This is a genomic window from Denitraticella aggregata, assembly GCF_048158365.1.
GTDB lineage: Bacteria > Pseudomonadota > Gammaproteobacteria > Burkholderiales > Rhodocyclaceae > Azoarcus_F.
This window is the reverse complement of the sequence record NZ_JBLLNL010000010.1, coordinates 1-114,234: the sequence shown is the minus strand read 5'-3', so window position 1 is coordinate 114,234 and position 114,234 is coordinate 1. Positions and strand designations below refer to the sequence as shown.

General features: G+C 64.9%; 105 protein-coding genes and 1 pseudogene (1 of these 106 only partly in view). 42 read left to right on the top strand and 64 right to left on the bottom strand.

Annotated elements, in window-relative coordinates:
• The 4 genes in view from ileS to ispH are tightly spaced (at most 28 nt apart) and all read left to right on the top strand, a layout consistent with a single transcriptional unit that may run on beyond the window.
• Window positions 1-1,904 carry the 3' portion of an isoleucine--tRNA ligase gene (gene ileS, locus ACKVEX_RS13095; RefSeq protein ID WP_473216184.1) on the top strand. The gene continues 919 nt to the left of window position 1, outside the view, so the window shows 1,904 of its 2,823 coding nt (coding positions 920-2,823); its start codon lies off the left edge, out of view; its stop codon occupies window positions 1,902-1,904.
• A 9-nt stretch (window positions 1,905-1,913) separates the two neighbouring features.
• Window positions 1,914-2,408 (top strand): signal peptidase II, encoded by a 495-nt coding sequence (lspA, locus tag ACKVEX_RS13090; protein ID WP_473216183.1) that lies wholly within the window; start codon window positions 1,914-1,916, stop codon window positions 2,406-2,408.
• Complete coding sequence (locus ACKVEX_RS13085) at window positions 2,405-2,833, top strand: FKBP-type peptidyl-prolyl cis-trans isomerase (RefSeq protein ID WP_473216182.1); 429 nt, start codon at window positions 2,405-2,407, stop codon at window positions 2,831-2,833. The genes lspA and ACKVEX_RS13085 overlap by 4 nt, the downstream gene beginning before the upstream one ends.
• 28 nt (window positions 2,834-2,861) lie before the next feature.
• Window positions 2,862-3,809 carry a 4-hydroxy-3-methylbut-2-enyl diphosphate reductase gene (ispH, locus tag ACKVEX_RS13080; RefSeq protein ID WP_473216181.1) on the top strand — a complete coding sequence of 316 codons (948 nt, stop codon included), beginning with the start codon at window positions 2,862-2,864 and terminating at the stop codon, window positions 3,807-3,809.
• A gap of 72 nt (window positions 3,810-3,881) precedes the next feature.
• Here the strand turns inward: ispH and ACKVEX_RS13075 are convergent, their stop codons facing one another.
• Window positions 3,882-4,982, bottom strand: a complete 1,101-nt coding sequence (locus ACKVEX_RS13075; protein WP_473216180.1) for an aromatic ring-hydroxylating oxygenase subunit alpha — start codon at window positions 4,980-4,982, stop codon at window positions 3,882-3,884.
• A gap of 138 nt (window positions 4,983-5,120) precedes the next feature.
• Between ACKVEX_RS13075 and xseB the strand changes: the two genes are divergently transcribed.
• From xseB to folE2, 4 genes are read left to right on the top strand one after another with little or no spacing between them, the layout of a single operon-like run.
• On the top strand, window positions 5,121-5,357 hold the full coding sequence (xseB, locus tag ACKVEX_RS13070; protein WP_473216179.1) for an exodeoxyribonuclease VII small subunit: 237 nt from the start codon (window positions 5,121-5,123) through the stop codon (window positions 5,355-5,357).
• The gene (locus ACKVEX_RS13065; protein WP_473216178.1) at window positions 5,354-6,247 is read left to right on the top strand and encodes a polyprenyl synthetase family protein; all 894 of its coding nucleotides are present in this window, start codon (window positions 5,354-5,356) and stop codon (window positions 6,245-6,247) included. Before xseB ends, ACKVEX_RS13065 begins: the two co-directional genes overlap by 4 nt.
• Before the next feature lie 20 nt (window positions 6,248-6,267).
• Window positions 6,268-8,130 (top strand): 1-deoxy-D-xylulose-5-phosphate synthase, encoded by a 1,863-nt coding sequence (dxs, locus tag ACKVEX_RS13060; RefSeq protein WP_473216177.1) that lies wholly within the window; start codon window positions 6,268-6,270, stop codon window positions 8,128-8,130.
• A gap of 58 nt (window positions 8,131-8,188) precedes the next feature.
• A complete protein-coding gene (gene folE2 / locus ACKVEX_RS13055; RefSeq protein ID WP_473216176.1) occupies window positions 8,189-8,998 on the top strand; it encodes a GTP cyclohydrolase FolE2 in 810 nt (269 codons plus the stop codon).
• Between the two features lie 251 nt (window positions 8,999-9,249).
• Here the strand turns inward: folE2 and ACKVEX_RS13050 are convergent, their stop codons facing one another.
• From ACKVEX_RS13050 to ACKVEX_RS13035, 4 genes are read right to left on the bottom strand one after another with little or no spacing between them, the layout of a single operon-like run.
• Window positions 9,250-10,920, bottom strand: coding sequence for an ABC transporter ATP-binding protein (locus tag ACKVEX_RS13050; RefSeq protein ID WP_473216175.1), 1,671 nt, complete (start codon window positions 10,918-10,920; stop codon window positions 9,250-9,252).
• Window positions 10,917-12,116, bottom strand: a complete 1,200-nt coding sequence (locus tag ACKVEX_RS13045) for an ABC transporter permease (protein ID WP_473216174.1) — start codon at window positions 12,114-12,116, stop codon at window positions 10,917-10,919. Before ACKVEX_RS13045 ends, ACKVEX_RS13050 begins: the two co-directional genes overlap by 4 nt.
• Complete coding sequence (locus ACKVEX_RS13040; RefSeq protein ID WP_473216173.1) at window positions 12,109-13,491, bottom strand: ABC transporter permease; 1,383 nt, start codon at window positions 13,489-13,491, stop codon at window positions 12,109-12,111. The genes ACKVEX_RS13045 and ACKVEX_RS13040 overlap by 8 nt, the downstream gene beginning before the upstream one ends.
• A gap of 21 nt (window positions 13,492-13,512) precedes the next feature.
• On the bottom strand, window positions 13,513-15,393 hold the full coding sequence (locus tag ACKVEX_RS13035; protein WP_473216172.1) for a peptide-binding protein: 1,881 nt from the start codon (window positions 15,391-15,393) through the stop codon (window positions 13,513-13,515).
• Between the two features lie 120 nt (window positions 15,394-15,513).
• Between ACKVEX_RS13035 and ACKVEX_RS13030 the strand changes: the two genes are divergently transcribed.
• Entirely contained in the window at window positions 15,514-16,728 is a 1,215-nt protein-coding gene (locus ACKVEX_RS13030; protein ID WP_473216171.1) for a lytic murein transglycosylase, read from the top strand.
• A gap of 115 nt (window positions 16,729-16,843) precedes the next feature.
• Here the strand turns inward: ACKVEX_RS13030 and ACKVEX_RS13025 are convergent, their stop codons facing one another.
• Together ACKVEX_RS13025 and ACKVEX_RS13020 are read right to left on the bottom strand one after the other, a co-directional pair.
• A complete protein-coding gene (locus tag ACKVEX_RS13025; protein ID WP_473216170.1) occupies window positions 16,844-16,987 on the bottom strand; it encodes a hypothetical protein in 144 nt (47 codons plus the stop codon).
• A gap of 146 nt (window positions 16,988-17,133) precedes the next feature.
• The gene (locus ACKVEX_RS13020) at window positions 17,134-17,856 is read right to left on the bottom strand and encodes a murein L,D-transpeptidase catalytic domain family protein (RefSeq protein ID WP_473216169.1); all 723 of its coding nucleotides are present in this window, start codon (window positions 17,854-17,856) and stop codon (window positions 17,134-17,136) included.
• Window positions 17,857-18,042: 186 nt separating this feature from the next.
• On the opposite strand from ACKVEX_RS13020, the gene ACKVEX_RS13015 reads away from it, so the two are divergent.
• Complete coding sequence (locus ACKVEX_RS13015) at window positions 18,043-19,692, top strand: L,D-transpeptidase family protein (RefSeq protein ID WP_473216168.1); 1,650 nt, start codon at window positions 18,043-18,045, stop codon at window positions 19,690-19,692.
• Window positions 19,693-20,015: 323 nt separating this feature from the next.
• A complete protein-coding gene (locus ACKVEX_RS13010) occupies window positions 20,016-20,849 on the top strand; it encodes a mechanosensitive ion channel family protein (protein WP_473216167.1) in 834 nt (277 codons plus the stop codon).
• A 34-nt stretch (window positions 20,850-20,883) separates the two neighbouring features.
• Here the strand turns inward: ACKVEX_RS13010 and ACKVEX_RS13005 are convergent, their stop codons facing one another.
• The 7 genes from ACKVEX_RS13005 to ACKVEX_RS12975 form a co-directional block, all read right to left on the bottom strand.
• Window positions 20,884-22,686 (bottom strand): acyl-CoA dehydrogenase, encoded by a 1,803-nt coding sequence (locus ACKVEX_RS13005; protein ID WP_473216166.1) that lies wholly within the window; start codon window positions 22,684-22,686, stop codon window positions 20,884-20,886.
• A gap of 25 nt (window positions 22,687-22,711) precedes the next feature.
• Window positions 22,712-23,131, bottom strand: a complete 420-nt coding sequence (locus tag ACKVEX_RS13000) for an acyl-CoA thioesterase (protein WP_473216165.1) — start codon at window positions 23,129-23,131, stop codon at window positions 22,712-22,714.
• Between the two features lie 80 nt (window positions 23,132-23,211).
• Complete coding sequence (locus ACKVEX_RS12995) at window positions 23,212-23,979, bottom strand: 3-hydroxyacyl-CoA dehydrogenase (protein ID WP_473216164.1); 768 nt, start codon at window positions 23,977-23,979, stop codon at window positions 23,212-23,214.
• Window positions 23,980-23,991: 12 nt separating this feature from the next.
• Window positions 23,992-25,254 carry a thiolase family protein gene (locus ACKVEX_RS12990; protein ID WP_473216163.1) on the bottom strand — a complete coding sequence of 421 codons (1,263 nt, stop codon included), beginning with the start codon at window positions 25,252-25,254 and terminating at the stop codon, window positions 23,992-23,994.
• Entirely contained in the window at window positions 25,251-26,021 is a 771-nt protein-coding gene (locus ACKVEX_RS12985; protein ID WP_473216162.1) for a crotonase/enoyl-CoA hydratase family protein, read from the bottom strand. Before ACKVEX_RS12985 ends, ACKVEX_RS12990 begins: the two co-directional genes overlap by 4 nt.
• Window positions 26,022-26,044: 23 nt before the next feature.
• Window positions 26,045-27,928 (bottom strand): feruloyl-CoA synthase, encoded by a 1,884-nt coding sequence (locus tag ACKVEX_RS12980; RefSeq protein ID WP_473216161.1) that lies wholly within the window; start codon window positions 27,926-27,928, stop codon window positions 26,045-26,047.
• A 98-nt stretch (window positions 27,929-28,026) separates the two neighbouring features.
• Window positions 28,027-29,160: an ABC transporter substrate-binding protein gene (locus ACKVEX_RS12975; RefSeq protein ID WP_473216160.1), complete on the bottom strand. Its 1,134-nt coding sequence runs from the start codon at window positions 29,158-29,160 to the stop codon at window positions 28,027-28,029.
• Between the two features lie 215 nt (window positions 29,161-29,375).
• Here ACKVEX_RS12975 and ACKVEX_RS12970 point away from each other — a divergent pair, with 215 nt between their 5' ends.
• A complete protein-coding gene (locus ACKVEX_RS12970; protein WP_473216159.1) occupies window positions 29,376-30,290 on the top strand; it encodes a TetR/AcrR family transcriptional regulator in 915 nt (304 codons plus the stop codon).
• Here the strand turns inward: ACKVEX_RS12970 and pobA are convergent.
• From pobA to ACKVEX_RS12925, 9 genes are read right to left on the bottom strand one after another with little or no spacing between them, the layout of a single operon-like run.
• On the bottom strand, window positions 30,283-31,470 hold the full coding sequence (gene pobA / locus ACKVEX_RS12965; protein ID WP_473216158.1) for a 4-hydroxybenzoate 3-monooxygenase: 1,188 nt from the start codon (window positions 31,468-31,470) through the stop codon (window positions 30,283-30,285). The two genes, ACKVEX_RS12970 and pobA, sit on opposite strands and share 8 nt — an antisense overlap.
• Before the next feature lie 5 nt (window positions 31,471-31,475).
• On the bottom strand, window positions 31,476-32,552 hold the full coding sequence (locus ACKVEX_RS12960; RefSeq protein ID WP_473216157.1) for an aldo/keto reductase: 1,077 nt from the start codon (window positions 32,550-32,552) through the stop codon (window positions 31,476-31,478).
• A gap of 2 nt (window positions 32,553-32,554) precedes the next feature.
• Complete coding sequence (locus tag ACKVEX_RS12955) at window positions 32,555-33,526, bottom strand: Gfo/Idh/MocA family oxidoreductase (RefSeq protein WP_473216156.1); 972 nt, start codon at window positions 33,524-33,526, stop codon at window positions 32,555-32,557.
• A 1-nt stretch (window position 33,527) separates the two neighbouring features.
• Window positions 33,528-34,382, bottom strand: coding sequence for a class III extradiol dioxygenase subunit beta (locus ACKVEX_RS12950; RefSeq protein WP_473216155.1), 855 nt, complete (start codon window positions 34,380-34,382; stop codon window positions 33,528-33,530).
• 1 nt (window position 34,383) lies between these two features.
• Window positions 34,384-34,839: a protocatechuate 4,5-dioxygenase subunit alpha gene (gene ligA / locus ACKVEX_RS12945; RefSeq protein ID WP_473216154.1), complete on the bottom strand. Its 456-nt coding sequence runs from the start codon at window positions 34,837-34,839 to the stop codon at window positions 34,384-34,386.
• A 1-nt stretch (window position 34,840) separates the two neighbouring features.
• Window positions 34,841-35,779, bottom strand: a complete 939-nt coding sequence (locus tag ACKVEX_RS12940) for an amidohydrolase family protein (protein WP_473216153.1) — start codon at window positions 35,777-35,779, stop codon at window positions 34,841-34,843.
• Between the two features lie 47 nt (window positions 35,780-35,826).
• On the bottom strand, window positions 35,827-36,522 hold the full coding sequence (gene ligK, locus ACKVEX_RS12935) for a 4-carboxy-4-hydroxy-2-oxoadipate aldolase/oxaloacetate decarboxylase (RefSeq protein ID WP_473216152.1): 696 nt from the start codon (window positions 36,520-36,522) through the stop codon (window positions 35,827-35,829).
• A 2-nt stretch (window positions 36,523-36,524) separates the two neighbouring features.
• Complete coding sequence (locus ACKVEX_RS12930; RefSeq protein WP_473216151.1) at window positions 36,525-37,550, bottom strand: amidohydrolase family protein; 1,026 nt, start codon at window positions 37,548-37,550, stop codon at window positions 36,525-36,527.
• Window positions 37,547-38,638, bottom strand: coding sequence for a 4-oxalomesaconate tautomerase (locus tag ACKVEX_RS12925; RefSeq protein ID WP_473216150.1), 1,092 nt, complete (start codon window positions 38,636-38,638; stop codon window positions 37,547-37,549). Before ACKVEX_RS12925 ends, ACKVEX_RS12930 begins: the two co-directional genes overlap by 4 nt.
• 150 nt (window positions 38,639-38,788) lie before the next feature.
• Between ACKVEX_RS12925 and ACKVEX_RS12920 the strand changes: the two genes are divergently transcribed.
• Window positions 38,789-39,694: a LysR substrate-binding domain-containing protein gene (locus ACKVEX_RS12920; RefSeq protein WP_473216149.1), complete on the top strand. Its 906-nt coding sequence runs from the start codon at window positions 38,789-38,791 to the stop codon at window positions 39,692-39,694.
• 141 nt (window positions 39,695-39,835) lie between these two features.
• Here ACKVEX_RS12920 and ACKVEX_RS12915 read toward each other — a convergent pair whose 3' ends face one another.
• Window positions 39,836-40,114: a hypothetical protein gene (locus ACKVEX_RS12915; RefSeq protein ID WP_473216148.1), complete on the bottom strand. Its 279-nt coding sequence runs from the start codon at window positions 40,112-40,114 to the stop codon at window positions 39,836-39,838.
• A 303-nt stretch (window positions 40,115-40,417) separates the two neighbouring features.
• On the opposite strand from ACKVEX_RS12915, the gene ACKVEX_RS12910 reads away from it, so the two are divergent.
• Entirely contained in the window at window positions 40,418-40,792 is a 375-nt protein-coding gene (locus tag ACKVEX_RS12910) for a hypothetical protein (RefSeq protein ID WP_473216147.1), read from the top strand.
• Window positions 40,793-40,822: 30 nt separating this feature from the next.
• On the top strand, window positions 40,823-41,608 hold the full coding sequence (locus ACKVEX_RS12905) for a hypothetical protein (RefSeq protein ID WP_473216146.1): 786 nt from the start codon (window positions 40,823-40,825) through the stop codon (window positions 41,606-41,608).
• A 94-nt stretch (window positions 41,609-41,702) separates the two neighbouring features.
• Here the strand turns inward: ACKVEX_RS12905 and ACKVEX_RS12900 are convergent, their stop codons facing one another.
• On the bottom strand, window positions 41,703-42,002 hold the full coding sequence (locus ACKVEX_RS12900) for a hypothetical protein (RefSeq protein WP_473216145.1): 300 nt from the start codon (window positions 42,000-42,002) through the stop codon (window positions 41,703-41,705).
• 410 nt (window positions 42,003-42,412) lie between these two features.
• Here ACKVEX_RS12900 and ACKVEX_RS12895 point away from each other — a divergent pair, with 410 nt between their 5' ends.
• Window positions 42,413-44,050, top strand: a complete 1,638-nt coding sequence (locus ACKVEX_RS12895) for an alpha/beta hydrolase (RefSeq protein ID WP_473216144.1) — start codon at window positions 42,413-42,415, stop codon at window positions 44,048-44,050.
• Window positions 44,051-44,349: 299 nt separating this feature from the next.
• On the opposite strand, the gene ACKVEX_RS12890 is transcribed toward ACKVEX_RS12895, so the two are convergent.
• Complete coding sequence (locus tag ACKVEX_RS12890) at window positions 44,350-45,390, bottom strand: phospholipase A (protein ID WP_473216143.1); 1,041 nt, start codon at window positions 45,388-45,390, stop codon at window positions 44,350-44,352.
• A gap of 104 nt (window positions 45,391-45,494) precedes the next feature.
• Here ACKVEX_RS12890 and ACKVEX_RS12885 point away from each other — a divergent pair, with 104 nt between their 5' ends.
• Window positions 45,495-45,785 carry a hypothetical protein gene (locus ACKVEX_RS12885; protein ID WP_473216142.1) on the top strand — a complete coding sequence of 97 codons (291 nt, stop codon included), beginning with the start codon at window positions 45,495-45,497 and terminating at the stop codon, window positions 45,783-45,785.
• A gap of 3 nt (window positions 45,786-45,788) precedes the next feature.
• Here the strand turns inward: ACKVEX_RS12885 and ACKVEX_RS12880 are convergent, their stop codons facing one another.
• The 8 genes from ACKVEX_RS12880 to ACKVEX_RS12845 all read right to left on the bottom strand — a co-directional run bounded on the left by ACKVEX_RS12880 (window position 45,789) and on the right by ACKVEX_RS12845 (window position 56,342).
• Window positions 45,789-46,712: a hypothetical protein gene (locus tag ACKVEX_RS12880; RefSeq protein WP_473216141.1), complete on the bottom strand. Its 924-nt coding sequence runs from the start codon at window positions 46,710-46,712 to the stop codon at window positions 45,789-45,791.
• A gap of 117 nt (window positions 46,713-46,829) precedes the next feature.
• On the bottom strand, window positions 46,830-47,969 hold the full coding sequence (locus tag ACKVEX_RS12875; RefSeq protein ID WP_473216140.1) for a copper resistance protein NlpE N-terminal domain-containing protein: 1,140 nt from the start codon (window positions 47,967-47,969) through the stop codon (window positions 46,830-46,832).
• 96 nt (window positions 47,970-48,065) lie between these two features.
• Complete coding sequence (locus ACKVEX_RS12870; protein WP_473216139.1) at window positions 48,066-49,514, bottom strand: GntP family permease; 1,449 nt, start codon at window positions 49,512-49,514, stop codon at window positions 48,066-48,068.
• 1 nt (window position 49,515) lies between these two features.
• A complete protein-coding gene (locus tag ACKVEX_RS12865) occupies window positions 49,516-50,571 on the bottom strand; it encodes a patatin-like phospholipase family protein (RefSeq protein ID WP_473216138.1) in 1,056 nt (351 codons plus the stop codon).
• A 93-nt stretch (window positions 50,572-50,664) separates the two neighbouring features.
• Complete coding sequence (locus ACKVEX_RS12860) at window positions 50,665-50,829, bottom strand: hypothetical protein (protein WP_473216137.1); 165 nt, start codon at window positions 50,827-50,829, stop codon at window positions 50,665-50,667.
• A 70-nt stretch (window positions 50,830-50,899) separates the two neighbouring features.
• Window positions 50,900-53,941, bottom strand: coding sequence for an efflux RND transporter permease subunit (locus ACKVEX_RS12855; protein ID WP_473216136.1), 3,042 nt, complete (start codon window positions 53,939-53,941; stop codon window positions 50,900-50,902).
• Window positions 53,938-54,987: an efflux RND transporter periplasmic adaptor subunit gene (locus tag ACKVEX_RS12850; protein ID WP_473216191.1), complete on the bottom strand. Its 1,050-nt coding sequence runs from the start codon at window positions 54,985-54,987 to the stop codon at window positions 53,938-53,940. Before ACKVEX_RS12850 ends, ACKVEX_RS12855 begins: the two co-directional genes overlap by 4 nt.
• Window positions 54,988-55,400: 413 nt before the next feature.
• A complete protein-coding gene (locus ACKVEX_RS12845) occupies window positions 55,401-56,342 on the bottom strand; it encodes an alpha/beta hydrolase (protein ID WP_473216135.1) in 942 nt (313 codons plus the stop codon).
• A 61-nt stretch (window positions 56,343-56,403) separates the two neighbouring features.
• On the opposite strand from ACKVEX_RS12845, the gene ACKVEX_RS12840 reads away from it, so the two are divergent.
• The 3 genes from ACKVEX_RS12840 (at window position 56,404) to ACKVEX_RS12830 (ending at window position 60,182) form a co-directional block, all read left to right on the top strand.
• Window positions 56,404-56,880, top strand: a complete 477-nt coding sequence (locus ACKVEX_RS12840; RefSeq protein ID WP_473216134.1) for an AI-2E family transporter — start codon at window positions 56,404-56,406, stop codon at window positions 56,878-56,880.
• A 457-nt stretch (window positions 56,881-57,337) separates the two neighbouring features.
• Window positions 57,338-58,303 carry a TAXI family TRAP transporter solute-binding subunit gene (locus ACKVEX_RS12835; protein WP_473216133.1) on the top strand — a complete coding sequence of 322 codons (966 nt, stop codon included), beginning with the start codon at window positions 57,338-57,340 and terminating at the stop codon, window positions 58,301-58,303.
• A gap of 64 nt (window positions 58,304-58,367) precedes the next feature.
• Complete coding sequence (locus ACKVEX_RS12830) at window positions 58,368-60,182, top strand: TRAP transporter permease (RefSeq protein ID WP_473216132.1); 1,815 nt, start codon at window positions 58,368-58,370, stop codon at window positions 60,180-60,182.
• Between the two features lie 112 nt (window positions 60,183-60,294).
• On the opposite strand, the gene ACKVEX_RS12825 is transcribed toward ACKVEX_RS12830, so the two are convergent.
• From ACKVEX_RS12825 to ACKVEX_RS12815, 3 genes are all read right to left on the bottom strand, one after another.
• Complete coding sequence (locus ACKVEX_RS12825) at window positions 60,295-60,597, bottom strand: hypothetical protein (protein ID WP_473216131.1); 303 nt, start codon at window positions 60,595-60,597, stop codon at window positions 60,295-60,297.
• Window positions 60,598-60,614: 17 nt separating this feature from the next.
• Window positions 60,615-61,268 (bottom strand): cytochrome c oxidase subunit 3 family protein, encoded by a 654-nt coding sequence (locus ACKVEX_RS12820; RefSeq protein WP_473216130.1) that lies wholly within the window; start codon window positions 61,266-61,268, stop codon window positions 60,615-60,617.
• A gap of 115 nt (window positions 61,269-61,383) precedes the next feature.
• Window positions 61,384-61,587, bottom strand: coding sequence for a DUF3079 domain-containing protein (locus ACKVEX_RS12815; protein ID WP_473216129.1), 204 nt, complete (start codon window positions 61,585-61,587; stop codon window positions 61,384-61,386).
• Between the two features lie 232 nt (window positions 61,588-61,819).
• Here ACKVEX_RS12815 and ACKVEX_RS12810 point away from each other — a divergent pair, with 232 nt between their 5' ends.
• The 8 genes from ACKVEX_RS12810 (at window position 61,820) to ACKVEX_RS12775 (ending at window position 68,933) form a co-directional block, all read left to right on the top strand.
• Window positions 61,820-62,422 (top strand): TetR/AcrR family transcriptional regulator, encoded by a 603-nt coding sequence (locus ACKVEX_RS12810; RefSeq protein WP_473216128.1) that lies wholly within the window; start codon window positions 61,820-61,822, stop codon window positions 62,420-62,422.
• A complete protein-coding gene (locus tag ACKVEX_RS12805) occupies window positions 62,419-63,615 on the top strand; it encodes an efflux RND transporter periplasmic adaptor subunit (protein ID WP_473216127.1) in 1,197 nt (398 codons plus the stop codon). Before ACKVEX_RS12810 ends, ACKVEX_RS12805 begins: the two co-directional genes overlap by 4 nt.
• Window positions 63,612-64,826: an ABC transporter permease gene (locus tag ACKVEX_RS12800; RefSeq protein WP_473216126.1), complete on the top strand. Its 1,215-nt coding sequence runs from the start codon at window positions 63,612-63,614 to the stop codon at window positions 64,824-64,826. Before ACKVEX_RS12805 ends, ACKVEX_RS12800 begins: the two co-directional genes overlap by 4 nt.
• 16 nt (window positions 64,827-64,842) lie before the next feature.
• On the top strand, window positions 64,843-65,577 hold the full coding sequence (locus ACKVEX_RS12795) for an ABC transporter ATP-binding protein (RefSeq protein ID WP_473216190.1): 735 nt from the start codon (window positions 64,843-64,845) through the stop codon (window positions 65,575-65,577).
• A gap of 88 nt (window positions 65,578-65,665) precedes the next feature.
• Window positions 65,666-66,844 (top strand): MFS transporter, encoded by a 1,179-nt coding sequence (locus tag ACKVEX_RS12790; RefSeq protein WP_473216125.1) that lies wholly within the window; start codon window positions 65,666-65,668, stop codon window positions 66,842-66,844.
• An 85-nt stretch (window positions 66,845-66,929) separates the two neighbouring features.
• Window positions 66,930-67,418: a hypothetical protein gene (locus tag ACKVEX_RS12785; RefSeq protein WP_473216124.1), complete on the top strand. Its 489-nt coding sequence runs from the start codon at window positions 66,930-66,932 to the stop codon at window positions 67,416-67,418.
• A gap of 28 nt (window positions 67,419-67,446) precedes the next feature.
• The gene (locus tag ACKVEX_RS12780; protein WP_473216123.1) at window positions 67,447-67,809 is read left to right on the top strand and encodes a hypothetical protein; all 363 of its coding nucleotides are present in this window, start codon (window positions 67,447-67,449) and stop codon (window positions 67,807-67,809) included.
• 272 nt (window positions 67,810-68,081) lie between these two features.
• Entirely contained in the window at window positions 68,082-68,933 is an 852-nt protein-coding gene (locus ACKVEX_RS12775) for a putative RNA methyltransferase (protein ID WP_473216122.1), read from the top strand.
• Window positions 68,934-69,041: 108 nt separating this feature from the next.
• Here the strand turns inward: ACKVEX_RS12775 and ACKVEX_RS12770 are convergent, their stop codons facing one another.
• Genes ACKVEX_RS12770 through ACKVEX_RS12760 form a run of 3 tightly spaced genes read right to left on the bottom strand, consistent with a single transcriptional unit; the run spans window position 69,042 to window position 77,225 of the window.
• A complete protein-coding gene (locus ACKVEX_RS12770) occupies window positions 69,042-69,686 on the bottom strand; it encodes a potassium channel family protein (RefSeq protein WP_473216121.1) in 645 nt (214 codons plus the stop codon).
• Window positions 69,686-71,134, bottom strand: coding sequence for a TrkH family potassium uptake protein (locus tag ACKVEX_RS12765; protein ID WP_473216120.1), 1,449 nt, complete (start codon window positions 71,132-71,134; stop codon window positions 69,686-69,688). Before ACKVEX_RS12765 ends, ACKVEX_RS12770 begins: the two co-directional genes overlap by 1 nt.
• Window positions 71,135-71,180: 46 nt before the next feature.
• Entirely contained in the window at window positions 71,181-77,225 is a 6,045-nt protein-coding gene (locus ACKVEX_RS12760; protein WP_473216119.1) for an autotransporter outer membrane beta-barrel domain-containing protein, read from the bottom strand.
• 131 nt (window positions 77,226-77,356) lie between these two features.
• On the opposite strand from ACKVEX_RS12760, the gene ACKVEX_RS12755 reads away from it, so the two are divergent.
• Window positions 77,357-77,506 carry a hypothetical protein gene (locus ACKVEX_RS12755; protein WP_473216118.1) on the top strand — a complete coding sequence of 50 codons (150 nt, stop codon included), beginning with the start codon at window positions 77,357-77,359 and terminating at the stop codon, window positions 77,504-77,506.
• A gap of 10 nt (window positions 77,507-77,516) precedes the next feature.
• Here ACKVEX_RS12755 and ACKVEX_RS12750 read toward each other — a convergent pair whose 3' ends face one another.
• Window positions 77,517-78,365, bottom strand: coding sequence for a class II aldolase/adducin family protein (locus ACKVEX_RS12750; RefSeq protein WP_473216117.1), 849 nt, complete (start codon window positions 78,363-78,365; stop codon window positions 77,517-77,519).
• A gap of 259 nt (window positions 78,366-78,624) precedes the next feature.
• Here ACKVEX_RS12750 and ACKVEX_RS12745 point away from each other — a divergent pair, with 259 nt between their 5' ends.
• Complete coding sequence (locus ACKVEX_RS12745; RefSeq protein ID WP_473216116.1) at window positions 78,625-79,833, top strand: FIST signal transduction protein; 1,209 nt, start codon at window positions 78,625-78,627, stop codon at window positions 79,831-79,833.
• On the opposite strand, the gene ACKVEX_RS12740 is transcribed toward ACKVEX_RS12745, so the two are convergent.
• The 9 genes and pseudogenes from ACKVEX_RS12740 to ACKVEX_RS12700 form a co-directional block, all read right to left on the bottom strand.
• Window positions 79,830-80,324: a thioesterase family protein gene (locus ACKVEX_RS12740; protein ID WP_473216115.1), complete on the bottom strand. Its 495-nt coding sequence runs from the start codon at window positions 80,322-80,324 to the stop codon at window positions 79,830-79,832. The genes ACKVEX_RS12745 and ACKVEX_RS12740 overlap by 4 nt on opposite strands.
• Before the next feature lie 92 nt (window positions 80,325-80,416).
• Window positions 80,417-80,680 (bottom strand): hypothetical protein, encoded by a 264-nt coding sequence (locus ACKVEX_RS12735; RefSeq protein WP_473216114.1) that lies wholly within the window; start codon window positions 80,678-80,680, stop codon window positions 80,417-80,419.
• Between the two features lie 44 nt (window positions 80,681-80,724).
• A pseudogene (locus ACKVEX_RS12730) lies at window positions 80,725-81,222 on the bottom strand (TOTE conflict system archaeo-eukaryotic primase domain-containing protein); the annotation flags it as partial.
• Window positions 81,223-81,315: 93 nt separating this feature from the next.
• Window positions 81,316-82,290, bottom strand: a complete 975-nt coding sequence (locus ACKVEX_RS12725) for a DEAD/DEAH box helicase family protein (RefSeq protein ID WP_473216113.1) — start codon at window positions 82,288-82,290, stop codon at window positions 81,316-81,318.
• On the bottom strand, window positions 82,287-83,399 hold the full coding sequence (locus ACKVEX_RS12720) for a Fic family protein (protein ID WP_473216112.1): 1,113 nt from the start codon (window positions 83,397-83,399) through the stop codon (window positions 82,287-82,289). Before ACKVEX_RS12720 ends, ACKVEX_RS12725 begins: the two co-directional genes overlap by 4 nt.
• 436 nt (window positions 83,400-83,835) lie before the next feature.
• Window positions 83,836-84,141 carry a type II toxin-antitoxin system RelE/ParE family toxin gene (locus ACKVEX_RS12715; protein ID WP_473216111.1) on the bottom strand — a complete coding sequence of 102 codons (306 nt, stop codon included), beginning with the start codon at window positions 84,139-84,141 and terminating at the stop codon, window positions 83,836-83,838.
• Window positions 84,141-84,407 carry a type II toxin-antitoxin system ParD family antitoxin gene (locus ACKVEX_RS12710; RefSeq protein WP_473216110.1) on the bottom strand — a complete coding sequence of 89 codons (267 nt, stop codon included), beginning with the start codon at window positions 84,405-84,407 and terminating at the stop codon, window positions 84,141-84,143. Before ACKVEX_RS12710 ends, ACKVEX_RS12715 begins: the two co-directional genes overlap by 1 nt.
• A 111-nt stretch (window positions 84,408-84,518) precedes the next feature.
• Window positions 84,519-85,016 carry a GNAT family N-acetyltransferase gene (locus tag ACKVEX_RS12705; RefSeq protein ID WP_473216109.1) on the bottom strand — a complete coding sequence of 166 codons (498 nt, stop codon included), beginning with the start codon at window positions 85,014-85,016 and terminating at the stop codon, window positions 84,519-84,521.
• Window positions 85,013-85,303, bottom strand: coding sequence for a type II toxin-antitoxin system TacA family antitoxin (locus ACKVEX_RS12700; protein ID WP_473216108.1), 291 nt, complete (start codon window positions 85,301-85,303; stop codon window positions 85,013-85,015). The genes ACKVEX_RS12705 and ACKVEX_RS12700 overlap by 4 nt, the downstream gene beginning before the upstream one ends.
• A 557-nt stretch (window positions 85,304-85,860) precedes the next feature.
• On the opposite strand from ACKVEX_RS12700, the gene ACKVEX_RS12695 reads away from it, so the two are divergent.
• From ACKVEX_RS12695 to aptA, 5 genes are all read left to right on the top strand, one after another.
• A complete protein-coding gene (locus tag ACKVEX_RS12695) occupies window positions 85,861-86,952 on the top strand; it encodes an ABC transporter ATP-binding protein (RefSeq protein WP_473216107.1) in 1,092 nt (363 codons plus the stop codon).
• Between the two features lie 65 nt (window positions 86,953-87,017).
• Window positions 87,018-88,076, top strand: a complete 1,059-nt coding sequence (locus tag ACKVEX_RS12690; protein WP_473216106.1) for an ABC transporter substrate-binding protein — start codon at window positions 87,018-87,020, stop codon at window positions 88,074-88,076.
• 67 nt (window positions 88,077-88,143) lie between these two features.
• A complete protein-coding gene (locus tag ACKVEX_RS12685; protein WP_473216105.1) occupies window positions 88,144-89,382 on the top strand; it encodes an ABC transporter permease in 1,239 nt (412 codons plus the stop codon).
• 5 nt (window positions 89,383-89,387) lie between these two features.
• A complete protein-coding gene (locus ACKVEX_RS12680; RefSeq protein WP_473216104.1) occupies window positions 89,388-90,248 on the top strand; it encodes an ABC transporter permease in 861 nt (286 codons plus the stop codon).
• 103 nt (window positions 90,249-90,351) lie between these two features.
• Window positions 90,352-91,707, top strand: coding sequence for an omega-aminotransferase AptA (aptA, locus tag ACKVEX_RS12675; protein ID WP_473216103.1), 1,356 nt, complete (start codon window positions 90,352-90,354; stop codon window positions 91,705-91,707).
• Between the two features lie 3 nt (window positions 91,708-91,710).
• On the opposite strand, the gene ACKVEX_RS12670 is transcribed toward aptA, so the two are convergent.
• The 5 genes from ACKVEX_RS12670 to ACKVEX_RS12650 form a co-directional block, all read right to left on the bottom strand.
• Window positions 91,711-91,911: a hypothetical protein gene (locus tag ACKVEX_RS12670; protein ID WP_473216102.1), complete on the bottom strand. Its 201-nt coding sequence runs from the start codon at window positions 91,909-91,911 to the stop codon at window positions 91,711-91,713.
• A 15-nt stretch (window positions 91,912-91,926) separates the two neighbouring features.
• Window positions 91,927-93,588 (bottom strand): cbb3-type cytochrome c oxidase subunit I, encoded by a 1,662-nt coding sequence (locus tag ACKVEX_RS12665; protein WP_473216101.1) that lies wholly within the window; start codon window positions 93,586-93,588, stop codon window positions 91,927-91,929.
• Window positions 93,585-94,337, bottom strand: a complete 753-nt coding sequence (locus tag ACKVEX_RS12660) for a cupredoxin domain-containing protein (RefSeq protein WP_473216100.1) — start codon at window positions 94,335-94,337, stop codon at window positions 93,585-93,587. Before ACKVEX_RS12660 ends, ACKVEX_RS12665 begins: the two co-directional genes overlap by 4 nt.
• 144 nt (window positions 94,338-94,481) lie before the next feature.
• Window positions 94,482-95,522, bottom strand: coding sequence for a 3'-5' exonuclease (locus ACKVEX_RS12655; RefSeq protein WP_473216099.1), 1,041 nt, complete (start codon window positions 95,520-95,522; stop codon window positions 94,482-94,484).
• Complete coding sequence (locus ACKVEX_RS12650) at window positions 95,447-95,935, bottom strand: UvrD-helicase domain-containing protein (RefSeq protein WP_473216098.1); 489 nt, start codon at window positions 95,933-95,935, stop codon at window positions 95,447-95,449. Before ACKVEX_RS12650 ends, ACKVEX_RS12655 begins: the two co-directional genes overlap by 76 nt.
• 406 nt (window positions 95,936-96,341) lie before the next feature.
• Here ACKVEX_RS12650 and ACKVEX_RS12645 point away from each other — a divergent pair, with 406 nt between their 5' ends.
• The 6 genes from ACKVEX_RS12645 to ACKVEX_RS12620 all read left to right on the top strand — a co-directional run bounded on the left by ACKVEX_RS12645 (window position 96,342) and on the right by ACKVEX_RS12620 (window position 103,095).
• Entirely contained in the window at window positions 96,342-98,630 is a 2,289-nt protein-coding gene (locus ACKVEX_RS12645; protein WP_473216097.1) for a heavy metal translocating P-type ATPase, read from the top strand.
• A 198-nt stretch (window positions 98,631-98,828) separates the two neighbouring features.
• Entirely contained in the window at window positions 98,829-99,698 is an 870-nt protein-coding gene (locus ACKVEX_RS12640) for an ADP-polyphosphate phosphotransferase (RefSeq protein WP_473216096.1), read from the top strand.
• Window positions 99,699-99,763: 65 nt separating this feature from the next.
• Window positions 99,764-100,027 (top strand): hypothetical protein, encoded by a 264-nt coding sequence (locus ACKVEX_RS12635; protein WP_473216095.1) that lies wholly within the window; start codon window positions 99,764-99,766, stop codon window positions 100,025-100,027.
• Between the two features lie 250 nt (window positions 100,028-100,277).
• Window positions 100,278-100,478, top strand: coding sequence for a hypothetical protein (locus ACKVEX_RS12630; RefSeq protein ID WP_473216094.1), 201 nt, complete (start codon window positions 100,278-100,280; stop codon window positions 100,476-100,478).
• Window positions 100,479-100,720: 242 nt separating this feature from the next.
• Entirely contained in the window at window positions 100,721-101,203 is a 483-nt protein-coding gene (locus ACKVEX_RS12625; protein ID WP_473216093.1) for a hypothetical protein, read from the top strand.
• 41 nt (window positions 101,204-101,244) lie between these two features.
• Entirely contained in the window at window positions 101,245-103,095 is a 1,851-nt protein-coding gene (locus ACKVEX_RS12620; protein ID WP_473216092.1) for a hypothetical protein, read from the top strand.
• Here the strand turns inward: ACKVEX_RS12620 and ACKVEX_RS12615 are convergent.
• The 6 genes from ACKVEX_RS12615 to ACKVEX_RS12590 form a co-directional block, all read right to left on the bottom strand.
• The gene (locus ACKVEX_RS12615; protein ID WP_473216091.1) at window positions 103,001-103,519 is read right to left on the bottom strand and encodes a YHS domain-containing protein; all 519 of its coding nucleotides are present in this window, start codon (window positions 103,517-103,519) and stop codon (window positions 103,001-103,003) included. The two genes, ACKVEX_RS12620 and ACKVEX_RS12615, sit on opposite strands and share 95 nt — an antisense overlap.
• Before the next feature lie 121 nt (window positions 103,520-103,640).
• Entirely contained in the window at window positions 103,641-105,968 is a 2,328-nt protein-coding gene (locus tag ACKVEX_RS12610) for a heavy metal translocating P-type ATPase (protein WP_473216090.1), read from the bottom strand.
• Between the two features lie 279 nt (window positions 105,969-106,247).
• A complete protein-coding gene (locus tag ACKVEX_RS12605) occupies window positions 106,248-106,451 on the bottom strand; it encodes a hypothetical protein (protein ID WP_473216089.1) in 204 nt (67 codons plus the stop codon).
• Between the two features lie 468 nt (window positions 106,452-106,919).
• A complete protein-coding gene (locus tag ACKVEX_RS12600; RefSeq protein WP_473216088.1) occupies window positions 106,920-107,282 on the bottom strand; it encodes a c-type cytochrome in 363 nt (120 codons plus the stop codon).
• Between the two features lie 76 nt (window positions 107,283-107,358).
• Window positions 107,359-107,862 (bottom strand): hypothetical protein, encoded by a 504-nt coding sequence (locus ACKVEX_RS12595; RefSeq protein WP_473216087.1) that lies wholly within the window; start codon window positions 107,860-107,862, stop codon window positions 107,359-107,361.
• A gap of 146 nt (window positions 107,863-108,008) precedes the next feature.
• Entirely contained in the window at window positions 108,009-108,689 is a 681-nt protein-coding gene (locus tag ACKVEX_RS12590; protein ID WP_473216086.1) for a heavy metal response regulator transcription factor, read from the bottom strand.
• Between the two features lie 208 nt (window positions 108,690-108,897).
• On the opposite strand from ACKVEX_RS12590, the gene ACKVEX_RS12585 reads away from it, so the two are divergent.
• A complete protein-coding gene (locus ACKVEX_RS12585) occupies window positions 108,898-110,646 on the top strand; it encodes a monovalent cation:proton antiporter-2 (CPA2) family protein (RefSeq protein ID WP_473216085.1) in 1,749 nt (582 codons plus the stop codon).
• A gap of 45 nt (window positions 110,647-110,691) precedes the next feature.
• Here ACKVEX_RS12585 and ACKVEX_RS12580 read toward each other — a convergent pair whose 3' ends face one another.
• From ACKVEX_RS12580 to ACKVEX_RS12570, 3 genes are all read right to left on the bottom strand, one after another.
• Window positions 110,692-111,378 carry a PEP-CTERM sorting domain-containing protein gene (locus tag ACKVEX_RS12580; protein WP_473216084.1) on the bottom strand — a complete coding sequence of 229 codons (687 nt, stop codon included), beginning with the start codon at window positions 111,376-111,378 and terminating at the stop codon, window positions 110,692-110,694.
• Window positions 111,379-111,717: 339 nt separating this feature from the next.
• Entirely contained in the window at window positions 111,718-113,298 is a 1,581-nt protein-coding gene (gene gshA, locus ACKVEX_RS12575) for a glutamate--cysteine ligase (protein ID WP_473216083.1), read from the bottom strand.
• Between the two features lie 144 nt (window positions 113,299-113,442).
• Window positions 113,443-114,126, bottom strand: coding sequence for a methyltransferase family protein (locus tag ACKVEX_RS12570; RefSeq protein ID WP_473216082.1), 684 nt, complete (start codon window positions 114,124-114,126; stop codon window positions 113,443-113,445).
• Between the last annotated feature and the right edge of the window lie 108 nt (window positions 114,127-114,234).

The window sequence follows — 114,234 nt, the reverse complement described above, 5'->3', positions numbered from 1 at the left end:
GTCATCCATTCTACGATCGCATCTCGCCGGTACTGCTGGGCGATTACGTCGCCACCGACGCCGGCACCGGCATCGTGCACAGCGCACCGGCCTATGGTCTCGACGACTTCATCACCTGCACACGCTACGGCATGCGCAACGACGAGATCCTGACCCCGGTGCAGGGCGACGGGACCTTCGCCGACAGCCTTCCCTTCTTCGGCGGCCTCGGCGTCTGGGATGCCAATCCCAAAATCCTCGAGAAGCTCACCGAAGTGGGCTGTCTGCTCGCGTCCGGCAATCTGACCCACAGCTACATGCACTGCTGGCGCCACAAGACGCCGGTGATCTATCGCGCTACCACGCAGTGGTTCGTCGGCATGGATCGGCTCGCCGACCGCGAACGCGTCGAGCCCAGCGCACCGACGCTGCGCGAACTGGCCCTGCAGGCGATCGAGAACACCCGCTTCTACCCGGCCTGGGGCAAGGCGCGACTGCATGCGATGATCGCCAACCGTCCGGACTGGTGTGTGTCACGCCAGCGCAACTGGGGCGTCCCGATTCCGTTCTTCCTGCACAAGGAGACCGGCGAACCGCATCCGCGCACACCCGAGCTTCTGAAGGCGGTCGCGAAGCGGGTCGAGGCGGAAGGCATAGACGCGTGGTTCAAACTCGATCCGGTCGAACTGCTGGGCGACGAGGCTGCCCTTTACGACAAGATGAGCGACACGCTGGACGTCTGGTTCGATTCGGGCACCACGCACTGGACCGTGCTGCGCGGCTCGCATGAGGACGACGACCGCTGGCCGGCCGATCTCTACCTCGAGGGTTCGGACCAGCATCGCGGCTGGTTCCATTCTTCACTGCTGACCGGTTGCGCGATCGACGGCAGAGCCCCCTATCACAGCCTGCTGACCCACGGTTTCGTGGTCGACGGCCAGGGCAAGAAGATGTCCAAATCCAAGGGCAACGTGGTGGCGCCACAGGAAGTCTCGGACCGCCTGGGCTCCGAGATCCTGCGCCTGTGGGTGGCCGCGACCGACTACTCGGGCGAGCTGACGATCTCGAACGAGATCCTCGATCGCGTGGTCGAGGTCTATCGCCGCCTGCGCAACACGCTGCGCTTCCTGCTCGCCAATACGTCGGACTTCGACATCACAACGGATGCGGTGCCGGTGGAGCGGTGGCTGGACATCGATCGCTGCGCGCTCGCGCTGACGCGTCGCCTGCAGTTGCAGGTCACGGCCGATTACGAGCGCTTCGAGTTCCACAAGGTGGTTCAGGCATTGCAGAACTTCGCCGCCGAGGATCTGGGCGCGTTCTATCTGGACATCCTGAAGGACAGGCTATACACGACCCGTGCGGACTCGCCGGCACGCCGGTCCGCCCAGACGACGCTGTGGCACATCACGCAGGCGATCACCCGCATGATGGCGCCCATCCTGAGCTTCACCGCCGAGGAGATCTGGCAAGTGCTCGGCGACGGCGCCGACGACAGCGTGATGCTGCACACCTGGCATGAACTGCCGGCAGCCGATGGCGAAGAGGCGCTGCTGACCCGCTGGGACCTGATCCGTGAAGTCCGGGCCGAGGTCCAGAAGGAACTCGAGACGCTGCGTGCGGCGGGACAGATCGGTTCGTCGCTGCAGGCCGAAGTGCGCCTGCGCAGCACCGGCGACCGCTACGACGCACTGGCCAGCCTGGGTGACGACCTGCGCTTCGTGCTGATCACATCCAGAGCGGAACTTGTGCAGGTCGCCGAGGCGGCCGACGAGGGGCTGGATGCGGCCGCCTCGGGTTACGCCAAGTGCGAACGCTGCTGGCATTATCGCGACGATGTCGGCTCGGCGGCGGAGCATCCGGGCCTGTGCGGGCGCTGCCACGACAACCTGTTCGGCGAAGGCGAACCGCGCGTCCATGCCTGAGGGTTGCAGATGAGCCATCGACTTGCAGCCTGGCTGGGCCTCGCTGCATCCATCGTCGCGATCGACCAGCTCACCAAGTGGATCGTGCTGTCCTCGATGAGCTTCGGTCAGGCGATCGAGGTCACCCGCTTCTTCAAGCTGGTGCTGGTGTTCAATCCGGGCGCAGCCTTCAGCTTTCTCGCCGACCAGCCGGGCTGGCAGCGATGGTTCTTCGTCACGCTCGCGATCGTGATCTGCATCTGGCTGCTGTCGATGCTGCGCCGCCATCAACATGAACTCGCACTGCCGCTGGCGTTCAGCATGATCATCGGCGGCGCGTTCGGAAACGTCATCGACCGGGTGCTCTATGGAGCGGTGGTCGACTTTCTGTATTTCCATATCGGTCGCTATGGCTGGCCGGCCTTCAACGTCGCGGACTCGGCCATCACGCTCGGCGTGATCCTGATGCTATGGACCCAGTTTCGCCCACAACCCAAGACATCCACTCCGGAGAATCCATCTTGACCCAGACCGTCCAGACCGGCAGCCTCGTGACCCTGCACTACCGGATCGCGCTCGAAAACGGCCAGCCGCTGATCAGCACCTTCGAGGGCACGCCCGCCACGCTGAAACTCGGCGCCGGCGAGCTGCTTCCCAACTTGGAGCGACTGCTCGCCGGACTGGCCGAGGGAACGAAGCATTCCTACACGCTGACCCCCGACCAGGCCTTCGGCGATCACAAGTCCGAACTGGTCGAGCGCGTGCTTCGCCGGCACATGAGCGAGGAACACGTGGAGCCGATGAGCATCATGGAATTCACCGCTCCGGACGGTTCGCGCTATTCCGGTCTGGTGCGGGAGGTCGATGCCGAATCGGCCCTGATCGACTTCAACCATCCGCTCGCCGGCAAGACCGTGCGTTTCGACTTGGAAATCATCGGCATCATGTAGGCGTGGATCTGCGCCGACGAGAGGAATCATGAACGCGAAAGACGACAAAGAGATTCTGCTGGCCAATCCGCGTGGCTTCTGTGCAGGAGTGGAACGTGCGATCGACATCGTGGAGCGCGCGCTGGAACGCTTCGGCGCGCCGATCTATGTCCGACATGAAGTGGTGCACAACAAGTTCGTCGTGGACGACCTCCGGGCGAAGGGCGCGATCTTCGTCGACGAACTCGACGAAGTCCCATCGGACAACACCGTGATCTTCAGTGCCCACGGTGTATCCCAGGCCGTTCGCAACGAGGCCGAGATGCGGCGTCTGCGCGTGTTCGACGCCACCTGCCCGCTGGTCACGAAAGTGCACATCGAGGTGATCCGCATGCGTGAGCAGGGGCGCGACATCGTGATGATCGGACACAAGGGGCACCCCGAGGTCGAGGGCACGATGGGCCAGGTCGACGGCGGGGTCCACTTGGTCGAATCGATCGACGATGTGGCCGCGCTGCAAGTAAACGACCCCGACAAACTCGCCTTCGTCACGCAGACCACACTGTCGATCGACGATGCGTCGGCGATCATCGATGCCTTGAAGGCCCGATTCCCGCGTATCGAGGGGCCGCGCAAGGACGACATCTGCTATGCGACGCAGAACCGCCAGGACGCGGTCAAGTTCATGACGCCCCAGGTCGATGCGGTACTGGTGGTCGGTTCGGTGAACAGCTCGAATTCGAATCGACTGCGCGAGGTGGCCGAGCTTCGGGGCGTACCCGCATGGCTGGTGGACAACGCCGAGTCGATCGACCCGGCCTGGCTGGAAGGCAAGCGGCGGATCGGCGTCACCGCCGGCGCCTCCGCGCCCGAGGTGCTGGTCACGGCAGTGATCGAAAGACTGAAGCAACTCGGCGGGAAGTCGGTACAGACGCTGGATGGCGTTCAGGAGAAGGTCGTGTTCCCGCTTCCGAAGGCGCTGCAGAAACCGGTCTGATGTTCGAACCCGGCATGCATTGAACGGCGGGGACATCGCTGCCCCCGTCGCTTCCTTGATAACGCCCTGCTGTCAGCGATGCGCGTCCATGATGCTGCGGTAGAACTCATGAAAGTGCTGCATGCCATCCTCAAACGGTGACTGGTAGGGGCCTACCTCGTTGCAGCCCTCCTTCAGCAAGGCCAGGCGCCCGCGGTCCATGCGCTCGGCGATCTCGTCGTCCTCGATCGCAGTTTCCATATAGGCCGCCTGCTCCGCCTCCACGAAATCGCGCTCGAACTCCATGATGTCCTCCGGGTAGTAGAACTCGACGACATTGGTCGTGCGGTCCACGTCCTTCGGAAGCAGTGTGCTCACGACCAGCACATGCGGATACCACTCGACCATCACGTTCGGGTAATAGGTAAGCCAGATCGCCCCCTGCTCGGGCTTCGCGTCACCGTAGTAGTCGAGCACCGCCTGATGCCATTTCCGATAGGCGGCCGAACCCGGCTTGGCCAGCGACGTGATGCCGACCCGCTGCACCGAATACCATTCGCCGAACTGCCAGGTCAGCTCGTCGCAGGTGACGAAGTTGCCCAGGCCGGGGTGAAACGGCACGACATGGTAGTCCTCGAGATAGACCTCGATGAAGGTCTTCCAGTTGTAGTTGCACTCATGGATCTCGATCCGATCTAGCTTGTACCCGGCGAAATCCAACTGGTTCGCGACCTGCATACCGGCCAGATCCGACGAGGGCGAGCGCGGCCCCTTGAAGAGCAGGCCTTGCCAGCTCTCGAGCGCGTCCCGACGCAGATTCAGGCACGGGTTCTCCGCAAAATGCGGCGCGCCGAGCAGCTTGCCCTGCTGGTCATAGGTCCACCGATGAACCGGGCAGACGACGCGTTCCGCCGTACCCGAGCCTTCGAGCATGATCGCCTGCCGATGACGGCATACATTGGACATCCGATGTATGCCTTCTTCAGTGCGAAACAGCAGCTTGGAATGGTCCAGCCACTCGAGTGAACGGTAATTCCCGACTTCGGGTACCATCAGCTCATGGCCAACGTACCCCGGACCGGCATCGAATAGGAGGCGTTTCTCCAGTTCGAAGACTTTCTCGTCGAAGTACATTGAAACCGGAAGCTGCGAAGCGCCCGGGGCCAGTTGAGCCTTGGAAGCGATGTCGGACATGCCCGAACCCCCCTGTACGAAGACGTAGCGAAGACCAAGAAATCCGGCGGAAATGCGACCCCGGATTTTATTAGAAATGCCGTTTGACCACCAGTCGATCGATCGGTTATGTTCAGTGCTTTTGCCCTTCAGCAGACCATGACAAAAACGGCCAGTTCGCCAAAATCCTTCGAATCGGCCATTTCCGAGCTCGAGCGCATCGTCCAGGAGATGGAAGCCGGCACGATCACGCTGGAGGAATCCCTGGAACGCTATCAGCGCGGAGTCGGGCTGCTGAAGTATTGTCAGAATACGCTTCAGTCCGCGGAGCAGAAGCTACTGCAACTCGAGGGCGACGTTTTGACGGCCAGGGATGCGGACGGAGGCGCGGCATGAGCGAGGGCGGCTTCCAGACCTGGATGGCCGGCATCCAGCAACGCACCGAATCCGCGCTCGCCCTGGCGCTGCCCGACACCACGATCGCGCCCGACCGACTGCACGAAGCGATGCGCTATGCGGTCCTTGGCGGCGGCAAGCGCGTGCGCGCGTTACTGGTTCATGCGGCGGGCCAGTTCGTGACCGCAGCGCCCGAGGCGCTGGATGCAGCAGCCTGTGCGGTCGAGCTGGTTCATGCCTACTCGCTGGTGCATGACGACATGCCATGCATGGACGATGACGTGCTGCGCCGCGGCAAGCCGACCGTGCATGTCGAATACGACGAGGCAATCGCCCTGCTGACCGGCGACGCGCTCCAGACCCTCGCCTTCCAACTGCTCGCCGAACGGCCGATCATCGCCGACACCAGGGCCCAGCTCGAAATGATCGCGCTGCTCGCCCGGGCCTCGGGATCGCGCGGCATGGCCGGCGGCCAGGCAATCGATCTTGCATCGGTCGGACGGGAGATCACGCGCGCCGAACTCGAGTTCATGCACATCCACAAGACGGGCGCGCTGATCCGCGCATCGGTGTTGCTCGGCGCCCAACTCGGCGACTGCGGCGCGGACGCGCTGGACCGACTCGACCGTTACGGTAAGCTGATCGGCCTGCTGTTTCAGGTCGTGGATGACATACTCGATGCACAGGCCGATACCGCAACGCTGGGCAAGACCGCCGGCAAGGATGCGGAAAACAACAAACCCACCTACGTCAGCCTGCTTGGGGCGACGGACGCGCAGGCCCTCGCCCGCTCCCTGCTCGCCGATGCCCGGGCGGTTCTCGCGCCGCTCGGAGCCGGTGCGCAACGCCTCGACGAGCTCGCCTCGTTCATTGTCAATCGTCGATTCTGACTCCGATCCGGTGCAACACCATGTCTGCCTACCCGCTGCTTGAAAGCGTCGAAAACCCGTTTGACCTGCGTCGTCTCGAACGTTGCGAACTGCCGACGCTCGCGGAGGAACTGCGTGCCTTCCTGATCGAATCGGTTTCCCGAACGGGAGGCCACCTTTCGTCCAACCTCGGCACGGTCGAGCTGTCGATCGCGCTGCACTACGTGTTCGATACACCGGAGGACCGTATCGTGTGGGATGTAGGTCACCAGACCTACGGGCACAAGATCCTGACCGGCCGGCGGGAAGCCATGAGCGGGCTGCGCCATTACGGCGGAATCTCGGGTTTTCCGCGTCGCTGCGAGAGCGAGTACGACACCTTCGGCACTGCGCACTCATCGACGTCGATCTCGGCTGCATTGGGCATGGCGGTCGCGGCCCGTGACAAGGGCGACGACCGACGTGCGATCGCCGTCATTGGCGATGGCGCAATGTCGGCCGGCATGGCCTTCGAAGCGCTCAACAACGCCGGGGACACGCGCGACATCAACCTGCTGGTGATCCTCAACGACAACGAAATGTCGATCTCGCCGCCGGTGGGCGCGCTGACCCGCATCCTCGCTCGCATGATGACCGGTCGCACCTACAACGCCGCGCGTCGCGCCGGCGAAAAGGTGCTCGGGTTAGCGCCGCCGGTGCTCGATTTCGCGCGCAAGGTCGAAGAGCATGTGAAAGGGCTCATCACCCCGGGCACGCTGTTCGAGGAATTCGGCTTCCACTACTACGGGCCGATCGACGGCCACGACCTCGACACGCTGATTCCGACCCTGCAGAACCTGCGCAAGCTGAAGGGACCGCAGTTCCTGCATTTGATCACGCGCAAGGGCCAGGGCTACAAGCTCGCCGAGGCCGATCCAATCCTCTATCACGGCGTGTCGCAGTTCGACCACAATGCCGGCATCACCGCAAGCAAGGGCGGAGGCAAGCCCACCTACACGCAGGTGTTCGGCGACTGGCTGTGCGACATGGCTGCGACGGACGACAAACTGGTCGCGATTACGCCGGCGATGCGCGAGGGTTCCGGCATGGTTCGCTTCGCGCAGGCGTATCCGGACCGCTATCATGACGTCAGCATCGCCGAACAGCATGCGCTGACCTTCGCGGCCGGCCTTGCGTGCGAAGGCATGAAACCAGTGGTCGCGATCTACTCCACCTTCCTGCAGCGCGCCTACGACCAGCTGATCCACGACATCGCATTGCAGAACCTGCCGGTGATGTTCGCGATCGACCGCGCGGGCCTGGTGGGTGCCGACGGCGCCACCCACCACGGCGCCTTCGACCTGTCCTACCTCGCCTGCATCCCGAACCTGGTCGTGATGACGCCGGCCGACGAGAACGAATGCCGTCAGATGCTGTACACCGCCTTCATGCACGACGGTCCGGCGGCGGTGCGCTATCCGCGCGGCAGCGGCATGGGCATCAAACCGGTCGCGAACATGCGCGCGCTCGAAATCGGCAAGGCGGAGCTGCGACGCTCCGGCAGCTGCATCGCTTTGCTCGCGTTCGGGAGCCTGCTCCCGCCGGCGCTCGAGGTCGCCGAGGCGCTGGACGCGACGGTCGTCAACATGCGCTTCGTCAAGCCGATGGACGAGAACTGTGTGCGGGAACTCGCGAGTACGCACGAACTCATCGTGACCCTGGAGGAGAATGTGGTCATCGGCGGTGCGGGCGCGGAGGTCGGGCGGATCGTCGAACGAATGCAGCGGCGTCCGCGCCTGTTGCGCCTGGGTCTGCCCGACCGTTTCATAGATCACGGCGATCAGGGGCAACTGCTGCAGGCGGTCGGCCTGGACAGCGCGGGCATCATGGCCGCGATTGCAGCCTTCAATCGAGATAATAGTTGAGTAAATTTGTCGGACTTGATAGCATCCCGCACTATCAGAAGCACAACGAGAACATGACATGAAACCGTCCGACGCACACGCCATTCCCGACGTCCAGAGCTTTGCGGACGCACGCCAGCTCGCGATCAACAAGGTCGGGATCAAGGCCATCCGTCATCCGGTGCGCGTCAGTGACCGCAGCGGCGGCGTGCAGCATACGGTCGCGATGTTCAACATGTATGTCGGCCTGCCCCATAATTTCAAGGGCACCCACATGTCGCGCTTCGTCGAGATCCTGAACAGCCGCGAGCGAGAGATCTCGGTCGAGTCCTTCGAGCCGATGCTGCGCGAGATGGTCGAGCGCCTTGAAGCCGAGACAGGCCATGTCGAAATGACTTTCCCGTACTTCATCAACAAGGCGGCGCCGGTGTCCGGCGTGCAGAGCCTGATGGACTATGAAGTCACCTTCACCGGCGAGATCCACGACGGTGGCCACTACGAATTCGACATGAAGGTCGTCGTGCCGGTGACGAGCCTGTGCCCGTGCTCGAAGAAGATTTCCGACTACGGCGCCCACAACCAGCGTTCGCACGTCACGGTGACCGCCAAGCTCGGCGACCATCTGTGGATCGAGGAGATCGTCCAGCTGGTGGAGAGCCAGGCCTCCTGCGAAGTGTTCGGGCTGCTGAAACGCCCGGACGAGAAGTATGTCACCGAGCGGGCCTACGACAATCCGAAGTTCGTCGAGGACATGGTGCGTGACGTCGCCGGTCTGCTCAATCTCGAACCCAGGATCATCGCGTTCGCGGTCGAGTCGGAAAACTTCGAGTCCATCCACAACCACTCGGCCTACGCGATCATCGAGCGCGACAAACGCATCTCAAACTGACCTCGGGTGGTCGTGGGTCGATGTCCGGTGAGGCTCCGACTACCACTCGCGCTGCCGCTGTAAGCCGCTCTTCGCTGCGGGCCTCGAACTCGCCCTTCGGGCTCAGACAGCGAGGCCCGCGGCCGCTACGATCGGCAACAGCGGCATGCGCTCGGGTAGAGTCGCCTCACCGGACATCGACCCACGACCGCTCGACTCCGGCTCATGGATCGCGCCTTGTCTGGCACGGGTGAGGAATCGGGGCAGCAGGATCAGCTGCTTGCGAAGGCCCCGTCGAGCCGCGGTACCGCGGCCAGCAGTGCTCTGGTGTAATCCTCTTTCGGCCCCCGCAGCACTTCGTCCGTCCGGCCGCTTTCGACCAGCCTGCCCGCATTCATGACGGCCATGCGGTCGGCCAGGTATTCGACGACACCCATGTTGTGCGTGATGAACAGCATCCCCAGGCCCTCTTCATCGACCAGCTTGCGCAGCAGCTTCAGGATGCCGGCCTGAACCGACACGTCGAGCGCCGACGTGATCTCATCGCACAGCATGAAGCGCGGCTCGAGCACCAGGGCACGTGCGATCGCCAGACGCTGGCGCTGACCGCCGGAAAACTCGTGCGGATAGCGCCACAGGCTGTCGGTCGGCATCTCGACCCGCTCCAGCAGTTCGGCTGCACGGTCGCGGCGCTCTCCATCGTCCCGCCCGATGCCATGCACCCGCATCGGCTCGACCAGCGTGGTGAAAATGGGCAGGCGCGGGTTCAGGCTGGAACCCGGATCCTGGAAAACCACCTGCATGCGCCGTCTCAGACCGCGCATCGCGCGACGCGGCAGCCGCGTGATGTCCTGCCCTTCCAGCAGGATGCTGCCCGAGGTCGGCTCAAGCAGCCTCAGCAAGGCCCGACCAAGCGTGCTCTTGCCACATCCCGACTCGCCCACCAGCGCGAGCACCTCGCCGGCCCCCACGGTCAGCGACACCCCGTCGACCGCCTTGAACTGGTCGACCACGCGGCGCATGAAGCCCTGCCGCACCGGAAAATGCACCTTGAGATCGCGCAGTTCGACCAGCGTTTCCCCGCCGGTACGCGCATGCCGCGGCGGCCTGGGCAAGCGCTCCGGCAGCGCCGCGATCAGGCTGCGGGTGTACTCATGGCGGGGCCGGCGCAATACTTCATCGACCGGCCCGCATTCGACCAGTTGACCGCGGCGCATCACGCCGACCGTATCCGCGATCTGCGCGACCACGCCGAAGTCGTGCGTGATGAACAGCATGCCCATTCCGCGACTGGCCTGCAGATCCCGCATCAGCTTCAGGATCTCGGCCTGCACCGTGACGTCGAGTGCGGTGGTCGGTTCGTCGGCGATCAGCAGGGCCGGTTCGCAGATCAGCGCCATCGCGATCATGACCCGCTGGCGCTGCCCGCCTGACAGCCGGTGCGGATACTCGCGCACCCGCTTGGCCGGGTCTGGCATCCGGACCTCCTCGAGCGCCGCAACGATGCGCTGTTCGCGCTCCTTCTCCTGCATGTCCGGGTGATGCAGCAGCAGCGCTTCGTCGAGCTGCTCGCCTATCGTCAGCACCGGGTTCAGCGACGTCATCGGCTCCTGGAAGATCATGCCGATCCGCCCGCCTCGCACGCGTCCCAGCGTCGCTTCGTCCGCATCGAGCAGCTCGACGACCGGCGATCCGCCGCCTGCCATGCCGACCGCGCCCCGTTCGTCGTAAAGTCGCACCGCCCCGCCCGGGTGTCGATGACGATTCTCCGGCAGCAGGCCCATCACCGACAACGCGGTCACCGACTTGCCGCTTCCGGACTCGCCCACCAGGCAGAAGGTCTCGCCACGCCGTACCGCGAGGCTCACCCCATCGACCGCGCGCAGCCAGCTGCCGTCGGCGTCGAGTTCAGTGACCAGGTTGTCGATCTCGAGCAGCTTCACCGCGCGCCTCCGGCCCGTCGGGTATGCGGGTCGACCGCGTCGCGCAGCGCCTCGCCGATCAGGTTGTACGCAAACACGGTCAGGAAGATTGCGCCGCCCGGGAACACCGCCAGCCACCAGTTGAAGGTCGAAGACTGCACCGCCTGGTTCAGCATCTGGCCCCAGGACGGATCGTCGACCAGCCCAAGGCCGAGAAAGCTCAGCGTGGCCTCGGCCAGGATCGCGGACGCGACGCCGAAGCTCGCCGCCACCAGCAGCGGGGCCAGACCATTGGGCAGCATGTGGCGGAACAGGATGGACCACAGCGGCAGGCCACAGGCCACCGCCGCCTGCACGAAATCCTGCTCACGCAGCTTCAGGAACTCCGCCCGGACATAGCGCGCATAGCCCGACCATGACGTGATGCCGATGATGATCATCATCATGTAGATGGAACGGCCGAAGAACGCGACGAAGGTCAGCAACAGGAACAACGTTGGAATAGCCTCGAAGATCTCGACCAGGCGCATGCCGATGATGTCGACCACGCCCGAGAAGTAGCCCATCATGCCGCCGATCAGCGTGCCGATCACCAGCGCGATGCCGGTCGCGATGAAGCCGATGCCCAGCGCGATGCGCGACGCGTGGATCATGCGCGCGGCCACGTCCGCGCCGTTCTCCTCGGTGCCCAGCCAGTGGCGGCGCTGCTCGGCCGCCAGCGGCGCCTCGATGCCGGTGTCGCCGTGATCGCGCAGATAGTCCTTGGCCGAATACGGAATCGGCGCACGCACCACCCGCTCGATGCGGCCGGACGCTTCGAGTTCGCGATACTGCTCGTAGATCGTCAGCACCGGTGGTTTCACCAGTGCGTAGGCGAGCAGCGTGGTCACGCCGACCACGATCAACCACGCCGCCAGCCGCAGGCCGAAGCGCCCGGGCAGGTTCAGCAGCACCAGTCCGCCCAGGAAACCCGCCAGCCAGATCCAGTCCTCGGGCGCCAGGTGCGCGAGCAGCGGACTGCTGGGCTGGCCATCGACCACCATGTAGAGCGGATGACTGCTCGCGAGAAAGGGGGCGAAGGTCGCCACCAGCACCAGCACCGAGATCCACACCAGACCGATACGCGCGCCGGTGCGCCGAAGCAGCGCACCGAGCACCTGCCGCGACCACGGCCGCGAGCGCTGGTCGACCTTGGCGGATGCGGCGCTGTCAGTCATAGCTCACCCTCGGATCGGCGATCGCGTAGGCGATGTCGGCCAGCAGATAGCCGGCGAGCGTCAGCAGCCCCGAGATCAGCGTGACCGACAGCACCAGCTCGCGATCGCGCGTCTGCACCGCCTCGACCGCGAGCTTGCCCATGCCGTCGATGCTGAAGATGCTCTCGACGATCACCGATCCGGCCAGCAGGCTGGGCAGCAGTGTCGCCGACACCGTGATCAGCGGCAGCAGCGAGTTGCGGAACACGTGCCGCCACAACACGGTTTCCTCGTCCACACCCTTGGCACGTGCGGTACGGGCATAGTCGGCTGCGAGGTTCTCGAGCAGCGACGAGCGGGTCAGCTTGGCCAGAAAGGCGAGCCCGCCGTACGACAGCGCGATGACCGGCAGCACCAGGTGCCAGGCCCGGTCGAACAGATAGCCGCCTTGCACGATCTCGACACCGGACATCCGCGCGAGACCAATGCCCAACCCCAATCCCACCCCGCCCGCGAATCCGATGCGCAGGAAGGCGCTCTGCAGGCCGGCCAGCCCGGCGCACAGCAGCGCGCCGGTCGCGCCGAGTACGCCATGCAGCACGCCCGGCGTCGCCCCCTGGAGTTCGGCCGCCATCAGATAGCCGAGCATGGTACCCACCGCGGCACCACCGAGCCGCAACGCGCGTTGCGGGGCCCGCGCCGTGGCCCATACGAGCAGGGTCGTCATGATGCCGACCGCGACGAACATCAAGGTCAGGTCCGCGCCGCTGCCCAGCCAGGGCAGAAAGGTCTGATCGACCGCCTCGCGCCGCACCAGACCTGCGGTCGGAAACCAGCGCCAGTACTGCTCGGACGCAAAGAAACCAATGAACAGCACCCCGGCCAGCATCGTCGGGACCGACCACAGGCCAAGCAGGAACACGTTCGACGCGACGTCGAAACGCCCGCCCCGAGCGCGCGCCGCCTGCACCCCGATCGCGATCGAAACTGCATAGATCAGCGGAATCGACAACAGGTTGAGCAACAGCGTGATCGGCAGCCGCTCGGCGAGCAAATCGGTGACCGGTCGTCCGTAGCGGAAGCTCACACCCAGGTCCGGCCCCTTCCACAGCGAGAAAGCCCCCAGGCTGCCATCCGGTTCACGCACCAGACCGATCGGCGAGATATTGTTCAGCCAGCGCAGATACTGCACCGGCGGCGGCTGGTCCAGGCCATACAGGCGGTTGTAGTAGTCCTCGAGTGCCTGGCGGGTCTCCGGCTCGAGATCGGTGCCATCGACCAGCGATTGTGCGCTGATGCCGCCCGGGGCTGCCGCCATCACGACGAACACCACCAGCGTGATGCCGAGCAGCGTCGGCACCATCAGGGCAGCCCGGCGGAGCAGATAGATGAGCATTAAATGGCGCGCTCCGCGGACTCAGCGCCGACGCTGCTGCGCGATCGGCACGAAGACCTCGACCGGCACCGCCATCAGGTTGAGGCCGAGCGCGGTGTTCTCCAGGTTCTCGATGCGCCGGTCCACGAAGGCCAGCGTGTTGCGCCGGAACAGGAAGGTGTAGGGCTGATCCTCGACCAGCACCCGCTCGGCCTCGTGCCACAGCCGCATCCGCTTGTCCTCGTCCACCTCGGCCCGCGCGGTGTCGATCAGGCGATCGAGCTCCGGGTTGCGGAAACTGATGAAATTGTCGCCACCTTCGACCGCCTGGGTCGAATGGAACATCTGGAAGATGTCGATCTCGATACCCGAGGTCCAGCCCAGCGTAATCGCATCGAAGTCCTTCTGCCGCAGATTATCGAGCATCACCGACCATTCGGTCGGCCGTGGCCGCATCACGATACCGGCCCGCGCATACAGATCGCGCAGGAACAGCACCATGCGCCGCGTGTCCTCGTTGTCCTGGAAAAAGGTCAACTCGAACTCGACATTGCCTCCATCCGGCCCCTGCAGGATGCCGTCGCCGTTACGGTCCTCGAACCCTGCCTCGACGAGCAGCGCGCGCGCGCGCTCCAGGTCGAAAGGGATCGGCGTGTTGGCCGGGTCGTGCTGCGGCGAACGGGGGCTGAACGGACTCACCGCAGGCTCAGCATAGCCGAGCAGCACCTCGTCGATGACCCGACCGACATCGGTCAGGTAGGACATCGCGCGGCGCACCCGCGCATCGGCAAAAATGGTCGGCTGACCGCCCCGCTCCTGATTCCATGCGATGTAACTGTAGCCGGCGGTCGGGCTCATGTACTCGAAATGCCGCGCCCGTTCGGTCAGCCCGGCATCGTCCAGAAGCTGCTGGAATTCGCGCGGGCGCGCGCCGTAGAGGTCGATGTCCTGATTGCGAAAAGTGGTCAGCCGCGCGCTGTCGTTCTCGATCACCCGCCACAAGATGCGGTCGAAGGACGGATCGACCGGACCCCAGTAGCGCGGATTGCGCTCGAGTTCCACACGGCCCAGGTCCGGTGTCCAGTTCTCGGGATCGCTCAGCCGATAGGGACCGGAGCCCAGCAGCAGGCCGCGGCTTTCGTTGAAGGTGCGCGGATCGTCCAGAAAGCGGCGGTAGAAATGCGCCGGCAGGATTTGAAGAGTGCCGGCAAGTTGCAGACTGTTGAAATACGGTTCACCGAACACGAACTCGACCGTGTGGTCATCCAGCGCCGTCACCCTCTCGATCCGACTCAGATAGGCACGACTGCGCGGCGCGGCGATCACCTCGCTCATTATGAACTCGAACGTGAACGCCACATCGTGTGCGGTCAAGGGTTCGCCGTCCGAGAAATTCACGTCCCGGCGCAGCCTGAAGGTGATCGTCAGGCCGTCGTCGGTCACCGACCAGTCCTCGGCAAGCAGTCCGCGCCACTCCAGACTGTCCGGGTCCCGCACCAGCAGGGACTCGATGATGTAACCCTGCACCTCGCTCGCATAGGCATCGGCCGACACCAGCGGCGTGAGGGTTCGCAGCCCGGTGCCGAAAGCCAGCATCAGCCAGTCGCCGCTCGCATAGTCTTCCCGCGCCGCCGCACGGCGGGCCCGGTCGAACGCGTCCGGCCCCCCCGTGGCCATCCGTGCATCGTGCGTGGACGCATCGAAACCGGCGAATTCGCCGGCGCGCAGGCTCTGCTCCAGGTTGCGCAGCAGGCCACGTGTGCGCCGGATGTCCTCGGACTGCTCCTGCATGATTCGGGTCATCTCGCTCATGCGCTGCCATTGACGGTCCACCTGGATCATCAGCAGCACGAGCAATGCGGCCACGAGGCCGAAACCCGCCCAGAGCCCGAGGCGAACGCCCCCTGATGTCGCTGTTCTCATTCTTTTCCTGTTCGCCGCTTCCCGACCGACCGCGATGTCACTTTACCCGGATTATCTCCGCAAACCGACATTTGTCGTACCATGAGGTTCCCGATTCAACCTGCGCAGACAAACCAGACAATGGCATTCCGTAACCCATCCCGCTCATCCTTGCGTCCGCTGGTGCTCGCGCTGTCGGTCGCACTGGCCCCGCTACCGGCCGTGGCCCAGGAAGGCTTCGACCAATGCCTGGCCGAACTGCGACGCGAGGCGCCGTCACGCGGGATAGCCGTCACGACCTTCGACACGCACACCGCCGGGTTGGCGCCGGACATGGGGGTGATCGCACTGCTCGAACATCAGCCCGAGTTCCGTACGCCGATCTGGGACTACATGGCCGGCCTGGTCGACGATGAACGGGTCGCCGACGGACTCGCAATGATGGATCAGTGGCGCGACACCTTGCGCCGCATCGAGGCAGAGTTCGGCGTCGACGCCGAAACCGTGGTCGCGATCTGGGGCGTGGAGTCGAACTACGGGCGCACCTTCGGCCGCAGACCGGTGGTCGGTTCGCTCGCGACGCTGTCCTGCATCGGCCGACGCCAAAGCTTCTTCCGGGGAGAGTTCTTCACCACGCTGAAGATTCTGGAACAGGGCCATATCGACCCGGACGCACTGTTCGGGTCCTGGGCGGGCGCCTTCGGTCACACCCAGTTCATGCCCTCTACCTTCGACCGGATCGCGGTCGACTTCGATGGGGACGGTCGGCGTGACCTGATGGGTAGTGTGCCCGACGCGCTTGCCTCCACCGCGAACTATCTGAAGCAGTCCGGCTGGCGCACCGGACAGCCGTGGGGCTTCGAGGTGCAGCTGCCGCGCGGACTCGACACGTCGCAGGCGGGCCGGCGCAACAAGCAGCCGCTGTCCGCCTGGGTCACCGCCGGCCTGAAACAGATCGATGGTTCGCCGATCCAGACATCGGCCACCCCGGCAGGCCTGCTGCTACCGGCCGGACCGCAGGGGCCGGCCTTCCTGGTCCTGCGCAACTTCGACGCGCTGTTCTCCTACAATGCGGCCGAGAGTTATGCGCTCGCGATCGCGCACCTGTCCGACCGCTTGCGCGGCAAGGGGCCTTTCGTTGCCGCGTGGCCCACCGACGATCCGGGCCTTTCGAGGGTCGAGCGCCGCGAGATCCAGACCCTTCTGATCGAACGCGGCTACGACATCGGCGACGTCGACGGCATCATCGGCGCCAACACGCGCGCCGCGATCGCCGAACTGCAACCCGGCCTGGGGCTGGAAGCCGACGGACGGGCCGGTCAGAAACTGCTACAGGCACTGCGCGCCGGACGCTGAATCTCCTGGCGACGAGTCCGGACGGGAACGCCCGGATCCGTCGCCGTAGACTGGAAAGGCGGCCTCCCAGCCGCCTTTTTTACATGGAAACAACGAGTTTTTTCAACGAGTCATATCAGATCTTGGTACCTGGCGTGCTCATCTGACCCGAATCAGTCTTGCCGTCCAGAAGTTTTCCCTTGTCAGTGGAACATGCCATTGCGGAGGCAGATCCGACGGCGAACATCACGGCCAGCAAAGCAGCAACGCGCTTGATCATTCAGCACCCTCCATGTTTGGGCTTCCACTGCGCGCCCGACGATTCCACTCTAGGCGAGGCCAGCAGCGGAATCAAGGAGATTCGTGAGACCAGAGCGGAACTGCTGCACGGAAGCGCAAAAGTATCTCAACCCCCTCCGACGTACCTCAACCCTCTCCGCCGCGCAGTGGCGCGATGATGCTTGCGACGCGATCGGGCTGGCAGTTCACGTAGGCCGACGTCTGCAGCCACTCACGGTCCGGGTAATAGGAGAACATGAACTGTCCGCCCTTGAGGCTATCGACGACCGCCTTCGCGATCTCGGGACGCACCGCGGGACAGCCCTGACTGCGCCCGATGCGTCCCTGACGCTCGACCCAGGTCGGATCGACGTAGTCGGCTGCGTGAATGACGATCGCGCGTTCGCGCGCCCGGTCGTTGACGCCCGGTTCGAGACCGTCCATCCGGAGCGAATAGCCATGACGCCCGAAATAGCTCTCCTGCGTGCGGAACAGGCCGAGGCTGGACTGATGACTGCCGACCGTGTTCGAAAACGCGGTGGCGAAGTTCTCGCCCGAGTTCTGGCCGTGCGCGACGAAATCCTCGAGCAGCAACCTGTTTCGGCGCAGATCGAAGATCCACAGCCGCTGTTCGGACGACGGCTTGGAGAAATCGATTACGGCCAGCCGTTCCGCCGGCTCCATGCCGCTGCGCACCGCGCATTGCATCGCCGAAACCGCCAGACCGAGCACCTGGCGTTCCAGCGCCGGCGCCTGGCGAGCCAGAGAATCGATCAACATGTAATCGCCCGCTTCGGACGCATACGCCGGATTCAGGCACGCAGCAGCCACGCCTGCGGCCGCGACGAGCCGCCGAAATGTCTTCATCATACGGTATTCTTCCCCTTGTCTAACGAACAAGAAGCCAAGCGCCCGGAATTCACTTTGAGGGATGCCTCACTGGCATTCCAAACCGACTTCGCTTATGGGAACAGGATCGCGATGCCTGCGGTCCATCAACGGTGGGCGCTCAACTTGCGCGCTATCTTAGCAGTGCATTGCCCGGAGAAAAAATAATTGTTCCAATCCAAAGTCTTTCTGGTCCTGCTGATGCTTTGCCTGACCGGTCTCGCCGGCGCGGCGGATCGTGGCAACGACGCGGTACGGGCGTCCATCGCGGCCGCGCTTGTGGAGCGCCAGGGCCAGGACGCGTCAATCCGAGCGCCGCGCGTCGGTCCGCTCCTCGAAGACGTCGCGTGGTTCTACGCACAGCGTGACCATGCCCCTGCCTGGAGCGCACCGCATCGGTTGGAGGCTTTGATCGATGCCCTCGAGAGCCTGCGGGACGACGGACTCGACCCCGATCTGTACGCGGTCGCACGCCTGCGGACCCACGCAAGCCGTGCGCGGGGCGCGTCCCGCGCCACCACCCCGATCGACGATGCCTGCGCCGACATGCTGGCAACGGCCGCCTATCTGCGTGCGCTGCACGATCTGAGTTTCGGGCGACTCGATCCTTCCGTGGTCGAACCGCACTGGCACTTCCGACCCGCAAGCGACTCGAGGATCAGACGCGAGCGGATCGTCATGCAGGCCCAGGCCGGCCTTGAAGACGTGGCCGGAAGCTTCGATCGGGCACGCCCGTCTCAGGCGCGCTATCGCGGCTTGCGCGCGGCGCTGGCCGATCTGCGTTCGCAGCCGCTGCCGCCGGACTGGCAGGCGATTCCGGAGGGTCGTTTCCTGCGGGAAGGCATGGTCGATTCGCGCGTTCCGTTGCTGCGCCACCGGCTCTTCGACACGCCATCCGATCAGGGACATCAACCGGGCGAGCCGCAGCGATACGACGCCGTGCTGGTCGAGGCGGTGCGCGCATTCCAGCGACTGCACAATCTGGAGGCCGACGGCATCGTCGGTCCCGCGACGCTCGACGCCCTCAACCTGTCGCCTGCACAGCGCCTGGATCGATTGCGGGTCAATCTGGAGCGCATGCGCTGGTTCGCCCATGACACCCCGAACACCTACGTGCTGGTGGATGTGGCCGGGGCGCGAATAGCCTATTTCCGCAACGGCGTGCAGATCTGGGAAACCCGCGCACAGGTGGGTCGGCCCAATCGCGCGACGCCATTGCTGCGATCCGAGATCACGCATCTGACGCTCAATCCGACCTGGACGGTGCCGCCGACGATTCTGCGCAACGACAAGCTTCCGGAGATCCGTCGCGACATCACATACCTTGCGCGCAACAACATCCGTGTGCTCGACCACAGCGGCAACGAGTTGTCGCCCTACGCGGTCGACTGGGACAGACCCGGAGCGGTCATGCTGCGACAGGATGCCGGCCCGGACAATGCGCTTGGACGCGTCGCGATCCGCTTCCCCAACCCCTTCCATGTGTACCTGCACGACACGCCCAGCCAGAGCCTTTTCGCCCGCCAACAGCGGGCTTTCAGTTCCGGCTGCGTGCGGGTCGAGAGCGCGATGGATCTGGTCGGCCTGCTGGTCGAGGACGGGGCCGGCAACCAGCGCGAACGGGTGGACGAACTGCTCGGCAGCGGTCGCACGCGCAACTTCAACCTGACCCGCCCGATACCGGTTTTGATCGCCTACTGGACCGCCGACATCGCCGCCGACGGCAGCGTGGCGTTCCGCCCGGATGTGTACGGACACGACCAGAGGATCCGTGCAGCGCTGGCGGCATCACCGCCACTAGGAGGCTGTCGGACTTGAGCGATCGTCATGAGCCGGGTGGGAAAGCGAGGACAGATCTGGTCGATTTTGAGGCGCATAGTGGTTCTATGCAACGAAAAATCGGGCAGATATGGACCGCTTCTCCCTCCGGCGCAGTAGATCAGCCTCAAGTCCGACAGCCTCCTAGGGACTTGCATTTCTGCGGCAATGCAGCAATAGTCGAAGGGTAAGGTCCGGCTCGCGCCGGGCTCAGAGCGAGAACAAAGCCCTCGCCTGCATGCACGCGCTGCGACGCGGCGTGTTCTGCACGCCCGGGCGCATTAACCGGACACCCCGAACCATTACAGACAGGAGCCCTGCCCATGGACCCGATCGCGCTGATCAATCAACCCGGATTCATCGACCTCTACCTGCTCCCCTGGAGCATTCGCATCCTGACCGCGATCGGGATCTGGCTGGTCGGAAAATGGATTGTCGATCGGCTCGTCGGCGTCATCCGCAAGCTGATGACGCGCGCCAAGGTGGACGTGATGCTGGTCCAGTTTCTTGGCAACATCATGCACACGGTTCTGCTCGCGGCCGTCATCATCGCCGCGCTGGACAAACTGGGCGTACCGACCACGTCGATGCTGGCCGTGTTCGGTGCCGCCGGTCTCGCGGTCGGCCTGGCCTTGCGCGACTCGCTGTCAAACTTCGCCGCTGGCGTGATGCTGATCGTCTATCGCCCGTTCCGGGTCGGGGACTTCATCGAGGCCGGTGGCATCAGTGGCGTTGCCGAGGAGATCCGCATCTTCTCGACGGTGATGCGCACGCCCGACAACCGTCAGATCATCGTGCCCAACGGGCAGATCTCCAACGGCGTGATCATCAATTTCAACGCGAAGCCGACGCGCCGGATCGATCTGGTGTTGGGCATCAGCTACGGCGACGACATCGGCAAAGCCAAGGGCATCATCGGCCGCATCCTGTCCGAGGACGCGCGCGTGCTGACCGATCCGGAACCGCTGGTCGCACTGGGGGAACTCGCCGACAGCAGCGTCAACATCAACGTCCGTCCATGGGTGAAGACCGAGGATTTCTGGACCGTGCGCGCGGACCTGCTCGAGAAGATCAAGATGGCGTTCGACCAGGAGGGCGTCACGATTCCGTTCCCGCAACGGGAAGTGCATCTGCACGAGGCCCGGGCGGCGGCCTGAACAATCGCACGCCGGCGCGACCCGGCCACCGCGCTCAGAGGTCCGATGCCTGGAATTCGCTGACGCAGCATCCCGCCTCGCACACGGTGTCGGCCAGACCCGCGCTGCGGGTGGCTTCCGCAGCCATGTAGAAGCCGGCCAGTCGCACCAGGCCGGCAAGATACACGGCATCGCCGGCGCCGCCGGTGGTCAGGCATTCGTGCGCGCGACACGCCAGCCGGCACAACTGCCACCCGCCGCACACGGTACCGAGCAGGTGCAGAAAGGGCACCGCCCCGGCGAGCACGTCGGCCGGCGCATCCCGCCCGTTCTCGAGCAGCCAGTCCAGTGCGCGCGCCAGATGGTCGACCTGCCGTTCCAGACGTCCGGCCAGTTCGGCCAGTTCGGCCAGCACATCATGATCCCGCAGCCGCGCGGCATCTGCACGGATCTCGGCGATCAGTTCGCGCATCGTGTCGCCACCCTCGCGCAGGATCTTGCGCCCGACCAGATCGTTCGCCTGTATGCCGGTCGTGCCCTCGTAGATCGTGATGATGCGTGCATCCCTGAAGTACTGCGCGATGCCGGTCTCCTCGACGAAGCCCATGCCGCCAAAGACCTGGATCGCGTCGTCGCAGACATCGTTGCCGACTTCGGTGCACCAGCCCTTGGCGACCGGCATCAACAGGTCGACGAGGCGGCGGTGCCGCTCGGCCACGGCGGCGTCGGGATGATGGTGGGCGATGTCGAACCAGCCGGCCGCGGTGTAGAGCAAGGTGCGCATCGCCATGACCCTTGCGCGCATCGACAGCAGCATGCGCTTCACGTCGGGATGCTCGATGATCGCGTCGCCGCTCGCGCCGGTCACCGCGTTGCGTCCCTGCACACGCTCACGCGCGTAGGCCAGCGCATACTGGTAGGCACGCTCGGCCAGCCCGACCCCCTGCACACCGACTCCGAAGCGCGCCTCGTTCATCATGATGAACATCGTTTCGAGGCCACGGCTGGGCTGCCCGACCAGATAGCCGATCGCGCCGCCCGCCTCTCCGTAGCTCATCGTGCAGGTGGGGCTACCGTGAATGCCCATCTTGTGCTCGAGCGAGATGCAGCGCACGTCGTTGCGCGCGCCGAGTTCCCCGTCCGTGTTCACGAGGAACTTGGGCACGATGAACAGCGACAGGCCCTTCACGCCTTCGGGCGCGTCCGGCAGGCGCGCGAGCACCAGATGCACGATGTTGGGTGTCAGCTCGTGCTCACCGTAGGAAATGTAGATCTTCTGCCCGAACAGCCGGTAGCTGCCGTCCGGCGTCGGTTCGGCCCGGGTGCGGGTCGCAGCGAGATCCGAACCCGCCTGTGGTTCGGTCAGGTTCATCGTACTGCCCCATTCGCCGCTGACCACCTTGTGCAGCCACAGGGCCTTCTGCTCGTCGCTCGCGGCGATCTGCAGGGCCTCGGCCTGGCTGACATTGAGCTGCGGCAGCATCGTGAAGGCCATGTTGGTCGAGAACCACATCTCCCACACCGGCGTGGACACGACCTTCGGCAGGCCCTGGCCGCCGAACGCCTGTGGCAGCGACAGACCCAACCAGCCGGCATCGCAAAATTGCGCATAGGCCGACTGCCAGCCGGACGGCGTGTGCACCCGGCCATGTCCGTCCAGGCGGCAACCCTCGACATCGCCCTGCCGGTTGATCGGCGCCAGCACGCCAGCCGCGAACTTGCCGGCCTCGTCGAGGATCGCACCGACCACATCGGCGCTCGCCTCCTCGCACCCGGGCAAGGCCGCGATGGTTTCCAGTCCCGCCACCTCGGACAGGATGAACTGCATGTCACGCAGCGGGGCGACGTATTCGGTCATGTCGGCTGTTCCAGTATCGATATGCTCACTCGCACGCGGCGCGGATGTCCTCGGGGATCGGGATGGCCTTGATCCGGATCGGATCCTCCGGATCCTGGATCGCGAACACCCGCACCTCCCGCCCTTCGCACAGTACGGTGTCACCGCGCCGCGCGACGTGACGCATCACGAAGCTCTTGGTGTTCCAGGTCGCGACCGAGGACTCGATCTCGATGTCCTCGCCATAGGTCGCCGAACTGATGAACCTGGCCTGCGCATCGACCAGAGGACAGCCGATGATGCCGCGCTCGGCCTTCGTCTGGCGCCAGCTCGGCACGCCGCACGCGGTGAAAAACTCCCGGCTGGCGGTATCGAACCATTTGAAGTAGTTCGCAAAGAATACGATTTCGGCCGGATCGCAGTCGCTGAATGCGATGCGCATCCGGTGGAAGTTGCTGCGGGCCATGAGCTTCGCTCCTGATAAGTCGATCGATCGGCCACACGCGCCGTACACGCGTCGGCATTGGCCTGTTACCGGGATCCGGGTCAGTGCGGCCCGAGCCGGATCGCGCCGTCGAGACGGATGGTCTCGCCGTTGATCATCACGTTGTCGATGATGCTGCAGGCGAGCTTCGCGAACTCGGACGGTTGACCCAGCCGCTGCGGAAACGGCACCGCCTCGCCGAGCGAGCGCTGCACATCGGGTGGCAGCGTGTGCATCATCGGCGTAAGAAACAGTCCTGGCGCGATCGTGATTACACGGATGCCGCAACGCGCGAGCTCGCGCGCGATCGGCAGGGTCATCGCCACGATGCCGCCCTTGGACGCGGCATAAGCGGCCTGGCCGACCTGCCCCTCATAGGCGGCGACCGACGCGGTGTTGATGATGACGCCGCGCTCCCCATCGGCCTGCGGCTCGCCCTTGGCCATCGCTTCCGCTGCCACACGGATCATGTTGAAGGTGCCGGTCAGATTGACCTTCACGACCCTCGCGAAGCCCGCCAGCGGCATGGCCCCCTCGCGCCCGAGCACCTTGGCCGCGTCGCCTATGCCGGCACAATTGACCAGACCCTGCAGCCCGCCAAACGTCGACCGTGCCCGGTCCACGCAGGCCTGCGCCTGGACCTCGTCGGTCACGTCGGTGCGCTGGAAGACGGTCCGCTCGCCCAGGTCGGCGACGAGCGCCTGGCCGAGCGATTGATTCAGGTCGGCGATGACGACCCGGGCGCCGGCGCGATGCAGCGCGCGCACGGTCGCTTCACCCAGACCGGACGCGCCACCGGTGACGATGAAAGTGCTGTCGTCGAATCTCATGTCCGCACTCCGTCAGCCGGCCTGTTCGACCACGATCGCGACCCCCTGACCACCCCCGGCACAGGCCGACGACACGCCATGACGCAAGCCGCTGCGCGCCAGTTCGCGCGCCACGGTCATCGTCAGACGCACCCCGGAGGCGCCGAGCGGATGGCCGATCGCGATCGCGCCGCCATTGACATTGACCTTGTCGAGGTCGAGACCCAGCTCGCGCTCGCATGCCAGATACTGGGCGCCGAAGGCCTCATTGATCTCGATGCGGTCGAGCTCGCCGACCGTGAGCCCGGCGCGTTTCGCGGCTGCCCGGATCGCGGGCGCGGGACCGATGCCCATGATCTCGGGTGGCACCGCGACCACGGCCCCGGACACGATGCGGGCGAGCGGCTTGACCCCATTGGCGCGGACCCAGTCCCCGTGCGCAACGATGACCGCGGCGGCGCCGTCTACGATCGCCGAACTGTTGCCGCCGGTCTGCACCCCGCCGAAGGCCGGTCGCAGCTTCTGAAGCGTGTCGAACGCGGTCGGCCGGACATGGCCGTCGCGCTCGCAGACCTGCGCCCGATCGGCGAGCTTGAGCCCGCGCGGCTTGTAGCCGTCGAGCGCCCACGCGCTATTGACGACCGGCGTGACCTCGTCAGCGAAATAGCCCGACGCCCACGCGGTTGCGGCGCGCGCGAAACTCCGCTCGGCGAAGCGGTCGACCTCCTCGCGCGAGATCGCGTAGCGCTTCGCCAGATTTTCGGCGGTATCGCCCATACTGTCGCCGGGCGCTGTGTCCTTGGTCGCCTCCCACAGGAAATCCTTGAACTCGACCTGACCCATGCGGAAGCCGGAGCGGTGCGTATAGGCCGCCACGGGGTTGCGCGACATCGACTCGGTACCGACGCACAACACCACCCGCGCCTTGCCCAGCGTGATCTGGTCGGCCGCAGTCAGGATGGTTTCGAAGCCGGTGCCACACAGGCGCTGCACCAGCACCGCCGGCACCGCCGGATTCACGCCGGCATACAGGCCGATGTGGCGCGGCAGGAAATACGCATCGAAGCTCGACTGGGCCATGTTGCCGGCTACGATCGCACCGACCTCGCCCGCCGCAATGCCGCTGCGCTCGAACAGCGCCCGCGCCGCGAAGATGCCCAGATCGGTCGGCGAAACGTCGCGCAGCAGCCCATTGTAGTCCTCGAACGGGGTGCGCTGGCCGGCCACCAGCCAGATGTCGTCGTAGGCGCCGGTCAGCGCCGCCGCTTCCGACGCGGCGTAGTCGTTCGAGTTCATGTCTGCGGCCCCTTGCCCTTGCGTTTCAGGAAATGTCCGATGCGTTCGGCGACCTCGGGGCTGGTCTGGGTCAGCGCCGCGGTCAAGGACTCGACGAACAGGCCGTCGTCCGAGGCCATGTTGTCGATACGCGAAATCGCGCTGACCATCGCCCAGTTGGCCATCGGCGCGTTCTCGGCGATCCGTGCCGCCAGTTGCTGCGCTTTCGCGAGCGACTCGCCCGGTCCGACCACGTAGTGCGACAGGCCCAGGCGCTGCCCCTCGTCGGCATCGAGAATACGCCCGGTCAGCATCATCTCGCACATGCGCCCCGGGCCGATCAGCTTGGCGACACGCACCGACGCGCCACCGCCGACGAAGATGCCGTGCCGCCCTTCCGGCAACTGGTAGATCGTGTTCGGTTCGGCGATGCGCACATGGGTCGCGCTGGCCAGCTCCAGTCCGCCGCCGATGACTGCGCCCTGCATCGCCGTGACCACCGGAATCCCGCCGTTCTGGATCCGGTCGAAGATCCGGTGCCAGCCGCGCGAGTGCAGCATCACGCCGAAGGGCTCGCGGTGCTGATGCTCGGAAAGATCCAGTCCGGCGCAGAAATGTTCGCCGGCACCCGCGAGAATGATGACGCGGCAGCCTTCGGGGGTCGCGACCAGCGCACCCTCGAGCGCGGCCAGCAGGCGGTCGCTGACCGCATTGCGCTTTTCGGGCCGGTTCAGCGTCAACGTGTAGATCGCGCCGTCGAAGGACGTCGTGACGAGTTGCTCGTTCATGTTCGTGTGTCCCGCTCGTTGGTTCAGGCCTTGTGTGCCGGGCCGGTCGCCGCATGCACGCTGATGATGCTCTTGTCCGGCACGTCGGAATACAGAAAGTCGACCAGATCCGCACGCCGGGTGCGCACGATGCGCTGGTTGATGTAACCCTTGTCCGTGATCTCGCCGGCCTCGACCGATGGCTGTTCGGCCATCAGCATCACGCGTGCGGGATAGGTCGATGATCCGCCGCCGGCCTGCATCATCATCGCCATGCCCTGGCGCACCCGGTTGACCACCGCCGGATTCGACAACACCTCCTCGACCGAGGCATCCGGCGGCAGACCCGGGCACAGGGCCCGGCACTGCGGGATGTTCGGGAAGACCAGGAAACCGACTTCGTCGAGGTCGTGACCGGTCACGACGATGTCCTGCGCGACTGGTTTCAGCGCGTCGATGCCCTTGACCCGCAGCGAACCCACATGCACCCAGGTGCCGGTCAGCAGCTTGAAGTCCTCGCCGACACGCCCGTCGAACAGCAGACCCTGCTCGGGATGCCCGGCATCGACGAACTCGACCGCATCGCCGATCATGTAGTAGCCCTCTTCATCGAACGCATCGCGGCTCAGCTCCGGCTGCTTCCAGTAGCCCGGAAACACGTTCGGCCCCTTGACCCTGACCTCGAGCTTGTCGGCGACCGGCAACAGCTTCAGCTCGGTGCCCGGGATCGGCACACCGATGACCCCGGAGCGCACCGCCGGAAAATGACAGTCGGTGCACATCGGCGCGGTCTCGGTCGAACCCCAGGACGACACCATGATCACCCTGGTGCCGATGGTCTGTTCCGACAACTCCTCGAGCGCGGCCCAAAGGTGCTGCGGCAGCGCCGCGCCCGCATAGAAGATCAGGTTCATGCGGTGGAAGAAGCGCTCGCGCAACTGCACATCCTCGCGCAGCAACGGCACCAGCATGTCGTAGGCGCGCGGCACGTTGAAATAGACCGTCGGCGAGATCTCCTTCAGATTGCGCACGGTCTTTTCGAGCAGACCCGGAGCGGGCTTGCCGTCGTCGATGTAAATGGTGCCGCCCCAGCGCAGGACCATGTTCAGGTTGTGGTTGCTGCCGAAGGTGTGGCTCCACGGCAGCCATTCCACAAGAACCGGCCGGTTCTCGGCCAGGAAGGGCCACACCATCTCCTTTGCGAGCTGGTTGGAACACATCATGCGATGCGTGTTGATCACCGCCTTGGGCGTGCCCACCGAGCCGGACGTGAACAGAAACTTGCCTATCGTATCGGGTGTGACCCGAGCGAACGCGGCCATCACCGCCGCCTCGTCCGACCCGGTTTCGATCGACGCGAACGGCGTATGGTCGCCGGCCAACGCGCTTCGGCCCCCGGCCACGACGATACCGTCGTAGAGGTCGGAGATCGCCGCGAGCGCCGGCTCGAAGCGTTCAATCGGGTCCGCGTATATGACACCCGGTCGGAGCAGCTCGATGTTGCCCCTGAGCTTGGCGAAATCTCTCGACATCAACGAATTGCCGGACGAGATCGCGCACGACGGCACGCCGATGTGCATCGCGGCCAGCATCAGCAGCGCGTGCTCGATGGAATTGTCCGACAGGATCGCTACCGGGCGCTCGGGCGACAGATTCCGGCCCAGCAACCAGGTGGCGATGGCCACGACCCGCCGCCGGGCCTCCCCGTAGCTCAGTTCGATCCAGCGATCGTCCGGACCGCGCTCGGCCAGAAACAGCGCCTCCGGTTCGGCCCGGGCCCAATGCTCGAGCCACTCCCCGACGCAGCGCGCATAGCGATCGGCGAGCGGCATGGCCGAGCGCAGGATGCGCGCCCCGTCGGCCCGAACGTCCATCTCCACGACCGGCTCGGCAAACAGCCGGCTGGCATCGCGTATCACTGTCTCCATGGCCTTCAACCTCCCGGGCTCATGCCTGTGCTGGTGCCAGGCATTGATTCGCTTCGAGGTGCTCCCGCAATGCGGGCCGCCTCCGTATCGCTCGTCGTTCAGTGTCCGATCACCTGATAGGCCCCGTTGCGCACCTCGACCAGCACGCGCGCACGCTCATCATGGCCGAAATGGTCTTCCGGCGACATGTTGAACACGCCATGCACGCCGACCACGTCCCTGGACGCTTCGATCGCATCACGCAGCGCGACACGGAACTCCGGCGTACCCGGCTGGGCCTTTTCCTTGGCGACCGGGACCGCCGCGGCGATCAGCGCGATCGCATCCCACAGATGCCCGCCCTGCGGACCCATGGACCCGGCACCATTGCGCTCCTCGTAGCGACGCACATAGTCGATGATCGCCTGCCTGGACGGATGGTCGTCCGCAAGCTGCTCGCCGACGATGATCGGGCCGCTGACGAAGATACCGCCTTCGAGCGCCGCGCCGCCGACGCGCAGCACGTCACGCCCGATCGCACCATGGGTCTGGTAGATGCGGCCCTTGAAACCGCGCTCGACCAGCGTCGCATGCGGCAGTGCGGCCGGCGCGCCCGATGCGACGATCAGGATCGCATCCGGTTTCGCCCCGACCAGCTTGACCGCCTGACCCAGTACCGACGTATCGGCACGGTTGAATTTCTCGGCAATCGAGATCGTGAGCCCCTTCTGCTCGGACACCGTCCGCATCGCACCCAGAAAGCTCTCACCGTAGGGATCGGCGAAACCGATCACGCCGACCGTCTTCACGCCGTGCGCCACCATGTCCTCGGCGATCGCGCCGGCCATCAGCAGATTGTTCTGCGGCATGCTGAACACCCAGTGACCCTTGTCCTGCGGCAGCACGACCGGCGCGAGTGCCATCAGCGGGGTACGGTGCTCGACCGCGACCTCGGTGACCGCCAGCGTGTTCGACACGGTGGACGACCCCACCAGCACGTCTACCTTGCTCTCCTCGATCAGGCGCGCCGCATTGCGGGAGGCTGCAGTCGGGTCGGTCGCGTCGTCCAGCACGATGTAATTGACCTTCTCGCCGCCCATCGTCTCCGGCAGCAGCGCCACGGTATTGCGCTGCGGGTGTCCCAGCGCCGCGGCCGGGCCGGTGGCCGAAACCGTGATGCCGACATTGATGTCGGCCATCGCCGGCGCCGACAGCATGGTGGCCAACGCGGCCGCGATTGCGAGTCTCTTCATTTCAGTCTTCCTCCTGGTTGGCGTGCTGCGCTCGATCGCGGCTCTTCGTCCGCGACTGTCGAGCAAGTTAGCAGAGGCTAAACTAACTTGTCAAACAATTGTTCAATTAACTAGTCAGCACTGCACGTCGAATCGACGACCCCGGCGCACGTCCTGCGAACCGCACGCGCGATATCATTGGCCATGCAGCCAACCCTCCTTCGAAACCGGCACCGATGAGTACAGCACCTTCGCTCGCACCACCCGCAACCGACCCGGACCGCAACGTCGAGGCCGCGATCCTGCACGTCGCGCAAACCGAACCCGAGCTCGGCCAGGCCGCCGTCGCCGAGCGGCTCAGGCGCGATGGCCTGCGCATCTCGCCATCCGGCGTCCGCTACATCTGGCAGAAGCACGGGCTCGAAACCACTGTCAAGCGCCTGCAGGCGCTGGCGGCCGGCGCCCGCGGCGGCACCAGTGCACTCACCGAGAAGCAGCGTCGATTACTCGAGCGCGGGCGACTGACGGCGCGGCTGTCCCGCGGCGGTGACGCGGCCGAGGCGAGCCGAAGCCGCGAGGAACCGCTGGAGCGGGCCCGCATCATCCTGAACGCCGCGGCCGAACTCTTCTCCGAGCACGGCTACGATCGCACGTCGATGCGCGACATCGCGGGCAAGGTCGGATTGCTGCCGGGCTCGGTGTATCACCACTTCGAATCCAAGGAAGAGCTCTACATGTCGGTGCAGCAGGAAGGGCTGCGCATCGTCGCAGCCCGGGTCCAGGCGGCCGCTGCCCGGGGTCGCGATCCGTGGCAGCGGCTTAGGCTCGCGTGCGAGGTGCATGTATCCGGACTCGTCGAGGGTTCACCGGTGGACCGGCTGACCGGGCACAATCTGGCGATGACCGGCAATCACGAACTGCTCGACAGAATCCGGCCCGACCGCGCCGCCTACGAGCGCATTTTCCGGGATCTGATCGACGCGCTGCCGCTCGCGCCGGACACGGATCGCACCGTGCTGCGCCTGACACTGCTCGGCGCGATGAACTGGGTACACATCTGGTACCGCGAGGGCGGCCACACGCCGGGCCGGATCGCCGACATGATCGTCGACATGCTCAGGCACGGCGTGGACGCCGGACGGCCTATCTGAAATCGGGATCGAACGGGAGTCCGACGTAGTTCTCGGCGATCGTGGTCTGCCCGGCCTTCGAACCCATCAGGTAATCGAGTTCCGCGAGCTGGATCTTGTGCTCGATTGGATCGTCATTGAACTTGTGCGAGATCGACGTAAACCACCATGAGAACCGTACCGCCGCCCAGACCCGGCGCAACGCCGTTTCGGAATAGCGGTCCAGCAGATCGTTGCGACCCTCCCTGTAATGCGCGATCAGCGCGGTCGACAGGTAGTACATGTCGGACGCGGCCAGATTGAGCCCCTTCGCGCCGGTCGGCGGCACGATGTGGCCGGCATCGCCCACCAGGAACAGCTTGCCGAAGCGCAGCGGCTCGGCCACGAAGCTGCGCAGCGGCGCGATGCTCTTCTCGATCGACGGGCCCGTGACCATCCGCGCCGCAACATGCGGGGGCAGACGCCACCGCAGTTCGTCCCAGAAGCGCTCGTCCGACCAGTCCTCGACCTTCTGGTCGAGCCCGACCTGGATGTAGTAGCGACTGCGCGAATGCGAACGCATCGAGCACAGCGCAAAACCGCGCCGGTGGTTCGCGTAGATCAGTTCCTCGTGCACCGGCGGCGTATCGGACAGCAGGCCCAGCCAGCCGAACGGATAGATGCGCTCGTATTCGGTGATCATGCCGCGTGGCACCGAGCTGCGGGAGGCCCCGTGGTAGCCGTCGCAGCCGGCGATAAAATCGCACGCGATGCGCACATGGCGCCCGTCCCGAACGAACTCGATCGCCGGCTTGACCCCCAGATAGTCGACCGGATGAACGCCACGCGTCTCGAAGATCACGGTGATGTTGTCGTCCTTCAGCACCGCATCGTACAAATCCTTGGTGAGCTCGGTCTGCCCATACACCATGACCTGCTGACCGCCGGTCAGCGACGCCAGGTCGATGCGCGCCATGCGATCGTCGAAAGCGAGCACGATGCCATCGTGCAGCAGTCCTTCGCGGTCCATGCGTTCGCCGACGCCTGCACGGCGCATCAGATCCGCCATGCCCTGCTCCAGGATCCCGGCGCGAATCCGGCTCTCGACATGTTCGCGGGTCTGACGCTCGAGGATGACGCTGCGGATGCCTGCCAGGCTCAGCAGACGGGCCAGGCACAGGCCCGACGGGCCGCCTCCGATGATGCCGACTTGGGTGTCCATGTCCGTCACTCCGTGGTTGAAGGGCCCGATGTCGGACCCCGCGTGCGCGACTCGCTTACGAATTCCTCGGTACCGACCTCGCGCAGCGCGGCGGCGTTGTAACGCATGCCCGACACCGTGCGCGGATTGATGAGCGCATCGAGTCGGGCGATGCACCCCTGCGGCAACATGACACCGGACGCCGCCAGGTTGTCCTCCAGATGCGCAATGCAGGTCGTACCCGGAATGGGCAGGATGTCATCTCCCTGCGCAAGCAGCCAGGCAAGCGCGAGTTGTGCCGGCGAACACCCGACCTCCGCCGCGATCTGCAGGTATTCCGACAGCCACGCCAGATTGCGTTCGAAATGCGCCGGCTCGAAGCGCGGCATCGTGCGGCGGATATCCTTGGCATCGAAGGCATCGAGCTGAGCGGGATCGCTGAGCGTGCCGGTCAGAAAACCGCGCGCGAGCGGGCTGAAGGCGACGAAGCTCACACCGAGTTCGCGGCACGTGTCGAGCGCCGCGATCTCGGGATTGCGCGTCCACAGCGAATACTCGGTCTGCAGCGCGGCGATGGGGTGCACCGCATGGGCACGCCGTAGCGTGTCGGCCGACACCTCGGAAAGGCCGATCGCGCGGACCTTGCCTTCGGCCACCAGACCGGCGAGCGCCCCGACGCTGTCCTCGATCGGCACCTGCGGGTCCCGGCGGTGCAAGTAGTACAGGTCGATCACGTCGGTACGCAGGTTGCGCAGAGAGGCCTCGCAGGTGGCCTTGATCGTCTCCGGACGTCCGTCGATGACCCGAACCAGCTTGCCGTCGCCCTTGACATCCACCCCGGTCATGCCGCACTTGCTCGCCAGCGTGAAGCGCGAGCGGTACGGCGACAGCAGCTCGCCGACCAGCCTCTCGTTCGCACCGAAACCGTAGAGCGCGGCGGTGTCGAAATGGGTCACGCCCAGTTCGAGCGCGCGCAGCAGCACCTTGCCGCCCTCCTCTGGCGACGGCGGCATGCCGTAGGCATGACTCAGATTCATGCAACCGAGGCCGATCGCGGAGACCTCGAACGGACCGAGCCGTCGTGCGCTGTTCATGGCCGTCATGGTCAGGCCCCGGCCACGGCGAGTTGCTGCTCCAGCTGGTGCAGGACCCGGTAGCACGGCAACACCTGCGCGACGCTGGCATTCGGTTCGCGTCCCGCGCGGATCGCAGCGAAGAACTCGCGGTCCTGCAATTCGATGCCGTTCATCGACACATCGACCTTCGACACGTCGATCTGCTCCTCCTTGCCGGTGAACAGGTCGTCGTAGCGCGCGAGGTAGGTGCCGGTGTCCCCGATGTAGCGGAAGAAGGTGCCGAGCGGGCCCTCGTTGTTGAACGACAGGCTCAGCGTGCAGATCGCGCCGGTCGAGGTCTTGAGCTGGATGGACATGTCCATCGCGATGCCGAGCTCCGGATGGATCGGCCCCTGGATCGCGTTGGCCTGCACGATGTCACCACCGGCCTGGTAGGCGAACAGATCCACCGTGTGTGCCGCGTGATGCCACAGCAGATGATCGGTCCAGCTGCGCGGCTGGCCGAGCGCGTTAATGTTGCTGCGGCGGAAGAAATAGGTCTGCACGTCCATCTGCTGGAGTGCGAACTCGCCCGCCCTGACCTTGTCGTGGATCCATTGATGACTGGGATTGAAGCGGCGGGTGTGGCCGCACATCGCGACCAGACCGGTCTGCTGTTGCAGGCGCACGACTTCCTCGGCATCGGCGAGACTGTCCGCAAGCGGGATCTCGACCTGCACATGCTTGCCGGCCCTCAGGCACTGGATCGCCTGCGACGCATGGATCTGCGTCGGCGTGCACAGGATCACCGCATCGACTTCGGCCAATGCGAGGCTGTCGGCCAGGTCGGTTGCGACATGGGCGATGCCGTACATTTCGGCCACCGCGCGGGTCTTGTCCAGTTCGCGCCCGACCAGCGACACCACCTCGACGCCGTCGATGTTCCGGATACCGTCCAGATGCTTGATCCCGAAGGCGCCAGCGCCGGCCAGCACGACCTTGATCGATTCGGTTTGGGTCACGTCAGTTGTTCTCCAGAATCAGATGACCCACCGCCGTGTTGGACGCGGGTACATGGTAGAAACGATGCCGAACGGTCGGCGCCGGTCCGCCGCCGACGTCGCTCATCGCGCCGCGCGCGATCAGCCACATCACCAGCTCGACGCCCTCGGAGCCGGCCTCCCTGACATACTCGATGTGCGGCACCTGCGACAGGGCCGCCGGATCCGAGACGAGCCGGTCCAGGAACGCATTGTCCCATTCGCGGTTGATCAGCCCCGCACGCGGACCCTGAAGCTGGTGACTCATTCCACCGGTGCCCCAGATCTGCACCTTCAGCGGCGGGTCGAAGGACGCGATCGCGCGGCCAATCGCCTGTCCCAGCATGAAGCAGCGCCGTCCCGACGGCGGCGGATACTGCACCACGTTGACCGCGAACGGGATCACCGGGCACGGCCACGCGTCGGGTTGACCGCACACCAGGCTCAGGGGCACGGTCAGGCCGTGATCCACATCCATGCGGTTGACGATGGTCAGATCGAAATCATCCTGGATCACAGACTGCGCGATGTGCGATGCGAGTTCCGGATGGCCGATGACCTTGGGCACCGGACGCGCGCCATAACCTTCGTCGGCCGGCTGGAACTCGGCCGCGGTGCCGATCGCGAAGGTCGGGATCAATTCCAGGCTGAACGCGGTCGCGTGGTCGTTATAGACCAGGAAGATCACGTCCGGCGGGTTGTCCTTCATCCATTGCCTGGAGAACTCGTAGCCGGCGAAGACCGGCTTCCAGTAGTCCTCGCCGGTCTTGCCGTGGTCGATCGCCGCGCCGATGGCGGGCACGTGGGACGTATAGACGGAGGCACTGATCCTGGCCATCTCAGTCGCCCTCCCCGGCCGGTCCCGCGTGGCCCGACGCACCCTGCGGCTGACGATGCGCCTGCGCATCGCCGTCCTCGCCGATGTAGCGGTTGCCTTCCGGCGAACGTCCGCCCCGGATCATCATGTCGCGGTACTCATCCTCAGTCATGCCCGTCATGCTTCCGGCCATCTGCTGGAAGGACTTGCCGTCGGTCGCGCCGATCTTGGCCAGAAAGTAGATGTTGCCGCCGAGCGCGATGCAGCGGTTCAGATCGCGGTCGAGCACGGCCTGCTTTTGCGCCTCGGTCATCGCCCATTGGTCGACATAGGCGCGCTCGTCGGCCTTGAAGCGGGCGCGGTTGTCGGCCTTCATCAGCGACATGCAGAACTGGTTGAGCCAGTAGCCCTTGCGCGATTGCTCGGCGTCGAAGATGGTCGTACCGGGGATGTCCTTGTAGGGCTTGTCTAGCGCCATGTCAGCCTCCCTGGGTGTGTGGGCCACCGGCCTCTTCGGGCCAGTACAGACGCATCGGGTTGTCCACCAGCAGCTTGCGCTGCAGCTCTGAGGTGGGCGCGATGTGCGGGATGAAATCGACCAGCAGGCCATCGTCCGGCATGTGGTCCTTCAGATTCGGGTGCGGCCAGTCGGTGCCCCACAATACGCGTTCGGGAAAGCTCTCGACCAGGCGACGCGCGAACGGCACGACGTCGAGATAGGCGTTGCGTTCGCCGTCGAGCGCCGGCGGCCCCGACACCGACAGCCGCTCTGGACAGCTCACCTTGGACCACACGTTGCCGTGTTCGCGCATCAGCCTGACGAACAGCTCGAACTCCGGTCCATCCACCGGTCTGGTCACGTCCGGGCGACCCATGTGGTCGACCACCACCGTCGTCGGCAGCGCGGTAAAGAAGTCCCATAGCTCGGGCAGGTCCGCCGACTCGAAGTACACCACCACATGCCAGCCCAGCGGGGCGATCCGGCTCGCAATCTCGAGCAGTTCGTCCCTGGGCGTGAAATCGACCAGGCGTTTCACGAAATTGAAGCGCACGCCGCGCACGCCGGCCGCATCGAGCGCATGCAGTTCGTCGTCGGTGACGTTGCGACGCACGGTGGCGACGCCGCGCGCCATGCCGTCGGAGGCCCGCAGCGCATCGACCAGTGCCCGATTGTCCGCGCCATGGCAGGTCGCCTGCACGACGACGTTGCGCGCGAAGCCGAGCTGATCGCGCAACGCGAAGAGCTGGTCCCTGGACGCATCGCACGGCGTGTACTTGCGTTCGGGGGCATACGGAAACTGCGCCCCCGGGCCGAACACATGGCAGTGGGCGTCCACCGCCCCCGGCGGTGGCAAGAAGGCCGGTTTCGACGGATCGGCATACCAGTCCAGCCAACCCGGCGTCTTCTCGAATTGCATGCTCGTCCTCGCTTTGGTGCGACCCGGGCTGGCCCGGGTCCGCCCGATCAGTCGATGTACTTCAGCCCGGCCTTCTCGAGACCCTCGCGCATCTTGTAGAGATCCAGCCCGAGCACGCCGGCGGCGAACTTGGCGCGTTTCTCGCCCTCGAAGGACTCCCGCTTTTCGGCCCCATCGGCGACTGCCTGCGCGAGCGCGGCCGGAACGACGACCACGCCATCCACATCGGCGACGACCACGTCACCCGGATGGACCAGCGCGCCGGCGCACACCACCGGCACGTTCACCGACCCCAGCGTGGCCTTGATCGTGCCCCTGGCATGGATCGCCTTCGCGAACACCGGAAAGCCCATCGCTTCCAGGTCGGCCACGTCCCGCACCCCCGCATCGATGACCAGTCCGGTGCAGCCACGCGCCTTGAACGAGGTCGCCAGCAGATCGCCGAAGAAGCCGTCCGAGTTGTCGGTGGTGCAGGCCGCGACCGCGACATCGCCCGGCCGAAGCTGCTCGGCGGCCACATGCAGCATCCAGTTGTCACCCGGCTGTAGCAAAATGGTGACCGCGGTGCCGCACAGCCTGGCACCTGCATACACCGGACGCAGATAGGGTTTCATCAGTCCGACACGGCCCATCGCCTCATGGATGGTCGCCACCCCGAAGCGGGACAATTTGTCCACCGTCGCCTTGTCGGCGCGCACGATGTTGCGCTTGACGATGCCCAGCTCGTTCAGCGGAATGTCCATGCTCACCGTCCCCTCGCGTTCAAGGCGGCATCCAGCCGCGGATAGACCCGCCGCGCGTTGCGCTCGTAGATCATGTGGCGCTCATCGGCGGTGAGATTCGCCGCCTCGATGTAGCGCCGGGTGTCGTCGAAATGGTGGCCGGTCTCCGGGTCGATGCCGCGCACCGCGCCTATCATCTCGGACGCGAACAACACGTTCTCGAGCGGAATCACACGGGTCAGCAGGTCGATGCCGGGCTGGTGATAGACGCAGGTGTCGAAGAAGATGTTGTTCAGCAGGTGATCCTTCAGCAGCGGCTTGTCCAGCGCCTGCGCGAGCCCGCGGAAGCGCCCCCAGTGGTAGGGCACCGCGCCGCCACCGTGCGGAATCACGAACCGCAGAGTCGGGAAATCCTTGAACAGGTCCGAGGTCAGGCATTGCATGAACGCGGTGGTATCGGCGTTCAGGTAATGCGCGCCGGTGGTATGGAAGCACTCGTTGCAGCTGGTGCTGACATGGATCATCGCCGGGATGTCGTACTCGACCATCTTCTCGTAGATCGGATACCAGTGACGGTCGTACAGCGGCGGGCTGATCCAGTGGCCACCGGACGGGTCCGGGTTGAGGTTGATGCCGACGAAACCATATTCCCCGACGCACTTCTCCAGCTCGGGGATGCATGTCTTCGGATCGACCCCGGGTGACTGCGGCAGCATCGCAGCACCGATGAAATTGTCCGAAAAGAGCTGCGACACGCGGTAACACAGCTCATTGCAGATCGCCGCCCAGGTCGAACTGGTGTCGAAGTCGCCGATGTGATGCGCCATGAAGCTCGCGCGCGGCGAGAAGATCGTCAGATCGAGTCCGCGGGCCTTCATCAGACGCAGCTGGTTGGTTTCGATGGTTTCGCGGAGCTCGTCGTCGCTGATCTTCAGTTCGGATGCGCAGGGGGCCGCCGACCGATTCTTCAGCCCGGCAACCTGGCGGTTGCGCCATTCTTCAAGCGCCTTCGGCGCGGTCGTGTAGTGCCCGTGGCAATCGATGATCATCGCTTGTCTCCGCTCCAGACGGTGGCGGGAATCATCACCTCGCCACGCATGATGAGCCGCGCGGTCCGCAGCAGCGCCGCGCGGGTAACGCTCTGAGGATCGCTCGGATCGGTTTCGAGCTCGACCGAGAATTCGCCGCTGGGATGCTCGACCGACACGGTCCTGGCCTGTCCGTCCGGCACGTTTGCGATGCCGCGCGTGATCGAGCCCTCGAGCACGCAGGCGGTGCCCACGGTCACGGCCGCGAGCACGCCGATCGCGTCGTGGCACACGTGCGGGATGAAGCAGCGCGTCGCGATGCTGCCGCCGTCGCGCGGCGGTGCGACCAGGCACATCTTGGGGTAGGTCTTGCTGCGCACGTCGCCGAGGCCCATCGCGACGCCGGCCGCCAGACGCAGGCGCTCGATGCGCGCCTTCAGGGCGTCGTCGGCATTGAGCTCGGCCGCGGCTTCATAGCCGCTGCGCCCGACGTCGGTCGCACGAAACAACACCATCGGCATGCCGTTGTCGATGCAGGTGACGTCGATGCCGTCGATGACATCGCGCACCCTGCCGGTCGGCAACAGTCCGGAACAGACCGAACCGGCGGTATCGAGAAAATTGATCCTGATCGGTGCCGAAGTACCCGGCACGCCGTCGATGCGTGCGTCGCCGTCGTAGCGCACCCGCCCGCCCGGCGTGTGCACCGTGATGTCGCACTGCATGCCGGTGTTCAGCGTCAGCACCCGCAGCGTAGTGGTGTCGCCCCGCGGTGCGACCATGCCGGTCTCCAGCGCGAACGGCACGACCGCGGCGAGCATGTTGCCGCAGTTGGGGGTGGTGTCGACCGTGGCCTTGTCCGGCAGCAGCTGCGCGAACAGGAAATCGAGATCGACGCCTGGCGTCGTGCTGATGCGCACGATGCCGACCTTGCTGGTCAGCGGGTGCGCACCGCCCAGGCCATCGATCTGACGCCGGTCCGGCGAGCCCATCACCGCAAGCAGCACCTTGTCGCGCAGCGCTTGGTCGGCAGGCAGGTCGGCCGCGTCGAAGAACGGTCCGCGCGACGTACCGCCGCGCATGAACAGAGTGGGTATCGAAGTCTGCATAGCCCGCATTATTCGCTGCAATCCGGCTCGACGACAGCGTCGTCACGCTCTAGCTGCTATAACGATATGCGATAGCTTGATACAAGATATCTACGATATACCGCATCTGATCTGGAATAATCGATGCAACGCACGGCGTAGAATTCTCCGATGGATCTCAGACAACTCGAATACTTCGTGCGGGTCGCCGAACTGGGCAGTTTCACGCGCGCATCGATCGCGCTTAACATCGCTCAGCCGGCTCTGAGCCGCCAGGTCAGACTGCTGGAAGTGGAGGTGCGCCAGAGCCTGCTGATCCGTAACGGCAGGGGCGTCACGATGACCGAGGCGGGCAAGCTGTTGCTCGAGCACGGTCTGGGCATACTGCACCAGGTCAGGCGCACACAGGAAGAACTGACCCGCGTGCGCGGCGAGCTGGCCGGACGGGTCGCGCTCGGGCTGCCCCCCAGTCTGTCCAGGGTCCTGACCGTTCCGTTGATGCGCGAAATCCGGAGACGCCTGCCGGAGGCTTCGCTGTCCATAGGAGACGGGCTGTCGATCACGATGCAGGAAGCCCTGACCGCCGGACGGCTGGACATCGCCTTGCTCTACAATGCGCCGCCCTCACCCGAGATCGACACGACCCCGCTGCTCGAAGAGGATCTGTTCCTGATCGAACATCGCTCCGACGCGCAACCGCCGCAGCCGATACGGCTGCACGACATCGCGACCCGTGCTCTGGTCATCCCGAGTCGGCCGCACTCGCTCAGGATGCTGGTCGAAACCGAACTCGGCAATCTCGGACTGCACCCGACGATCGCGATGGAAATCGACAGCGTCGCCGTGATTCCCGACCTCGTGGCGGAAGGTGCAGGTTGCGCGATTCTGTCGATGAACGCAATCACCGCGCTGGCCGACCCGGGCCGCTTCAAGCTGCGCCCGATCGTCGAACCTACGCTGCGCAGCAAGCTCGCGATCGCGGTCAGTGCGCGGCGACCGAGCACATTGACGCAGCAAGCCACCGTCGAGATCGTTCGCGACACGACGATACGGATTCTGGACCCTGACCGGGCTTGAGGCTGCAGACTGGGGCGCCCTTTCAGTCGGCGCCATACCAGTCACGCCTCGCCCCGAAGGATCCACGACGCCGCAGCGGTATGCGCTCACGTCCCACCCGTCATCGTGCAGATCGGGCAACCACTCTAGTCCGGAACCGCCTCAGCCGTTGCCGCCGGCATGTCCCGGCGCATGGTGCTCGACGTAGTGCTTGAGCGCCAGTTTCAGCATCGCGACATGCTTGCTGTCACCACGCGCGCGTGCGGCCTCGATGTCGTCCAGAATCATGCGCTTGACGCGTTTCTCGCCCTGCGGCGTCTCGACCAGATAGGCTCCGATCTCGACCGCACACATTTCCGGCACATGCTCGTGTTCCGCGATCGCCAGGACTTCTTCCTCGGTCAATCCCGACAGTTCGATACAGTCTTCAATCGTCAACATGATGGCGGTCCTCGTTGCAGCCATGCATGGATGCATGACATTACGAGATCATTACACACCTGTTGCAGCCGGTCGGTGTTGACGCCGAGCAAGACCCGGTGCGATCGCGGAGCAAACTCCAGTTGTCCATCCACGCGAAGACGTCTGCGCCGGCCTCTCGAAACAGATCGCCGAAGCCATGGCCCACAGTCATCCTTTGAAAAACATTCATGCCCGAATGCGTCGCCGGAGATCGACGCTGCGCCCGTGCCACTTCATACTTCGAGTTCTTGACATGGTTCTCAGGACGCCGAAAGGAAACCGATGCGCGACACACCCGTCCCCCGCCTGCGCGTGGTCGACTCGATCACCGAACTGTCCGAGACGGACGCCGGCTGCATCGCGGTGAGCGGATCCCATGGCGGCACGAGTTCGGCGCGCTACGCGATCGCGGCCCGCCCGCTGCTCAGCGTGTTCAATGATGCCGGCGTCGGCAAGGACGAGGCCGGCATCGCCGCGCTCGACATGCTGACCGACGAGGGGCTTGCAGCCTGCACCGTGGCGCATTCGAGCGCCTGTATCGGCCAGGCGGCGAGCACGCTCGCAAGCGGCATCGTGAGCCACGCCAACGCTCGCGCGATCGCACTGGGTTGCGTGCCCGGAAGGCCGCTGCGCGACTGCATCGCGGGGCTTCGGTGAACGATCCCGACGGAGAGGACACCGAGGAGCATGCAGACGCGCCTGATCGCCGTCTTCACGGGTCTGTGCGTGCTGGCCGCATTTCTGCTGCCAGCCGTACCGCAACCCCTCGACTACCATGATTTCGCGGACAAACGTGAGCTGTTCGGCATCGACAATTTTCTGGACGTCGCGTCCAATGTCGGCTTTCTGATCGTCGGAATTGCGGGACTGCTCATCGTGTTTGGCAAACGCGCGCAGTTCCAGTACCGCAGTGAGCGTCTGCCCTACGCAGTCTTCTTCGTGGGCGCCCTGCTGACTGCGCTGGGATCGGCCTGCTACCATCTGACACCGGGCAACGAAAGTCTGTTCTGGGATCGCCTGCCGATGACGATCGCATTCATGGCGCTGGTCTGCAGTCAGATCGTGGACCGGATCAGCATTCGGGCGGGGCTGATGTTGCTCGTTCCGATGTTGCTGATCGGCATGGCCACCGTCCTCTACTGGCGGACGACCGAGCTTGCGGGCGCAGGTAACGTCGTGCCCTATGGAATCCTGCAGGGCTATTCGGTGATCGTCGTGCTGATGCTGGTCGCGCTGAGCCCTTCGCGTTACACGCGAGGCGAGGTTCTGTACTGGGTGTTCGGCTGGTATGTGACGAGCAAGCTCCTCGAAACCTTCGATGCGCAGGTGATGGAACTGCTGGGCGGCGTGGTCAGCGGCCATACGCTGAAGCATGTGGCGGCCGCGATCGCCGGCCTCGTCGTCTGCCATGCGCTGATGCAACGGACCCTCAAACGGCCGGAAGCTTACGGAACGCCGGCGGCGGAACCGTGACGCCCAGCTTTGATCCGGAGCCGGTGGTCCGGCAGCGGTGATGCAGGCAGTCGGGCTATGACTCGGCCCGGGTTCCGTTATCCGCTCCCTGGGCCTAGTTCGTCTCGGTGCGAAGCAGACCGGCACCCACGCGGACGAACCGGCGAACCAGGCCGTAGGCGCGACGGAGCGACTCGGTGAGTTCGCGCTCCAGCATGGTCGACATCACCGTCTGCCGGCCATTGGCAGGCTGGGCGTCCAGCTGGAATTCGACCGCGGCTCGCTCCAGCGCGCGTACCGGCGACTTGGTGTCCAGTACGGCCCGGGCCAGATCCTGTTCTCCATCGGCCACGTGCAGAGCCCGGCGCAGTTCCTGACTGATCGCGTCGGCCAGGACCCGCAGGCGTTCATGCAATCGATCGATTCCGGCATGCTGCCCGTCCAGAATGGCCGGAATGGCCGCGTTCAGTCAAACCGACACTTTCGCATCCGACTGCTCCGTCGTAGGTATCCAGCCGCCCCACTCACCGGTCAAGAATGCCGAACGGCCGAAAGTTGCGGATGGCCAGCGACGGGATCCAACAGGCGCGCTCGACACGTCTATGCCGGGACATCCGGGGCCTCCCCCTGCACAGCGGTGCACAGCCGTCGATCGCGTGACTCAAGCGAACCAGTACCCCCGACAGCGACAACACATGACCAGACACATTGCTTAGAACTTGCCTCCTGGAGCAAACTCGGCACCGGACCACGGCCCGAAAGGGCCCGCCGCCCGGGCATGCACCATGACGATGCCCTGAACCACGCCTCCTTCAATCATACTGAATGGGCCCAAAGCGCATGTATCTGAACATCATTGGCTTGCTGGTCGGCACGGTGTTTTTCGCCTTTTCGCTGACGCCATCGTTGCTGCCGCGACCCTTTCTGATCCAGGGCGTGCTTTCGGGACTATCGTTTGCCGCAGGTTACGGCGTGGGCGTCGGTAGCGTATGGCTTTGGCACTACCTGCAGTTGCCGGTGATCCACTCGCGCTCGGCACTGCTGATCAAGTCGGCAGCGGCGGTGCTGTGTGCGCTGGTCACGGTGAGTTTCGTGTGGCAGGCGAACACCTGGCAGAACTCGATCCGGGCGATGATGGGCATGGAGGAAACCACCGGCGGACAGCCTGTACTGCTCGGGCTGATAGCTGCGGTGGTGTTCCTGGTGGTGCTGTTTCTCGCGCGGCTGTTTCGATGGATCATGCACGCACTTTCGCTACGCTTGCGCCCTTACGTGCCGGACCGTATCTCGCATCTGACCGGAATCGTGGTGGCCGTCGTGCTGTTCTGGTCCGTCATCGACGGCGTGTTGTTGACGACGCTGCTGCGCATCGCGGATCGCTCCTTTCAGCAACTCGATGCACTGATAGAGGATGATCTGCCCCGTCCGGTCCACGCTACTCAGGCCGGCAGTCCCGCCTCGCTGGTCAGCTGGGAAGATCTGGGCCGGCAAGGCCGGATCTTCGTCGCCGACGGCCCGACATCCGACGAACTGAGCGCATATTTCGACGCGGAGCTGCCCGCGCCGATCCGGGTCTACGTCGGCCTGAATTCGGCCGATACGCCTGAACAGCGCGCCCGTCTGGCCCTGGATGAACTCAAACGTGTGGGCGGTTTCGATCGTTCGGTGCTGCTGCTGGCCACTCCCACCGGCACAGGCTGGGTCGACCCGTCGTCGCAGAACACCTTCGAATATCTTCATCGAGGCGACGTTGCCACGGTGGCGGCGCAGTATTCCTATCTGAACAGCCCGCTGACGCTGATGACCGATCCCGACTATGGTGCGGAAGCCGCCCGGATTCTGTTCGCCGAAATCTACGGACATTGGCGCACCTTGCCGAAGGACGCGCGGCCGCGACTGTTCCTGCGCGGCCTGAGTCTGGGTTCGCTGAACTCCGACCTGTCGTTCGACCTTTACGACATCATCGACGATCCATTCCACGGCGCGCTGTGGAGCGGTCCACCGTTCCGCAGCGAAACCTGGCGGCGCATCACTGCGCAGCGTGATGCAGGTTCACCGGCGTGGTTGCCCGAGTTTCGCGGCGGCTCGGTCATCCGCTTCATGAATCAGGAACAGGGTCTGGATCGCGGCAGCGCCGAATGGGGGGCGTTCCGGATCGCGTACCTGCAATACGCCAACGATCCGATCACCTTCTTCAGCCCCTACATCGCCTGGTTCGAACCGGACTGGATGCGGGAGCCACGCGGGCCGGACGTCTCACCCGACCTGCGATGGTTTCCTATCGTGACCATGCTGCAGCTGGCCGCCGACATGGTGGTGGGGACCGCACCGAAAGGTTTCGGTCACGAATATGCGCCCGAGCACTACATCGACGCGTGGCTCGCGCTGACCGAACCGGAGGGCTGGACCGAGCCTGAAATAGCCCGGCTCAAGGCCTTCTTCAAGAGCCGGTCAGACCGCTGACCGACGCTCGAAATACATCGCGTGACGGCCGCACCGGCTGCGCCGCCGTCAGCTGAACTCGCCGACCCGCGACCGACCGGAGTCCGCGGACTAACATACGCCCCACGCGCGCCGTCGCTCCGTCACGAATCACGCGGACGTACTCGCGCAAAGGTACCGCCGCCGGTAGACGCCACGCAACCCGACAGGACGAGGGCAGCCGACGTGATGCCGAGCAATACGAGTTTCTGCAGGCTCAAGTCACTCTCCAGAAGAAAAAAGGATGGGCGTGCAAGTTCGCCCATCGGTTCAGTTGCCGATCAAAGCCGATCGGTCAGAATCACGCCCAGGCCCAGCGAATGCTGACGCCAGTTGTAGTCGATCATGCTGTCTCCATAGCCCGAGAACCCACGCACATATCCCCGGAGCGAGCCCACCAGCGGGAAGCTCCAGTCAGCGGTGATCGAACCACGGTTGTTGTTAAGGCTGAAATTATTGCGCACGCGCAACGAGTACACGTGGGCATCGTTACGGTACACCCCGACCAGTTCGCCGCGACCGATGTACTTCTCGATGTCCGGATTGTCATCGTCGCTGGACGACTCGGGAATCCGCCACCATGGTTTGAACCAGAACGCGAAATTGCCGACTTCGGCACCGACTTCCGCATACACGCGGTCCCAGCTGCGCGACAGCGGCTCGGCACGTCCATTGGACTGATGCACGAAGCCGAGAGACGCATAACGGAACTGCAGGTCACCCAGCTTGAACTTCAGCGGTGCGACCCACATCAGCTCGGGCTCGTAGTTGGTCTCGCGGAAGGGGCGGGAAACGTCATCATTGAAGATCTGCCAGTAGCTTTCCTGCGTATAGCCCATCCACAGGTTCGCGCCCGGCAGCAGCACGTCCTCGAACAGTTTCGTCTTGAAGGACAGCTGAAACTTGATCTCCTGCTTGTCGAGCCGGTCTTCCTCGGTCCCGACGACCGGTTTCAGCGGCGTGAAGGGTCGGCTATTGGCGTTGCTGGTGAACTTGACCACCAGATAGTTCTGGTTGTGCGGCCGGAGTCTGAATCGACCCTGGTTCGAGTCCTCGGTCAGTTCCCAGCGGGCCTGCAGCGGTGTCGCGGTCGATGCCGCAAGGCGCGCCGGATCCCCAAAGCTCTCGCTGGCATTCGTGATCTCCCGCGGCGGCGGCAGGGAGGGCGTCACCGTCTCGACCCGTCCGGCTGCGCGGTCGTAACAGGCCAGCCGGCTGGTCACGTCATCGATTTGCGAACAACTCGAGATCTCCTTTGGATTCACCGCCATCGCCACGACCGGGCCGGACAGCAGCGATACGGCCAATGCCTTTCTCATCATCGTTCGAGTGCTCCAGAAGATAGAGTGTCGCTGCAATCCACGGCGCTCCGCCATGGAATTATTCTGATGTTTCAATTGTGCCATGTCTGTCTGGTGCCACGACGATGAACGAAGCATCCATGACCGCGGCGGTCGATCTCGATCGGAGTGATGCGCTGACCATCACCTTCCAACACGACCCTAGGAGGCTGTCGGACTTGAGCGATCGTCACGAGCCGGGTGGGAAAGCGAGGAGTTTGCGTTCGATCAACGCGACCGGATCGCCGACTTCGCGGCTTATCTCGAACTCGAGGACAGCGTATTCGAGCAGCTGGCGCAGGCGCAGCAACCCGTTCTACGACTATATGGAAGACGCGATCCTGCGCTGGCTGGCGATGCCAGCCGAGGCGCGGTAGGCTTCAGAAACGGGTCGAGAAGGTCGCCCCGATGATCGGCGCGGGGTCGAACGACTCCTCGTATACCTTTCTCCCGCGGGAGTTCTCGACACGCAGTTCTCCCGCCACGATCGCGCCTGCGTAGATGTGCAGCGACGAATCGTCTCCGAATTGCGTGGACGCCCTCAGGAATATCGGCACACCGCTTTCCTCGCCGACGCCATTGCGAACCGGCCCACCTTCTCTGAGGCGAAAGCGCATGCTCCGGTAGGTGGCGCCCGCGCCGAGGCTCCAGCCATTGTCGAGGCGATAGTCGAGCTCCAGGCCGGCCGGACCGGCTGGGCCGGCCGGCAGCGGATTGACCAGGCGCCAGCGTTCGCTCAAGCGCCAATCGACGATGATCAACGGTACCAGGCGGTTCTCCTCGATGTGACTGTAGGCGCCCAGCCCGAAGCCCAATCGCTTGTCGGCCGCAAACGACCGCGTTGCACTTGCGATCGCGCCATACACCAGCGAATCACCCCAGTCGGCGTCATTCTCCTTGGACCACTCGACCGACGGCGCGAAACCATAGGTCCAGTCATTCGACCCCTGGAACGTGAATGGCAGACCGAAGCCGATGCGCTGCACATTGCCCCACGGCGCGCCGCCAACGTCGCTTCGCCCCGAAAAGTCGAAGTCGATGCCGTCATAGTTCAGCGACACGCCGCCATGCACCCCGTCCGCCAGCCGGGTCCGCATACCGGCCCGCAGCGCGACGCCCTTTGCATCGAAGTCACCCCCGTCGTCGATATCGGCACTGCCCTGCCAGTACGGCGTGATCGACGCGAACGCGCTACGGTCGGTCTGGGCATTTGCGGCGAACGGCACCCATATAGCAGTCGCGATGACCACAGCCCTGACGATTAGGGTTGAACAGGCGGATGAAGCTTCGAGACGCGATGCCATGTATGACTCCATACGTTTATGAGCCGATCCGGCGCGTGATGTGACGCTTGCGCATCGCGATCTGTCGCCGAAGCCGACGTGAATCGATGACGCCCACGCCACCCATGGTGGCGCGGGCTATTGAGGCACCACCTCCGACTCGACCACAAGGTCGAGCACGAAGACCGGCTCAGGCACCACACCGCCCTCCGTCGCCGGCTGAAACTGCTTGACCCGCAACACGTTCCGGATGCCGTTTTCATGCCGGTAGCCCTCGATGTCCGCCGCGAAGGTCTGCCATTCACCGGGCTCCCCCACGATCAGGCCACGCTCGTCGTAGCGTCGCTCGCGCACCTGCAGGCACACGCCGTCGGCGCGGATCGCACGGTCGCACGACACCGGTTGCGCGGCGATCTCGAGGAAGACGGTCGTGGGCGCACCATAGCGCGCCTCGGGGGTGAGCTCGCCGGCGAGCAGCAGCACCTCGCCGGTCGCGGCCAGCAATACCAGCGTAGGCTGAGCGCCCCGGATCAGCGCGACTTCCAGCGGCTCGGCCATCAGCGCAGACAGCGCCGAATCGGCCTCCATCAGCGGCGTGTCGCAGGCCATCAACGTGCTCATCATGCCGGTGACGCTGAGCATGTCGTCGTCACCGATCGCAAAAGCGCCCCGAAATCCGTTGCAGCCCCCGCGCACATGCAGGCGTGATTCCGCGAATCCGAACGAAAACGCCCGCTCCGGGTCCGGGAACAGCGCATCGACACGCCGATTCGACGCATCGGTCGCATCGATCAGGGCCCAGCTATGGTCGGTCAGCACGTCGACCACCGTCGGCCGATCGCCACGCTGGCCGGCGGGCATTTGCGTCAGTACCGTGTTCGGCGCCCCAGGGACCTGGCGCACGCCCGCGATGGACCGCAGCATCAGGCGTCCCTCGCCGACCGCGAAGCGCAACTCGCCGGCGACGGTGTCGAGCACGATGCTGTTGCCATCGGGCTGCCAGCTGAACCGTCCCCGCTCGGTGGACGGTGCCGCACCGCGCACCAGGGGCCACTTGACGAGTTCGAAGGACGCATCCTTGTCCAGTGTCAGCAGCGCATGCACGCCCGCGCAGTCCGCACAGCCGAGCATGCCCTCGTACAAACCCGCCCAATCCAGCGCAGTGCGGCTCGTGTGAATATCGACGACCGGGGCGCGCTGCGCAGCGGGCGCCGCGGCCTGCGCGATCGGCTTTTCGGTGGAACAGGCGACCAATACGGTCGTCAGCAACACAAGCATGAGACAAGACTTTCCGATCAATTGCATTTCCACCTGCTCCTCGCAAAAAAAGACGACGGCGCTCCGCCGCGAGCGCTGAGTAAAACCCTGACAGCGTCAGAATGAACCGAACATGCTGCCCAGAACGATCACCGCGATCAACCCAAGGATCGCTCCGACCACCGCAACCATGACCACATCCAGATAGCTCTCCTTGTGCGTGCACCCGCACACGGCCAGCATCGTGACCACCGCGCCATTGTGCGGCAGGCTGTCCAGCGTGCCGGACGCGATCACCGTGACACGGTGCAACAATGCAGGATCCAGACCGGTCTGCGCAGCGATACCCATGAAGGTCGGGCCGAGTGCATCGAGCGCGATCGTCATGCCGCCGGAAGCCGAGCCGGTCAATGCCGCCAGGATGTTGGTCGCCACCGCCAGCGACACCAGCGGGCCGCCGCCTATGCCCATGACCCAGTTGCTGACCAACTCGAAGGCCGGCATCGCCGCCACCACCGCGCCGAAGCCCACCAGGCTGGCCACGCTCAACACCGGCAGCACGGCCGCATTCGCGCCGGCGTCGATGCTGTCGCGCAGCGCCTGGAAGCGCTTGAAGCTGGTCGCGACCAGCACCAGGATCGCGACCAGCAAGGCCGTCGCGACCGACCATACGCCGCCCACTGCCGACAGCGACGTCGAACCCCATTGCGGCTCCGCCAGAAAATCCGCATCGATGCGCGGAAGAATGAACTGCGACATCAGCAGGTTCACCCCGACCACGACCACCAACGGCAGGATCGCGAGGGCAATCGGCGGGCCGGACGGGCTGTGCTTGCCCTGCTCGATCTCGATCGGGTCGAACTCGCGCGCGGTCGTCGCCAGTTCGCGCAACACCACCGGATCGGTCTCGGGCGCGGTTTCCTGTCCGCCGAAACCCTCACCCGCCGTGCTCGCCTGCTTGTGGCGCATGCCCAGCCACCACATGCCGAAGACGAACATCACCACCGCGGCGATGACGCCCAGACCCGGCGCCGCAAACGGCGTCGTGCCGAAGAACGGCATCGGAATCGCGTTCTGGATGGAGGGGGTACCGGGAAGCGCCGACATCGTGAAGGTGGAGGTGCCGAGCGCCACCGCGGCCGGCAGCAGGCGCCTGGGTACCGCGCCGGCGCGGAACAGCGCCAGCCCCATCGGTGCGAGCACGAAGAACGCGACGAACAGGCTCACCCCGCCGTAGGTGACCATCGCACCCGCGAGCACCACCGCAAGAATGGCGCGGGTGGGACCGAGCTTCTCGGTCATGAAATCGGCGATGGTGTTGACCGATCCACTGTCGTCCATGAGCTTGCCGAACAGTGCACCGAGCAGGAACAGCGGAAAGAACTGTGCCATGAAGCGCGAGGCCGACTGCATGAAGGTCAGCGTCCAGTGCGCGAGCATCGGCTCGGACGAGAACGCCGCCGCGACGACGGCAGCCAGCGGCGCGAGCAGCAGGATGGTCCAGCCCCTGAAGGCCAGCACCATCAGCAGCACCAGCGCCGCGACGATCCCGAGCAGGCCGATCACGTCACACGCCCTCCAGCAGGCTGTCGATGTCGAAAGTCGAACGCACGCCAACATCGTTCAGATGTGCGATGCCGAAATCGATCGCGGCCTGACGGCCGGCCTCGAACAGCATCTGCAGGAAGGGCCACTCCGCATTGAGCTTGGACGAATGGCCCAGCGACACCATCAGGTCGCTGGTGATGCGGTGCAGGCGCATCTCGCTCCACAGCTTGGCTTCGCTGTTGCCGGGGTCGAGCACCCTGCGCAGCAGGGCCATCATGCGCAATTCCTTGAGCAGCGGCGCATTGAACGAGATCTCGTTCAGCCGGCTCGCGATCTCGCGCGCGGCGCGCGGCGTGCTCTCGCGTTTGACCGGATTGATCTGGATGAGGAAGGTGTCGTTGCTCTCGCACTCCCGCACCAGCGGCGTCATCGTCGGATTGCCGGCGAAACCGCCATCCCAGTAGGGTACGCCGTCGATCTCGACCGCCTGGTACATCGACGGCAGGCACGCGGAAGCGAGCAGCACGTCGGCCGAGATCTCGTGCTTGCGGAACACCCTGCCCTGCCCGGTGTGCACATTGGTCGCGGTGATGAACAGCTTGATCGGCCCGTCGGCCAGCACCGGAAAATCGATCATGTCGCACAGGATGTCGCGCAGCGGATTGAAGGCCGTGCCACCCATCGTGTAAGGGCTGATCAGACGGGACATCATGTCCATCATGATTAAGGCCGGCGAATTATCCAGCGTCCACTTGCCGGTCATCACATCCAGCGGACCACGCTTGAACGGGCTGAAGCGCGCCGCATCCGACACCCGCCGCCAGAACGTCGCGAGTTGCTCGCGCGCCATCTCGGGGCCACCCTTGGCATAGCCATGGGCCATCACCGCCGCGTTCATCGCGCCGGCCGACGTACCCGAGATGCCCTCGATCTTCAGCCAGCCTTCCTCGAGGATCCGATCCAGCACGCCCCATGTGAATGCACCGTGCGAGCCGCCGCCCTGCAGCGCGAGATCGATCATCAGTTTGTCACCGGTCTGGCGTCGTTCGACGCCGGAAATCTTTGTATCGCTCATCGCAATCCTTTTGGAAACAGCGTAATGCGCGGAAATGGTGCACCGCGCAATGTCAAAATACCAGATTAGTGGCCAGAAAACACTGTTTCGTCCTCAACCGCGCGCACGGCCGGCCACATCGTCGGCGCCGTGATCTCCCACGGACATCGACGCGCTGATCGCGATCGCGCATGCGGTCGCTGCTGCCAGCACGGCGAAGGTCGGGGTCAGGCCGATCGTCGCACCCAGCCCGCCCGCCACCGCATAGCCGATTCCCATCGCCGCGGTGGCCAGTGCGAATTGACTGCATACACCAAGAGATAGTCATCCGGCGACACGATCCGTCGAATCAGGCACTCTTGCCCCCGCGATCGAACCACGCGACATAGACCGCAGGCAAGAACAGCAAGGTCAGCAGCGTCGCGACGAACAGCCCGCCCATGATCGCGAACGCCATCGGCCCCCAGAACACTGTCGGCGCGATCGGAATCAGGCCCAGGACGGTCGACAGCGCCGCCAGCATAATCGGCCGGAAGCGGCCGGTGGCCGACGCGATCACCGCTTCGCGTACCGACAGGCCGGTGGCGCGATCGGCCTCGATCTGCACGATCAGGATCACCGCGTTCTTCGCGATCATGCCGATCAGCGCCAGAATGCCGAGGATGGCGACGAAACCGAGCGCGCTGCCCGACGCGAGCAGCGCAGCGACGACCCCGATCAGACCCAATGGCAGCATCACCACCACCATGAACAACCGCTGAAAGCTCTGCAGCATCAGCATCAACAGTGACAACATCAGGAAGAACATCAGCGGTACCACCGCGAGCACCGACGCCTGGCTCTTCGCGCTCTCCTCGGCGATGCCGCCGACCGCGATGTTGTAGCCGAAGGGCAGGCGGGCATTGAGCTCGTCGATCGCCGGCGTCAACTCGGTGACGACGTCCTCGGGCAGCAAGACCCCCTCGATGTCGGCTCGCACCGTCAGCGTATTCAGACGGTCGCGACGCCACACGATGGGTTGCTCCTGCGCATACTCGAAGGTCACGAAACTGCTCAGAGCAACGGTTCGGCCGGAAGGCAACGGCAACTGCAGCGTCTGCAGGTTCTCCAGACTGACCTCGTTGTCGCTCGTGCCACGCACGACAATGTCGATCAGATAGATGTCGTCGCGCAACTGCGAGATCCTCGCGCCGGTGACCGCGACGTTGAGCATGCTGGCGAGCGCCTCGCTGGAGATACCCAGGCGCCGTGCCTGCGTCTGGTCCACGATCACGCGTACCTGTCGGGCCGGCTCTATCCAGTCGAAATTGACCTTCTTGACCGACGGATGTCCGCCCATGACCACTGCCAGCTCCTGCGCGATCGCGCGGACCTGTTCGATATCGGGACCGCTGACGCGCCACTGCAGCGGCCAGCCCACCGGGGGACCCAGTTCCAGCGCGGACACGCGACTGACCACCTCCGGAAACTGTTCCTCGAGCATACGATTGAGCCGCGCGTGCAGGCGGTCACGCGCGTCCAGATCCTTCGCGACAATGACGTGCTGCGCGACGAAGTCATTGGCCAGTTGCACGTTCAGCGGCAGGTAGAAGCGGATCGCCCCACGCCCGACATAGGCGCTCCAGTGCGCGACATCGTCGTCCTCGGCCAGCACCCGATCGATGCGCTCGACCACGTCGGCGGTCGCGTGGATAGACGCGCTTTGCGGCAGGGTCAGCTCGATCAGCAGTTCCGGGCGATCCGACGCCGGGAAGAACTGCCGGGGCACCTGCGACATGCCCATCACCGCCAGCGCAAAGGCGGCCAGCGTCAGCGCGATCGTCACATAGCGGAACTTCAGTGCAAGGCCCAGAGCCGCGGTGTACAGCCGCAGCGTCGGACCGGGCGCCGGATCCACCGGCCCCTCGGGCTTCTTCAAGACCGCGATTCCGATCAGCGGCGCGAACAGCACCGCGACCAGCCAAGAGCACACCAGTGCGATTCCGACCACCGAGAAGATCGAGAACGTGTACTCGCCCGCGGAACTCGCCGCGAAACCGATCGGCACGAAGCCCGCAACGGTGACCAGCGCGCCGATCAGCATCGGCGCGGCGAGGTTGGCGTAGGCGTACGAGCCTGCGGCTTCCATGCTGTCGCCGGCCGCGATCCGTCTGAGCATCGCATCGACGGTGGTCATCGCATCATCGACCAGCAGCCCCAGCGCGATGATCAGCGCGCCCAGCGAGATGCGGTGCAGGTCGATGCCCAGGATGTCCATCGTCAGGAACACCACCGCCATCGTGATCGGGATCGCAAGCGCGACGACGGTGCCGGCGCGCGCGCCCAGGCTGAGGAAGCTGATCGCGATGATGATCGCGATCGCCTGCCACAGCGACGTGGTGAAATCGTTGATCGCGTCATCGACGGTCACCGCCTGGTTGGCGACCAGGAAGGGCTCGATGCCGATCGGCAGGTCCGCGGTGATCTGGGCCATGCGTCGCTTGATGTTCGCACCCAGCGCGAGGATGTCACCCGACTCGCGCATCGCGATCGCGAGCCCGATCGCCGGTTCGCCATTGACGCGGAACATCGGCTGCGGCGGGTCGATCAATCCGCGGCGCACGTTGGCGATGTCACCGAGGCGAATCAGCCGGTCGCCGGCCGGAATGCTGACCTCGAGCACGTCGAGTTCGGACTCGAACGCACCCGACACCCGCAGCGCGACGTTCTCCTCGGCGGTGCGGATCACGCCGGATGGTCGCACCACGTTCTGTGCCGCGACCGCGGCGAACACCGCGCCGTAGTTCAGGCCCAGGCTTGCGATCCGGTCCGGGTCCAGTTCCAGGAAGATGCGCTCGTCCTGTGCCCCCAGAATCTCGATCTTCGCGACATCCGGAATCAGCAGCAAGTCGGAGCGCACCCGCTCGACCTGGTCGCGCAATTCGCGCTGCGTGAAGCCGTCGGACGTGAATCCGTAGATGATGCCGTAGGTGTCCCCAAAATCGTCGTCGAAGAAGGGGCCGACCGTGCCTTGCGGCAGCGTATGCCGCATGTCCCCGATTTTCTTGCGCACCTGGTACCAGACGTCGGGCAGTTCAGCGGAGCTGGTCGCGCCGTCGATGTCGACGAAGATGGTCGTGAATCCGGGTCGCGTGAAGCTGCGCAGGCGGTCGAGCCCTACCGTTTCCTGCAGCTTGCGCTCGAGCCGCTCGGTAATCTGCTCGATCGTGTCCTCGAGCGTCGCACCGGGCCATGCGGCGGCGACGACCATGGTCCGGATCGCGAAGGCCGGATCCTCGGCGCGACCGAGTTTGAGGAAGGAAGACGCACCGGCGATGATCGCCGCCGCCATGAAAAAGTAGATCAGCGAGCGCCGCGCGATCGCCCAGGCAGAGAGGTTAGGCCCGATCATGCGCCACCCGGAATCCTGACCTGCTGACCGGGACGCAGGCTCTGCACGCCGGCAGTCACGACCAGGTCACCCGCCTCCAGACCGCTGGCAATGCTGACATCGGACGGTCGATGGCGGAGGATTTCCACCCGGCGCAGCGACACCGTCGATGAGGCCGGATCGACCACCCATACCGCGGGCGCACCGTCGCTGCGGGTCAGCGCACTGGCCGGCACGCGCATGCCGTTCGTGGCACTGAAGCGCATGGTTCCGGTCACGGTCGAGCCCAGCCGCATCTGCGCGGGTGCGTCGTGCAGGCCGACCCGCACCCGGAACGTTCCGGTCGCGGCGTCCGCGCGCGGCGCGACCTCGCGCACCCGTCCGGTCGCCCGCACCTCCGGGCTCAGCGTCAGCGCTACCTCGATCAGCGGCTCCGGCGGCGCCGTGGCCAGCATCGACGCCGGCACGTCGAACACCGCGTCGCGACCGTCGTCCCGCGCAATCAGCACGATCATTGAACCGGCCGTGACGACCTCGCCCGGTTCGGCGCCGCGCGCGATCACCGTCCCGGCTGCATCGGCCACCAGCACCATGTCGGCTAGCCGGGTACGCGCCAGCTCGACCTGCGCGCGAGCACTGACCACATTGGATTCGGTCGTGCGCCGCAACTGTTCGGCCTCGTCGAAACGGTCGCGGGTCGTGAAGCCGCGGCTCATCAGGTCCGACTGCCGCTCGAAGTTCGCCCGCGCCTGGGCCAGCTGCGCGTTCGCGGCGGTCAGCGCCGCCTGCGCCGCGCGCAGACTGTTCTCTTCGTTCTCGGGATCGAGACGGGCAATGAGCTGGCCCGGCTCGACGACTTCGCCGATGTCCACGGTGCGCTCGAGGAGCCGCCCGCCGGCACGGAACGCCAACGCCACCTCGGACTGCGCCTCGATCAGACCGGACAGCGACACCGATTCGGCATCACTCTGCTCGGCGACCTGGATCACCCGCACCAGGCGAATCTCCGGCTCCAGTACCTCTTCCTGCCGGCTGCAGCCCATCGTGCCGATCAGCACCACGGCCATGAGCGACACCCCAATTTTTCGCAAATCCGTCATTCGATCCACCCAGTAACAAAAGTCCCGCGAAACGACACTGCCGGGATACCCGCCAATGGGGCGTCGACCACGCGTCATGCGCGTCGGAGCCATGCAAGAAAGACGCGAACAACTGCCGTACGACGCACCGCAAAAGGGGGCGTCCGGCCCCGCACGGACAGACCGCCTGGTGCGATGATCCAGACCATGACCGAAGTCTGTTGCACATATGCACTTGGGGCGCAGATCTTATCATTCCAGGGCGGGGTTCCGCCGTCCGCTGTTGCATTACCCCATCAGCGTTGTGTGCAATCGCAAGGCCCGCGCAGGGCGAACGGGAGCGGACCTGTCGCGTGCCGATGAACCATGATAACCACATCATCCAACCGCAACGCACCAGATCAGTGCTCGCGCCACTGTCGGAGCGTGTCCAGCACCAGGCCGATCGCGGGCGGTTCCGGGTCGGCCCCGAGCAGCCGCAGGAACATCCCGCGATGGGATGCATGCACGACCACCGGCTCGGGCGCATGCTCCAGCGCGACCGATTCCAGCGTGACGACGCCGTCACCGAGCAATTCGGTCGATTCGAGCAGCAGCCCGGCGATCAAGACGATCCGCACTTCGTCCGGCCACGGACGTGCGTTGAGTCCGGTCAGAAAGTCGCTTTCCGGTCGCAGGTCGATCTTGGCCACGCCGGTCCCGTCACGCAGCGCCGAGAAAGCCGGATACGGCCGGTCGACCAGATGCGGCAGTTGATCGCGTAACTCGAGCATCACCCGGAAGCGTGCGAATTCGGAACCATGGTTGGGCGTGCCGCCCAGAATGACCCCGCTCACCGGCGGCCCACCGAGCCGCTCCGGCTGCCCGACCGGATGGCGCCGGCGCGTGACGAAATCGCGTATCACCAGGCCACCCATGCTGTGGCCGACCAGCGCGACCGGCCGATCCGGATCGAGCGCGCGCCAATGCTCGGCGAGAAAGTCGGCACTGCGGTCTATGGCCTGATCGTTCGGATAGCGAAACTCCCACACCGCGAAACCGGCCGCATTCAGTAACGGAATCAGGTCATCCCAGATCGAACCGGGTTCGTCCAGTCCATGCACCAGCACCACGCCTGGTGCATCCGGGTCGGCGTGCTCCGAGCGCGCATGAAGTCCGTGCCAGCCATCGTCCTGATCCATCAGGTCGGTGAATTGGGCTTCCAGCCACTCGTGCCACGCGATGCGCAACGCACGCTCGTCGGCCGGATTGCGCTCCGACCATGCGGTCCACAGCCCGAACGCGAGCACGATCGCAAGCGCGAAGACGCTCCACCCCACCCTGCCCTTCAAACCCGAAGCCATTCCCATCCCCGCAGCACGCGACCCATTCTCAAAGCGAATTCTTGCAGATACGATCGCAATTGTGGCGATCGAACTGTTCGCGCTCTTCGTCGCCAACCTGACGACGATCGTCGCACGCGCGCCCGAGTTCCAGGAATCGCTGCTCGGCACGCTGCAGCAGGGCGCGGCGATGATCGGCATCGAAAGCACGCTGACCTGGGAGACGGTCCGGCGCGAGGTGCCGGGCAACTTCAACCTGCAGGGGATGATCCGCACCGGCTTCGTATCGATCGCCGGGCTGCTCGGGCTTAAGATCGCCGCGCAGATGCTGTTGGGCAACATCATCGAACCGCAGGTCATGAGCAATTCGCTGAATCTGAGCCCCTACGTGATGCTGATCAGCCTGACCGCATGGTCGAGCCTGTGGGGGATCGGCGGCGCGATCTTTTCGGTGCCGATCGCTGCCATCATGGTCATCGTGTTCTCGGAATTCGAAGGAACACGCCCGCTCGCGCTCCTGCTGCCGCTGAACGCTCAGATCCCCGAACGGGCCGACTGACCGGAGCGGCACGGGCGAGCGCGGATCCTGCTCGAGCAGCGGCGCCATGCGACCAATCCTTTCGGATACGACCAGTCAACCACCGCCTTCGGCCTGTCTATAGGCGCCGCGGGCAATGTGCGAACCCAAACCTTGCAGGCATTCCCGAAGGACGAAATGGATGCGATTCTGGCCAGGCTGGCCGGGTATCCGAGGGAAGCCCGGGGACAGGTCGGGTTCCATGGGCCGGATCGTTCGCATGGAACGAACGAAATGCGGACCTTGGCTCGAGCGTCCCCTCTCCCCGAGCCGGCCTTACCGGTCCCAGGCCCCGACAGCCCCGTAGGGGCCGCAGCCGGAACCCGGACATGCTTCGGGAACGGCACCACTCTGAGCTATGATGCGACCGCTAGGCGCACAACTTTCGACATAGTCGGTCGCCGAGCGGCCCCAACAAGAACGATCAGGAGACTACCCGATGAATCGCTTTTCACGCTTCGCTCTCAACTCGATCGCGGCGCTGGCGCTGGCCGCCGGCACGCTGTCGGCCCAGGCCGAGATACGCGTCACCTACAAGTCCGCGTCCGCCGGGACCGCTTACTACCAGATGGGCGTCGAACTGTCCGAGGCGATCCAGGCCGCCACCGGTGGCGTCGTCGTGCTGACGCTGGAAGAGAGCCAGGGCTCGGTCCAGAACGTGATGGAAGTGCTGGTGCGCCGTGGCAACTACGTGTTCACCACGCCACCCTCGCTGATCGAGCAGGCGCTCGCCGGCGAAGGCCCGTTCGCCGAACGCAAGGGCCCGCAGTTCCAGGACGTTCGCGGCCTGTTTCCGATCCCGGCGATCACGATGCACATCGTCGTGTCGGGCGGGGACGGCGTGATCGGGCTGGACGACATCCAGGGCAAGCACATCCTGATCGGGCGAGGCACCTTCGGCGCGCGGGAAGCGGCGCGCTATCTCGAACTGTTCGGCCTGAACGACAAGGTGCGGATCGCCAACGCCGAGATCGGCAGCGGACCAGACGCGCTTAAGAACGGGCAGATCGACGCCTTCGTCACCGCAAGCTCCTTCCCCACGCCGAATGTGATCGAAACGGCGGCGAGCATGCGCGTGAGCCTGGTGTCGATGAGCGACGAGCAGATCGACAAGACCGGCGCGGCCCGACAGACCATTCCCGCCGGCACCTACGCCGGCATCGACCAGGACGTGCACACCACGTCGCTGCCGGTCATCGCCTATGCAACCACGTCCATGGATGCGGACACCGCCTACGCGATCACGCGCGCGTTCTGGGAACGCCGCGAAGCGATGGCCGAGACCTCTCCGTGGTGGGGCGGCATCTCGACCGACATGATCGGCAACATCGCGGGCAGACTGCATCCGGGCGCGCTGCGCTACTACGACGAAGCCGGCATTCCGGTGCCCGACCGCCTGCGTTGATTCAACGGCCGCCATCGGACGCGGGGCCAGCCGGTCGCCCCGCGTCCGATGGCACACCCCTTCGATGTTTACATCCCTGCCCCCGTCGATGGCCCGGGCCGCGCAAGATCCGGGCGCGCTTCCATTGCGCCCCCACCCGGGATGGATCGTCCTCGGCGGGATCACCTGCATCTTCCATCTGGGGCTGATCTTCTACGGTCTGACGCCTGCCCTGGTCAGCCGACCCATTCACATGGCGCTGGGCCTGCCGTGGATCCTGATCCTGATGGCGCGCACGCCCTGGCAGCGTCGCAGCGGCTGGGTCCTGACCGTGTGCGGCATCGCCGCCTGCGGCTACATCGCGCTCAATGAGGACGCGCTGTCCAGCCAATACGGCTTCATCGACACGCCGTTCCAGATGACGGTCGCGGTGTTCCTGATCGGGCTGGCGCTCGAAGTTGCGCGACGCGCGATCGGCTGGCCATTGCCGCTGGTCGCGCTGCTGGCGCTGGGCTACGCGGTGTTCGGCGAGCATGTGCCCGGCCGGTTCGGACACCCCGGGTTGCCGATGCAGAGTTTTCTCGGCACGCTCACGATCGCCGAGGGCGGCCTGTGGGGCTCGCTGACCGGCGTCAGCGTCGGCGTGGTCGCGATCTTCGTGATCTTCGGCGCGGTGCTCAATGCCGGCGAAGCCGGACGCGGCTTCATGAACATCGCCAGTGCAGTCGCCGGGCGGCTGACCGGTGGCGCGGCCAAGGTGTCGGTGATCTCGTCCGCACTGATGGGCTCGATCTCGGGTTCGGCCTCGGCCAACGTCGCCTCGACCGGCGCGATCACGATCCCGACCATGGTCCGGCTCGGTTATCCGCGTTCGCTGGCGGGCGCGGTCGAGGCGGTCGCGTCGTCCGGCGGGCAGATCATGCCGCCGCTGATGGGCGCAGGCGCCTTCGTGATGGTCGAACTCACAGGCACGCCCTATACGCAGATTATGGCGGCCGCGATGCTGCCGGCCTTCCTGTATTTCGCGACCGTGTGGATCGGCATCGACGCATATGCGACCCGGCACGACCTGCGCCCGATGTCGGCCGACGAGCAACCCGGCCGCGGCGAGGTGCTGATGACATCCTTGTTCTTTGCAGTGCCCTTCACCGTGTTGCTCGAGCGCATCTTCCGTGGCGGCTTCACGCCGCAATACGCCGCGAGCACCGCGATCTTCGTGGGCGTGGCGCTGCTGTTCTTCAACGCACGCCTGCAGTTCTCGGTGCGGGGTTTCGCCACCCGCAGCGCCGACGCAATGCTGATCGCCGGCCGTCAGGTGGCGGTGATAGGCGCGATCATCATCTGCGCGTCGCTGATCATCGGTGTGCTTTCGATGACCGGCCTGGGTGTGAAGATCACGTCGGCGATCCTTTCGGTCTCGCGCGAATCGCTGTGGCCGGCGCTGCTGCTGACCGCGGTCGCATGCCTGGTGCTGGGCATGGAGGTGCCTACCACCGCCGCCTACGTGATCTGCGTGTCGGTCGCCGGTCCCGCACTGACCGCCCTCGGGCTGGACCCGCTGCTCGCCCATCTGTTCGTGTTCTGGTACGCGCTGCTGTCGACGATCACGCCACCGGTGTGCGGCGGCGTGTTCATCGCCGCCGGCATGGTCGACGAGAACTGGCTCAAGGTCGCGCTGAAGGCAATGGCGCTCGGCGTCGGCCTGTACATCATTCCACTGGCCATGGTCGCCAACCCGGACGTGATCCGCATCGCGTTCGACCCGCTCGCGGCGCTGCTCGACACCGTCAAGATCGGGATCGGCCTGGCCGCGGTCTCGTTCGGCTTGATCGCCCGACGCGCGGTGTGGCTACGAGTCGGCCTCGTCATCGCCGGCGCGCTGGTGATCTTCGCGATCTGAGCGGTCGGTGCGCGTCGATCCGCACTCTACGTTTCAGGTGCCAGCAGCCTCCTGCGCAGGCTACGCGATCCCCGAGGACAGGCCGCCCGGTGCGTTCAAGTCCGACAGCCTCCTAGAGCGTCGTCCACCGCGCCACGCGCTCTCCGAGCCACGCGGTCAGCAGCAGAAAGGCTGGCACGAATCCGATGAAGATCCGCAGCGCCCACTGGATGAACGGATGGGCATGATGGGCTTCGATGAAGAAGCGTGCGATCAGCGTGCCCTTGACCCACACGATCGCGGCGATCGCGAACGGTAGCCAGGGGGCGCCATGAAAGAGCCGGCCGGCACCGATGCTCACCAGCAACAGCAGCACGAGAATCAACCAGGCTGCGAAGATCGGGGTGCCGTTCGCCGGCGCGGATCGGTCATGCATTCGAGCGGTCTCCGTCGTCAGACCAGCACATAGCAGAGCGAAAAGATGATCAGCCAGATCATGTCGGTCACATGCCAGTAGCTGGCCAGGGCTTCCAGGCCGGAATACTCCGATGCATCGTAGGCCCCGACGATGTTGCGCGCCAGCACCCACAGCATCCCGAGAATGCCCCAGAAACCATGCACCAGATGGGTCAGCGTCAGGTAGTAATACACGGTGAAGAAGACGCCGGAATCGCCGCGGATGCCGTGCGCCAGATTCCAGCGGAACTCGAGATACTTGACCAGCGGATAGCCCAGCGCCAGCACCAGACCGCCGATCAGCCACGCGATCGATGCGCGGCGATTTCCGCCGCGGATCGCATTCACAGACAGCGCGATGAACAGGCTGCTGGTCAGCAGCAGCATCGTGATCGAGGCGCCCGCGAGCAGCGACAACTGCGTGTGCCCCGCCTCGAAGGCATCCGGAAAATGTGCGCGTGCGATGAAGTAAACGGTGAACAGCACCGCGAACTCGACGAACACGCAGGTGATGCCGACCCAGATGCCCTTGTTGCCGGGAATGCGACGATGCTGCGAGGAAACGTCGGGGGCCAGCGGATCGGGTTGGACGCGGGGACTCTGCCCCGTTCCGGCATCGAGCGCGAGGGTGTCGTTCAGTGTAGCGTGCATGCTTTGGAGATGACCGGCGTGACCACGCGGTGTGTCTTGAGACCGGTCCTGACTGTCTCAGGCCCTGCCATTGCGGCGCTGCGACGACCGGCCAGAAGCGGGAATCGATGCCTGCTCATGAATCCACCGCCGCCTTGACTTCCGGCACATCCAGGCCCCAATCGCCGTAGGTATACCAGTCATCGCCGAGCATCTCGATCGGATGCAGGGTGCGGCCGGAACCGTTCCCGCATTTGAGCGAATCTGTCGGGCAATACTGGTCACAACCCCAGCAGATGCGCTCGGGGTGCCTTGGATGCAGCGGAAACTTCCGGGCCATGTCGAATGATCCTTGGGCGCTCGAAACGGGCGGGGGTCGAACGGCACATTGCGTCTGAGCATGCGTCGGGACAGCGAATACCTGACAAGTATACTCGGGTATCGGATCCAGGACTTGATGCGGATCAAAGTCGGCCGAGATGCCTGGTGCAGACAAAAAGTTCACTTGCATCCGGGACCCGATAGTGAGTAACTACTCACTCATATCCTCTTCTGGAACGCCCAAGCCTGTCATGACCACGAAACACCTCACAGCCGAAGAGCGCCGCAACGTCACGATCGAAACCGTGATCGAGCTCGCGGGCGAGCAGAATCCGAGCGAGATCACCACCGCCACCATCACCGAGCGGATGAAGCTGAGTCAGGGGGCGCTGTTCCGGCATTTCCCGACCAAGGACGCACTGTGGGGATCGGTGATGGAATGGGTCGCGGCACGCCTGATGTCACGCATCGAGCACGCGGTGAAGGATGTGGCGAGTCCGCTCGACGCACTGCAGGCGATGTTCATGGCGCACGTGGGTTTCATCACCGACCACCCCGGCGTGCCACGCATGATGTTCGGTGAGCTGCAGCGCGCTGAGTCGACCGCACCCAAGCGCATGGCGCAGACGCTGATCAAACGCTATGGCGACAAGGTTCGCGCGCTGCTCGAGCGCGGCCAGGCGCTGGGCGAGATCGACCCCGAACTGGACATCACGGCCGCGGCCACGCTCTTCGTCGGGACGGTCCAGGGCCTCGTCATGCAATCGCTGCTCGCTGGTGACGTGCACCGCATCCGGGCCGAAGCGCCCGCAGTGCTGCAGATCTACCTGCGCGGCGTACGGGCATCGCGATGAAGACCTGGCTCGCCCGCAACGTGCGCAGGCTGGGCCTGTCGGCGGTGCTGCTGTCGCTGCTCGGCCTGCTTGCCTTCGTCGCGCTCCGGACAGGCCCGCTGGCCCCGGTGCCGGTCACGGTGGCGACAGTCGAGATCCAGGCACTGGTGCCCGCGCTGTTCGGCATCGGCACCGTGGAGGCCCGCTTCACCCATCGCATCGGCCCAACCTACGCGGGTCGCGTCAGGCATGTCACAGTGCAGCCCGGGGACCGGGTCTCGGCGGGACAGGTTCTGGGAGAGATGGATCCGGTCGACCTCGACGATCGCGTGAGCGCACAGGAAGCGGGTTTGCTGAGAGCCAAGGCCAACATGCTGTCGGCCGAAGCGCAGATTCGCGAGGCGAATGCGCGCAATACCTACGCCGAATCCCAGGCGGACCGATACGAACGCCTGCTCGAATCACGCACGGTCAGCGCCGACACGGTGGCCGCCAAGCGTCAGGAAGCCCTGGCGACCCGCGCGGCGCTGCAGGGCACACGTGCCGGGCTGGAAGCGGCGAAACAGGATTACGCCCGCCTCGGCGCGGAACTGGATGGTTTGCGACAGCAGCGCGCCAACCTCCAGCTGATCGCGCCGGCCGATGGCCTCGTGACGCGTCGGGACGCCGACCCGGGCACGACCGTCGTCGCAGGACAGGCGGTCGTGGAAATCGTCGAACCCGCCAGCGTATGGATCAATGCCCGCTTCGACCAACTCCGCGCCACTGGCCTGCAGACTGGCCTGCCCGCCCGCATCGCGCTGCGTTCGCGCGCAGGTAGCGCGATGGACGGTACCGTGGTCCGCGTCGAACCGCTAGCCGATGCGGTGACCGAGGAAGTGCTTGCCAAGGTGGACTTCGCCCGTCCGCCCGACAGCCTGCCCCCGATCGGAGAGCTGGCCGAAGTCACGGTGGCCCTGCCCGCGCTCCCCGAATGCCCGGTGGTGCCGAATGCGAGCGTGCAGCGCGTCGATGGCAGGCTCGGTGTGTGGGTCATCGACGACGATGCGCTCGCCTTCGTGCCGTTACGCCTGGGCACCACCGATCTCGATGGCCGGGTGCAGGTGCTCGAAGGGCTCGCGGGCGGTGAGCAGGTCGTGGTCTACAGTCACAAGGCGCTCGGTGCCGGAAGCCGCATCCGGATCGTCGACCGCCTGGTCGGGGCGGCACCATGATCAGCCTGGCTGGACGCGACATCCTGCATGCCTGGGGCAAGTTCGTGTTTACCGGCATCGGCCTGGGGCTGCTGATCGGCGTCACGCTGACCATGGCCGGCGTGTATCGCGGCATGGTCGATGACGCGAAGGTGCTGCTCGACAACAGCGGAGCGGACCTGTGGGTGGTGCAGCAGGACACACAGGGGCCGTACGCCGAGTCCTCCAGCGTGCATGACGACGTCTGGCGCAGCATCGTCGGCATGGAAGGCGTGCTGCGTGCGGCCAATGTGACCTATCTGACGATGCAGGTCCGCCAGGCGAGCGGAACGGCCGCGCGCGAAGTGCGTGCGATGGTGGTGGGCATCACCCCGGACGGTTCGGGACATCCCGGCCAGCCGGGCTATCTCGTGGCCGGACGGCACCTCACGCGCGGGCATTACGAGGCGGTCGTGGATATCGCCAGCGGCTTTGCGCTGGGCGAACGCATCCGCATCCGGCGCAACGAGTACACCGTCGTGGGGCTGACACGGCGCATGGTGTCCTCGGGTGGCGACCCGATGGTGTTCGTTCCGATCAAGGATGCACAGGAGGCCCAGTTCCTGAAGGACAACGACGCCATCGTGCGTCAGCGCGCGCGCACCGCACAGAACCCGGCCTTGAACCGCCCCGGTGTCCCGGGCCTGCTGGATGCGATCATCGCGTCGCAGAACGCGAACCCCTATGTGAACGCGGTACTCGTGCAGGTCGCGCCGGGCTTCGATCCGGAACGGGTGGCCGAGCCGATCCGGCGCTGGATGCGACTGACGGTCTACACCCGCGCGCAGATGGAGGACATCCTGATCGCTAAGCTGATCGCCACCTCCGCCCGCCAGATCGGCATGTTCCTGGTCATTCTGGCGATCGTCAGCGCCGCGATCGTCGCCTTCATCATCTACACGCTGACCCTGGGCAAGATCCGCGAGATCGCGGTGCTCAAGCTGATCGGCACGCGCAACCGCACGATCGCGGGCATGATCATGCAGCAGGCCGTCGGTCTGGGCCTGATCGGCTTTGCGGTGGGAAAGATCTCGGCAAGCGTGTGGGCACCGATCTTCCCGAAATATGTGCTGCTGGAGAACGGCGACACCGTGCGTGCGCTGCTTGCGGTGGTGGCGATCTGCGTGCTGGCCAGCCTGCTCGCGATCCGTGCCGCGCTGAAGGTGGATCCCGCGGAGGCGATCGGTGGCTGACACGACTCCGGCCGGCATGACGCGCGGCATCCACATCGAAGGCGTGACCAAGCGCTACGGCAGCGGCGACGCCGCCGTCGATGCGCTGAAGGGCGTGAACATGTCGGTGGCACCGGGTGAGGTCGTCGGTCTCATCGGTCCTTCCGGCTCCGGCAAGACCACGTTGCTCAAATGCCTGGGCGCAATCATCGAGCCGACCACCGGGCGCATGACGCTGGGCGCGAACACGATCTACGACCATGGCTGGAAGATTCGCGATCTGCGCGCGCTGCGTCGCGACCAGATCGGCTTCGTGTTTCAGGCGCCCTATCTGATTCCCTTTCTGGATGTCACCGACAACGTCGCGCTGCTGCCGATGCTGGCGGGCCGGTCGAATGCCGAGTCGCGCAGGCGTGCGCTCGAGCTGCTCGACGCGCTCGACGTCGCGCATCGCGCCCGCGCGATGCCCTCGCAGCTGTCGGGCGGCGAGCAACAACGCGTCGCGATCGCGCGCGCGCTGATCAACCGTCCGCCGGTGATTCTTGCGGACGAACCGACCGCACCGCTCGACAGCGAACGCGCGCTGGCGGTGATCGGTATCCTCAACCGCATGGCACGCGAGTTCGACACCGCGATCATCGTCGTCACGCACGACGAGAAGATCATTCCCACCTTTCGCCGGATCTACCACATCCGTGACGGGGTGACCCATGAGGAAGCGGGTGAAGGACGCGGATTCGGCCCGCGAACAAAGCAGCTCGGGATAGATTGAACGCGCCGCGCCTGCCGATTCGACTCGCAAATACCTGGCCAAAAGGAGTACATTCGCGCATCCTCATGCTTCTCCCCCGAATGCCCCAATGAAAAAGAACCTCTGGCTGCTGGCCATCGCGCAGGGCCTGTTCCTGACCAACAACGTGGTCTTCATCGCGATCAACGGCCTGGTCGGCCTGAGCCTCGCGCCGGCCGCGTGGATGGCGACGCTGCCGGTGATGGGCTACGTGGTCGGCGGCGCGATGTCCACCGGGCTGGTCGCGCGCAGTCAGCGCCTGTGGGGACGCAAGGTGTCGTTCCAGATCGGTCTGCTGGTGGCCTTCCTGACCGCGCTGCTGTGTGCGTTCGCTCTTCAGATACAGAATTTCTGGCTGCTCGTGGCCGGCACCGTGATCGCGGGCTATTACAGCGCCAACGGCCAGCTCTACCGCTTCGCCGCCGGCGAACTCGCACCACCATCGTTCCGCGAGAAGGCGGTGTCGCTGGTGCTGGCGGGCGGCCTGATCGGCGCCGTCATCGGTCCCAACCTGGCCAACTACACTCGCGATTCGTTCGGCGCGCCCTTTCTGGGCTCCTACCTCGCGCTGGCCGTGGTGGCGTTGATCTCGATGGCGTTCATGGCCGGCATCGACTTTGCGCCCGAACCGGTCAGGGAAAAGGGCAGCGGAAGCGGCCGCCCGCTAGCGGAGATCATGCGACAACCGGTGTTCATCGTGTCCACGATCGGCGCAGCCCTCGGCTACGGCGTGATGAACCTGCTGATGGCCGCCACGCCGCTGGCCATGGACATCTGCGGCATGCCCTTCTCCGATGCGGCACTGGTGCTCGAGTGGCACGTCATCGGCATGTTCGCGCCGGGTTTCTTCACCGGGCACCTGATCAAGCGCTTCGGCGTGCTGAACATCATGGGCGTCGGCGTGCTGCTCAATGCGGCCTGCATCATGATCGCGCTGTCCGGTCAGGACCTGCATCAGTTCCTGATCGGCCTGTTCCTGCTCGGCGTGGGCTGGAACTTCCTGTTCACCGGTAGCACCACGCTGGCGATGCAGGCCTATCGACCCGAGGAGAAGGACAAGGCGCAGGCGGCGATCAACTTCGCGGTGTTCGCGACGATGGCCCTGACCGCCTTCGCATCCGGCGCGCTGGTCACCACACAGGGCTGGGCGTTGCTCAATGCCGGCTCGCTGTTCCCGGTGGCGCTGACCGGGATGGCATTGATGTGGCTGGCGGCACGGCAGCGCCGGGAGGCTCGAAAAGTCCCGTGATGACCTCTTCCCACATCTCGCCGACCCCACGCGTCCTCGCGCCCCGCGCAACAATCTGACCGGATTCCGGCATAAAGGCCCGCCCATGTACCCCATCCAGGATGTCGACGCCCAGTTGCTGCTGGCGACGCTGACGGTCTCGAAGCGACGCCCTGCCTCACTGCCGGAGATCGTCGCCGCCGCCGAACTGTTCGGCTGGCCGGTCACCGCAGCCAGGGCGTGGGCCGCCGCGTTCGAGCGCTTCGCCACACACGGTCTGCTCGCCGCCGTCGAGGGCGGCTACGCGCTGACGCCGGCCGGCCAGACCCTGGTCGAAGGCCTGCCGAAAAAGGCCGAACCCGCGGAGCGGGTCTTCCTGGTGCGGGAACGACTGGCCGCGTACGAAGCTGCCGAACGCGGCGCCGCGATCCCGATGAGCGCCGAGCAGTTCGAGGCGGCGATACGGGCTCACGCCGAGCTCGCCCGCCAGGGCGGCAAGAACATGCTGATGCCCAAGCCCAGGCCGAACACATCCGAGCCGCCGCGCGGGGGCAAGGGGCGCAAGCCCTTCGGCGCCACCCGGCGCCGCCCGTGACCGGGCGCCCCCGGCCCATGCCAGCCCGTTGAAGTCAACGACCCCGCCGCCCCCCGCGGACAGCCGCGGCACCCGCGCCGCGCTGATCTTCGCGCTGACCGCCGAGCGCCTGTCCGTCTGGTACGAACACGGCCAATGGCCGACCGAGGCACAGGGCGCGAGCCTCGCCGCCGACTGGCTGGCCCGCACGCACCGCAGCCTCCCCCAGGCCGACCGCCGCCACCTGTCCGACCTCAGCGACCAACTGGCCCGCCGGATCGCCGACACGCTGTCGCGCGAGGCGGGCCTGTTCACCGCGCACGAGATGATGGAAGCGCTCGACCCGACCTACGATTCAGAGCTGGCCCGTTCGCTGATGGCCGAATGCGAGAGGTTGCTCGACAGGGGTTGAGCTGTTCGACGGATGCCCGACCACGCCGACGTGGAAACCTCGGGCCTTGACGATCCGACTGCCGCGTGTTGCGACCGGAGTCCGTTCAGTGAGGGTGGCCGAGATGGCGATCGAAGCGGGTGTGCATCGCGGTCTTCATGATCGCGAGAAAGTCCTCGCGATCGATCCAGTCACCCCTGCCGAGCACGCCGAGCGGGGGCGGGTCGCGCTACACTTCGATTCCATTTCCATCGGGCTCCCCGAAGGACGCTGGTCGTCAGGTCGCGCTGCACATGAACATCATTCCATTCGAGGCCCTGGCCTGTCCGCTGGACGGCCTGCCGTTGCGCCGCAGCGCCGCGACCTGGCGATGTGCCGGCGGCCACAGCTTCGACATCGCCAGCCAGGGCCATACCCATCTGCTGCCGGTGCAGCAGAAGCGCTCGCGCGACCCGGGCGACAGCAAGGACATGGTCGCCGCCCGGCGACGCTTTCTTGCGGCGGGTCACTATCAGCCGATCGCCGCCGCGACGAGCCGGGTCGCGCTCGCGGACTGCCCGCCGACCAAGACGCTGAGCTGTCTCGATGCCGGCTGCGGCGAGGGCTACTACCTGCGCCAGCTGGCAGGCGCGAGCGTTGACGGGCGGAGGCTCGCGCTGATCGGCCTCGACATCTCGAAATGGGCGGTCCTGTCGGCCGCGAAGCAGGACGGGCGGATGAGCTGGGTCGTCGGCAGCAACGCAAACCTGCCGGTGCTGCCAGCCACGCTCGACCGGGTGCTGTGCATGTTCGGCTTCCCGGTCTACGCCGAGTTTGCCAGAGTGCTGAAGCCGGACGGGCAGTTGGTGATGGTCGACGCCGGACCGGATCATCTGCGGGAACTGCGCGAAATCATCTACCCCAGCCTGAAACCGGAACGCAGCACCGACCTGCCGACGCCGCCCGGGTTCACGCATCTGGTCACCGATTCGGTCCGTTACCGCTTCACGCTCGCCGGGCGCGACCGGATTGCCGACCTGCTGACGATGACGCCGCACCTGTATCGCGCCAGCGCCGAGGGCCGGGCGAAGGCGGCGGCGCTGTCGTCGCTCGAACTGACCGTCGACGTGCGCCTGACGCGCTTCGGACGACGGGCCTGCGGTTGATCGCTTCGCCGATCCGGTCGGGTGCGCGAAGGCCCTTGTCCAGCCAACGCCTGCGGGCGAGGGGTCACTCGGACCCGAAGCCGCGGCGCGGCGCGCCGCGCTGCACGCTCAGCTGCTCCAGCGCGCGTGCAGCGCGTCGATGTTCCGGCTGTGCGTGACGATCATGACCTCGTCGCCCCGTTTCAGCTTCGTGTCCGGCTCCGGCAACGTGAAGCGCTCCTCCCGGTAGAAGAACATCAGCCGACTGTCCTTCGGAAGGTCGAGCTCACCGACCGGCTTTTCATCCTCCTCTCGTGCGACGAAGGAGAACACCCGGGCCTCGTCCTTCACCAGCGCGATGATTTCCATATGGTCCCGGCCTTCGAACATGTCGGCCAGAAAACGGCCCGTGGTCCGTGCCGGAATGATCAGATCCTTCAGGCCGAGTTCCAGGCACAGGTGCTCGAACTCCGGGTCGTCGATCTTCGGCACGACCCGGCCGTAGCCGAGCGACCGGCCGGCGAGGCTCGCCAGGATGTTGGTCTGGTCGTTTCCGGTGAGACAGAACAGGCAGTCGGTGTTCGCCGGGTCCGCTTCGCGCAGCAGCGCCACCTTGCTTCCGTCGCCGTGCAGAAACCCGCAGTCCATGTCCTCCGCGAGCGCCTCGATGCGATCCTTGTTCGAATCGATCATCACCACGTCATGGCCTGCCTTCAGCAGACGCCGCGCCGTCATCACCGCCAGGGACCCTGCCCCCACGAACACTGCTCTCATCAAGCCTCCGATCGATTGCCGAACCAGGTCTTCGGATAAAGCACCACCAGCAGCGCGAAGATCTCCACGCGGCCAGCCAGCATGTTGAGGCAGAGCAGGATCTTCAACAAGGGTTCCAGCTCGGGCCGCGTGATGCCGGTCGACAGCCCGACCGTGCCGGTTGCCGACACCACTTCGAACAATGCATCCAGCGCCGGGTAGCCGTAGGCGACGAAAACCAGCCACGACAGGAAGGTCCACACCGCAAAGAACAGCATGATCGCCAGCGCGCGCCACAGGTCGTCGTCCTCCATCCTGCGCTCGCCGAGCCGGGCATCGATGACCGCATGCCGCGGCGCCGCCGCGCGCGCCAGCGCCAGCTGCAGCAAGCGCACAAAGATCAGCAGGCGCAGCAGCTTGAAGCCACCCGCGGTCGAGCCGACGCTGCCGCCGACCAGCATCGAAGCGATCATCGCGAGCTTGGACGCATCGTCGAGTTCACCGATGGCGAGATTGGAGAATCCTGTCGTACTCTGCGTGCTCATGGCCAGCATCAGGGCCTCGTGCCAGGCCCGGCCGTCGACCGGCATCCACATCCACAGCAGTGCGGTGAGCAGCAGCGTGGTAACCACCAGCGCACGAAACTCGGGATCGGAGAACATCGCACCCGGGCCCCTCGACCAGCTGTCGTAGTAAAGCGCAAAGGATATCGCCCCGAACCACGAAAACAGCATCAGCACCGAGATCGTCGTGGCATCCAGGCGCGCCAGACTGTCGTCGAAGGAGGAAAAACCCCCGGTGGAGACCGCGCTCAGAGCGTGCACCAGCGCAACGAAACCGTCGCCAACGGCCCACCACACGCTGAACACCGCACACGCGGTCAGCATGCCGTACACCAGAATGATCCGCCGCGCGAAGATCCGCGTGGTGGACACCAGGGTTTCGCTGGTGGCCTCGGTTTCGATCAAGCGCCGCGCCGCCACGCCGTTGCGCATGACCAGTGCCAGGGACAGGATCACGATCCCGAGACCGCCATACCATTGCATCCAGGCGCGCGCAAACAGGAACGAACGCGGTCTGCCCTCGACCGACGCGGCGGTGCTCAGCCCGGTCGTGGTGATGCCCGACACTGCTTCGAACCACCCGTCCAGCCACGAGTCGCTGGCGATGCCGAGCGGATAGCTCATCGCGAGCGAACCGAGCAGGAAGGTCAGCGCCACGAGCACGAGCGCCTCGTTGTGCTGCAGCCGCTCGGAGGCGCTCATGCGCGCGAGCGGCAGCGCCGCGGCCAGCAGCACGATCACGACCAGCGCATAGGGACCGGCCAGCCGGAATTCGCCGAGCGCCACGGCTGCGAGAACCGGAACCGCGTTCAGGCCCGCAAGCGCCACGCCGAGCATGCCCAGATACTTCAGCAGCACCCGCCAGCGCACCGCGTAGCACAGGATCCCGACCTGTTTGGCCGTCATGGGCGGTTCGCCGCGTCTGCTGAAGAGGTCAGGTCCCGCACGACGTCTAGAAAGGGACCGAGATCTTCACTGCCACGACATTGGCGGAGCGCGAGTCGGAAAACTGCCCGGTGTAGTCAAGACGTGCCACGGCACCACCCTTGGTCAGGATGTTCGCGCCGAGTGAAACATTGGCGTGGGTTCTGTCACTGGACGTCACGTTCTTGAAAGGCGCCACACCCGCGGGGGCACCCTGCAGGGTGGCGGTGATCTGCCGATCGTTGTCGGTGAGAAACCGGGTTACGCCGATCCGGACGTAGGGACGCAGCAGCCCGCCATTGTTCAGCCGCCGCTCGCCACCAAACTCGATTGCCGGTTGCACCGTGACGAACGTGTCGGATTGCTTGGCCGCCTGCAGGTTGGCGCCGTCAGCCCCTTTTTCCCTGAAGCTACTGCGGGACACGTAAGTGGCACCGAGATCAACCAGCGGGCGCACATAGAAGTCGGGCCCTTGCGCCAGATCGTGACTCACGCGCCCATGGACCGAAGCGAACCGGACATCCTGGTCGCCTCGGGCAACAACTCCCGGCGTCACGAGGTCGACCACGCGCCTGCTGTCGTAATTGCCGAATCCTGCGCTGCCCGACCCCGAAAACATGGTCGCACCGTGACGACGCTTCAACACCATCCCGGCCTCGAACCGGTTGCCATCCACGTCCGACAGGTTCGAGTCGAGCTTGTCGCGTGCAAACGATAGCCCGAAGCCGAAATGGGTATCCGTGGCCACTTCCCGCTGCGCGCCGCCGGCCAGCGTGTAGGTGTCCAGCTCGTAGCCGGGGTTGAGTGCGGTGCGATCCTGGTCGCTACGGCCGGCCCCTACCTGGAACCACCCGCAATCGCCCTCGCGCACGAACCGGTGTTCGCCATCGCGCTGGCGGCAGCTGTGCATCGCATCGTTGAAACCCATGCTGGACATCGCCGTCTCCATGGGCAGGCTGCCGACAACACCAGGCGCCAACTTTTCATAGGCGCGGCCGAGGCTCTCGTCGTCCAACTGGTTCACCAGGGCCGCGGCGAACGGTTCAAAGCTGTCCGAGCCTCCCGCGCGCTGGATCGCGTTCACATGGTCGGCTATGCGCCGCGCGTTGGGGCCAAGCGCCAGGTTCGAGGTCGGTGCAAAGTCCACGACCGAGAGGATCGCGACTTCGGTGCCGGTTTGGTCGAGCGCGTAGCTGACAACCCGGGACTGCGGCGCGACCAGGCGCAATGCGTCACTGGTGGCACCATCCGCCCCGGACACTATCACCTGCCTGTGTTCCCCGGGCCGTGCCCGACCCGGGCGCATAGCGTTCACCCTGATCTCACCCGCGACCTCAGCCTTGCCGCTGGCGCTAACGTGGTCGCCCTGCTGGGTGGCCAGGTCCACGTCAACCGCGAGCGCGCCCGTCGCTGTCTGCCGGAAGTCGCCGGTCAGCGCAGTGAGTTGAACCCTGCCATCTCCACCCGGCGACAGTGTGCCGGAATTGATCACGAGCCGACCCGCGCCGACTTCCAAATCGGCGCCGGAATGGAGCACCGCATCGGCGTGATTGGCGAATGCGTTGGCACCCGCGCCCAGTTTGACGCTGCCGGTGATCGTGCCGTAGTTGTCGACGATCTCGTTGCCGGCGCCGCCCACGACGGCCACGCCACTCAATGCCGTGATCGTCCCGCGATTGCTCAGGGTGTTGTCCTTGCCGTCGAGGAATTTCACCGCCGCTCCGGCGCCGGAGCCGCCCCACACGCCGCCGCTGTCGATGTCGATGGTGATGTTTCCCGCCCCGGTCTCGCCCCTGGACTGGGCGAGTATCCCGAACGCGTCCTGACCCGAGGTGCTGATGCGCCCGGCCAGGGTAACGCCTACATCGGCACCCTTACCGTCGAAGGGAGTTCTCTCCACTTCAACTTCTTCGATCTCACCATTCGAACTGACCTGCTTTTCGTAACGAATGACTTCACCCTGAAAGCCGCCCCCGCTCTGCGCGAAGATGCCGTGTGCCCCGTCGCCGATGGTCGTAATATTCCCGCTGTGCTGCACGGTCACCGTGCCGGCCGAGCCTTTTCCTCCGACGGTGCCGAAGAAGTTGGGCACTTGGATACCCAACAAACCGGGATTGCCCGCAACGCCGCCCCCGCCGCCGACACTCTGGGCCAGGATGCCGAAGGCTCCGTCGCCATTTGTGGTGATATTCCCGGCACTGTCGACCGTAACGGCACCACCATTGCCGCCGTTGCCGCCGGGGAGACCGAAACCGAGGTTGAGTCCGATATTGACTCCGATGCTCGTATCGCTAAAGGGGACTTTGTCGAACCTGTTGACGTCGCCGGCGACGCCACCACCGCCGCCAACGCTCTGCGCAAGGATGGCATGCGCCCCGCTGCCGTGGGTGGTGATCGAGCCGGTGTTGGTCACCGTAACCTTGCCCCCATTCCCTGCGGACCCGCCCGCGCCGCCGAGCCCCAACTTACCCAGCAGACCGACCCCTGCGTCACCGCCGCGGGCAATGTTCGTGCCCCCGCCGCCGCCCACACTCTGCGCGAGGATGCCGTAGCCCCCTTCGGCAGCGAGCGAAACCAGTTCGCCCTCGTCGAGAACGAAAGCGGCGCCGTAGGTGGTGATGTGACCGCTGTTGGTCACCGTCACCTCCCCGCCATGCCCACTGCTTCCTCCGGAACCGCCGGCCGTAACATTCCATTCTCTGAGATTAAAGAGCGAACTCCAAGCTCTCGCCCCTGACAGATAGAGGTTTGCGAGTTCTTCAGCCGAGTCATCGGTAAGTCCAAGGCCTGCATTACCGCCATTGCCACCACCACCACCGATGCTCTGGGCCACTAAGCCGTGTGAACCCGCATACCGCGTGACTATGTCGCCACCATTGACGACCTCGACCTTGCCCCCGTCGCTTGCGCCGCCACCATTGCCGCCTAACGCACCATTCAGATTGATGTCGTCCGTTGGTTTCTTGCTGCGACACACATCAGCCAAACCCAATGGGCAACCGAGTATCAGCGAAAAAGCCTTGGCATCTCCACCATCGCCGCCGCCGCCGCCAACGCTCAGCGCGTAGATACCGTACGATCCATAATGATGGGTGTTGATCGCACCGAGATTTGTAACGGTGACCTCTCCGCCATGATTACCGCTCCCGCCCTTGCCGCCGACCGAGCCGCTCAGGTTGAAGTTGGACCCCTTGCTCGGCCTGGAGAAGTCCACGAATGCGGTCATGCTGTTTCCGCCCGAACCCCCACCACCACCAAGGCTCGCCGCGTAGACAGCGTGGGAGGCGCTCCCCCTCGTCGTGATACGGTTCTCGTTGGTCACCGTGACGACACCGCCGACGTTGCCGTCCCCGCCGCCCCCGCCCAGGCTGAAGTTCAGGTTGATCGTGCCCCCTTGCGAAGGCCCCGAGTCACCGATCAGGAGCGATCCGGCAGCACTGAATCCCCCGGTGCCTCCGTTGCCGCCGACGCTCTGCGCGAGTATCCCCAGCGCTTTGGCGCCGGCGGTGTCGACGATGCCTGTGTTGCGCACGGTGACACCGCCGCCCAAGCCACCATCCCCACCGCCGCCGCCAATCGACACATCGATGCTCTTACCTCCAGAACGGAATTCGAGACTGCCCGCCACACTGAAGCCACCGTCGCCACCGTTGCCGCCGGTACTCGTTGCGTGAATCCCGGTCCCGGAATCGCCTGCGGTCGTGACGGAACCGGCGTTGACCACCGTGACCGCCCCCCCCTTGGCGCCGCCCCCGCCCGCACCCCCCCAGCTGAATTGAATTCCACCGTCGCTCGAGATACCGCCGGCGACGCTGCCGCCCCCCGAACCGCCACTGCCGCCGACACTGCTGGCATAGATGCCGTAGGCCGCGTCACCGCGCCGGGTGCGGTCGGCGAATGGCTCACCGGTTCGGATGTTCGCCGCGCTGTAGACGCTTGCATTGCCCCCCGCCCCGCCATCGCCACCGGATCCCCCGACGCTGAAGTCAAAAGCCGAATCTGTCAGGCTGATGCCCCCTGCGACGCTCAGGCCCCCGCTTCCACCGCTGCCGCCGGTGCTGGCTGCGTGGATGCCGCTGGAGCGCTCGCCATGGGTGGTGATGTCACCGATGACCGGCGCCGCCTCACTGCCAACAGTCACAAGTCCGCCCCTGCCGCCGGTCCCGCCGAACCCTCCGAGGCTGAAGTTAAAAGCTTTACCCTCTACCGCAAGCCCAGCCGCAACGCTTACCGCGCCGGCACCGCCACTGCCGCCTACGCTCTGGGCCTTGATGCCATTCGCATCATCTCCTTCGGTGGCAACGCTGGCGCTACTGTAGACACTCACATTGCCGCCCGCCCCGCCATCGCCACCGAATCCCCCGACGCTCACACTGAGGCTGCCCTTCAGCCCGGCGGTGCCGGCAACGCTCACACCCCCGCGTCCGCCTCCCTTGCCAGTGCTCTGTGCAACGATGCCATCAGAGAAGTTGCCCGATGTCGTGATGCGGCCGGCAATTGCATCGGCGACACTGCCGACCTTGACCTCGCCACCGTTTCCACCGGCGCCGCCGGTGCCGCCCCAACTGGCAGCAACGCTGAAGCCGAGAGAGCCTGCTGCGGAGACGCTGTAGCCCCCATTACCACCACCACCCCCGATACTGTCGGCAGCAATCCCGGGCGCGAACGCGCCCTGCGTAGTGATGCTGCTCTTGCTCAGCACCGTGACGGTACCGCCCTGTCCTCCCTTTCCCCCATGAGCGCCGTGCGAAAGGGAAACAGAGAACTCCTTTCCTGCCGCGGCGCTGATTGCGCCCCCGCCGTCTCCACCTCCGCCACCGATGCTCTTCGCCTGAACCCCTGCGGCATTATCTCCATGGGTTTCGATACTCCCTTCCCAGCTGCGCACCGAGACATTGCCGCCATCGCCACCGGCACCAGCACTTCCCCCATGGGCAAAACTGACCAAGGGAAGCAGGCTGACGCTGAAGCCACCACTGCCCCCGCCCCCCCCAATGCTCTCGGCACGAATGCCCGAAGCACGCGTCGTTATCGAACCACGGTTGGTTACGGTAACTTCTCCCCCGGCGCCGCCGCTGCCAGCACTACCGCCTATGACAAATAGGCCTGTTCCGCTGCCGCCACCGCCACCGCCACCGCCCGTCTCCTCGTCAAAACCCCCGACGCTTTGCGCAAAGATGCCGAGGGAATCTGTACCACTCGTCGTAATTGATCCGGAATTGTCGACTTCGACCTTTCCGCCATGACCGGAGTCCTTGCCCGCACCCTGCTTGGCAAAAATCCCGCCCACGCGGCCACCGTCTCCGCCCAGGCCACCCCTGCTCTGCGCCAGGATGCCGTGCGAGTTCGCGCCGAAGGTCGTGATCACGCCGCTGCTGTTGATCGTGACCTGACCTCCGCTTCCCGCCTTGCCACCGTCACCGGCGACGCCGCCACCGGGATTATTGACGTCGCCCCCACGCCCACCGTCACCACCATGACTCCCGACAAACACACCATGGGCGTTATCGCCGGTCGTGGTGACTACGCCGTCACTCCTAGAAAATACGGCGCCTCCGTCACCGCCTCTTCCCCCATCACCAGCAATTCCCGCTAAAGGCCCTTCAATGCAGAAGCCGAAAAGTTCGATGCAATTTGAGTTCCCACCGCGACCACCATTGCCACCCAGACTGTGGACCTGGATGCCTTGGGCGGCATCGCCCACCGTCACGATCTCCCATAGCCCTCCTCTAAAGGTCGTCATCAGGCCAATACCGTTTGCGCCATTGCCACCGTCGCCGCCAAACCCAACCCCAGAGGAGCCGTTGCTACCATTCGCGCGCTGACTGAAGAATTTGATACCCGAAACGCCGCTAGCCGGGGCGATGCCGGTACTCAGATCGCGCACCCTAAGAATTGTTGGTGGAGGATCGCTAAAGGCAACGCCTGCCGACTGATCGCCTGCGCAAGTCCGGGTGTTACCCGCGTCGGTACACGGGTCGTTGGCGAGAGCACCCGTTGCCTGCACCATTGGAAACGCCAGCGCAATGCTGATGGCGAGTTGCTTCAGACGGAAACCACTGTGACAAGACATCGGCTAACTCCCTTGGATTGCCAGGTTGAGGCGGTCGTTGACCAACCAGACCCGCGCAAACAACCACCGGAGTTGTGCTCTGGTCGTTCAAGCAGTGATCGTGACGCTCGATGTCTATGATAAAGCCAGCGATGATGATCAATTTGACCCACCTCAACACCGGTGGAATCTCATGGCGAGGCATGCCCATTCAGGCCGTGCCGGGGCCGACCATGCACCACCACTTCGACACCGAGCAGCACGTGCCGCTCGAGGTTGGCGAAGCCGGTCTGTTCCGGTGACCTGCCCCGTTCAGTCGAACATGTCCGGCTGGCTGACGATCAGGTCGCTCCAGATGGTCTGAAAGTGGAGCCAGCCGATGTACTCGCTTCCGACGTGTTCGCGGCTGTAGCGGGCGCGCTCGGGCGACACGAGGGACGGCGTCTGGCCGGTGGCCTCGACCATCAACTGCTGCTGGCAGCAGCGCTCGAGTGCGATGAACCAGAACGCGGCCGCCTCGATGCTGTGTCGGCTCGCGGTGAAGAGGCCGTGATTCTTGTGGATCGCGGCTTTCACGCCCTTGAAGGCGGGGGCAACGCCGCACCCCGCCTGAACCTCGACCGCGACCTGCCCGGCTTCGTCGTCGATGACCACGTGATCCTCGAAGAAGGCGGCCGCATCCTGCGAGATCGGCGCGAGCGGTTTACCCAACGCGGCAAAGGCCGTGCCATATACGGTATGGGCATGACACATCGCGAGGATGTCCGGATGGGCCTCGTGTACCGCCGCATGCAGCACGAAACCGGCGCGGTTCAACGCATGATCGCCCTCGACGACATTCCCGTCATGATCGGCCAGGATCAGGTTCGAGACCTTGACCTGGTTGAAATGCACCGCCATCGGATTGGTCCAGTACAGATGCGGCCGTTCCGGATCGCGGATCGTGAGGTGACCGGCGAAGCCGTAGTCGAAACCGTGCAGCGCAAACGCGCGGCAGGCTCCGACCAGACGCTCCTTCAGGTACTGGCGCTCCTGCTCGTGGCTGGAAAAAGTGGGGATGCCCGGGAACATCAGTCCGGGCTGGTCGGGCTGGTAGATCGACACTTTCTTGTCGGTGGTCGGATCGTAACGGTGAATCCTTGTTTCTACGCGTGTATCCATGCTTGTCTCCCGTGTTGGCCAGTGTTGTCATGAACGGCAGGAACAGGTCGGACCCGGCGCGCACCGCTATCGACATGTTCCTCCGGCCGGGCGGCGATCGCAAACACTGGTTTGGTGAAAGTGGAGGAGAGGCCGCGGTTTCGCCGTGAAGCAAAACCGTGGTCTGTCCCCCGTGTCGCGGTTTCGCCCAAACCTTGTGTTCACCGCGGTGTCCACTGCCATGCAGAGCCACGCGAACGCACCTCCTGGAGTGACCCGAATGCCTGATTCCTCATTCATTTGCGCGCATGCCCCCGCGCCCGATTGGCGCGCCGCGACCGAGCAGTGCGTCGGGCAGATCGAGGCGCGCATCGCGCAGCTGGCCGGGCAGCAGGCGCCGGCCGTCTACACGCTGGGCTGGTGCTATCTGACCGACTATCTCGCCCCGGTCGCGGAACAGGTTCTCGACCTGTTGCGCGAACGCCTGCCGCACATGACCTGGGTCGGCACGGTGGGGATCGGCATCATCGCGGACGCGGTCGAGTATTTCGACGAACCGGCGCTGGCGCTGATGGTCGCGCCGCTTCCGCACAGCGCGTTCAGGATGTTCTCCGGACGGCAGCCGCTCAGGGCGGACCCGGCCGGCTTCACCGCGCATACCGCGCTGGTGCACGCCGATGGAAACACCCCCGATCTGCAGGACCTGCTCGAGGAGTTGTCCGAGCGCACCGCCACCGGCTATCTGTTCGGTGGACTGTCATCGACGAGAACACGCAGCCTGCAGATCGCCGACGCCGTGCTCAGCGGCGGCCTTTCCGGGGTTGCCTTCTCCGACGACGTGGGCATCCTGTCCCGGGTGACGCAGGGCTGCCAGCCGATCGGCCCCGGACATTCCATCACCCGCGCCCAGAACAATGTGGTGGTCGAGCTCGACGATAGCCCCGCCCTCACCTGCGTGATTCAGGACCTCGGCCTGCCGGAGGACGCCGAGGTCGAGGACATCGCGCGTGCGCTGTCGACGACGCTGGTCGGTCTGCGCTCGGGTCAGGACGACACGGCCCCTGTGCCCGGTCAGTTCGGTCCGGACACGCGGGTGAGACACATCGTCGGCCTCGATCCCAACCACCGTGTGCTCGCGGTCGCCGAGGACGTCGAGCAGGGCATGCAGCTCACGCTGTGCGAACGGAATCCGGACGCGGCCATGACCGACCTGATCCGGATCGCGCGCGAGATCCGCCAGACCCTCGAGGACGGTGCGATGCAGGCCACAGGGGCGATCTATGTCAGCTGCAACGGCCGCGGCGGCCCCCATTTCGGCACGCCGAACGCCGAATCGCAGGCACTGCGCGAAGTGCTCGGAAACGTGCCGCTGGTCGGCTTTTTTGCCGGCGGGGAGATCGCCCGCGACCGGCTGTACGGCTACACCGGCGTGCTGACCGTCTTCACAGGCCCCGCTGGAGCGAAGACGGGCGCAAGGGATGCAGGCTAACGCCGTACGCCGATGACACGGCCCAGCCCGTCCGGGCGGGGGAAAGCCCGATGAGCCGCGAGGGTCCGGTCCACCCGCTCGCGGATGTGCGGCGGGAAAGGGGCCGAGCGCCGGCTCGTCATGTCGATGTGCATCGTGATGACCTCGTTCGTGGCCGCGAGCCAGCCCTCCTCCGCGTGGAACATGCGGTGGAACAGATGCAGCCGCTTCGCGTCGGCGTCGACCAGCTGCGTGCGCACGACATAGGGTTGATCGACCCTCAGTTCGCGATCGTAGGTCACGTGCATCTCGAGCGCGAAGGTCGAGCCCCCGGCGCCGAGGTAGTCCGCGTCCAGTCCGAGCGTGGCCAGGAAGCGGTCGGTACCCTCGTCGAAGGCAAGCACGTAGTAGGCCACGTTCATGTGGCCGTTGTAGTCGATCCAGTCCGGTCGAATCCGCCCCCGTGCGCTCACGGGCGGACCGCATGGGTCGGAGGGATGGGTCGGGTTCATCGCTCACATCTCCATGGTTGACTGCAGGAATGGGTCCTCGGTCAGCCGTTTCGGGTCGGTACAAACGCCTGCGGAATGTCGCCAAGACCAGTTCATGAACTGCCCACTTCCGCAGCGATCCGGTAACCCATCGCCCGGTACCCGCGCTGGCGCTTATCCCACATTCGGAGCAATGCCGGGTGGGCGGTGTCGACGATATCGATGATCCGAACCCCGGTCTTGGATGCGTGCTCGCGGTGCAGGCGGCCAGCGTACTGCTGCAGCGTTCCCTTCCAGGAAACCGGCATCGCCAGTACCAGGGTATCGAGCGGGGGATGATCGAAGCCCTCACCGACGAGCTTTCCGGTCGCCAGCAAGATGCGCGGCGCGTCGGGTGCTGACCGTCACGACGGATCGGCGTCGCCGTCAGGCCGAGCACGTATTTCGCCTTGACGTGTCTCAGGATGGCGTCGAAGGACACCGCGCCGACATGGTGGCACTCGTCTACGATCTCCTGCCCGTAGTCCTCCACCAGCGGGTAGACGCCGACCGTATGCGCACCGGCCAGATGGTTGTAGATCACCGCGTCCGACAGCAGGATAAAAAGGCGATTGCTGCAGTCGCCGCACTTGATGCGCGGTTTCTCGCACACGCCAGCGCGCCATTCATTCGCACAGGCCGGCGCGTAGCCCGACTTGCCCGTCGTCTTGCTCTCCCAACGGACGGGGTAGACGTCGGTGCGGCCACGGAACAACCGGCGAAACAGCGCAACCTTTTCCTCAGTGGACAGCCTGGACGGTTCCGCTGGCGGTGCCGCCGGTTTTGACGGTGGGCGCCAATCGATGCCGTGCGATTCGAGCAACGCGATGAGGCGCGTGTTCTCGACTCGCAGTGCAGCCAGTTCATCGCTTTCGACCATCGAGCCCGTACTCTGCAACGAGATCGTCCATGTCGTCGCCGACGCCATAGACGAAGTTGTGGCTGATGTGGCGCACGGCATCCAGGCGCGCTATCAGTGCGGGTTTGCAATCTTGAGGTAGCCCATCGATGGCCTTCGGCGCCTGCCCGAACTGAAATCCAGGCGGCCAGATAGCCGTCTTCCTGCGCTTCGATCAGGGTGTATTCGTAGACCCGGCTCGCCAAAGTACTTGCGGTTGTTGGCGGTGATCTCCTGGTCTTGGGCGCTGGCATTCTTCGACTCTTCCAGCTTGCGCGGGGTGGCGGTCAGGCCGATGTGGATGGCGTTGGGGTTGCGTCGCAGCACTTCCGACCAGCGGCCCCAGGCCGAGCGATGGCACAGGAACAAGGCGGGCTTGGGCAGTTGCCCGGCCTGGCTCATGCGCCACAGCAGGTTGGTGGCGATGATGGTCTTTCCCGCGCCAGTGGCCAGGGTGAGCAGCACGCGGGCGGGCTCGCCGTTCTGCTGACACAGGATGATCTTTTCAAAGGCTGCGCGGATGGCGGCGTCCTGGTAGTAGCGCGAGAGCGCCCAGGCCGGGCTGTCGGCCTGGAACAGCAAGGCGGCTTCCGGCTGAGTGAGGTCGATGCCGGTGTCGTTCGCATAGCGAGCGGTCAGGTCGGGGTGCGGCGGAAAGTCGGCGAAGGGGAAGGGACCGCCTTGCAGGCTGGTGACGCAATCGAACTCGCCATAGCGATGGCCATTGGTGGCGAACACGTACTTCACGTCGAAGCGTTCGCAGTCGGCATAGCCCTTGGCCTGCTGCATGCCCTTGAGCGGGTCCTCGCTTTCCTTCTTGGCCTCCAGCACGGCCACGGGCAGCGGCTTGGGCATGTCGCCGAGCTGCACGCCGAGCAGGTAGTCGGTAAGGCCTGGCCCCTTGCGACGCCGTCCTTTGGCGCCCGTAGGCTCCACCGGCGCCGGCGTCAGGATGGTTTCCAGAGTGATCTGGTTGCGGCTGACGTAACCCTTCTCGCGCAGCACGGGGTCGATCAGGTGATAGCGGGTGTCCGCCTCGTTCATGCTCATTGCGAACCCCCTTTTTCCTCTTCGGTATCCACAGTGCCTGGCTGCCCCTGTGGCAGCGTGTCGTTTGTCAGGCCGATCCACTTGGCCCCGCGTCCTTTGCCCGTAGGCGCGATCAAGCCTTCCTTCTTCATCGCGCGCAGTACCAGCCGCACCATGTCACGGCTGACGCCTGGGCAGGCTTCTTCGATCTCGGAGATCGAGAAGGGAAGATTGCGCTTGAGGATCTCGGCGCGCACACGGTCGCCCTTGGCCCCGCGACCGCGTTCGATGGTGCCGACGCGCTCCTCAAATTCCTTGTAGGCTCGCAGCAGGGCGCCCCAGAAATAATCCAGCCAGGGCGCGATGTCGTGCGCGGCCTCGTGCCAGCCCTGGGAGCTGGCTTCCAGTGTTTCATAGTAGCTCTCTTTCGATTCCTCGAAGATGCGCTCCAGACTGATGAAGCGGCCCACGACGTAGTCGAAGTGGCAGAGCAGTTGCAGGGTGAGCAGCCGCGCCATGCGGCCGTTGCCATCCGGGAAGGGGTGGATGCACAGGAAATCGAGTATGGCCAGCGGCACCAGCACCAATGGGTCAGCGAGATGCTGATCCAGCGCGGCGCGATATCGCGCGATCAGGTCCGTCATCGCCATCGGCGTGAGATACTCGGCCACCGGGCGGAAGCGGATGCGCGCACTGCCGTCCGGGTGGCGTTCGACGATGTCGTTGTTGGTGGCCTTCCAGTGCCCGCCGGGTTGCGGCATGTAGCGGTACAGGATGCCGTGCAGTTGGAGAGCCGTGCCCTCGGAAAAAGGCATCTGGTCGCCGCTTTCATGGATCAGCCCAAGCGCGTCGCGGTAACCGGCCACCTCCTGCTCGGAACGGCTTTTGGGTGCTGCGTTTTTCAGCACCAGCGATTTCAGGCGAGCGGCTGCGACCACAACCCCTTCGAGTCGGTTGGATGACTCGGTGGACTCGACCACGGCCACCTGCCGCAAATCGCTCAGCACCTCTGCCGACTGGGCGACGTACAGGCGCTGCTTGCCCCTGTATTCCCCGAGGGCGCGCAGTGTCGCTAGTTGCTGCGTGTCAAAGCGCAGGCTGGCAAGGTAGTCGGGCGAGAGTGAGTGCATGGGCTCATCGCGGGTTGCGTAAATAGGGTAATCGTACTGTAGAAAAGGGTATTCGGCAGATCCATTACCCCAATTAAGTACAAATTACCCCATTTGCCCGCGTTGCTGGGCCGATCAACGGGGAAGGCTCCCAGTTCGACACATCATGGCCAGTGCAAACCGCAATCCCTGCAAACCTCGGTTTTCATCCTGACGGTAGACGAGCAGCGCGCTCGCGCCCCCCGTATACGAATCCGGCCAGGAAGGACCCGTCGTGACGAGGTGGAATCAGTCAGCTTTGTCGCTTGAGTGTCGCCGCACGCGGGCCCACAGCGCATCGAAGTAGGAGGCGTTGACCGGCGTGGAGGGAGACGAGGCAAGTCCCACGAGCAGCATCGCACGCAGATCCTGCCGATCGCGGCGGTTCACATAGACGTCGCTAACGCCGCCAGGCGGGTTACGGTCCATTGTCATCGGGCACCAGGATCGCTGGGATGTCCCGCGCGCCGTGCAGGACGCGGATGATGGTGACTTCCTCTGCCGTCGCTACGAAGAAGATCACGTAGTTGCCGTGGGCGCAGGAGCGGATGTCGTCGCCCAGTTCCGGCCGCAGCCGGTAGCCGGGCGGGTTGGCGGCGATGCGTTGGCACTGGGTGCGCAGCTCGCGGATGAAGCTGCCAGCCCGGGTAGGATTGTCGGCGGCGATGTAATCGCCGATGGCCTCCAGGTCCTGCTCGGCGAGCGGGGTGAGAGTCAGGCGCATCAACGCGACGCGTCTTCAGCCTGGTCGCTGTACTTGGCCTCGAGCCGTGCGAACACCTCGTCGGCAGGCTTGGTCGCGCCACTGGCCTTGCCGGCTGCGATGTCGGCACGCAGGGCCTGCAGCTCGGCCTGATGGCGTTGTTCGTGCTCCTCCAGCAGACGCAGTCCGGCGCGGACGACTTCGCTGGCATTGTTGAAGCGGCCACTTTGCAGTTGCTCGCGGATGAAGGTCTCGAAGTGGCTGCCGAGGGCGACGCTGGTTGGCATGGTATGCCTCCTATCTGTTAACAACAGTTATTACAGCAGTGCATGCCATGCTCGTCAATGCCGGGACAAAGTCGAGGGAGGTGATGCATTCAGTAGGCTCACCACGCCGGATCACTTGCCCCAGCGACGGGCGTCCTTGAGCAGCAGCAAGAGTTGCTGCTCACGCAGCGGTGAGGCGATGAAGCCGAAGCGGGTGTAGAACCGCGCCGCATCTTCGTCGATGGGGTGGGTCAGCATCGCGCGGATGCCGGCCTGCTCGGCAATCAGCAATGTGCGGCGGATGGCATCCTGCAACAGCCCGATGCCGATCCCTCGGCCCTGATCCTGCAGGCTGACAGCCAGACGGGCAAGGATCACGACGGGGATCGGATACTGTCCCATGCCCTTGCGAATGCGCTCCGGCGCATCGAGCGTGTCGATCTGGCCGACGGTCAGGCTGAAATAACCAGCGACGCGGTCGTCTTCGCTGACGATGAAGGTCTTGGCGGAACCGCTGCCTTGCGCGTGTCGGGCATGGCGCAGCAGCCAGTCATTGAGCGTCGGTTTGCCGCAATCGAAGCCTTCGAGCCGATGCTGTGGCCCAAGGGGTTCCGGGCCGATCAAGCTCACGCCTTGTCCCAAGGGGCTTTCCGTGAGAACAGGTCGCGCAGCCCTTCGTTCGCCTGTTCGGGCTGATCGAGCAGATCCATCAGGGCCTGGTACTGGCTTCCCGAGACCATGAACAAGCGTTGGTCGAGCAGGGTTTGCTCGGCGGCCTGGCAAGCGCTGTCGAGAATGAAATCCGTCAGCGACTTGTGCGCCACGTCGGCGGCGCGGCGCAGGACCGCTTCCTGCTCGGGCGTGGCACGCAATCCCAGGCGGGCCGAACGGGTAGCTGAAGAGGTAGAGGCAGTCATGGTTGACCTCCGTGCGTTAGCGCAATTGACGCAATGTTAGTACAACCGACGCACACTGTCCAGTTTGGAAGGGGCATTGGTGGCCATGGTTGACCGCAAAAAGGCCGCGCCAAGCCCTTGTAAATGCAGGGTTCGGCCTCGCGACTACCCGCAGGGCAAACAGAGAAAAGAGACTGGGCTGGCCGGGAAACGGGCCGATTCGGCCCATCTGGGCACGTCAGCACCCGCAGGGCCATCGCCCGGAACCCCGCGCTAGGCGGGATTCGCGCAAAGAAAAAGGGCCTGGAGACTATCCAGGCCCTTGGTGTTGGTGGTGCTGCGTGGTTCTCGCCAAAACCCCTATTCTGGGCTATCTTCGGCATGTAGGCGCCCTTGTCGCCCGGAACGCGAATCTGGGCGCGGCAGGGTCACGCTTCAAAGCCCCGTCCGTTCCTGGTGCGGCGCCAGTCCGCCCGAGCCCGCACCCAAGGGACCGCATTCGAAAGGAGAGCGCGCATGGTTGAAGAGGGTTCGACGGCCCCGGTTCATGCAATCCGCATTGCATACGGTGCCGTGCGATGAACGCCACCTCTTCTGCCTATCTGCGCTTTCAGGACGTCAAGAAGACTTACGACCAGCAGAGCCTGGTCGTCAAGAACTTCAGCCTCGATGTGGCGAAGGGGGAGTTCCTGACCCTGCTCGGGCCTTCGGGGTCCGGCAAGAGCACGGTTCTGATGATGCTGGCCGGGTTCGAGAGCGTGACCAGCGGTGAGATCTCGATCGACGGCGTGTCCATCACGCGACTGCCCCCATACCGCCGCAACATCGGCATGGTCTTCCAGAATTACGCACTGTTTCCGCATCTGACCATCGAGGAGAACCTCGCCTACCCGCTGTCGGTTCGCAAGATGCCCAAGGCGAAGATCCGCGACCGGGTCGGCGAATATCTCGCGCTGATCGCGATGCAGAATTTCGGCAAACGATTTCCAGGTCAGTTGTCCGGGGGACAGAGGCAGCGCGTGGCGCTCGCGCGCGCACTGATCTTCGAGCCCTCGCTGGTGCTGATGGACGAACCGCTGGGCGCGCTGGACAAGAAGCTGCGCGAGCAGATGCAGTACGAGATCACGCGGCTGCACGAGATGATGGGCTACACGGTGATCTACGTGACGCACGACCAGACCGAGGCGCTGTCGATGTCCGACCGCATCGCGGTGTTCGACGACGGCGTCGTGCAGCAGTGCGCGACGCCGGCCGAACTGTACGAACGGCCGAGGAACGCATTCGTGGCCGACTTCATCGGCGAGAACAACTTCATTCGCGGGCGCGTGAGCAGCGTCGAGGGAGACGCCGTCAATGTGTGCCTGCCTCGCGGCGAGACGGTCAGCGCGCGGGCCGAGGGAAGCCTTGCGACCGACCAGGCGGTGGTGATGTCGGTGCGTCCGGAAAAGCTCTTCATCGAACCCACCAAGCACGCCAGCGAGAACCGGATGCAGGCAAGGTTCCTGACCCGCCACTACGTGGGCGACTTCATTCGCTACTATTTCGAACTGTCGGACGGGACCGAGATCACGGTCAAGGTTCTGAACGATCTGACAGCTCCGCAATTCTCCGAAGGGGATGTCGCGGGTCTCGTCTGGCTGACCAAGGACTGTTCTGCGTATCCGGCCTAGAAAACGGTCGGGTGCCATTCAACGGGGAGCCATGCACGGTTCCCACGACTCTGGAGAGGAAGACGATGAAGAAACTGTCAGCACTGATCGGTATCGGGGCACTGCTCATCGCGACGACCACAATGGCGCAGCAACAGACCCTGACCGTCGTATCCTTCGGTGGAGCCTACGGCGCCGCACAGAAGCGGCACATGGTCGACCCCTTCATGGAGAAGACCGGACACCGGATCCTGTTCGAGGACTACTCCGGCGGCATCGCGGAGCTCAAGGCGCAGGTCGAGTCCGGCAACATCCAGTGGGATGTGGTCGACATCGAGGTCATCGATCTGGAGCGCGCCTGTGCCGAGGGCCTGCTCGAGGTGATTCCGCGCGACGTGCTGCCGCCCGGCGACGACGGCACTCCGGCCATGGAGGACTTCATGGAAGGCGCGCTCGACAATGAGTGCGGCGTCGGCGTGATCTTCTGGACGACGCTGTATGCGATCAACACCGAGACCATCGGCCCGAACAAACCGAGCACCATCGAGGATCTGTTCGACACGCAGAAATTCCCCGGCAAGCGCGCGCTGCGCAAGCGTCCGCAGGTCAACCTCGAATGGGCGCTGATCGCCGATGGCGTGGACAGCGACAAGGTGTATGAGGTCCTCGCCACCGAAGAAGGCCAGGCCCGCGCCTTCGCCAAGCTCGACACCATAAAGAGCGACGTCGTATGGTTCGACAGCTGGTCGCAGGCCCCGCAGCTGCTCAACGACGGTGGCGCGATCATGGTTCAGTCGGCCAACGGACGCTTCTACGCGGCGATCCAGGACGAAGGCCGGCCATTCGAGATGATCTGGGACGGCCACGTGTACGACCTGGACGTCCTGTCCATGGTGCGCGGCACCCAGAAGAAGGATCTCGCGCTGGAGTTCATCAAGTTCGCGACCGGGACGGTGCCGCTGGCCGGTATGCAGGAAGTCGCCTACGGCCCGACCCGGCAGTCCTCGGCGCCGCTGGTTGACCCGGCCGTGCTGCCGTTGCTGCCGTCATCGCACATCGACGCCGGCATCAAGGCCGATGGTGTCTTCTGGGCCGACTATGGCGAGTCGCTGGGCGAGAAGTTCAACGAGTGGCTGTTGAGATAAGCGGCACGACCCGTCCCCGCCGACAGGGTTCGGCAGCGGGGACGGGTCGATCTTGCGGATCGAGTCGATGAGCGCGCTTTCACTGTCCAAGCAGGATCTCGGTTCTGCCCGGCGCGAGCTGCGCCGGCGCAAGCTCACCGCCTTCCTGTTCGTCGCCCCGCTGCTCGTTTTTCTGGCCTTCACCTTCGTCGCGCCGATCGGCAGCATGCTGTTTCGCAGCGTGCACAACCCCAACGTCGCCGACCTGATTCCGGAGACGCTGGAGCGGATGGACGACTGGGATGGCGAGTCGCTGCCCGACGACGCGGTGATGAACCAGTTCGCGCGGGATCTGAAGCGGCTCGCAGACGAGCGTACGTCGGGACGCCTGGCCGGCGAGGTCAACCGCATCCTGCCCGGTGCGAGCAGTGTCATCCAGTCCACCGCGCGGCGCATGCGGACCGTGGCGGACGAGCAGCTCGAGACTCGCGGGGCGGAGCTGCTGCTCGAGGCTCACGCGAACTGGCAGCAAGTCACGATCTGGCGCGCCATTCGCGAGTCCGGCAGGCCGTATACGTTCGCGCATTACCTGACTGCGCTGGACCTCGAACAGACCCAAAGCGGCGCCATCCAGGCCCGCGACGGTCCACGTATCTATGTCACGCTGTACATCCAGTCGCTGCGGATCGCCCTCACCATCACGCTGCTGACCTTCCTGCTCGGCTACCCGCTGTCGTATTACCTGGCGAACGCGCCGACGCACATCGCCAACATCCTGCTGATCTTCGTGCTGCTGCCCTTCTGGACCTCGCTGCTGGTGCGCACCACGTCGTGGATCGCGCTGCTTCAGACCAACGGCGTCGTCAACACCGCGCTGATGAGCGTGGGGCTCACATCGTCTCCGTTCGAGATGCTGTACACCGAATTCGCGACGGTCATCGCGATGACGCACATCCTGCTGCCGTTCATGATCCTGCCGCTTTACAGCGTCATGAAGGGCATCGATCCGAGTTATCTGCGCGCAGCGATGTCGATGGGTGCCAAACCGATCCCGGCCTTCCTGCGCATCTATTTCCCGATGACGTTGCCCGGCCTGTCCGCCGGCGCGCTGCTCGTTTTCATCGTGTCGGTCGGCTACTACATCACGCCCGCGCTGGTGGGCGGCGCCGACGGTCAGATGATCTCGAACCTGATTGCATTCCACATGCAGCAATCGAACAACTGGCCGCTTGCTGCGGCGCTGGGTTCGCTGCTGCTGCTGGTCATCCTGTTGCTGTACTGGACCTACGACCGCCTGGTCGGGGCCAAGAACATCTCGTTCGGGTGAGGGCCATGCGGCAACTGCCTGCGTACTACGGCTTCTGGCACTACCTGGGTCACTATGGGCTGCGGGTCGCAGTCGGCCTGATCCTGGTCTTCCTGATGCTGCCGATCCTGATCATCATTCCCCTGTCATTCAATGTGGAGCCCTACTTCAGCTTCACCGAGGGCATGCTGAGTCTCGACCCAGACGCGTACTCGACCCGCTGGTACGCGCAGGTCTTCGACGACCCACGCTGGATCCTGTCGATCAAGAACAGCTTCATCGTCGGCGTCGCGGCGGCGCTGCTGTCCACGCTGCTGGGCACCGTCGCGGCCATAGGCCTGTCGTCGCCGGTGATGCCGTTCAAGCGTCTGATCACGGCGCTGCTGCTGTCGCCGATGATCGTGCCCGTGATCATCATCGCGGCCGGCATGTTCTTCTTCTACACCCGCTTCAACCTCGTCGGCAGTCACGTCGGCCTGATCCTCGCACATGCGGCACTGGGCATCCCGTTCGTCATCATCACGGTGACTGCGACGCTGACCGGTTTCGACCGCTCCCTCTACTACGCCGCGATCGGCATGGGCGCGTCGCCACTGAAGGCCTTCTGGGACATCGTGGTCCCGCTGATCCGCCCGGGCGTGATCTCGGGCGGGCTGTTCGCGTTCGTGACCTCGTTCGACGAGGTCGTCGTCGTGCTGTTCCTCGCGGGACCGGCGCAGCGCACGATTCCGCGACAGATGTTCTCGGGCTTGCGCGAGCAGATCAACCCGACCATCCTGGCCGTGGCGACGATGCTGATCCTGATCTCGGTTGCACTGCTGATCACGATGGAACTGCTCCGCCGCCGCTCCGAGCGCATTCGCCGCGGCAACGTGGTGGAAACATGAAGACCCGCGTCAGCGCTTGCGCCAGACCCCGATCCGGACGGCCGCCCGGCAGCGCGACATGCGGCGAACGCCGGGAGGCGCCACTCATCCTCGGGAGAATTCCATGAACATCATCCATACACCGCGACTGGATCCTCCGCGGGTCCGCACCAATGCCGAATGGCTGGCTCCGCACTGGATGCCATTCACCGGCAACCGCGACTTCAAGGCCCATCCGCGCATCATCGTCGGCGCCCAGGGCTGCTATTACCGGGACAGCGATGATCGCCGGATCTTCGACGGACTGTCGGGCCTGTGGTGTTGCGGCCTCGGCCACGGTCGGCGCGAGATCGCCGAGGCCGTGGGCCGACAGGTCGCGCAGCTCGACTACTCGCCGGCATTCCAGTTCGGCCACCCGCTGTCGTTCGAGCTCGCCAACCGCATCGTGTCGCACATGCCAGCCGGACTGAACCGGGTGTTCTTCACCAGCTCCGGTTCGGAGGCGGCCGACACGTCGCTCAAGATCGCCCGCGCTTACTGGCGCTCCCGGGGTCAGGCCGGCAAGACGCGGCTGATCGGCCGCGAGAAGGGCTACCACGGCGTGAACTTCGGCGGCATCTCGGTCGGTGGCATCTCAGCCAACCGCAAGATCTTCGGCCAGGCCATCGAGGCCGACCATCTGCCGCACACGCAACCGCCGGCCGGATCTTTCCACAAGGGGCAACCACCCACGGGCATCGAGCTGGCCGACCGGTTGCTCGATCTCATCACGCTGCATGATGCGTCCAGCATTGCTGCGGTGATCGTCGAGCCCTTCTCGGGCTCTGCCGGCGTGGTGATCCCACCGGTGGGCTATCTGCAGCGCCTGCGCGAGATCTGCACCGCGCACGACATCCTGCTGATCTTCGACGAGGTCATCACCGGGTTCGGACGTGCGGGTGCGTGGACCGGCGCGGAGGTGTTCGGCGTCGCGCCCGACATCCTCAACTTCGCCAAGCAGATCACCAATGGCACTGTGCCGCTGGGCGGCGTGGTCGTCAGACAGGACATCTACGACACGTTCATGGACGCGGGCGGCCCGGAGTACATGCTCGAGTTCGCCCACGGCTACACCTACTCTGCCCATCCGGTGGCCTGCGCCGCCGGCCTGGCAGTGCTGGATCTGCTCGAACGCGAGGACGCCCCGGGCCGGGTGCGCGCGCTGGCGCCGCATTTCGAAGCCGCGGTGCATGGCATCAAGGGCGCCAAACACGTGCTCGATGTACGCAACTTCGGCCTCGCCGCGGGCTTCACGATCAGCCCCTACCCTGGCGAACCAGCGCGGCGACCTTACGAGATCGCGATGGCGATGTGGCGCAAGGGCTTCTATGTGCGCTACGGCGGGGACACCATCCAGATCGCACCGCCCTTCGTATCGAAGAAAGCCGAGCTCGACCGCCTCGTCGATGCGCTGGGCGAGACGCTCGACGCGGCACCCTGAAGCTCAGGAACCGATCCCGTCCGTTTTCGCATCCGCTCGTCCGCACCGCAGCAACAGCGCGGCGAGCCCCACGAACAGCAGCGAACCGAAACCCCAGACCCACGCATAGCCGATCATGTCACCCCAAGGGGCGAGTGCGTAAGCAACCGCAAGCGCGGCCCACACGATCACGATTGGCACGATCAGCCAGAAATCCTCGTTCATGCCGACATCTCCTGTTCAGTGCCCGCCACCGCCGCTGGCGGTGATCGGAAGTGAAGCCATCAGCTCGAAGCCAACGGCAGTGAACACGTACATCGCGACCACGATGGCGAACACCGAGGCCGGCCCGACCCACGCGGTGACGCCCGGCCGCAGCGCACCACCGCCCCACGCGACGGTAAGCGCGGCGGATTCGCTGGTCGCCGGGCGCTGCGGCAGCAGCGATATCGCCACCGCGGCGGCGAAGGCGGTCAGTGCAATCGCCATGATCGTGCCGCCGACACCGACCGCGGCCATCAGACCCTGCCACAGCGCGGGTGCCTGCCCCTGATAGGCGAGGTCGATGACCCGCCGCGGCACGCCGAGATAGCCGGCGGTGACACCCGCCGCCCCGAAGATCAGCACACCCACCAATGCCAGCCACGGCATCCAGGCCAGCACATGCGGTCGCCACAGCGCCCGCCCGCCGATCGCGGGCAGCATCACCGCGAGCGCGGCCAGCAGCGTCAGCGTCACCGTGCCGACGGTGAAGAAGTGGAAGTAGCCCGGGACGAAGAAGGTGTCGGACAACAGCGGGGCGAGTTCCGCCTGGATCAGCACGAATGCGAACACGATTCCGAAAGCCATCGACAGGACCGCGACCCCGATCGCCGACATGGACGGATTGCGCCACGGCAGCAATCGGATCCAGCCGAACAGTCCGCGGCCGCCCTGCGAGCGGGCATGCACCTCGAGCGATGCGACGATGATCAGGAACGCGGTCAGCGTTGGCACGCTGACGAACAGCGACAGCAGCGATCCCGCAACCCGCACTACGCCCGGCAGATCCGGTTCGAGAAACATGTGGTACAGCGAGGTCGGCGGCACGAACACCAGATACATCGAGAACACGATCTTGGAAAAGCGCTCGCCGAACACCGACTTCACCCCGGTCAGGTGGCGCACCAGCACGTACCACAGGATGACCGTGGCCATCAGCGGCAGGTAGTGCATGTTGTGGAACACGATGTGCCAGTTGGTGCCGTGATTGGCCGGAAAAGCACCCAGCCCGAGCGCCCACAGCATGCCGGGCAGAAACGTGTACAGCGCGGCGAAGCCTGTCACCATCAGGAAACCCGCCCATGCGAACAGCGCGAATCCGACCGCCGTCAGGCGCGCCTGCCTGCCCTGCCAGCGCGGGCGCAGCAGGGTTGCGACCGCCGACGCGGGCAAAACGAGAAGACCGAGCCCCAGCAGCAGATAGCCGAGGTTGAACACCTTCAGCACGTTCGGCGTATCGGCCGCGAGCGCTGGCGACCCGTCGTAGAGCAGCGGCAGGCCCATATGGGCGCCCGCGACGCTGAAACCGAAACCGGTCGCGATCAGACCGAAGCCGAGCCACGCGACGCGTCTCCACGCGAAACCGCTCGCGCCCTCGAGCGCGGAGAAACCGAGCAGCAACGCCGCCTGCGCGGTGAACAGCCAGTAGAAGAAGATGCTGACTCCATGGACCGTGAGCAGCCTGTAGCCGGTGTTCGGGATCATCTCAACGAACCCGGCGCGCGCCAGCGCGGTGAGCACGCCACCCACGATGCCGAGCGCCAGCGCAAGCAGGGACAGCGCGCTCATCGCGACCAACAGTCGCCGGTCGGAAGCCGGCAGGGCGGCGAAGCGTTTCTGGATCGTGTCGGTCATGCTCATACCACCTCTATCGTCGCCTGCATGTAGTCATGCGCCGGCCCGCAGTAAACGGTGCAATACACCAGGTAGCGTCCGGGCGTGTGGAAGGTTACGTCGATCTCGGTGAGGCGGCCCGGCCGAAGGCGCACGACGCGCCCGCCATGGCCGAACTGGATGGACGCGCCGTGAGACACATCGACCGCCATCATTCTGAAGCGGTAGGCCTGCCCGGCGTCTAGACGCAGCGCATGCGGCTGGTAGTACCACTTGCCGGCAGCAAGCAGCACCTCGCGCACGCCACCGGCAGAGGAATCGTCGGCGACCGCGTCATGGTCATCATGGTCGGCATGATCGCCGGATACCGGACCCACGGCGACCGACATCGTCGGCGCGGCATCCGCGTGAACGCCGGATCCCGCCATCGCACCATGATCCATCGCACCATGATCTCCCTGTTCGACCAGGGCGGGTGCGGACGGCAACATGCGCGGATAGACCGTGCCGTCGGGCAGGCGATAGCGTTCGATGAACTCTGCGGTCATGCGGCTGAACGCTTCCGCACTCGGTCCGTCATGCGCGCCGGCGGCGTGCCCGCCATGCCCTCCGCCACCCACGCCTTGCGCATGGCCGCCGTGGTCGCCCAGACCCAGCAGCGTCAGCGGTCCGGGTGCCGCACCATAGGCGGCCCACAAGCCATAGAGGCCCACACCGCCGAAGCCCATTGCCGCGATGAACCCTCTGCGGGTGGTGATGTGTGATCTGCTGCTCATGTCGGTTCGCTCGATATGAATCGATGTCGTATCTGGGACTTCATGATGGACTGCGCCCGTGGACATGAAGCTGACCGCCGGATTACAAAGCTGTAATCCGGCAGCCCGGGCGGGATCGGGACCCGCGACGGCCTCAGCCGACGCTCAGCGCCACATGTCGCGCATCTTCGCCGCCAGGTCGATCGCCGCCTGGCACGAGGCCGGCGAACCCTGCAGCTCGGGCGGAGGCGGCGGCCAGCTGATCTGCTCGAAGTGGCCGAGCAGGCGGTTCAGGATGAAGCGGCTACGCCCGGCATAGACGTGGCGGTCGCCCAAGCCCGTCTGCTGGCTGACATAGAAGCGCTGCGGCACGATCAGATCGAGCGCGTCCTTTGCCCGCGTCATCGCGACATACAGCAGGCGGCGCTCTTCCTCGATCTCGGCGCTGCTGCGCGTGGCCATGTCGGACGGGATGCAGCCGTCGACCACGTTGAGCACGCTGACCGCGTTCCATTCCTGGCCCTTGGCCGAGTGCATCGTCGACAGGATCAGGTAGTCCTCGTCGAGCATCGGCATGCCGACCTCACCGCTGGTGGCACTGGGCGGATCGAGCGTGAGCTCGGTCAGAAAGCGCTGGCGGCTCGGACAGGTGGCGGCGATGCGCGCGAGCTGCTGGATATCGAGCAGGCGCACCGGCGCATCGTCGTACAGGCGCGGCATCTGCGCCGCGTACCAGCCGCAGGCGAGTTCGAAGTCAGCCGGCCATTGCGAGCGCGCGGCCAGGCGGTCGATCAGCGCGGCGAAGTCCAGCCAGCCCCCATGCGCCGCCTCGGGCACCGGTTGATCGGCAAGCAGCGCACAGCCCCCCGATGCCGCACACACCTTGTCCAGCACGCGCACGGCGGTCTTCGGGCCGATGCCGGCCAGCAGTTGCATCGCGCGAAAGCCCGAGATGCGGTCGCGCGGGTTTTCCGCCCAGCGCAGCAGCGCGAGCACGTCCTTGACGTGGGCGGCCTCGAGAAACTTCAGCCCGCCGAACTTCACGAACGGGATGTTGCGCCGGGTCAGTTCCATCTCCAGCCGCGCGCTGTGCGCCGAGGCGCGGAACAGCACGGCCTGCTGCTTCAGCTTCAGCCCTTCCTCGCGCCGCGCCAGCACGGTGTCGACGACGAAGGCCGCCTGGTCGGCGGCGTCCTTGACCGACACCAGCCGCGGACGTTGCGCAGCAGGCGCGCGCCGATCGCGTGAAAGGTGCCCGACCACGCAAGCTCCGCGCTCGCGAGTCCGGGCCGCCTGACCGCCTGGGCCAGAAGGCGCTTCACGCGGCGTCCCATCTCGTCCGCCGCCCGTCGCGAAAACGTCAGCAGCAGCATGCGTCCCGGGTCTGCGCCGTGCACGATCAGATGGGCGACCCGATGCGCCAGCGTGCTGGTCTTGCCCGACCCCGCGCCCGCGATGACCAGCAGCGGCAACGACGGCTGCGCGCCACCATCGGCCAACCCATGCTCCACAGCTTCACGCTGCGCCGGGTTGAGGTGATCGAGCGGATCGAGGCCGGGAGCGCGGGTTTGCGTGGAACAGTCCGGTTCGAGCCTGGGTGCGGGAGACGCGGGCGACATGAGAGGCGGCCCCGATTGTTTGGACAGGGATTCCGGTTTGATGAGTGGAGCCTTGCCAGTGAGGCCCCGGTGCCCTGAGGTCCGGGGTCCGGGTTGGTTTCGACTTCCCCGTATTCTATAAAAACCGATCCGAGCTTGGTGGAGCTTGTGGGCCAAGGAGCGCGTAATCGGCTGTGTTTCCGCATGCTTATGTGTTTTTTTGGCTGGATGCCACGCTGTTCTCGACAGACCACTCCGGGCGTGCCCAGCGATATGTGCGACAACGAACAGATTTCGCCGGCCAAGGGACTCATATTGAGCGTATGACAATCGGCGGCGTCGGTTTGACTGTTCACAATGCAAGTTGATGGTGCTCGCTTGCCGATGTCGTCCACTGCAAGCGAGCACCATCAACGCAGGAACGGCAATGAAAACGAGTGTTATTGAAGTGCACGCCATGCTGTCGGTATTGAGCGTGGAGGAAGTAGAAAGGCGGATTCGTGACGTGCCGGGTGTCGAAAGCGTCACTGTGAATTTCGCTGCAGGAAGCGCCAATGTGCGCTACGACGAAACCCGACTTGAGGTCGCCGATATCAAGTCGGCCGTACGCCAACGCGGGCACGATTCCGCCACCTCCGCCGTCGCTTCGACGGGCGAGGGTCATGAAAGCGACATGGCACGGGGCGCGCAACCCCACGAGCCTGAAGCGGTCTCCAGCCATTCAGACCACGACAAGCACGACAACCATGACAAGCACGAGGGTCACTCGCCCGCGATGTTCCGGGACCGGTTCTGGCTCTCGCTGGCTCTCACCGTTCCGGTGGTCTTCTGGTCGGCCCATATCCAGGAGCTCCTCGGCTACCGGGCCCCGCAGTTCCCCGGATCGGATTGGATCGGGCCGGTGCTCGCCACGATCGTTTTCGTCTACGGCGGTCTGGTCTTCCTGAAGGGCGCGTGGCGAGAGCTGCGGTCCCGACTGCCGGGGATGATGACGCTTATCTCGCTCGCCATCGCGGTCGCCTTCCTGTTCTCCTGGGTTGTTCAGCTCGGGCTGATCGAGGCGAATGCGCTGTGGTGGGAGTTGGTCACGCTGGTCACCATCATGCTCCTTGGCCACTGGATCGAGATGCGGTCCATCAATCAGGCTCAAGGGGCATTGAAGGAACTGGCGAAGCTTCTCCCGGACACCGCGACGCGGATCACCGATGGAGGCGAGGAAAAGGTCGCCGTCAGCACGTTGCAGAACGGTGACCTCGTGCTGGTACGTCCGGGCGAGAGCGTTCCCGCGGACGGCATGGTCCGCAAGGGCGAGAGCGACATCAACGAGGCGATGATCACCGGGGAGTCCAGTCCGGTGAAGAAGCGGGAAGGGGACGAGGTGATCGCCGCCACGATCAACGGAGAGGGATCTCTGCGCATCGAGGTCACCGGGACTGGAGAGAAGACCAAGCTCTCCGGCATCATGCGGCTCGTGGCCGATGCGCAGGAATCCAAATCCAGAGCGCAGCATCTGGCGGACCGCGCGGCCCGGCTTCTGACCTTCGTGGCGATCGGCGCCGCCGCCATCACCCTGGGGGTGTGGCAGTTGGTGGGGGCAGCGATCGACTTCTCCGTGGTGCGGATGGTCACGGTGCTGGTGATCGCCTGCCCCCACGCGCTCGGACTGGCCGTGCCGCTGGTGGTGGCCATCTCCACGACGCTGGGAGCTCGGAACGGGCTTCTGGTGCGGGACCGACGTGGGCTCGAGGAGGCCCGCAACCTCGACACCGTGATCTTCGACAAGACGGGAACGTTGACGCTCGGCGAGTTCCGGGTCGTGACCATGTCCGTTGCGGAAGGACTGGCCGAGGACGAAGCGCTTCGGATCGCGTCCGGCATCGAATCGGAGTCCGAGCACCCGATCGCCCGAGGCATCGTAAAGACCGCGGAGGACAAAGGCATAGAGGTTCCTGCCGCCGATGGCTTCCGCGCGATCACCGGCAAGGGTGTGGCGGCCACAATCGACGGCGAGGAGTACCACATGGGTGGCCCGGCGCTCCTCAAGGCCGAGGATGTCCAGGTGCCGCCGGCGCTACTGGAGGCGGCCGGGGCTGCGGCTGACCGCGGGCAGGCAGCGATCTATCTCGTTCGTCAAGGCAAGGTCCTCGCCGTTTACGCCGTGGCGGATGCGATCCGCGAAGAGAGCCGCGAAGCCATCGCGGCGCTGCATGAACGAGGGATCGAGGTTGCCATGCTGACCGGCGATGCGCAGGCCGTGGCCGATGCCGTCGCCAAGGAACTCGGCATTGACACCGTATTCGCGGAAGTGCTGCCCGACGACAAGGCCAACAAGGTCCGCGAGCTTCAGGCCCAAGGGAAGAAAGTTGCGATGATAGGCGACGGCGTCAACGACGCACCGGCCCTGGCCACCGCCGACATCGGGATTGCGATCGGCGCGGGAGCCGACGTCGCCGTCGAGGCCGGGCATATCGTGCTGGTGCGATCCGACCCCCGCGACATTTCTCGGATCATCACCCTGAGCAGGGCCACCTACCGGAAGATGATGCAGAATCTCTGGTGGGCGGCGGGCTACAACATCTTCGCGATTCCCCTGGCCGCTGGCGTGCTTGCGCCGTGGGGCATCCTGCTCACACCGGCCGCGGGCGCGGTGCTCATGTCGGCGAGCACGGTGGTGGTGGCGATCAACGCGCAACTGCTGAAGCGGGTCAAACTATGAATCCATCCGGGAGTGCCCCGCCCTCGTCGTGCGCGCTAGAGCCTCATCGTGGCAGCAACGGTGATGGCGGCGATCCTGATTACAGAGTTTTTCTTCCTCAAGACACGCCGATCCGAGGATCAACCGGAGCATAAGCATTCCGGCTGACATATCCAGGCAGGCAGATCATCCACCCCGGCAAGAACAGCCCACAAGACTATGAGCACAAAAATCAAAACATCGGATTTCCTGGTGCAGCCTGGAGATGAATTCGCGCTAAGCGACTGGCCCACAAAGGTGGAATCCCTGTTCAAGTCGAAGAAGCACTATCGCAAACTCCTGCGGGAGCAGGTTGAAGGTCTGAGCGAATCGCAACGGATGCACTACGCGTCCGACAGTCAAGCGGTGCTGATCATCTTTCAAGCGATGGACGCGGCTGGCAAGGACGGGGCCATCCGGCACGTCATGTCCGGAGTCAATCCGCAGGGATGCCAGGTTTTCAGTTTCAAACAGCCGAGCGCTGAAGAACTTGATCATGACTTTCTTTGGCGCACAACGCGCCGGCTGCCGGAACGCGGCCGGATCGGCATCTTCAATCGTTCCTACTACGAGGAGGTGCTGATCGTCCGTGTCCATCCAGAGCTTCTGCGCAGCCAGAAGCTGCCTGCCGCGTTGATCGCCAGGCAGGCGATCTGGGAGGAGCGGTATCGTTCCATCGTGGACCTGGAGGCTCATCTCCACCGCAACGGCACGCGGATCATCAAGTTCTTCCTTCACCTGTCAAAGGACGAACAACGCAAACGCTTCATCGCGCGGATCGACGAGCCCGAAAAAAACTGGAAGTTCAGGCTCGCAGACGTGCGCGAGAGGAAACACTGGAAGGATTACATGCAAGCCTACGAGGCATGCCTGGCGGCGACCAGCACCGAGAACGCGCCGTGGTATGTCGTTCCCGCCGACGGCAAGAAGAACGCTCGCTTGATTGTTTCGCACATCATCCTCGAAACCATGAAAGGACTCGGGGTCGGCTACCCGCAAGTGAGCCCGGCGCGCCGCAAGGAATTGAAGGCAATCCGCAAACGGCTCTAAAAAAGAAAAATGACGGCGCGCTTCGATCACATCGAGATTCATCCGCAATCGCCGCGGACCTGGCGTTGGCCCTTGCCGGCATCCGGACGCAGATCGACAGCGGCGCCGCCCACGCGGCACTTTGTGCGGACTTCGATGCGAAGAACGAACATCTTCTCGAGGACAGCCCCACCTTCCTGTTCGACGAAGGGCGGCAGAAGCTCTATGGCAATGTCGGCTATCGAGTCATCGAGGCAAGTATCGAGGAACTATCGATGCGAAAGCTGAGGACCAGGACGGCGAGGCCAACCGGGAGGGCTATCGCGACAACGACGCCTCCGCCGCGATGAAGCCAACTGCTGAAGCTCGGCTGCGTGGGTTGGCGCACAGACGTCGGCGAATGATGAGCCGAGATTGAACATGCGGGTGCGGATCCCGAATCAGCATTGTTCTGTTCTGAAGGCAGCTGCACTGCGTGAGGGAGCCTGAGAAGTCTGGCTGTCGTGGTGCAGATTTGCCGGGCGGCGTGATGACCTTTCAGTCTCACGCTTCATTCGCCGAAGCGGTCTGCCGGTTTCATCGTTTAGCTTGGGGAAATTCATGAAGATTTTGTCTGGTCTGGCTGTTGGTGCGGCGTCTCAGTTGGCCGCCGGCGCCGCATTTGCACAGTACGGAAACATGATGGATGGTGGCGCGTCGCGCATGGGCTGGATGGGTGGATACGGGATATGGGGGCCGCTCATTGTTGTCGCCGTGCTTGTTGGTGTCGTGGTACTCGTCATGAAGGGAAGGGGAAAGTGAGCGCGGGTGACGGCCCATTTCTGCGACAAAGCTCCGATTGGTACGGAATGAACATCCGCCGCCGGCTCAGGCCTTTTCCGTGCGCTTCCTCTGCTTGACGTTGCAATTCGTAGTCGCGGCCGAGTGCGTCACGAACACTTTGCCGGCGCGCGCTTCCGTTCCATGGGACGCCGCATCCCTCGGGGCTCGCGCGCCCTCGGCGTAAGTAGCCCGCTTGTCAATCGGTTTATCTGGAGAGTCACATGAAGAAATCACTCGCAATTGCTGTCGGTACCCTGGTTCTGCTATCCGCCTACGCTGGGGCGCCTCTGGCCCAGGATGCGAACGCACCGGCGCCGAACTCCACGGCCACGCCGGTCGACCCATCCATGAACATGAGCGGCCTTATGGGTCAGATGGACGAGCACATGAAAAAGATGCAGGCGCTGCACGACAAGATGGCCAGCGCCGCCACACCGGAGGAGCGCCAGAAGGTGATGGACGAGCAGCAGCAAGAAATGCAACGCGGCATGGTCACGATGAAGCCGATGATGCAAGGGGGCACCATGATGGGCGGCATGGACGGTGGCATGATGGGTCAGAAGGGGCAAGCTGCGGATGCCAACGCGCAGATGCAGATGATGCAGAAGCGCATGGACATGATGCAGATGATGATGCAAACGATGATGGACCAGCAGGGCATGATGGCCGGACCCCGGAACCCCGATGCCCGACCCGGGAAGTAGCAGGACCAATCACCTCGGTCAGCCGGTTATAAATCAGGTCGATGGCCCAAGGTGACGCAGGTGTGATGAGTACAGCACCAGACACTGTCTCGTCATCGCCGCGAATCGGAGCGCCCTCGGGTGCGGCAGAAGCACTCAACCACGCGTGCTTTTGCTTCAGTCTCGACCAGCACGCGCTGGCACGAGCGCTCGACTCCGAACTTGGCCAGCCGGGCCTCGCCGAGATGGTGCGGTCGCGTTGCCCGTTCCTTTTCTCCGCGCAACCCGTGTTCGTGGCGGCACCGCAGTTGCAGCGCATGGTGCAGGTCATGCAGGCCGTCGAATCGGTCGTGGCCTTGCCGGCCTATCGGGAGCAGGTGCTGGCCGCCGCGCCGGCCATCGCCCGGCAGGACACCGCAGGGCCGCTGGGCGTTTTCTTCGGCTACGACTTTCACCTGGATCAAGGTCACTTGGGACTGATCGAGATCAACACCAACGCCGGTGGGGCGATGCTCAACGCCGCGCTGGCGCGGGCACAACGGGCCTGCTGCACCGCAGTGGATCGGTTGGTGCCCACGTTGGCCGCCGTGGCCGCCTTCGAGCACGGCATCGTCGAGATGTTTCGCCACGAATGGCGTTTGTCCGGCCTGGGCGGAAATGCGCGACCACTGGCGAGCATCGCCATCGTCGACGCGGCACCCGAGGACCAGTACCTCTACCCCGAGTTCCTGCTGTTCCAGCAGTTGTTCGAGCGGCACGGCCTGCGAGCGGTCATCGCAGACCCGGCCGCGCTCGAGTGGCGCGGAGGCGCTCTGTGGCACCGTGACCTGGCCATCGACCTGGTCTACAACCGGCTGACCGACTTCTACCTCGAGCAAGCCAGCAACGCCGCGCTGCGCGAAGCGTATCTGCAACGCGGGGTCGTGCTGACACCGCATCCGCAGGCCCATGCGCTGTACGCCGACAAGCGCCGCCTCGCACTGTTCAGCGATGCCACACGATTGGGGGCGCTGGGCATTCCTCAATCCACGCAACGAATCCTGCTGCAGCATGTGCCGCGCACCGAGGTCGTCGATGCGGCCGATGCGCCGCGCCTGTGGGACACGCGCCGCAGCCTGTTCTTCAAGCCGGTGGCTGGCTATGGCAGCCGTGCGGCCTACCGGGGCGACAAACTGACGAAGCGGGTCTGGCAGGACATCCTGGCCGGCGACTACGTGGCCCAGGCCATCGTCGCGCCGGGGGAAAGAATGGTCAATGATCAGCCCAACGCGGAAGCCACCAAGGCCCTGAAGTTCGACCTTCGCGCCTACACCTACGACGGCGCGGTGCAGTGGGTCGCAGCGCGGCTTTACCAGGGGCAGACAACCAATTTCAGAACCCCGGGTGGCGGTTTTGCGCCGGTGTACAGCGCTGCCGATGCGTCAGGTAGCGCCCGCCAGGCTTGTACCGGAGAACGCGCTGCCGAAGATGCCGAGCATGCATCCTACGTGTTCCTTCTCGACGAAGACAGTGGTGTCCACCCTGTCCCGCATGCGTTGTACGTGGCGCTGGCTCACGGCGAGGCAACCGCCCCGGCGCTGGCCGGCCAGACCCTGCGTCTGGCCGACTGGTGCGTGCGCCTGAAGAAAGGAGAGCCAGACAGCGTCGCCAACGAAACCTGCAGCCTGGTGCACTTCGACGCGCAAGGGCGGGTCGAGCAGATGCGAACGCCTACCGAAGATGCCGCCTGGCCTACCGTCGCGGAACGGGCGCGGATGCGGGAGCTCCTGTTCGCAGGGGCCGAGTCGCCCGGGGATCCAAGCCGCTTCACGAACGCGACTACCCTTTGCCATGACAGCAAGCCCCACCTGGAGAGCGGCGGCTTCCGAAACGGGGCCCGACTTCGAGGTGACCCACCTCGCACTCCTCGGTGAAGTGAACGAAGCCTCGTTTCAGGGTAGCGGCCCAGCCGTTGCCGAGTTTCGCGCCGGCCACCTCGAATTCGCTCTCGATCCGCTCGGCGGTGACCTGCAGAAGGTCATAGGTGATTCTGACCTCGCGGCCCGCGGCCTCGATCGACTCGATACCCATCAATTCGCTGACATGCTCGATAAGCATGCGCGCTTTTTCGGCATCGAGCGGTGTCCCGAGCTCGAAGCTGCGGTGCTTGAGCACGGTGCGTCCCTCCTGCTTTGGGGCAGGCCGGCCCCCTAGGCCGATAAACAAATGCGGGTGTGCGAGAAAACGGTCTCGGCACTGCGTGGAGCAGAACGCGTATATCGTTCCCGCAAAGTCGTGTGCAAAGCTGTCGGCATTCACTTCCATGCCGCAAACGACGTCTTTCAACTTGAGATTCATGATGCCCCCCGTTCGATTAATGACTTGCTTGGGCAGTCGCGTGGTGCCTCAGTCTTGTGATGCCGCTGGCACACTCTGGCCGCGTCACGGCATGAAGGCCGACCTGGCCGCGTAGCCAGGGTTACCGCACGACCCCCAGCCTTACACGCTTCAGCAACAGCGAATTACCGATGACCGACAGCGAACTCGCCGTCATCGCGACGACGCCGATCATCGGGTGCAAGAGACCAAGCGCCGCAATAGGGATCGCCGCGAGGTTGTAGAACCAGGCCCAGAACAGGTTCTGCACGATCTTCGCAAACGTCGCCTTCGACAGCTGGATCGCCTCGACGACCTTGGTCAGCTCGCCCTTGACCAGCGTGACGTCGGCCGCCTCGATCGCGACGTCGGCTCCGGCCCCGATCGCGATACCTACGTTGGCCTGCTTGAGCGCGGGCGCGTCGTTGATGCCGTCGCCGACCATTGCGACATGTTCGCCGTGCTGTTGCTGAAGCTCGCGGATCGCATCCACCTTGCCTTCGGGCAGCACGCCGGCCCTGACTTCGTCGACGCCGACCTGGGCGGCTACGAAGCGTGCGGTGCGTTCGTTGTCGCCGGTGACCATGACGACCCGGATGCCTAGCGCGTGGAGTTCGGCGATCGCCGCCTTAGAATCGGCCTTGACCGTGTCGGCGACCGCGACGATACCGGCCGCGCGGTCGTCGATGGCGACCAACATCGCGGTCTTGCCGTCGTTCTCGAAGCCCTTGAGGATGTCGTCGAGCGACGCGAACGCGATTCCCGCTTCGTCGAGCATGCGGCGACTGCCGACACGCACGAGGCGTCCGTCCAGCTCGCCTTGCACGCCGCGCGCGGTGATCGCCTTGAAGGCTTGGACCGCGGGGATGTCCAGTTCCCGATTACGCGCACCGTTGACGATGGATTGACCGAGCGGGTGCTCGGAACCGGCCTCGACCACTGCGGCCGCGCGCAGCACCTCATTTTCGTCGAAACCCTCGGCTGCGACCACGTCGGTCAGTGCCGGCTTGCCCTCGGTGACCGTACCGGTCTTGTCGAGTACGACGACCTTGATGTCCTTCAAGGTCTGAATCGCCTCGCCCGAGCGGATCAGCACGCCGCGCTCAGCGCCGAGACCGGAGCCGACCATCAGCGCAGTCGGCGTCGCCAGGCCCAGCGCGCACGGGCAGGCGATGACGAGCACCGCGACCGCCGACAGCGTGCCGACCATCAACGGGCTCAGCGTCGGATCGACCCATGGAAGAAACCCCGCCCCCCAGACGAGCACAGGCTGCAAGTTCGCCGAGATGACGAGCCACATCGCAAAGCTTGCAAGACTGATCACGATTACCGCCGGCACGAACTTGCCCGTGACCCGATCGGCGAACTCCTGGATAGGCACCTTGGAACCCTGCGCCTGTTCGACCAGGCGAATGACCTGGGACAGGAAGGTGTCCGCGCCGACCTTGGTCGCGCGGATCGTCAGCATGCCCTCCTTGTTCAGCGTCGCGCCTATGACCGTGTCACCCGGACCCTTTTCGACCGGCACCGATTCGCCGGTCGCAATCGACTCGTCGAGGTGGCTGTTGCCATCCACGATTTCGCCGTCGGTCGGCACTTTTGCACCCGGGCGCACCACCATCACGTCGCCCGCCTGGAGTTCGGCGACCGGCACCTCGACCTCGCGGCCGTCGCGCAACACCGACGCGGTCTTGGCGCCGAGCGTGAGCAGCTTCTTGATCGCCTGAGAGGCGCGGCCCTTGGCCCGAGTCTCCAGGTAGCGGCCGAGCATGTGGAAGCTCATGATCGTCGCCGCCATCTCGATGAACGAGGTCATCGGGTAGAAGAAGCCGATCAGACCGATGAAATATGGCGGCAGGCTGCCGAGCGAGATCAGCACGTCCATGTTGGCGGTGCGGTTGGTCAGCGACCGCCACGCCGAGCGGTGTGTCGCAAAGCCACCGTTGGTGAACACGACCGGAAACGCGAGGATCGCGACGATCGCGAGGTAGCCGGGAATCGGCTGCCAGAACATGTGCGGCACCATCAGCAGCATGATCAGCGTGGTCGGGACAGCAGCGATCCACAGCCGCTTCGAGGCCAATGCGAGGTAGCGCTCCTCGGATTCGGCTTGCCCCCCGCCAACGCCGCCGCTGCCTTCCTCGAGCGCGTCGACGTCGTAGCCGGCCCGCTCGACGGCTGCGCGTATTTGTGCCGCTTGCGTCAGTGACGGGTCGAAACTCACCGTGACGCGGTGGTTCGCGACATTGGTGCCGACTGTGGAGATGCCGGGAAGGCGTCTTATCGAGCTGGACACCAGTCCGGCGCAGTGGTCGCTACCCATGCCGGGGACGGTCAGGCGGACGCTGTTGGCGCCGCTTGCAGTGGCGGGGACTTCGAAGCGGGTACCGCTGTTGATTTTCCCCGCGGATAGGGTATCGATCTTTGCCATCAGTGCATTCTCCTGGTCGCTTGCTCGACCGGGCACGGCGCGGCAGAATTTCGGCGGCATATTTGCCGGATTCGCGCATAACGCACCCATCGGGATCAAGCATAGGCGCTGCGCGCTGACCCTCGGATGACCCGGCGGTTACCAATCTGTAATCCGGTCGGCAAACGGCCTTCGTGCAGGCTAAGAAATGTGGTGTGCGAAAACGCGTAGATTCATGCTTCGACTGCGCCTTCTCTCAGGTATGACCGCCGTGCTCTGCTCGGTTTGACTCTGTGCTCGCTAAAGGGTGGGCGCTTTGGGCAGCATCGTCACCCTGCGCATCAGCCAGATCACCGTCAGGGGCACAACGATCCATTGCAGCAGCGGTGATACGCCGATTCCGACAATCGTCGGCATGGACTCGACGTACGCCCATGAGCCCGCGACATGAACGTTGTGCCACTCGCTGAACGCCGTGTAGCTCACACCGCTTGCGATCAGCACCGGCAATCCGTGGGCGAGCCGACGCCATGGCCACAAGACGTCGCGCGCCCACGCCGAAGCGACAAGAAAGCTGCCTAGGAGGCTGTCGGACTTGAGCGATCGTCACGAGCCGGGTGGGAAAGCGAGGACAGATCTGGTCGATTTTGAGGCGCATAGTGGTTCTATGCAACGAAAAATCGGGCAGATATGGACCGCTTCTCCCACCGGCGCAGTAGATCAGCCTCAAGTCCGACAGCCTCCTAGCGCGATCAGGCCGTCGCCGCCCGTGCAATGGACGACCGCCCAGGCGACAGCGGCAGGCGTATCGTCCCGCCACAGGGTATAGAGCGGAAGCTGCGCGACCTCCCATATCAGATGAACGGTCAGCGACAGGGGCACCCATATCCAGAGCACTCGCAACTTGGCCTTCGATCCGCCTCCGGTCATGGGGCGCTGCCTTGGGCCGCGTTCCCGTGAGCGACGGCTGGCCTACTGGATGCCCGCGCGCCGCTGATGCGCGCGAATGTAGGCCGTGACATGGGCCACGTCGTCAGGCGTGAGGCCGGCCACCGGTTCCATGTCGCCGAACTGCCAGTGATGCGCGCGCACACCGCTGGCCACGGCAAGCTGGAAGGCCGGATCACTGTGATGCGCGGGTTCATACACGTTGTGCAGGAAGGGCGGACCCTTGTCGGTGCCCTTCATGTCGACACCGTGACAACTCGCGCAATACGTCTCGTACAAGGGTTTACCCAGAACCGGATTGGGCATCAGACCGGCGCTCGGTTTTGGCGGCGGTTGCCAGCTTTGCGTGTGCGCCGCGACGGGGACCACCGCCAGCAATGCAACCATCGCACGAAGAAGTCTCGTGCGAGACAGGACCGTTCGACTCATCCCTGAGTACCTCCCGATTCCGTGATGGAGTTCATCATCGCGTCGTCGACTGGAGAATCATCTGCATCAGGTCCATGCGCTTCTCGAGCGCTTCCACGCGCTGCTGCATCAGCTCATGGTGCATTCCGGACCGGCCCTCGCGCATCATCTCGTACCTCTTTTCCGGGCCCATCCCGCCAGCTCCTGGACCCATGCCCATTCCCGGACCCATGCCCATGCCAGGTCCGGCACCCTTCTCGCCGGACATCATTGGGCACATCGCCGGCATGCTCTCCATCATCGCGGCCATGTCCGCCATGTGTTCTTCCATCAGTTTCATGCGCGCTTCGGGGTCGCGGGTCTCGCGCATCTGCTGCATGCGTGCCCGCAGTGCCTGCATGCGCTCGGCGGCCGCGACCTGTGGTGCGGCCGCTTCAGCCTCGGTCGGATGATGGGCGTCATGTTCATCGGCCTCGTGGGAAGCCGCCATCGTCGGAGCGGAAAAAAGCAGTGCAGCGACGAGTGCCGATGGCAACGCGATCGTTCTGGTCATTTTCATGATGATCTCCTGGTGATGCGCGGATATGCCGCGCGACGGAACAAATGATGAACCCGGTTCGCGGACAGGAAGCTGACCGCCGCATTACAACGCTGTAATCCGATGGCGGCGCCACGAGCCCAGATCGTCCGGGCCGATCAGACTGTTCATGACGTGTCGGACGCATCCAGCACGTAGCCCATGCCACGCAAGGTCCGGATCAGCTTGGGCTCGAAGTCGTCGTCGATCTTGGCGCGCAGCCGTCGCACCGCGACTTCGATGACATTCGTATCACTGTCGAAATTCATGTCCCAGACCTGCGACGCGATCAGCGAACGCGGCAGGACCTCGCCCTGACGACGCATCAGCAGTTCGAGCAGTGCGAACTCCTTGGCGGTCAGATCGATGCGCACTCCGTCCCGGGTCACCCGTCGGCGCATCAGGTCGAGTTCCAGGTTGGCCGCCTTCAGCACATCCGGCTCCTTGCTTCTGCCCCGCCGCAGCAGCGTACGGACCCTGGCAAGCAGTTCGGAGAATGCGAAGGGTTTGACCAGGTAGTCGTCGGCCCCGAGTTCCAGCCCGCGCACCCGGTCCTCGACCGCATCGCGCGCGGTCAGGAACAGCACCGGCATCTGGTGCCCGCCGCGTCGCACAGTCTGCAGGATGCCCCAGCCGTCGAGGCCCGGCAGCATCACATCCAGCACCAGCAAGTCGTAGTCTCCGGTCTGAGCCAGGTGCAATCCGTCCAGTCCGTCCCGCGCGAGGTCGACGATGAAGCCGGCCTCGGACAGACCCTGGCGAAGATAGTCACCGGTCTTCGGTTCATCCTCGACGATCAGAATCTTCAACGTGGCGCTCCCGATGTTCGCGTGATGCGGGGAATTCCTATTCTGCCATTCGAACTGCGCCGGGGTACGCACATTACCGAGATGTAATGCTGCAGTCAGCTTACAGTCGGGTTCGACGCGTCGGCGTTCGAACCGTATCAGCGTGCCGGGTGCATAATGGGCGTCAGTCCAATAATCTTCGAATACTTCCTGTACCGGACGGATCGCCTTGGAAGCACATGCCATCCCCCACGTCCGCGAGGTCGTGATTTTCCTGATCGCGGCCGGCATCGTCGTGCCGCTGTTCCATCGATTCCGGATCAGCCCGGTGCTGGGTTACCTGATCGTGGGCGGCATCGTCGGCCCCTACGGACTGGGCCTGTTAGCGGGGCAGTTCCCGTGGCTGCAGTACGTCGTCATCACCGACCTGGCAGGCGTGCAGGCGCTGGCCGAACTGGGCGTGATCTTCCTGCTGTTCATGATCGGCCTGGAGCTGTCGCTGGATAGATTGTGGGCGATGCGCCGCATGGTGTTCGGACTGGGGAGCCTGCAGATCCTGGTGTCGGCGGGCGTCATCGGTCTGATCGCGTGGGAGTTCGGCAACTCACCGGCCGCGTCCATCGTGCTGGGCGCGTGTCTGGCGCTGTCCTCGACCGCGATCGTGATGCAGTTGCTGATCGACCGACGCGAACTGGCCTCCCCGCTCGGGCGTTCGAGCTTCTCGATCCTGCTGATGCAGGATCTGGCGGTCGTGCCCATCCTGTTCCTGGTCGGCGTGCTCGGTGCGAAGGCCGGCGGCAATGTCGGGCTTGCGCTGGCACTGGCTCTGGGCAAGGCGTTGCTGGTGATCGTCGGGATCTATCTGGGCGGACGGCTGCTGTTGCGCCCGCTGTTCAACATGGTCGCCCACTCGCGCAGCGCCGAGATGTTCATGGCCGCCACGCTGCTGATCATCATCGTCGCGGCGCTGATCACCGGCGCCACCGGGCTGTCGATGGCACTCGGCGCGTTTCTGGCCGGCCTGCTGCTCGCCGAGACCGAATTCCGGCATCAGATCGAAGTGGACATCGAGCCCTTCAAGGGCTTGTTGCTCGGCTTGTTCTTCATGTCGGTCGGCATGGGCATCGACTATCGAGTCGTGGCCGACGCAGCGGGGTGGATCTTCGCCTCGGTCATCGGCCTGTTCGTGATCAAGTCGGTCATCACCGCATCGCTGTGCCTGATCTTCGGGCTGCCGCGGCATGTGTCGCTGGAGGCTGGATTGCTGCTCGGCCAAGGCGGCGAATTCGCGTTCGTCGTGGTCGGACTGGCGATGGCGCTGGGCCTGGTCCCGCAGGACGTCGGCCAGTTCATGCTGATCGTGACCGGCCTGACGATGGTCGTGACCCCGCTGGTCGCGGCGAGCGCCAGTCGGCTGTCGACCAGAATGGAGAAGGCGCTGCGGGTCCGACCGGTCGAGGACGACGATCCCAGTCACATCGCCGAGATGCAGGGTCATGTGCTGCTGTCCGGATTCGGGCGCGTCGGCTGCCTGATCGCGCGCATTCTCGATGCCGACGGAATCCCGTTCGTCGCGGTCGACAACAGTGCGTTCAACGTCGCCGAGGCCAGGCAGATGGGCTTGCCGGTCTATTTCGGCGACGCATCGCGGATCGAATTCCTGCGTCGCGCCCACGCCGACCGGGCGAGCATGCTGGTGCTGACGATGGACGATCCGGATGCGATCGAACAGGTGGTGCGGGCGGTGCGCGCCGAGTGGCCCGAGCTGCGTATCGTCGCGCGCGCACGCGATGCCCGACATGCGGCACATCTGCTCGACCTCGGGGCGACCGAAGTCATCCAGGAAACCCTGGAGTCGGGCCTGCAGCTGGCCGGTCGCGTATTGCACCTGGCCGGAACCCCCGAAGAAGTCGCGCGACGGCGTATGGAGGTTCAGCGCGAGGATGAGATGAAGGCGCTACGGGAGCTGATCGGTTGACCGGGGGGGTGTTCTTACATCGACCCGTTTCTATCCCGGGGTGGATCAGGCTCCCCGGTGCGATCCATCAACGCGGTAAGCTCGCCGCCGCATGAACCACATGCCCAACATGCCCACTCCGAGTAACGCAAGCGTGCCGGGTTCGGGGACCTGAAATACCTCCGATTGCCTCAGCACGTCTGCCGCTTCGGCGTTTGTAAGCAAAAGGTTCTGTTCCGATTCAATGACAGGACCGCTGCTCCCCTCACCGCGCGACGATCTGTCGCCGACGGTGACCGCGACACTCATGAGTCGGATACTGCCGCCACCCACCGCGACGTCACGCATGAGCTTGAACCTGACCATACCAGTGGTGAAGTCGAAGAATGGGGTGACATCGAGATTCGTCACGTCGAAAGATGCGGCCCGCCCCGAATGTATCTCGTTTTCACCGAGAAACAGCCTGATCGTATCGTCCTGCGCCGCAGCGTTGTTCGACACCTTGAAACTCAGCGTCAACAGCGCCTGGAGGTCGCCATCCATGGCTTCCGAAAGCATGACCGAATGCGTGTAGATCTTTCCCGCGCTCGTTATGTTGGGACTGCCGGAAGACTGCGTCATCGAGACGGGCACTGCCTGAGCAGCAGTGGCCAGGACGGTCAGAATTGCGCCGAGCACGAAGGGATGGAACGCTCTGGTGCTGTCCCGCTTGGGCGATCTGAGTGAAAACCAGCCGAGAACAGTTTCAATCATATGCCATCCTTTAATATCCGGGCGCCGAAATAGGGCGTAGGGAGGGATCACCCGAAGATCGGAAGCGAATCGAAGAACCCCTGGTTGTCAGGAAACATTAACGCAAGATCCGAGCCATAAACCGTCATATCGACGCAACACATTGATCGCACTGATTTAGTGCATCATTCTCGCAACGTTCCATTTCCGATGTTTTCATACAACTGTAAAATATCCCGACACTCATTTCGGGTCGTTTTGGGCGGTACGAGAACCGAGGGCATTGGGATCACCGCGATCGCCCTGGGCAGGACCGGAGCGCGAAACGCCGGCATCAAGGTCCTGCCAGTCGATGCGTGCTTAGTCACCTGCGTCGAGCGCCGCCATGTAATGCGCGACGAAATCCGCGAATTCGCCCTGCTGCTCCTGCTCGACCTGGGATTGCGCGGCCAGTGAATCGCGCGCGGCCTGCTCGAAGGCCTGTTGCGTGGCAGGATCCAGCGGTCGTTCGCGGAACCACGCCGCATGCCGTTCGGACTGGCGCAGCGCGAAGGCACCGAAGCTGAGTCCGTCCTCGCGCATGGCGCTCAGCACGCGGGCCGACGGGGTCAGCTCCGGGTCCAGCAGTTTCGCGCGCTGCGCGGCCACGGCTTCGCGGTGCGCGTCGGTGCCCAGCGCCGCGTCCAGCAGTGCGGCGCACGGGCCGATACGCTCCAGCAGTTCCAGCCCCCAGTGCAGCAGCTCGCGCGGTTGCCCGAGTCGTTGCAGGACCAGCCCGGGCCGCCTGCCCTCCTTGACCGTCAGCGCGAAGTTGCGACCGGTCTCGCGGCACTCCTCGCCCGACATCGCCGGACTGTCCTCGAGCGCGCAGTAGAGCAGGAATGCGTCGAGGAAGCGCGCGGTGGTCAGCTCGATGCCGAGCGCCACGAAGGGGTCGATGTCCATGCAGCGCACCTCGACGTACTGCACGCCGCGCGCGCCCAGCGCCTGAATGGGTCGCTCACCCGGGTTGCTCACCCGCTTCGGGCGGATGGTCGAGTAGTACTCGTTCTCGATCTGCAGGATGCTGGTGTTGAGCTGCAGCCATTCGCCGCCGCGTCGCATGCCGATGGCCACGTACGGCGGATACGGCGTCGTGACTGCCTCGCGCAATTTGTCGAGATAACTGGGCAGACAGTTGTAGCAGGGCTGGATGCTCGCCTGCGCGCTGTTCTGGTAGCCAAGGTCGCTCATCCGCAGGCTGGTCGCCCAGGGCAGGTACAGAGTGGCCGGGTCGAACTCGTCCAGGCCGTGCACCCGGTTCGTCAGGAAGGTCGCGCACACCGCCGGGGATGCACCGAACAGGTACATCAGCAGCCAGCTGTAGCGCTGGAAATTACGGATCAGCGCGATATAGCGCGCGGACTGGTAGTCCTGTGCGGCGATGGTGTCGCCGTCGGCCTGGTGCAGCACGCGCCACAGAGACTCGTCCAGCGAGAAGTTGTAGTGGATGCCGGCGATGCACTGCATCGCCTTGCCGTAGCGCACCGCCAGCCCCTTGCGGTAGATATGCTTGATCTGGCCGATATGGCTGGGGCCGTATCGTGCGATCGGGATGTCGGCCTCGCTCGGCAGCTTGCACGGCATCGACTCGCACCACAGCATCTCGTCGCCCAGTTGCGCGTAAGCGTAGCGGTGGATCGCGTCCAGTTCGTCGAGCGCGCGCGACGGATCCTCCTGGGCTGAGGTGATGAACTCGAGCAGCGCTTCGGAATAGTCGGTGGTGATCTGCGGGTGCGTCAGCGCCGAGCCCAGAGCCGGCGGGTGCGGTGTCAGCGCGAGATAGCCAGCGGCATCGACACGCAGACTCTCCTTTTCCAGTCCATGCAGACTGTGGCGCAGCAGGTCGATGTGTTCGGCTCGTTCGAGCAAGCCCAGGCGGCGGGAAAGGGTATCGGTCAAGATTGCGATTCCTGGTTTGTTTGGGCCGAATGATAGCGGATTGCACCGCCGAAACGCGGTTGCGCGACACTGTCCGCGACGACGCCGGGGCGGCGCCTGCCTTACGATCGTGGCGCGCTGATCAGCGATTGGCTCGAACGGCCGCTACCGTCTGCGCGCGCCGTTCAAGTGCGACGCCGACTGTGTCGTGTTGACCAGCCGATCCGCCTCGGGCGCGTCGAGCACCCGCCCCGGCCAAGGGATCAAGCCGTTGACGCGGCGACGATAGCGGGCGTAAACGTCACCATGCTGCACCAGCAGCTTGCGTTCCTCGAGCAGCGACCCCAGCCACAGGTAGAGACTGATGCAGAGCGCACTGACCAGTCGCACCTCGTCCATGTCGCGCGTCCACAGCATCACCAGGGCCAGCGCGTACCATGGATGGCGGACATAGCGATGCAGCGGCGACAGCGTGAAGCGCTCGCCATCGTCGATTCCGGTCGGCCGCTCGCGCCACTGCGCGAAGCCGCTGAACACGCCGGTGTCATAGTAGCGCAACGACCAGAAGAAGCCGGCCAGAGCGGTCAGTGCGAGTCCGTCGGCCACCCACGCCCACGGCCCGGGCCAGACCCACAGCATGGGTCCGCGCCATGCGACGAGCGCCGCCAGCAGCGGCAACAGCAGCAACAATGACAGCAGGTTGAAAGCGAGACGGTAGCCGCGCAGTGCGCCGGGCCATCGATCTCCGATCCGACGCTTGACGCACGTCGACGCAAGCAGCGAATGGATCAGCGCATAAAGCGCCCATCCAAAGACGAGCGCAGCGATCTGGAGTACTGAAAGATACATGGCAGCCGATTCAGTGTGTTGCCTGGTTGGCCGCCGTCGGTACGCGGATCAGTAAAGGTCGGGGCAGGCCTCCTGGTACCTGCCCTGTTCCCGTCATCACGTGAGGAT

Bases quoted from the DNA above. Each gene is read 5' to 3' on its own strand.
- ACKVEX_RS12925 (WP_473216150.1), bottom strand. From the start codon at position 38,638: ATGCAGACTTCGATACCCACTCTGTTCATGCGCGGCGGTACGTCGCGC.
- ACKVEX_RS12995 (WP_473216164.1), bottom strand. From the start codon at position 23,979: ATGAGATTCGACGACAGCACTTTCATCGTCACCGGTGGCGCGTCCGGT.
- ligK (WP_473216152.1), bottom strand. From the start codon at position 36,522: ATGGACATTCCGCTGAACGAGCTGGGCATCGTCAAGCGCAACATCGTG.
- ACKVEX_RS12720 (WP_473216112.1), bottom strand. From the start codon at position 83,399: ATGCACTCACTCTCGCCCGACTACCTTGCCAGCCTGCGCTTTGACACG.
- ACKVEX_RS12630 (WP_473216094.1), top strand. From the start codon at position 100,278: ATGAAGATTTTGTCTGGTCTGGCTGTTGGTGCGGCGTCTCAGTTGGCC.
- ACKVEX_RS12875 (WP_473216140.1), bottom strand. From the start codon at position 47,969: ATGCTTGTGTTGCTGACGACCGTATTGGTCGCCTGTTCCACCGAAAAG.
- pobA (WP_473216158.1), bottom strand. From the start codon at position 31,470: ATGGACACCCAAGTCGGCATCATCGGAGGCGGCCCGTCGGGCCTGTGC.
- ACKVEX_RS13000 (WP_473216165.1), bottom strand. From the start codon at position 23,131: ATGGCCCGCAGCAACTTCCACCGGATGCGCATCGCATTCAGCGACTGC.
- ACKVEX_RS12985 (WP_473216162.1), bottom strand. From the start codon at position 26,021: ATGAACGAGCAACTCGTCACGACGTCCTTCGACGGCGCGATCTACACG.
- aptA (WP_473216103.1), top strand. From the start codon at position 90,352: ATGAACATCATCCATACACCGCGACTGGATCCTCCGCGGGTCCGCACC.
- ACKVEX_RS12910 (WP_473216147.1), top strand. From the start codon at position 40,418: ATGCGCGACACACCCGTCCCCCGCCTGCGCGTGGTCGACTCGATCACC.
- ACKVEX_RS12745 (WP_473216116.1), top strand. From the start codon at position 78,625: ATGCCTGATTCCTCATTCATTTGCGCGCATGCCCCCGCGCCCGATTGG.
- dxs (WP_473216177.1), top strand. From the start codon at position 6,268: ATGTCTGCCTACCCGCTGCTTGAAAGCGTCGAAAACCCGTTTGACCTG.
- ACKVEX_RS12620 (WP_473216092.1), top strand. From the start codon at position 101,245: ATGGCCCAAGGTGACGCAGGTGTGATGAGTACAGCACCAGACACTGTC.
- ACKVEX_RS12750 (WP_473216117.1), bottom strand. From the start codon at position 78,365: ATGGATACACGCGTAGAAACAAGGATTCACCGTTACGATCCGACCACC.
- ACKVEX_RS12760 (WP_473216119.1), bottom strand. From the start codon at position 77,225: ATGTCTTGTCACAGTGGTTTCCGTCTGAAGCAACTCGCCATCAGCATT.
- ACKVEX_RS13010 (WP_473216167.1), top strand. From the start codon at position 20,016: ATGGACCCGATCGCGCTGATCAATCAACCCGGATTCATCGACCTCTAC.
- ACKVEX_RS12990 (WP_473216163.1), bottom strand. From the start codon at position 25,254: ATGAACTCGAACGACTACGCCGCGTCGGAAGCGGCGGCGCTGACCGGC.
- ACKVEX_RS13025 (WP_473216170.1), bottom strand. From the start codon at position 16,987: ATGATCAAGCGCGTTGCTGCTTTGCTGGCCGTGATGTTCGCCGTCGGA.
- ACKVEX_RS12970 (WP_473216159.1), top strand. From the start codon at position 29,376: ATGAGTACAGCACCTTCGCTCGCACCACCCGCAACCGACCCGGACCGC.
- ACKVEX_RS12695 (WP_473216107.1), top strand. From the start codon at position 85,861: ATGAACGCCACCTCTTCTGCCTATCTGCGCTTTCAGGACGTCAAGAAG.
- ACKVEX_RS12930 (WP_473216151.1), bottom strand. From the start codon at position 37,550: ATGATCATCGATTGCCACGGGCACTACACGACCGCGCCGAAGGCGCTT.
- ACKVEX_RS13040 (WP_473216173.1), bottom strand. From the start codon at position 13,491: ATGCTCATCTATCTGCTCCGCCGGGCTGCCCTGATGGTGCCGACGCTG.
- ACKVEX_RS13020 (WP_473216169.1), bottom strand. From the start codon at position 17,856: ATGATGAAGACATTTCGGCGGCTCGTCGCGGCCGCAGGCGTGGCTGCT.
- ispH (WP_473216181.1), top strand. From the start codon at position 2,862: ATGAACGCGAAAGACGACAAAGAGATTCTGCTGGCCAATCCGCGTGGC.
- ACKVEX_RS12915 (WP_473216148.1), bottom strand. From the start codon at position 40,114: ATGTTGACGATTGAAGACTGTATCGAACTGTCGGGATTGACCGAGGAA.
- ACKVEX_RS12830 (WP_473216132.1), top strand. From the start codon at position 58,368: ATGTTTACATCCCTGCCCCCGTCGATGGCCCGGGCCGCGCAAGATCCG.
- ACKVEX_RS12595 (WP_473216087.1), bottom strand. From the start codon at position 107,862: ATGAAAATGACCAGAACGATCGCGTTGCCATCGGCACTCGTCGCTGCA.
- ACKVEX_RS12960 (WP_473216157.1), bottom strand. From the start codon at position 32,552: ATGACGGCCATGAACAGCGCACGACGGCTCGGTCCGTTCGAGGTCTCC.
- ACKVEX_RS12625 (WP_473216093.1), top strand. From the start codon at position 100,721: ATGAAGAAATCACTCGCAATTGCTGTCGGTACCCTGGTTCTGCTATCC.
- ACKVEX_RS12980 (WP_473216161.1), bottom strand. From the start codon at position 27,928: ATGGAGACAGTGATACGCGATGCCAGCCGGCTGTTTGCCGAGCCGGTC.
- ACKVEX_RS12920 (WP_473216149.1), top strand. From the start codon at position 38,789: ATGGATCTCAGACAACTCGAATACTTCGTGCGGGTCGCCGAACTGGGC.
- ACKVEX_RS12790 (WP_473216125.1), top strand. From the start codon at position 65,666: ATGAAAAAGAACCTCTGGCTGCTGGCCATCGCGCAGGGCCTGTTCCTG.
- ACKVEX_RS12815 (WP_473216129.1), bottom strand. From the start codon at position 61,587: ATGGCCCGGAAGTTTCCGCTGCATCCAAGGCACCCCGAGCGCATCTGC.
- ACKVEX_RS12685 (WP_473216105.1), top strand. From the start codon at position 88,144: ATGAGCGCGCTTTCACTGTCCAAGCAGGATCTCGGTTCTGCCCGGCGC.
- ACKVEX_RS12710 (WP_473216110.1), bottom strand. From the start codon at position 84,407: ATGCCAACCAGCGTCGCCCTCGGCAGCCACTTCGAGACCTTCATCCGC.
- ACKVEX_RS12740 (WP_473216115.1), bottom strand. From the start codon at position 80,324: ATGAACCCGACCCATCCCTCCGACCCATGCGGTCCGCCCGTGAGCGCA.
- ACKVEX_RS12885 (WP_473216142.1), top strand. From the start codon at position 45,495: ATGAACGAAGCATCCATGACCGCGGCGGTCGATCTCGATCGGAGTGAT.
- ACKVEX_RS12820 (WP_473216130.1), bottom strand. From the start codon at position 61,268: ATGCACGCTACACTGAACGACACCCTCGCGCTCGATGCCGGAACGGGG.
- lspA (WP_473216183.1), top strand. From the start codon at position 1,914: ATGAGCCATCGACTTGCAGCCTGGCTGGGCCTCGCTGCATCCATCGTC.
- ACKVEX_RS12770 (WP_473216121.1), bottom strand. From the start codon at position 69,686: ATGAGAGCAGTGTTCGTGGGGGCAGGGTCCCTGGCGGTGATGACGGCG.
- ACKVEX_RS12810 (WP_473216128.1), top strand. From the start codon at position 61,820: ATGACCACGAAACACCTCACAGCCGAAGAGCGCCGCAACGTCACGATC.
- ACKVEX_RS12610 (WP_473216090.1), bottom strand. From the start codon at position 105,968: ATGGCAAAGATCGATACCCTATCCGCGGGGAAAATCAACAGCGGTACC.
- ACKVEX_RS12725 (WP_473216113.1), bottom strand. From the start codon at position 82,290: ATGAGCATGAACGAGGCGGACACCCGCTATCACCTGATCGACCCCGTG.
- ACKVEX_RS12890 (WP_473216143.1), bottom strand. From the start codon at position 45,390: ATGATGAGAAAGGCATTGGCCGTATCGCTGCTGTCCGGCCCGGTCGTG.
- ACKVEX_RS12670 (WP_473216102.1), bottom strand. From the start codon at position 91,911: ATGAACGAGGATTTCTGGCTGATCGTGCCAATCGTGATCGTGTGGGCC.
- ACKVEX_RS12795 (WP_473216190.1), top strand. From the start codon at position 64,843: ATGACGCGCGGCATCCACATCGAAGGCGTGACCAAGCGCTACGGCAGC.
- ACKVEX_RS12860 (WP_473216137.1), bottom strand. From the start codon at position 50,829: ATGGGAATCGGCTATGCGGTGGCGGGCGGGCTGGGTGCGACGATCGGC.
- ACKVEX_RS12645 (WP_473216097.1), top strand. From the start codon at position 96,342: ATGAAAACGAGTGTTATTGAAGTGCACGCCATGCTGTCGGTATTGAGC.
- ACKVEX_RS12680 (WP_473216104.1), top strand. From the start codon at position 89,388: ATGCGGCAACTGCCTGCGTACTACGGCTTCTGGCACTACCTGGGTCAC.
- ACKVEX_RS12855 (WP_473216136.1), bottom strand. From the start codon at position 53,941: ATGATCGGGCCTAACCTCTCTGCCTGGGCGATCGCGCGGCGCTCGCTG.
- ACKVEX_RS12650 (WP_473216098.1), bottom strand. From the start codon at position 95,935: ATGTCGCCCGCGTCTCCCGCACCCAGGCTCGAACCGGACTGTTCCACG.
- ligA (WP_473216154.1), bottom strand. From the start codon at position 34,839: ATGGCGCTAGACAAGCCCTACAAGGACATCCCCGGTACGACCATCTTC.
- ACKVEX_RS12865 (WP_473216138.1), bottom strand. From the start codon at position 50,571: ATGAGCGATACAAAGATTTCCGGCGTCGAACGACGCCAGACCGGTGAC.
- ACKVEX_RS13045 (WP_473216174.1), bottom strand. From the start codon at position 12,116: ATGACTGACAGCGCCGCATCCGCCAAGGTCGACCAGCGCTCGCGGCCG.
- folE2 (WP_473216176.1), top strand. From the start codon at position 8,189: ATGAAACCGTCCGACGCACACGCCATTCCCGACGTCCAGAGCTTTGCG.
- ACKVEX_RS12580 (WP_473216084.1), bottom strand. From the start codon at position 111,378: ATGATTGAAACTGTTCTCGGCTGGTTTTCACTCAGATCGCCCAAGCGG.
- ACKVEX_RS12825 (WP_473216131.1), bottom strand. From the start codon at position 60,597: ATGCATGACCGATCCGCGCCGGCGAACGGCACCCCGATCTTCGCAGCC.
- ACKVEX_RS13075 (WP_473216180.1), bottom strand. From the start codon at position 4,982: ATGTCCGACATCGCTTCCAAGGCTCAACTGGCCCCGGGCGCTTCGCAG.
- ACKVEX_RS12975 (WP_473216160.1), bottom strand. From the start codon at position 29,160: ATGAAGAGACTCGCAATCGCGGCCGCGTTGGCCACCATGCTGTCGGCG.
- ACKVEX_RS12940 (WP_473216153.1), bottom strand. From the start codon at position 35,779: ATGCAATTCGAGAAGACGCCGGGTTGGCTGGACTGGTATGCCGATCCG.
- ACKVEX_RS12690 (WP_473216106.1), top strand. From the start codon at position 87,018: ATGAAGAAACTGTCAGCACTGATCGGTATCGGGGCACTGCTCATCGCG.
- ACKVEX_RS12785 (WP_473216124.1), top strand. From the start codon at position 66,930: ATGTACCCCATCCAGGATGTCGACGCCCAGTTGCTGCTGGCGACGCTG.
- ACKVEX_RS12665 (WP_473216101.1), bottom strand. From the start codon at position 93,588: ATGAGCATGACCGACACGATCCAGAAACGCTTCGCCGCCCTGCCGGCT.
- ACKVEX_RS12615 (WP_473216091.1), bottom strand. From the start codon at position 103,519: ATGAATCTCAAGTTGAAAGACGTCGTTTGCGGCATGGAAGTGAATGCC.
- ACKVEX_RS12765 (WP_473216120.1), bottom strand. From the start codon at position 71,134: ATGACGGCCAAACAGGTCGGGATCCTGTGCTACGCGGTGCGCTGGCGG.
- xseB (WP_473216179.1), top strand. From the start codon at position 5,121: ATGACAAAAACGGCCAGTTCGCCAAAATCCTTCGAATCGGCCATTTCC.
- ACKVEX_RS13030 (WP_473216171.1), top strand. From the start codon at position 15,514: ATGGCATTCCGTAACCCATCCCGCTCATCCTTGCGTCCGCTGGTGCTC.
- ACKVEX_RS13065 (WP_473216178.1), top strand. From the start codon at position 5,354: ATGAGCGAGGGCGGCTTCCAGACCTGGATGGCCGGCATCCAGCAACGC.
- ACKVEX_RS12640 (WP_473216096.1), top strand. From the start codon at position 98,829: ATGAGCACAAAAATCAAAACATCGGATTTCCTGGTGCAGCCTGGAGAT.
- ACKVEX_RS12950 (WP_473216155.1), bottom strand. From the start codon at position 34,382: ATGGCCAGGATCAGTGCCTCCGTCTATACGTCCCACGTGCCCGCCATC.
- ACKVEX_RS12905 (WP_473216146.1), top strand. From the start codon at position 40,823: ATGCAGACGCGCCTGATCGCCGTCTTCACGGGTCTGTGCGTGCTGGCC.
- ACKVEX_RS12805 (WP_473216127.1), top strand. From the start codon at position 62,419: ATGAAGACCTGGCTCGCCCGCAACGTGCGCAGGCTGGGCCTGTCGGCG.
- ACKVEX_RS12660 (WP_473216100.1), bottom strand. From the start codon at position 94,337: ATGAGCAGCAGATCACACATCACCACCCGCAGAGGGTTCATCGCGGCA.
- ACKVEX_RS13005 (WP_473216166.1), bottom strand. From the start codon at position 22,686: ATGACCGAATACGTCGCCCCGCTGCGTGACATGCAGTTCATCCTGTCC.
- ACKVEX_RS12700 (WP_473216108.1), bottom strand. From the start codon at position 85,303: ATGACTGCCTCTACCTCTTCAGCTACCCGTTCGGCCCGCCTGGGATTG.
- ACKVEX_RS12775 (WP_473216122.1), top strand. From the start codon at position 68,082: ATGAACATCATTCCATTCGAGGCCCTGGCCTGTCCGCTGGACGGCCTG.
- ACKVEX_RS12755 (WP_473216118.1), top strand. From the start codon at position 77,357: ATGATGATCAATTTGACCCACCTCAACACCGGTGGAATCTCATGGCGA.
- ACKVEX_RS12570 (WP_473216082.1), bottom strand. From the start codon at position 114,126: ATGTATCTTTCAGTACTCCAGATCGCTGCGCTCGTCTTTGGATGGGCG.
- ACKVEX_RS12715 (WP_473216111.1), bottom strand. From the start codon at position 84,141: ATGCGCCTGACTCTCACCCCGCTCGCCGAGCAGGACCTGGAGGCCATC.
- ACKVEX_RS12800 (WP_473216126.1), top strand. From the start codon at position 63,612: ATGATCAGCCTGGCTGGACGCGACATCCTGCATGCCTGGGGCAAGTTC.
- ACKVEX_RS12880 (WP_473216141.1), bottom strand. From the start codon at position 46,712: ATGGCATCGCGTCTCGAAGCTTCATCCGCCTGTTCAACCCTAATCGTC.
- ACKVEX_RS12845 (WP_473216135.1), bottom strand. From the start codon at position 56,342: ATGGCTTCGGGTTTGAAGGGCAGGGTGGGGTGGAGCGTCTTCGCGCTT.
- ACKVEX_RS13035 (WP_473216172.1), bottom strand. From the start codon at position 15,393: ATGAGAACAGCGACATCAGGGGGCGTTCGCCTCGGGCTCTGGGCGGGT.
- ACKVEX_RS12895 (WP_473216144.1), top strand. From the start codon at position 42,413: ATGGGCCCAAAGCGCATGTATCTGAACATCATTGGCTTGCTGGTCGGC.
- ACKVEX_RS12600 (WP_473216088.1), bottom strand. From the start codon at position 107,282: ATGGTTGCATTGCTGGCGGTGGTCCCCGTCGCGGCGCACACGCAAAGC.
- ACKVEX_RS12850 (WP_473216191.1), bottom strand. From the start codon at position 54,987: ATGGCCGTGGTGCTGATCGGCACGATGGGCTGCAGCCGGCAGGAAGAG.
- ACKVEX_RS12835 (WP_473216133.1), top strand. From the start codon at position 57,338: ATGAATCGCTTTTCACGCTTCGCTCTCAACTCGATCGCGGCGCTGGCG.